The sequence below is a fragment of the Streptomyces sp. 378 genome, from assembly GCF_030124145.1.
Lineage (GTDB): Bacteria > Actinomycetota > Actinomycetes > Streptomycetales > Streptomycetaceae > Streptomyces.
In genome coordinates, this window is sequence record NZ_JASKMS010000016.1 from 1 (window position 1) to 114263 (window position 114263).

Here is a 114263-nt window from a genome sequence, read left to right on the forward strand (position 1 = left end):
GAGGGGGACTCGGGGTCGGGGTTGGTGGCGGGTGGGTTCGCGGCCCGGTGGTGCGGGGTGTGGTGGGCGCGGTCTGAGGGGGACTCGGGGTCGGGGTTGGTGGCGGGTGGGTTCGCGGCCCGGTGGTGCGGGGTGTGGTGGGCGCGGTCTGAGGGGGACTCGGGGTCGGGGTTGGTGGCGGGTGGGTTCGCGGCCCGGTGGTGCGGGGTGTGGTGGGCGCGGTCTGAGGGGGACTCGGGGTCGGGGTTGGTGGCGGGTGGGTTCGCGGCCCGGTGGTGCGGGGTGTGGCGGGCGCCGTCTGACGGGCCCGGAGGTGCGGGGGGTGGTGGACGCCGCTGACGGGCCCGTTCCGCAGCGGCGGCGGGGGCACGTTTCGGCGCGACTCTCGGGCACTCGGGGTCGGGGCCGGTGGCGGGTCGGTTCGCGGCCCGGTGGTGCGGGGTGTGGTGGGCGCCGTCTGAGGAGGGCTCGGGGTCGGGTTCGCGGCCCGGGCGCCGGATGCCCTCCGCAAGCCCTCCGCTTCGCCGGAGCAGGGGCCCCGCGGGCACCCGTGCCTCCCCCGGCGGCACGGGCGCCCGCGGCTCAGGCGAGCAGTTGTGGCGGCAGCGGGGCCGTGTGGGTGACCGTCAGGCCTGACACCGCCCTCGTCAGCGCCACGTACAGGCGGCGCAAGCCCGTCCGTTCGTCCGGTTCGCCGTCGACCACCGCCCCCGGCTCGTCCAGGACGACGTAGTCGTACTCCAGACCCTTCGCGAGTGACGCGGGAACCAGGGTCAGGCGGGTCTCCCGGGTGGTCTCCTCACCGGGGCCGAGGTACGGGATCCCGGCCTGCTCCAGCGCCTCGGCGAGCTCCGGGACGCGGACGTCCGCCGCGATCAGGCCCGTCGAGCCCTCGTGGCGCAGCCACGCGCGGCAGGCGTCGACCACCTCCGACGCGGCGGAGACCGGCCGGACCTCGAAGTGGCCCGGGTTCTCACGGATCGACACCACCGGGGTGAGGCCCGGGGCGATGTGCGGGAGCAGCCGGGAGGCGTAGGCGATGACGTCCGTCGGGACGCGGAATCCGGCCGTCAGCTCCTCCACCAGCGCGTCCGGCTTGCCCAGGTGGGCCAGCGCCTCTTGCCAGCCGCGGGTCGCCCACGGTGTGGTCCCCTGCGCCAGGTCGCCGAGGACGGTCGCGCTGCCGGTCGTGCAGCGGCGGCCCACCGCCCGGTACTGCATGGGGGACAGGTCCTGCGCCTCGTCGAGCACGACATGACCGAGGGAGTGCGTGCGCCGGATCAGGTCGGTGGCCTCGTCGATCAGGACGGCGTCCGCCGCCGACCACCGGGCCGACTTCACGCTGCGCGCCGGCTTCGCCCAGAGGATCGCCTTCTGCTCGTCCTCGTCGAGAATTCCCTCGGCGTGCTCGGCGAGGAACTCCGCGTCCGACAGCAGCCGCAGCACCAGTTTCGCCGGGTCGACCGCCGGCCAGACCGCCTTGACCGCCGCCTTGACCGCGCTGTCGCGGGCGACCGCGTCCTGCACCCGGTCGTCCGGCGCCTCACCCGAGCGCTCCATCTGCACCAGCACGGCGTGCGCGACGCGCTGCGGCAGGGCCTCGCGGGCGGCACCGTAGCGGATGTCGCGGTCGAGCAACTCGCGGACGATGCCCTGCAGTTCGTACGCCGGGACCCGCCGGCGGCGCGAGCCGCGCACCACCATGACCGGCTCGGTGGGCATCGTGACGTGCGCGTAGAGGGCCCGGCGCAGCACCCGCGCCAGCCGGGCGTCGCCCTTGACGACCGCGGCCGCCGCGTCGTCCGTGCCCTTGATCTCGACGTGGGACACGAGGTCGTCGACGGTGGCCTGCTGCACCGTCAGCTCGCCCAGCGCGGGCAGCACTTGCTCGATGTAGTGCAGGAAGGACCGGTTCGGCCCGATGACCAGGGTGCCGGTGCGGGCGAGGCGCTCCCGGTGGGCGTAGAGGAGGTAGGCCACCCGGTGCAGACCGACGGCGGTCTTCCCGGTGCCCGGACCCCCTTGGACGCACACCGTGCCCGAGAGGCCGGAGCGGACGATCTCGTCCTGCTCCGGCTGGATCGTCGCGACGATGTCCCGCATCGGCCCGACGCGCGGCCGTTCGATCTCCTGCTGGAGGAACCGGCTCGTCCGCGCGGTCTCCTCCGGGTCCGACAGGTGCTCGTCCTCGTAGGCGGTGAGGTCGCCGCCGGTGTAGCCGAAGCGGCGGCGCAGCGCGATGTCCATCGGGTCCTTCTTGGAGGCCCGGTAGAACGCCTGCGAGACCGGGGCGCGCCAGTCGATGACCATCGGGTCGCCGTCCTGGTCGTGCACATGCCGCCGCCCGATGTAGAAGCGCTCCCCTTCCGCGCCCTCCGCCTCCCCCGCGCCGGGGGCGTGCAGGTAGTCGAGCCGGCCGAAGAACAGCGGGGTGTCGCTGAGATCGGCCAGGGCCTTGATGCGCTCCTCGATCTGGTGAGCCAGTACCTCGGCGTTGACCCAGTTCGCGGTGACGTCGCTGATGTCGAGGGCCTCGACGTCCTCGCGCATGGCACGCAGGGCGGAACGGGACGCGGAGAGGTGGGAGCGCTCACGCGCGAGAGGGTCGTGGACGGGCGTGGACAAGGGGGTGCCTCCGGAGGGACCTGCCGAGAGTGGTCGGTGACGAGCCGGCCGGTTTCCGTCCGGTCGGCGGCGCTCCATGAGGGAGGCGGGCAAGAGCGGAGATCCTAGAGGAGCGGGGCCGGCCGCCGCCAACGGTTTTCTCGGAGCCCTTCCCCTCATCCCCCACCCCCTAGGGGATGGCCCCTCCTCCCTGAGGGGTGCGGGTCGGCCCAGGGGCGTATGCGGGCCGCCGCAAGGTTCGGTCCCGAGACCGACGCGGACTTTACAGGCCGAATCGCACCATGGAGACATGAGCGCAGCAACCATCCACCCCGCCCCGGCACCGGGCCGCCCGCACGGCGCCACCGCCGTGGCGGGCAGCCACCGCCACCGTCTCGGCGATGCCCTGCGCGCCGTCAAGGTCTTCGCGGGCGCCGCCTTCGACGTGGTCATCCTCGGTCAGTACGGAGAGGAAGTCGGCGTGGTCCGCCGCAAGTGAGCGGACCGGCCGGGCGCCGTCAGCTCTCCGCGAGCAGCTCGTCCGCGTCCATGATCCGGTACGCGTACCCCTGTTCCGCCAGGAAGCGCTGGCGGTGGGCCGCGAAGTCCTGGTCGACGGTGTCCCGGGCGACCACCGAGTAGAAGTGCGCCTGGTGCCCGTCCGACTTGGGGCGCAGGACCCGGCCGAGGCGCTGGGCCTCCTCCTGCCGGGAGCCGAAGGTGCCCGAGACCTGGATCGCGACCGTCGCCTCCGGCAGGTCGATCGAGAAGTTCGCGACCTTGGACACGACGAGCACGCTGATCTCGCCCTGGCGGAAGGCTTCGAAGAGCTTCTCCCGCTGCGCGTTCGACGTCTCGCCCTTGATCACGGGCGCCCCGAGGTGCTCGCCGAGCTCGTCGAGCTGGTCGATGTACTGGCCGATGACGAGGATCTGCTGCCCGGCGAAGCGGCGGACGATGGCCTCCGTGACCTTCCGCTTGGTCGCGGTCGTCGCACAGAAGCGGTACTTCTCCTCCGTCTCCGCCGTGGCGTACGCGAGCCGCTCGGAGTCGGTCAGATTGACCCGGACCTCCACGCAGTCGGCGGGCGCGATGTAGCCCTGCGCCTCGATCTCCTTCCACGGCGCGTCGAACCGCTTGGGGCCGATCAGCGAGAACACGTCCGACTCGCGGCCGTCCTCCCGGACCAGGGTGGCGGTCAGACCGAGCCGCCGCCGTGCCTGGAGGTCGGCGGTGAACTTGAAGACCGGCGCGGGCAGCAGGTGCACCTCGTCGTAGACGATCAGCCCCCAGTCCCGCGAGTCGAACAGCTCCAGGTGCGGGTAGACGCCCTTCCGCCGGGTCGTCAGCACCTGGTAGGTCGCGATCGTGACGGGCCGGATCTCCTTCCGCGTCCCGCTGTACTCACCGATCTCGTCCTCGGTGAGCGACGTCCGCTTCACCAGCTCGTGCTTCCACTGCCGGGCGGAGACGGTGTTCGTGACGAGGATGAGGGTGGTCGACTTCGCCTGGGCCATCGAACCGGCCCCGACCAGGGTCTTCCCGGCGCCGCAGGGCAGCACGACGACGCCCGACCCGCCGTGCCAGAAGTTCTCCACGGCCTGCTTCTGGTACGGCCGGAGCGCCCAGCCGTCCTCGGCCAGCTCGATCTCGTGCGCCTCGCCGTCGACGTACCCGGCGAGGTCCTCGGCCGGCCAGCCCAGCTTGAGCAGCGTCTGCTTGATCTGGCCGCGCTCGGAGGGGTGCACCACGACCGTGTCCGGGTCGATCCGGGCGCCGACCAGGGGCATGACCCGCTTCGACCGCAGGATCTCCTCCAGCACCGGGCGGTCGGTGGTGGTCAGGACCAGGCCGTGCGCCGGGTGCTTGGAGAGGGTGAGACGGCCGTAGCGGTCCATCGTCTCGGCGATGTCGACGAGCAGCGCGTGCGGCACCGGGTAGCGGCTGTACTGCACGAGCGCGTCCACGACCTGCTCGGCGTCATGGCCCGCCGCGCGGGCGTTCCACAGGCCCAGCGGGGTCACACGGTAGGTGTGGATGTGCTCCGGCGCCCGCTCCAGTTCCGCGAACGGGGCGATGACCCGGCGGCAGTCGTCGGCCTGCTCGTGGTCGACTTCCAGGAGCAGGGTCTTGTCGGACTGGACGATCAGCGGACCATTCACGCGCGGCACCCTTTCTGTGGCCGGAGGGCTCGGACGGCTCGACAGCGCGACGCCTCGGCCAAACGTCCAGTGTGCCTGATCGACCGCGCCGGGTGGTGTGATCTGCGCGTCCGGTCGTACTGAATGCCTATTCATCCCAACGTGTGGTGTGAATTCAGTTTTTCCGGTCCGGCCCCGAAGAATGGCGCGGGTGCAGAACCCGACGACCACCACGCTCGGATACGCCCTGTTCGCCACCCGCTGGCTCCAGGCCCCGCTGCACTTCGGGCTCGCTGGAGGGCGACAGCTACCGGACGCGCCGCGCTACTTCAGCATGGGCAGACTGACGTTCTGGACCAGCGGGCCCTCGATGGTGACCCCCTCGGTGACCAGCGGCGCCGCACCGGCGACCGGCAGGGGCAGCGGCGGCGCGGCGGCACAGGGCCAGGACACCCCCATCAGCGCGACGGCACAGAGGGCGACGGCGGGCAGCTTCTCACGCATGGGTACGACGAGGCCTTTCACGGGCTGGCGGACGAGGAACACCCCCCCGGGCCGGCCCGGGGACCCCGGAGCCGGCCCGACGCGGGGGCGGGAACGGATCAGATGTGCGGTGTCTCCAGGACGAGGCCGGCGACGTCGATGCTCACCGCGGAGGCCGGGGTGGCGAGCCCACCGAACGTCATGAGGGCGGCGGTGGCGAGGACGGCGGCGACTCGACGGACAGCGCGCATGCGGGGGACTTCCTTTCGTGAGGCTCACAGGACACCCGGTGGCTGCCCCGGCCCGCACGGCGTGACGCGGCACGCCCGGGAAGGTCGCCCGAGCGTGGGACATCCCCGGCGTGGCGTGCATGAACGCCCGCCTGTACCCGAACGGGTGACACGGCCGGTGAGGGGCCGTCAGTCCCCGTCGTCGGCGAGTTCCGCGACCCCGGTGATCCGGTGCAGCGGGTACGTACGGACCTCGTCCGCGGTGTGGTCGTAGGCCGTGACGAAGCCGCCCTCGACGCGGACCGGGGCGATGACCCGCTGGCTGGCGGCCCCCTCGGCGTTGACGTAGCCGATCCACAGGGCCTCTCCGGTGAGCACGGCGGCCTGCATGGTGGCGAGGGTCTCGGCGGCACCGGTGCGGGGCGGCTCCCCGTCGAGCGCCGGGGCGGTGCCGGGCTTGCGCGGGGTGGTGGAGGCGAGGTCACCGGCCCGGATGGCGCGCAGCGCGGCCGCGAGGAGGGTGTCGTCGGGCGTCGGCGGGCCGTCCGGCACCGGCTCGGGCGCGGTGCGGGGCGGGGTGCGGTGGGCCAGGGCGCGGGTGATCAGCACATCGCCCTCGGCGGACTCGGCGGCCGGCGCGAAGCCCATCGCCCGCAGGCCTTCCAACAGTCCGGACGGGTCGGCCTGCGCGGCCAGCACGGTCGGCGCGAGCCGGCGCAGCCCGAGTCCGGCGGCCCGTTTGTCGGCGAGGATCTCGTTGAGCACCGCGTCGTCGTCGCAGCGCACGTACGCCGAGGCCGCGCCGACGCGCAGATGGCCGTGCCGCCGGGCCACGTCGTCGATCAGGTAGGCGAGCGGCTGCGGCACGGGTGTGCGGGAGTGCGCGGCGAGAAAGGCGTGCAGGTCGGATGCGGCCTGCCCGGCGTCCAGTGCCCTCCGCACCGAGCCGGGCGTGAACCGGTACACGGTGGCCCCGCCCTTGGACTCGACGTCCGCCAGTACGCCCAGCATGTCCGCGAGGGGCCGCCGCAGCGGCCCGGGCGCCACCGCCGTCAGGTCGGCCTGGAGCAGCACGTGGTCCAGCGGCTCGGGCAGCAGCGGCGCGAGCAGCCGGGCCGCCGCGGCGGAGGCGACGGCCTGTTCGGCGGGGGAGAGGGGAGTGAGCGGGGTGGGGCGGTGATGGTGGTGGACGGGCAGTTTGTCGCCCGGCCCGACGGGCTCCGCCTCCGGGCTCTTCGCGGGAGCCGCGGGCGCGCCCAGCAGGGTCCGGCCCTGGGCCGACAGCGCGCCCCGTCCCGTGACGCCCAGCAGCTCCGCCTCGGACAGGGCCCATTCGGCGAGCCGGCCGCGCGGGTCGTCCTCGCGCCGGTCGCCGCGCAGGGGCCGCTCCCAGCGCAGCCGGGCCAGCACCGACCCGGCTGCCGGAGCGGCGCCCTCGGGCAGCCCGGCCAGCAGCGTCAGCACCCGGTGCCGCACCTCGGGCGCCGCCGAACGGTCCAGGCCCGGCCCGAGCGCCGACAACGTACGGTCCTTCGCGTCCCGCCCGCCCACCAGACCGGCCGTGCGGGTCGCCGCGAGCCACGCCGTGACCAGCCGGGACCAGCGCTCGGCGGCGGGCAGCTCCCGCCACTCGTCGTACGCCGGGGTCGCCGCGTACCGCTCGTCGGCCTCGCCGTCCGAGGCGATCAGACCGGCCGCGTACGCCAGTTCCACCCAGAACGCGGCGACGGGCTCCGATACGTCGAGGGCGACGGCGGTCCGCTTCAGGTCCCGCACGCTGAGCCCACCGGCCCGCAGCACCGCCGGTCCGCCCTCGTCCCAGTCCTTCAGCAGCTCCTCGACGGTCGCGAGCGCGGTGTACGCCTGCCCGGCCGCGGTGCTGTCCACAACCTGTGGACGATGCGTGGCCGCCACCTCGACCACCGGCGGCACCGGCTCGGGCGTCCGGTGCGCCAGGCCCCGCCGCAGGTGCAGGGCGACCTCGCGCGGCAGGACGACCGTCCCGGGCGCCGTCGGCAGCAGCAGCCCCCGGTCCAGCAGCCAGCGCAGCCGGGGCGCCGGATCGGCGGTGACCTGCCCGTACGGCGGCCCCCACACCAGGCGTTCCAGTACCTCCAGGGAGTCGGCCGGGGCCCCGGCGAGCAGCGCGGCCATCCGGGCCCGGTCCGTGAACAGCCCGGCCAGGGCGGTCACCGCGGAGACCGCGTCGTGCGTCGAGGGCAGACCGGCGGCCGTGACGATCTCCTGGATCCGTCCCGGGGACATTCCGGCGGTGGCCTCCTGGACCGTCGGGCCGAGCCCGGTCGGCGAGGGGTGCTGCGGCGAGGGGGCCAGCAGCTCACGCGCCGTGCGGACCAGCCGCAGCCGGTCGTCGCCGCCCCACACCAGGGCCTGTTCGCGCAGGCCGTCCAGGGCGTGCGGCAGGGCCGCGACGACGGCGGGGGCGGCGTCGTCCCCGGCCATGAGTGCGAGCAGTTCGCCGTAGGTCGCCGGGTCCGCCGCCACGGCCAGCGCCTCCGCCGTCTGCAGGGCGAACCGGTCCAGCCGCTCCAGGGCCCGCACCACCGAGGCACGGGTGCCGGCGCGGGTCGCGAGCTGGGTGAGGTCGGTGGGGACGGGCGTGATGAGATCCGGGCGGCTGCGCAGGAGCGCGCCCAGCGAAGCGTCGCCCCGCGCGCGGAGCTCTTCCGCGAGGGAGCGGGGGGCCGGGGGCCTGTCCTCGGTGCTCATCCGGTCCACGGTAGCGGGTCGCCTCCCCGGGCCGGGCCGAGCGTGCGCGGCCCCGTCCCCGAACGCGGTACGGGCTTTTGGCGGCCTCGCGGGCACTCGCGGTACCGTCGTGCGACGGCGTCACGCAACGCACCCGCCCCGGAGGGGACTTCGTGGGGATTGAGAGCGACCAGGTCGTTTACGAGTATCTGAGCCGCGTCGGCGACGTGGCCCAGCAGCGGCAGTTGTCGTCGGCCACCCGTATGCGCCTGGTCGCGGACCTGCGCAACGAGATCGACAAGCGCCGTGCGAAGGCCACCGTCGACTCGCCCGCCGCCGTCCGCCGCATCCTGTCCCGGCTGGGCAGCCCCGACGACGTCGTGACCGCGGCAGCGGGCGGCACGGCGGGTGAGCCGCGCAGTGCCGCCCCCGCCTCCGTCCCCGTGCAGCGCGACGCCGAGCCGGAGGAGCGGACGAAGGGCGTCCTGCGGCGCGTCGTACCGCGCCCCCGCCCGGCGCGGCAGGCCGAGGAGCCGCACCCCGCGCCCTTCGACGGCCCGGCCCCGCCGCACCTGGCCGCCGGGCACGAGCTCGGGGACAGTGCCGTCCAGCCGGACTGGTGGCGGGTGGACAGCGGCCCGTTCGGCGTCGGGGACGAGGTGCCGGGGTTCGTGGGCGGTGTGGAGCTGCCGGACCTGCTGAAGCCGCCGGCGCCGCGCAAGGCGGAGCAGGACACGGCCGCCGGGGAAGCGGCCCCGGTCGTCGAGGTGGCCGAGGTGACCGAGGAGCGGGGGCGTCGCCGTCTCCCGCGCCTTCCCGCCGGAAACTGGAGCAACCCGCTCCTGCTGATCGCCGCCGCACTCCTCGTGGCCGGTGCCGTGCTCGGCAACTGGTTCGTCCTCCTGCTCGGCTGGCTCATCGCCTACGCCTCCCGCCGCCTGAGCCAGGCCGAGACGAAGTGGGCGGTCGTGATCCTGCCGGGCCTCTCCGTGGCGGGGGGCCTGATGTGGCTGTGGGGCCGGATGAACGGCCGCTGGGGCACCCCGATCGCCGAGGGCCAGATGAACGCCGCGGTGGCGGAGACCTGGCCGTGGGTGGTGCGGGGAGCGGCGGTGGCGTCGGCGCTGTTCCTGGTGTGGCGCTCCCAGCGCTCGCGCTAGGCCCCTTCTGATGGATCTCCGCGGCGTCGCGACGCCCGGCACGCACGCTCGCCGCACCGAACGCCGCTCCTTCTCCCACGGAGATCCATCAGAAGGGGCCCGCCGGTCGCGGGGGGACGTCTGCCGTTCGAACCGCCTGGGCACAATGGCCCCCATGGCCTCGATGACCCCGCCCGCGCTGACCGTCGGCTTCGACCTCGACATGACCCTGATCGACTCCCGCCCCGGCATCCGCGCCTGCTACCGGGCGCTGTCCGAGCGGACGGGGACGTACGTCGACGCCGACCTCGCGGTCACGCGGCTCGGGCCGCCGCTGGCGGAGGAGCTGATCAACTGGTTCCCGGCCGAGGAGGTCGCGGCCGTGGCGGACCTGTACCGGGAGATGTACCCGACGATCGCCATCACCGCGACCCCGGCGCTGACCGGCGCCCGGGAGGCCATAGCGGCCGTACGGGAGGCCGGGGGACGCGCGATCGTCGTCACCGCCAAGTACGAGCCCAACGCCGAACTGCACCTCGCCCACCTCGGCATCGAGCCCGACGCCGTCATCGGCGACCTGTGGGCCGAGCAGAAGGCGGAGGCCCTGCGTGAGCACGACGCGGGCGTCTACGTCGGCGACCACGTCGGGGACGTGCGCGGCGCCCGGGCGGCCGGGGCCCTCTCGGTCGCGGTGGCCACCGGTCCCTGCCCTCCGGCGGAACTGCGCGCGGCGGGCGCGGACGTCGTTCTCACCGATCTGACCGAATTCCCGGGGTGGCTTTCGGACTACCGTCCCGCGCGCGCCTGACGCCGGCCCGCCGCCACGGAACGCAGCACTCCCGCACCGGCCATCAGGAATCCGACCGCCATGAGCATGCTCAATCCGAACATGTACGTCGGAAAGGGCTCCGTCCCGAGAAACAGCGGGGCGAGGGTGACCAGAGTGGCCAGGGCACCGAGGAAGAAGACGACGGCTCCGGCACGGACCAGGCGGTCGCCGGGAGCGGCGGAATTCGTTTGGGTTTTGTCACGCACCCGACCAGGGTAGTTCCCAGCGCGAAGGGAACAACCGGGTGACGTCTTGTCACCGGCTGCAAGACCATTAGCCTGGGTACCGGCGGGTCCGTACGACCCGCCCGAGTGCTATCAAGAGCCGTTTCCAGAAGCAGTTTTCCGACGAGTACGAGGACGAGGACAGACATGCCCACCGGCAAGGTCAAGTGGTTCAACGGCGAGAAGGGCTTCGGCTTTCTCTCCCGCGACGACGGCGGTGACGTCTTCGTCCATTCCTCGGTCCTCCCCGCCGGAGTCGAGACGCTCAAGCCGGGTCAGCGCGTGGAGTTCGGTGTCGTCGCCGGGCAGCGCGGCGACCAGGCGCTGTCCCTGACGATCCTGGACCCGACCCCGTCCGTCGCCGCCGCGACCCGTAAGAAGCCGGACGAGCTGGCCTCCATCGTCCAGGACCTGACGACCCTGCTGGAGAACATCACGCCGATGCTGGAGCGTGGCCGCTACCCCGAGAAGACGGCCGGCAAGAAGATCGCCGGTCTGCTGCGCGCGGTCGCCGACCAGCTGGACGTCTGAGCTCAGGGAAAACGCAGCGCGTCCGGGCCGAGGGGCGGTACGAGTCCCTCGGCAGCCGCGCGGGTCAGCAGTCCGCGTACGGCCGCGTAGCCGTCCTCGCCGAGGTCGGCCGTGAACTCGTTGACGTACAGCCCGATGTGCCGGTCGGCCACGGCCGGGTCCATCTCCTGGGCGTGCTCCATGACGTAGGGTCGGGACACCTCGGGATCGTCCCAGGCGGCGCGCACCGACCTGCGGATGGAGTCGGCCAGCAGCCGCAGCCTCCGCTCGCCCAGCGACCGCTTGGCGATGATCGCGCCCAGCGGGATCGGCAGCCCGGTGGTGTGCTCCCAGTGCTCGCCCATGTCGGCCAGCTGGTGCAGCCCGTAGTCACGGTAGGTGAAGCGCGCCTCGTGGATCACGAGCCCCGCGTCGACCTTCCCGTCCCGCACGGCCGGCATGATCTCGTGGAACGGCATGACGACGATCTCGCCGACCCCGTCGGCCAGCGTGTCCGCGGCCCACAGCCGGAACAGCAGATACGCGGTGGACCTCTCACCGGGCACCGCGACGGTCCGCCCGGTGAGGTCGGCCTCCGCCTCCCGGGTCAGCACCAGCGGCCCGCAGCCCCGCCCCAGCGCGCCCCCGCAGGGCAGCAGGGCGTAGTCGTCGAGGACGTAGGGCAGCACGGCGTACGACACCTTCAGCACGTCGAACTCGCCACGCTCGGCCATGCCGTTGGTGAGGTCGATGTCGGCGAAGGTCACGTCGAGGGCGGGGGCGCCGGGGACGCGGTCGTGGGCGAGGGCGTCGAAGACGAACGTGTCGTTCGGGCAGGGCGAGTACGCGATCTGCAACGGCTCAACGGTCATGCCGGTTCCAACCCTCCAGTACGGGCGTGAGCTTCCCGAATCCCTCGGTCAAGGCCGCCAGGGCGTCCGGGATGCGCCAGGCGGCGCGGTCCCGCGGCCCCACGGGATTGGAGATCGCCCGGATTTCCAGCACGGGCACCCCGTGTGCGGCGGCCGCCTCGGCGACGCCGAAGCCCTCCATGGCCTCGGCCAGGGCGGTGGGGTGCCGTTCCCGCAGCGCGGCGGCCCTGGCGGCCGTGCCGGTCACGGTCGACACGGTGAGCACGGCCCCGGCCCGGGCGCCGGCGGCCTCGGAGACCCGCCGTACGAGATCCGCGGGCGGCCGGTGCCGGACGGTGCCGAACCCGAGCTCGGTGACCGGCACGAACCCGTCCTCGGTCTCGGCCCCCAGATCCGCGGCGACGATCTCGTCGGCGACCACGAGCGATCCCATGGCCGCCTCGGGCAGGAAGCCGCCCCCGATCCCGGCGGACACGACGAGGCCGTAGGGCGTGCCCTTGAGGGCGGCGGCGGTCAGGGCGGAAGCGGTGGAGGCGGCGGCGAGCGCGGGCCCGACACCCACAGCGATCACATCGGTCGTGTGGTGGGCAGTCGTTCCGCCGGGGCGAGGGGGGTGCGGCTTCGGCGACGGCACCCCGAAGGCTTGAGCCACCGCGTCCCTCTCCAGGGAGACAGCGGTGGCCACGAGAACCCGGCCGAGGCCGGCGGGAGCGATCAGGCGTCCTTCTTCAGCTTGAAGTTCCACAGGCCCGACGGGGCCTTGTCGCCCTCCTTGATGGACACCAGCGTCGAGTTGCCCTGCGCGCCGTACTGGGCGTTGAAGAACACGCTGCCCGGAATCGTGCGGTAGGTCTTCGTGCTGGAATCGGTCAGCGGCTGACCGTTCATCAGGATCGTCCAGCCGTTGTCGGCGATCTCGGGGTCGACACCGAAGCGCACGGTCTCGTCGGGGTCGACGGAGATGCTCTTGATGCCCTTGTCCTTCAGGCACTGGGCGAGATCGGACGACTTCAGGGTGTCGCCCTCGCCGCCACAGGTGGCCTCGGTGGTCACCGAGTCGCTGCCCACGGTGACCGTGGCCATCGAGGTCGGCTTCTCACAGGCCGACAGGACGAGCAGTCCGGCGGATACGACGCCGGCGGCGGCGACGGCGCGGCGGCGTCGCACAGCGGATTGCAACGTGTTCATGGGCGAAGGCTATCGGGCCGACGGGTCGCACCGCCCACGCGGGGTACGGCTCCCTGGGAGAACCATCGGAAGGCCCTACGCGACGCGGGCCCGCCCCGTGCCCCCGCGCCGGGCCGAGTCGATCAGTCCCCGTACGGTCGTCAGCCACCCGGCGCCGACGATCGCGGCGCCCACCGCCAGCCCGGCCGTGCCGTTGAGCGGCATCGCGATGCCGACCGCCCCGCCCAGCACCCACGACATCTGCAGCAGCGTCTCGGAGCGTGCGAAGGCGGACGTACGGACGAGTTCGGGCACGTCCCGCTGGATCAGCGCGTCGAGGGAGAGCTTGGCCAGGGCCTGCGCGAACCCGGCGATCGCGGCCAGGCCGGCCATCACGACCGCGCTGAAGAACACCGCGGCCGTGATCGCCGCGCCCGCCACGCACGCCACCACCGTCACGATGATGATCTCCGGCGCCCGCGAGCGCAGCCAGGCCCCCACGGCCGTACCGAGCGCGTTGCCCGCGCCCGCCGACACGCCCACTATCCCCAGGGACACCGCGGCGCTCTGGCCGGAGATCGGGTGCTCGCGCAGCAGGAACGCCAGGAAGAAGATCAGGAACCCGGTCAGGCAGCGGATGGCGGCGTTGGCGGCCAGGGCATGGGTGACGGCCGGGCCCACCGTGCGCAGCCCGGGGCGCTTGACCGGCTTCCGGTGCGGCCCGTGCAGGTGCTGCTCGTCCGCCGCCAGCAGGGCCCGGTCCTCGCCCTTGGCCGAGTCGACCTTCGGCGGCAGTGTGAACGACAGGATCATTCCCGCCACGAAGATCACGAAGGCGCCGTAGAGGGGCCAGCGCGGCCCGATCTGCTGGAGTCCGATGCCGATGGGCGCGGCGATGCCGGTGGCCAGGAGGCCGCCGAGGGTGACGCGCGAGTTGGCCTTCACCAGGGAGAAGCCGGGGGGCAGCAGCCGGGGCACGACGGCGCTTCTGACCACGCCGTACGCCTTCGACGACACGAGGACGCCGAGCGCGGCCGGGTACAGCTCCAGGCCGCCGCCGACGACCGCGCCGGACAGGACGAGCGCGAGCAGCGCCCGGGCCAGCATCGCGCCGGCCATCGCGGCGCGGCGGCCGTGCGGAAGGCGGTCGAGGAGGGGGCCGACGACGGGCGCGAGGAGGGTGAAGGGCGCCATGGTGATGGCGAGGTACAGGGCGACCCGGCCGCGCGCCTCGTCGGTGGGCACCGAGAAGAAGACCGTGGAGGCCAGGGCGACGGTGATCATGACGTCGCCGGCGCCGTTCACCCCGTGCAGTTCGATCAGCTTGCCGAGGCCGGACTCGCCCGCCCCGTGCGCGTGGGTGGCCTTGCGGATACCGCGGGCGGGACCCGTCACCGGCAAACGCAGAGCGCGGCCGACCGCGCGCACGGAGCCGCCCAGACGGCCCGGCCCGCTCGGTCGGCTGCTTCCCTTGACCCCTTTCGACCCACCGGTCCCGGTGGCGCCCGGGGGTGTCTTCGCGGCTGCCACGACGTCATAGTGCCCCGATACGGCCGTGGGTAGTGCCATTACCGCTTGTATAGGGCCTGTGGGGTGACCGTCCGGGGCGTCGGTTCGTGATCGGGTGGGGTCACAACAGGACCGTCGGTGTACGCGAAGTGGGGCGGAAGGGTAGCGTGCGTATCTCAGCCATCCCGCAAAATGGATGAAGGACGTCGACGCGGTCCCCTGGTCCGCTCCGTCCGCCCCCCGCGCCGGGAGTGGCGCACTCGTGAGACGGCGTATGGAGAGAAGCGATACCTGTGAGCGCAGCGACAACGCGAAGCCGCACCCCCGACCGTCTGTGCGCCGAGGCCGTCGACCTCGCACGCGCCGCAGCCGAGGAGGCGGCGGCGCCGGGAATCGTCGGGGAACACGTGGGGCTGATCTCCGAGGGGGACCGCGTCGTCACCCACTTCTTCGAATGCCGCGAGCTCGGGTACCGGGGCTGGCGCTGGGCCGTGACGGTCGCCCGGGCCTCCCGGGCGAAGATCGTCACGGTGGACGAGGCGGCGCTGCTGCCCGGCCCCGACGCGGTGCTCGCGCCCGAGTGGGTGCCGTGGAGCGAGCGGCTGCGCCCCGGTGACATGGGGCCGGGCGATCTGCTGCCCACCGATGCCGAGGACCTGCGTCTGGAGCCGGGCTACACGGGCGAGGACGAGCCGGCGCCGAAGTCCCCCGTCTCGCACGAGCTGGCCGACCTGGTGGAAGCGGAGGACGCGGACCTCACCGCGGACTCCCCGGCCGGCTACACGATCCCGCCCCGGCGCGGTTCGATCCCGGCGGTCGCCGAGGAACTGGGCATGCGCCGGGCCCGTGTCCTGTCCCGCTACGGCCTGCACACCGCGGCCGACCGCTGGGAAGAGGCGTTCGGCCCCAAGACCCCCATGGCCCAGGCGGCCCCCGCGGCCTGCCTCAGCTGCGGCTTCCTCGTCCCCATCGGCGGCTCCCTCGGCCAGGCCTTCGGTGCCTGCGCCAACGAGTTCTCCCCGGCCGACGGCCGCCTGGTCTCCCTCGCCTACGGCTGCGGCGGTCACTCCGAGGCCGCGGTCATGCCCCGGCCGCCCCAGCCCGCAGCCCCGGTCATCGACGAGACCCGGGTCGACCCCTTCCCGCTGCGCCCGTCCTCGGACTCGGGCTCGGTGACACCGACCGCGGACGCCGACACGGAGGAGCTGGGTCACTCGTAGCCGCCCGCGGCCCGCCCGGCTCCGGGGCCGCTCCGCCCCCGGCCGTCCGCGCCGGACGGGCGCACGGCGGGTGCTCCCCAGGCGGTACCTTCGTCCTCACGTCCACGAGGAGAAGGAACGGAACGTGAGCAGCAAGTTCGTGCGGCCCGCCGCCGAGGGGGCCGATCCGTTCGGTACCGCCCGTCTGCGGCGCGGTGTCCTCGACGCCTGGGCCACCAGCCCCGCCCGGTTCCGCGAGGACGCCAATGCCGAGGAGGACCTGGTTCTCGGCGGCTACCGGGACCGGCTCGTCGTGGAACTCGCCCAGAACGCGGCCGACGCGGCGGCCCGGGCCGCGGTGCCGGGACGGCTGCGGCTCACCCTGCGGGACGGGGTGCTCGTCGCGGCCAACACCGGAGCACCGCTGGACGCGGCCGGGGTCGAGTCGCTGTCCACGCTGCGGGCGTCGGCCAAGAGGAACTCGGGGGACACGTCCTCCGTGGGGCGGTTCGGCGTCGGCTTCGCCGCCGTCCTCTCCGTCACCGACGAGCCCGCCGTCGTCGGCCGGCACGGCGGCGTGCGGTGGTCGCTGGCCGAGGCCAGGGCCCTGGCCGCCGAGACCGCCCGGCACAGCCCCGGCCTCGGGGACGAGGTCCGGCGGCGGGACGGGCACGTCCCCCTGCTGCGGCTGCCCTACGCCGCCGAGGGCACCGCCCCCGACCCGTACGACACGGCCGTCATCCTGCCCCTGCGGGACGCGGCCGCCGCCGACCTCGCCGAGCGGCTCCTGAAGGCCGTCGACGACGCCCTGCTGCTCACCCTGCCCGGGCTGCACGAGCTGGTCGTCGAGATCAACGGGGAGAACCCGCGGACCCTCACCCGCCGGACCGACGGGCCCTTCACCGTCGTCGACGACTCCGCCCACGGCGTCACCCACTGGCGCAGCGCCGCAGCCCACGGCCCCCTCACCCCCGACCTGCTCGCCGACCGGCCCGTCGAGGAGCGGCTTCGGCCCCACTGGTCCGTCACCTGGGCCGTGCCCGTGGACAGCGACGGCAGCCCGGCCCGGCCCCGCACCAACGCGGTCGTGCACGCCCCCACCCCGAGCGACGAGCCGCTCGGCGTCCCGGCCCTGCTCATCGCCTCGTTCCCGCTGGACTCCACCCGCCGGCACGCCGCCCCCGGCCCGCTGACCGACTTCCTGGTCCAGCGCGCGGCCGACGCCTACGCCGAACTCCTCGGCCACTGGCGGCCGGTGACCTCCGGGATCATCGACCTCGTGCCCGGGCCGCTCGGCAAGGGCGAACTGGACGGTGCCCTGCGCCGGGCCATCCTGGAGCGGCTGCCGCGGACCGCGTTCCTCCCGCCCGCCCTCCCGCCCCGCGAGGACGACGACCTGCCGGATTCCCTGCGGCCCCGGGACGCCGAGGTCGTCGAGGGCGCGGGCGCGGACACCGTGCGGGTGCTCGCCGAGGTGCTGCCCACCCTGCTGCCCGCCGGGCTGGAGCGGCGCGCCGAGCTGCGGACCCTGGGCGTCGCCCGGGTCCCGCTGACCGACGCGATCGATCGGCTGGCCGGACTGGAGAAGGAACCCGGCTGGTGGCGGCGGCTCTACGACAGCCTGGCCGGGACCGACCCGGAGCGGCTGTCGGGGCTTCCGGTCCCGCTGGCGGACGGCAGGACGACCATCGGGCCCCGGCAGGTGCTCCTGCCCGGCGCGGAAGCCGCCCGGATCGACCCCGAGGTGCTGGCCCGGCTCGGCCTGAAGGTCGCCCACCCGGATGCCGCCCATCCGATCCTGGAGAAGCTCGGCGCCCTGCCCGCGACCCCCCGGGCCGTCCTCACCACCCCGCAGGTCCGGACCGCCGTCGCCGCGTCCCTGGACGACGAGGGGGGCGTGAACTGGGAAGAGGACGTCCTCGACGCCGACGAACTGGCCGACACCGTGCTCGCGCTGGTGCGGGACGCCGGCCTCCAGCCCGGTGAGGAGCCCTGGCTCGGCGCGCTAGCCCTGCCCGACGAGGACGGCGAACCGGCCCCGGCCTGCGAACTGGTCTACCCCGGCGGTCCCTTCGCCCAGGTCATGCGCGAGGGCGAACTCGCCTGCGTGGACGCCGAACTGGCCGCCAAGTGGGGCGAGCAGCCGCTGGCCGCCTGCGGTGTCCTGGTGGACTTCGCGGTCGTCCGCGCCACCGACGTCGTCCTCGACCCCGACGAACTGGAGCCGCGCGAGGGCGACTTCGCCGAGCCGGACGACGCGGGCCTGCTGGACGCCGTCGACGTGTGGTGCGAGGACGTCCTCGACCGCTTCCCGGACAGCCCGGTGCCGCCGGTCGCCATCGAGATCCTCGCCGTACGGGACCTGGACCTGGTCGACGAGGACAAGTGGGCGCAGGCGCTCGCGCTGCTGTCCCGGCCGCCGTTCAGGGACGCGATCGTGCAGCCCGTGCGGATCCTGCTGCCGGACGGGACCCACGAGGCCGTCCGGCCGTACACCGCCTGGTGGTTGCGCGGCAACCCGGTGCTCGACGGCCGCCGCCCGGCCGGACTGCGGGCCGCCGGCGGCGACCCGCTGCTGCGCGGGCTGTACGACGAGGCCGATGCGACCGGGTTCGAGGACGAGCAGGTGCTGCGGGCCCTGGGGGTGCGCACCTCCGTCGCCGCGCTGCTGGACGAGCCCGGCGGTGCCGCCGAGCTGCTCGACCGGCTCGCCGACCCCGAACGGGAGGTGACGGGCGCTCAGCTGCACGCCCTGTACGGGGCGCTGGCCGATCTGGACCCCGAGCAGGTGACCCTGCCGGACGACCTGCGGGCCGTCACCGACGGCCGGGTGGAGGTCGTGGACGCGGCCGACGCCGTGGTGTGCGACTCACCCGACCTGCTGCCGTTCACCGAGGGCGTCCCGCTGCTCCCCGTACGGCCGTCACGCGCCGCCGGGCTGGCCGAACTGTTCCAGGTGCGGCGGCTGAGCGAGTCCGTCACCGGTGAGGTCACCTCCGAGGGCACCGAGCACGACGTACCGGAGCCGGTGCGGGTGCTGCTGGGCCGGCGGACCCCCTCCACCTACGTCGAGCACGAGGAACTCGTCGTCGACGGTGTGGAGATCGACTGGCGGCTCACCGACGACGGCGTGCTGCACGCGGCCACGCTGGAGGGTGTCGCCGCCGGGCTCGCCTGGGCGGCGGGGCAGTGGCCGCGGCGGTTCGAGGTGGGGGCGCTGCTGGAGGACCCGTCCCGCACGGAGGAGCTGGCGCGGGACCGGTGGTTCGACTGAGCGGAATCGACCGATTCAGTGGAGACTTGGGGCTGTTGGTGAAAACTGGCGCACATATTTTTCACCTGCCGTACAACCAAGCGCACTGCTGAACTATCTGATCATGCGAGTCAACAGACTCCACGATCACTTGGGCCCCGAGAGCCGACGACGAGCACCGGGGCCCCTCTCCAATTGGAGAACGCATGCGTATCCGAGCCACCGTGGCCGCCGTCACCGGCGCCCTGGCCCTCTCCGCCCTCGCCGTGCCGGCCGCGCAGGCCGCGGAGCCGAAGGTTCCCGCGAACATCGCCGCCGCCAGCGAGGTCGTCCACGCCGACTCCGGCCGGTCGGCCTTCGCCGCCGACGTGGACGGCGGGCCGATCGCCCTGAACGCGACCTTCTCCTCGGTCAAGGTCAACAACGGCAAGAACGTCAAGGTCGGCACCACCAACGTGGTCAAGGTCCCGGTGTCCTTCACGCTGACCCACGGCCAGGAAGTGGACATCCACGCCCCGGACTTCTTCGCGGCCGTCGAGCTGTACCGCGGTCCCTCGTTCGAGGAGACGGTCTTCTTCTTCGACAGCAACGACGCGACCTGCACGGACTCCTCCGCGACCGTCGCCCACTGCAAGGCCACCGTCGCGATCGACCCGTACGCGCTGCTGAACGAGGACGCCGGCTCCTGGAAGGCGGCGGCGTTCGCGGTCGCGTTCAACGGTGAGGACCCGGAGAACCCGAACCTGGACAACGTCGGTGTCGCGGTGAAGGACCCGACGAACTCCTTCAAGCTCCAGCGGTACTCCAAGCTGACGGTCAACGCCTCGCCGGAGCCGGTGAAGAAGGGCAAGACCATCACGGTCACCGGCAAGCTGTCCCGCGCCAACTGGGACGACAACAAGTACCACGGCTACACCAACCAGTCGGTGAAGCTGCAGTTCCGCAAGAAGAACTCCAACACCTACACCACCGTGAAGACCATCAAGTCCAACTCCACGGGCGGACTGAAGACCACCGTCAAGGCCGCCACGGACGGCTACTTCCGCTACTCCTTCGCGGGCACCACGACCACCCCGGCGGTCAACGCCACGGGTGACTTCGTCGACGTGCGATAACACCGTTCGCGCAACGACGTGAAGTAGCAGCGCCCCGCAAGGGGCGCGGGCAACCGCGCGATCAGCCCCGTACGGGGCGCGGACGGAACTCGGCGGAGAGCCTCACGGCCCGAGCCGAGCGCTAAGCGGGAAAGCGGCGGTCCACCCACCTCCACAGGAGTTCCAGGGTGGCCGCCGCCACCGCCGCGATGCCGACGGCGGTCCACGGCATCGTCATCCCGACCAGCTTCAGCGCGAAGAAGTGCTGCAACCACGGCACGATCAGCACCAGCAGGAACGCCCCGGCCATGGACGCGACGAGGGCGACACGCCACCAGGTGTAGGGCCGGGCGATGATCGCCAGCACCCACATGGAGATCAGGAAGAGCGTCAGCGTCGCCGCACTCGTCTCCGCGTCCAGCGCCCCCGCACCCGTGTAGTGATCCCGGGCGATCAGATACATCGCGAAGGTCGCCACCGCCGCCACGACCCCGCCCGGGATCGCGTACCGCATGACCCGCCGTACGAAGTTCGGCTTCGCGCGTTCCTTGTTGGGCGCGAGCGCCAGGAAGAACGCCGGGATGCCGATGGTCAGCGTGGAGAGCAGAGTCAGGTGGCGCGGCAGGAACGGGTACTCCACCTGCGAGCACACCACCAGGACGGCGAGCAGCACCGAGTAGACCGTCTTGACCAGGAACAGGGTCGCCACGCGGGTGATGTTGCCGATGACCCGGCGCCCCTCGGCCACCACCGACGGCAGCGTCGCGAAGCTGTTGTTCAGCAGCACGATCTGCGCGACCGCCCGGGTCGCCTCCGAGCCGGAGCCCATCGCCACGCCGATGTCGGCGTCCTTCAGGGCGAGCACGTCGTTCACCCCGTCACCGGTCATCGCGACCGTGTGCCCGCGGGACTGGAGCGCCCCCACCATGTTCCGCTTCTGTTGCGGGGTGACCCGCCCGAACACCGTGCCGTCGTCGAGGGCGTCGGCCATCCCGTCCTGCTCGGCGGGCAGCCGGCGCGCGTCGACGGTGGTGCCGGACAGCCCGAGCTTGGCGGCGACCGCTCCCACCGACACCGCGTTGTCACCGGAGATGACCTTGGCCCGGACGTCCTGGTCGGCGAAGTAGCGCAGGGTGTCGGAGGCATCCGGCCGCAGCCGCTGCTCCAGCACGACCAGGGCGGTGGGCCGCGCCCCCGTCGTCACGTCGGGATCGCCCAGGTCCCGCGCGACCCGGGCGAGCAGCAACACCCTGAGGCCCTGCTCGTTCAGCCGCCCGGTCTCGGCGAGGGCCGGATCGTCCTCCGCCAGCAGCACGTCGGGCGCGCCCAGCAGCCATCGGCTCGACCGCCCGTCGCCCTCGCTGAGCGCGGCGCCGCTGTACTTGCGGGCCGAGGAGAACGGCAGGGCCTCGGTGCAGCGCCAGTCCTCGACCGCCGGGTAGGTGTCGATGATCGCCTTCAGGGAGGCGTTCGGCCGCGGGTCCGACGCGCCGAGTGCGCCGAGCACCTTGCGTACGTACGTCTCGTCGGCGCCCTGGATCGGCCGTAGCTCGGTGACGTCCATGCCGCCCTCGGTGAGGGTGCCGGTCTTGTCGAGGCAGACGGTGTCGACCCGGGCCAGCCCCTCGATCGCGGGCAGCTCCTGCACCAGGCACTGCTTGCGGCCGAGGCGGATCACGCCGATGGCGAAGGCGACCGAGGTGAGCAGGACCAGGCCCTCGGGGACCATCGGTACGATGCCGCCGACCGTGCGGGCGACCGAGTCGTCGAAGGCGTTCTCCTTGACGACCAGCTGGCTGATGACCAGGCCGATCGCGGTCGGGACCATCATCCACGTGACGTACTTGAGGATCGTGGAGATGCCCGAGCGCAGCTCGGACTGGACGAGGGTGAAGCGCGAGGCCTCCTCGGCGAGCTGGGCGGCGTAGGCCTCCCGGCCGACTTTCGTCGCCTGGAAGGCCCCGCCGCCCGCGACCACGAAGCTGCCCGACATGACCGGGTCGCCCGGGTGCTTGACGACCGGGTCGGCCTCGCCGGTGAGCAGCGACTCGTCGATCTCCAGCCCGTCGGCCTCGACACAGACGCCGTCGACGACGATCTTGTCGCCGGGCCCGATCTCGAGCAGGTCGTCCAGCACGATCTCGGAGGTGCTGACCTGCGCGGCGGTCCCGTCCCGGCGTACGGTCGGCCGCACCTCGCCGATCAGCGCGAGCGAGTCCAGCGTCTTCTTCGCCCGCCACTCCTGGACGATCCCGATGCCGGTGTTGGCGAGGATCACGAACCCGAACAGGCTGTCCTGGATCGGCGCCACCACCAGCATGATCACCCACAGCACGCCGATGATCGCGTTGAAGCGGGTGAAGACGTTCGCACGGACGATGTCGACGGTGGACCGGCTGCTGCGCACCGGCACGTCGTTGACCTGGCCGCGTTCCACCCGCTCGATGACCTGTGCACCGGTCAGGCCGGTCTCACGGGAGGTGACCGTCGCCGGCCGTGCGGAGTCGGTCCGGGCACCCGTGTCGAGATGCGTCATGCATTCGACGGTACGTGCGGTTTTGCCGCTTCACCCGCTGAATGCGGCGAAGATCCGACCTCAGACTGACGGACTTCGTGCCGTGGTCGTACGGGAGTTGTACGCCGTAGGACCCCGGTGCCACGCCCCGGTGTCAGCCCGCCCGGCGTGCGGTGAACAGCAGGTACTCCCATTCCAGGACCGTCCCGTCCGAGCCTGTGCCGAGGTCGCCGTCGCGGGCGAGGTCCACCAGGGCACCGTCCAGGGCGGCGGCGCGTTCGGGCTCACCGGCGATGTTCTTGTAGACACTGATGGCCGGGCCGTAACGCTCCTTGAAGTAGTCGCGGAACATCTCGGGCGTCTCGAAGCGGTCGACCCGCACCGTGCGGCGCTCGGCCCTGACGTCCGTGACCCGGTCGCCGAGGAGGGCGCGCACATGGTCCTCGTCCCCCCACAGCGGGGGCGGCTGGGCACCGGGCGGGGGCGGTGGCGCGTACGGCTTCATCGCGGCGAACATCCGGCCGATGAAGCCCTGCGGCGTCCAGCTGAGCAGCCCGATGGTGCCGCCCGGACGGCAGACCCGGACGAGTTCGTCGGCGGCCCGCTGATGGTGCGGGGCGAACATGACGCCCACGCAGGACAGCACGGTGTCGAACTCCGCGTCGCCGAAGGGCAGGGCCTCGGCGTCGGCCTCCCGCCAGGTGAGGTCCGCGCCCTGCTTCCCGGCCTCCCGGCGGCCCGCTTCGAAGAGCTCCGGGGTCAGGTCGGCGGCCACCACGTCCGCGCCGGCGAGGGCCGCCGGGATCGCGGCGTTGCCGGAACCGGCTCCCACGTCCAGCACCCGCCGGCCGGAGCCCACCCCGCACGCCTCGACCAGGATCGCTCCCAGTTCGGGGATGACCTCGGCGGCCAGGGACGGGTAGTCGCCCTGGGCCCACATCGCCCGGTGCTTGGACTTCAGGGCACGGTCGGCCTCGGCCGCGCTGTCTCGCATCGTCATCGCCGCACTCCTCACCGGTCGGGCGGCGGTTTCGCGCCGACGGTTCTCGAGCGTTTCGCCGCCTTGTACGAGCGTAGGGAGAGGGCGGAGGCGTGTCTCGGGGAAGAGCGGGCTAGTGCCGCGGCGGGCAACGTTTGCCCGTCAAGGAGCGGCGTCCGGTGCGTGCTCTCGGCGTGCCGGGTGCAAGCCCTCGTACTGGGTGTACTCGGGCTTGTGCCCGGTGCGGCGGTGGGGGCCCCTCCCGTTCGAGCGAAGCCGAGAACGGGGGAGCGTGCCGGGCGTCACGACGGGGCGAACGTTGCCTGCTGCGGCACTAGCTAGGGAGCTTCGGGCGTCGCCGTCAGGTGCTCGTCGGACGCCGCCCGCTTGATCGCGGCTTCACGCCTGCGGACGTACCAGATGCCGATCAGTCCCAGCCCGGCACCGGCCAGGCAGGTCCACACCCACCAGGTGTGGCCGTGGTCGTCGAACCAGCCGTAGAAGGGGAGCTGGACGAGGAAGAGAACGAACCACAGGATCGTGCCGCCGGTGACGGTGGCGACCACGGGGCCCTCCAAGGGCTCCGGCGCCTCGTGTCGGGGGGTCCATTTCGCCATGGGGACAGCTTACGAGGCGATCAGGTCTACGCGCGGAGATGGCCGATCGCGCTCTTATACGTTCATACTGAAACGGTTTGTGTCTGTCCACTTCTCTTCGTAGGAAACACCAAACACATGTCCTCCTCGGCTCCCGCCAAGGTCCCCGCCCCTGAACAGCCGGGAGCCGGGCCCACGTACGGCTCACTCGACCGCTTCTTCCGGATCTCCGAGCGGGGCAGCACCCTGTCCCGCGAGGTCCGGGGCGGTCTCGCCACCTTCTTCGCGATGGCCTACATCATCGTGCTGAACCCGATCATCCTCGGCAGCGCGAAGGACATGTACGGTCACCAGCTCGACAACGGGCAGCTGGTCACCGCGACGGCCCTCACCGCCGCGCTCACCACCCTCCTCATGGGCGTCATCGGCAACGTCCCGATCGCGCTGGCCGCCGGCCTCGGCGTGAACTCCGTCGTCGCCCTCCAGCTGGCCCCGCGCATGTCCTGGCCGGACGCGATGGGCATGGTCGTCCTCGCCGGGTTCGTGGTCATGCTGCTGGTCGCCACGGGACTGCGCGAGCGCGTCATGAACGCCGTGCCCTACGGGCTGCGCAAGGCCATCTCCATCGGCATCGGCCTGTTCATCATGCTGATCGGACTCGTCGACGCGGGCTTCGTCTCCCGCATGCCGGACGCCGCACAGACCACCGTCCCGCTCCAGCTCGGCGGTGACGGGCACCTCAACGGCTGGCCGGTGCTCGTCTTCGTCCTGGGCGCCCTGCTGACCCTCGCGCTCATCGTGCGCAAGGTCTCCGGCGCGATCCTGATCTCGATCGTCGCCATGACGGTCCTCGCGGTCGTCATCAACGCGGTGGCCAAGGTGCCGAGCTGGGGGCTGACCACGCCGAACTGGCCCGGCAACCCGGTCGCGAGCCCCGACTTCGGGCTGATCGGGCAGGTCAGCCTGTTCGGCGGCTTCGGGAAGGTCGGCATGCTCACCGGCGTGCTCTTCGTCTTCACCGTGCTGCTGTCGTGCTTCTTCGACGCGATGGGCACGATCATGGGCGTCTCCGACGAGGCGAAGCTGACCGACGGCGAGGGGCAGATGCCCGGCATCAACAAGGTGCTGTTCGTCGACGGCCTCGCGGTCGCCGCCGGCGGCGCCAGTTCCTCCTCCGCGACGACCGCCTTCGTCGAGTCCACGGCGGGCGTCGGCGAGGGGGCCCGGACCGGTCTCGCGAACGTCGTCACCGGCGGCCTCTTCGCCACCGCCCTCTTCCTGACACCGGTCGCCACGATGGTGCCGTCCCAGGCGGCCACGCCCGCGCTGGTCGCGGTCGGCTTCCTGATCATGGCCGGTTCGGCCAAGGAGATCGACTGGGCGGACTACACCATCGCCGTCCCGGCTTTCGTGACGATGCTGATGATGCCCTTCACCTACTCGATCACCAACGGCATCGGCATGGGCTTCATCACCTTCGTGGTGCTGCGGCTGGCGGCCGGGCGGGGCCGGGAGGTGCCGGTGGCGATGTACGTCGTGTCGGCGGTGTTCGCGTTCTACTACCTGATGCCGGCGCTGGGTCTGACCTGATCCCCGTCACCGGGATCGGGTGACCCGTAGAACCGCTCCGTCTCCTCGACGGCGGCCTGGAACCGCTGGTCGAAGTCATCTCGAATGAGCGTCCGGACCACATGGTCCTGGACGCTCATTCCCCGTTTCGCGGCCTGGTGCCGGAGCCGTTCGAGCAGGTCGCGGTCTATTCGCAGGCTGAGCACGCTGGTCCCCATGACCATGAGGGTTGCGGCACCGTTCGGTACGGTGCGGGGCGTTCCGCAGCTCTATCACCCATATGAGTGATGTCACGCTTCAGTGGCGGGGGTCACGGCCGGTCTGTGCGTGACCACTGGTCTTTAGCTAGAGTAATGAGTTACGCTAAAGAACATGCCGGACCTCACCCATGGCGACGACGTAGCCGCCGTGAACTCCCTCCGATCCGCCGTGATGCGACTGTCCCGTCGGCTCAAGCACCAGCGGGTCGACGAGTCGCTCAGCCCCACCGAGATGTCGGTGCTGGGCACCCTGTCCCTGTGCGGCAAGGCCACACCGGGCGAGCTCGCCCGCAAGGAACACGTCCAGCCGCCGTCGATGACCCGCATCGTGGCGCTGCTGGAGGCCAAGGGACTGGTCCGGCTGGAGCCGCACCCCGAGGACCGCCGCCAGAAGGTCGTCACACGCACCGAGCAGGCCGAGGCCATGCTCCAGGAGAGCCGCGCCAAGCGGAACGCGTTCCTGGCCACGCTGGTGGAGAACCTCGACGACGACGAGTGGGTGAAACTCCGCGCCGCCGCCCCCGTGCTGGAGAAGCTCGCGCACCTGTAACCCGTATGCAGCAAGGAGGCGAACCCTTTGAGTTCGGGACCCGGAGCAGCTTCCGCCCCCGCACCTGACCCCCACGACTCCCCGCCCACCCCCGGCACACCCGCCGCCCGGCCCGCCCGCACGTCCTCGATGTTCTCCTCCCTGAGGGTGCGGAACTACCGCCTGTTCTTCCTGGGGCAGGTCGTCTCCAACATCGGCACCTGGATGCAGCGCATCGCCCAGGACTGGCTGGTGCTCAGCCTCACCGGCTCCTCCACCGCCGTCGGCATAACGACCGCGCTGCAGTTCCTGCCGATGCTGCTCTTCGGCCTCTACGGCGGTGTCCTCGTCGACCGGCTGCGCAAGCGGCCCGCGCTGCTCGTGACACAGTCGGCGATGGCCCTCACCGCGATCGCCCTGGCCGTCCTCACGCTCACCGGGCACGTCCAGGTGTGGCACGTGTACGTCGCCGCGTTCGCGGTCGGTCTCGCGACCGTCGTCGACAACCCGGCCCGGCAGTCCTTCGTCTCCGAGCTGGTCGGCCCCGGGCAGCTGCAGAACGCGGTCAGCCTGAACTCGGCGAACTTCCAGTCGGCCCGCCTGGTCGGCCCCGCCGTCGCGGGCCTGCTCATCACCGGCGTCGGCACCGGCTACGCGTTCCTCTTCAACGGCCTGTCCTTCATCGCGCCGCTCACCGGCCTGCTGCTGATGCGTGCCCGTGAGCTGCACACCGTCGAGCGCGCCCCGCGGGGCAAGGGACAGCTGCGGGAGGGCGTGCGCTACGTCACCGGCCGCCCCGAACTGATCTGGCCGATCGTCCTGGTCGGCTTCGTCGGCACGTTCGCCTTCAACTTCCCCGTCTACCTGTCGGCCTTCGCGGACGACGTGTTCCACGCGGGGGCCGGCGCGTACAGCATGTTCAACACGCTGATGGCGGTCGGCTCGGTCGCGGGCGCCCTGCTCGCCGCGCGGCGGGGCACGGCCCGGCTGCGGCTGCTGATCGTGGCGGCCATGGCCTTCGGCGCACTGGAGATCCTCGCGGCGACGACCCCCGCGCTGTGGATGTTCGCGCTGCTCATGGTCCCGCTGGGCCTGTTCGGCATGACGGTCAACGTCACGACGAACACCAGCATCCAGATGTCCACGGACCCGGCCATGCGCGGCCGCGTCATGGCCCTCTACATGATGGTCTTCCTCGGCGGCTCCCCGGTCGGCGCCCCCATCGTCGGCTGGGTCACCGACACGTACGGCGCCCGGGTCGGCCTCGCGGCCGGCGGCGCGGTGGCGGCGATCGCGGCGGCCGTCATCGGCCTGATCCTGGCCCGCGTCGGCAACCTGCGCCTCTCGGTCGGCTGGTACGGCGGCCACCCCCGGGTGCGGTTCGTCCCCCGCGAGCAGGGTCAGCTGGCCCCGGCGGCGTAGGGCCCGATCGGGCCCGATCAGTCCCGGGGGAATTCGCCGGTCGTGAGGACGAGGCCGACCACGGTGCCCGTCAGGTCGATCTCGTCCCCGAAGTCCAGGCTCAGCTCGCCCCGGTACTCGCCGTCCTTGGGTTTGGTGTGCAGATGCCAGCGGCCGGTGTACGGATCCACGATCAGGTACACCGGCACACCGGCTGCGGCGTAGGCGTCCTTCTTGGGGCCGTAGTCGTTCGCCCCGGTCTTCCTGGAGATCACCTCGGCGACGAACTCGACGTCCTGGTAGCGCCACAGGCCCTTGTCGTTCTTCGCCGCGCCCTCCGCCATCACGGTGATGTCGGAGGCGAAGCCGTTGAGGTGGCCCGGGTAGTCGACACGGACGTCGGACTTCACGCGCTTGCGCGGGTACTTGCCGCGCAGCTGGTCGTAGATGTCCGCGATGATGTCCCAGTGGGTGTCCCGCTGAGGCGCCATGAAGATGTTCCCCCCGACGATCTCGACCTTGTAGCCCTCGGGGACCGGCATCGTCTCCACCCACTCGAACATGGTGTCGAGGGTGAGTTCACCGCTGCTGTCGGCCATCTCGATCCTGTCGTCAAGGACGGTCATCGTGGCGCTCCTCCCCGGCCGCACCCGTGGATGGATCCGGCCGCGCGGTACAACGATACGCACGGTGACCGGGACACGCCCGGGTCAGGAGGCCGCCTGCACCCGCCGGGCCAGCAACTGCCCCGGCCACTCGTTCTCGCCGACCGTGAAGGCCTCGGCGCGGGTGAAGCCGTGGGCCTCGTAGTAGCGGACGAGCTTGCCGTCGTCCCCGGCGTAGCAGTCGACGCGGAGCAGGGAGACCCCGGCGCGGCGGGTCTCCTCGGCGGCGTGGGCCAGCAGGGCGCTGCCCACGCCGAGTCCCGCGAAGCGGCGGTCGGAGGCGAGCCAGTGGATGTAGCGCTCGGGTTCGCCGGGCTGCGGGAGGTGGGACAGGTGGGCGCCCGCCGAGCCGGTGAGCGTCAGGGTGCCGGCGGGGACGCCGTCCACGTCGGCCATGTACACGCTGCCCTCCGCCATGTACCGGCCGACGGACTCCACCGTCTTCGGACTCTGAGACAGGGGCCGCGTCCCCCACTGGCCCGTGCGCCCCTGGGAGACCAGCCACTCCACGCAGCCGTCGAGCATCGCGAGTATCGAGGGAATGCCGTCGGGCCCGCCGTCCCGGATGGTGATCCGCATGGCCTCATGGTGCCAGGCTGGACCCATGAGACTCTTCGCGGCCGTGCTGCCCCCCGACGAGGTGTGCCGTGAACTCGGCACGGTGGTGGACGAGTTGCGCGCCCTGCCCGGCGCCGACGGCATGCGCTGGACGGGCCGTCCCGGCTGGCACTTCACGCTCGCCTTCTACGGCGAGGTCGACGACGGCCTCGTCCCGGAGCTGTCGGAGCGGCTGGAGCGTGCCGCGCGCCGTACCGAGCCGTTCGCGCTGGCCGTGCGGGGCGGGGGACAGTTCGGGCACGGGAAAGCGCTGTGGGCCGGGGCCGAAGGGGACCTGGCGACCCTCCGGCTGCTGGCCGAGCGGGTCGAGGCGGCGGCGCGCAAAGCGGGGGTGCCGATGGGGGAGCACCGGCGGTACAAGGCCCATCTGACCGTGGCGCGGAACCGGGCGGCGGGGGACGTGCGGGCCTTCCTGGACGCCCTCGCGGGATTCACCGGACGGACCTGGACCGTGCGCGAGCTGTGCCTGGTGCGCAGCAACCTTCCGACGTCCGGGGTCGCCGGGGAGCAGCCCCGGTACGAGGCGGTCGGGCGCTGGCCGCTCGGGGGCGCCGGTTAGGCTCGGTACCGTGGACCCGAAAACCCGCAACCGGATCATGGCCGGTGTGCTCGTGCTGATGTTCCTCGTCGTCGCCCTGGCTTCCGTGCTGGGGAGGTAGGGCGGCGGGGACGGCGGACGGCCGTTTCCCCGGCTGCGGGCCGGTGAGGGCTGGTCACGCCCGCGGCGGAGCCGCACGCCGGACCAGCCCCGCCCCTCACGGGGCGTTCACCAGGCGAAGGCCTCCGGGCTCGGGCCCGGGCCCGGGAAGATCTCGTCCAAGCCCGTCAGGAGCTCCTCGGACAGTTCCAGCTCGGAGGCGCGGACCGCTGAGGCCAGCTGCTCGGCGGTGCGCGGACCGACGATCGGGCCGGTCACGCCGGGGCGGGTGAGCAGCCAGGCCAGGGCGCAGGGGCGTACCGGTGGACGGCCCGCTGTCATGAACGACGACATGCTCACGGTCGCCCGCTCCAGACGGGCCAAGGGCGAGAGCGTCAACGCCATCGCCAGGGCCCTGGGCCTCTCACGCGCCACGCTGTACCGGCACATCGGCGAGGGCGCCTGAGGTAGGCGTACCCGCTGCCCGCCGGACGTCTTGCGTGGAGTGGACTCGAAGGGGTTCGCTTGGCGGCCATGGAATACACGCAGCTGGGACGTACCGGGCTCAAGGTCAGCCGCATCGTGCTCGGCACGATGAACTTCGGGCCTCAGACGGATGAAGCCACCAGCCACACCATCATGGATGCGGCGCTCGATGCGGGGCTGAATTTCGTTGACACTGCAAATGTGTACGGGTGGGGCGAGAACAAGGGGCGCACCGAGGAGATCGTCGGTACCTGGTTCGCCAAGGGCGGGCGTCGTGACAAGACGGTCCTGGCCACCAAGGTCTACGGGAACATGGGCGCCGACGGACCGGCCTGGCCCAACCATGACCGGCTCAGCGCCGTGAACATCCGCCGCGCCGTGGACGCTTCCCTCAAGCGGCTCCAGACCGACTACATCGATGTCTACCAGTTCCATCACATCGACCGTTCGACGCCGTTCGAGGAGATCTGGCAGGCGATCGACGTCCTGGTGCAACAAGGGAAGATCCTGTACGCCGGTTCCTCGAACTTCCCCGGCTACAAGATCGCCCAGGCCAACGAGAACGCGAAGACACACGGCCGGGTCGGGCTCGTCAGCGAGCAGTGCCTCTACAACCTCGCCGAGCGCCGCGCCGAGATGGAGGTCATCCCTGCCGCGCAGGACTACGGCCTCGGCGTCATCCCGTGGTCGCCGCTGCACGGCGGGCTGCTCGGCGGAGTCCTCAAGAAGGAGGCCACGGAGGGGCGCCGGGCGAGCGGACGGGCCGCCGATGCCCTCAAGGACGCCCGCACGCGCGAGCAGATCCAGGCGTACGAGAACCTGCTCGACAGGCACGGCATCGAACCGGGCGAGGCCGCCCTGGCCTGGCTGCTCACCCGTCCCGGCGTGACAGGACCGATCGTCGGCCCGCGCACGCAGGAGCAGCTTGACTCGGCGCTGCGCGCCCTCGACCTGGACCTGGGCGCGGAGCTTCTTGCGGCTCTCGACGAGATCTTCCCGGGGCCGGGACCGTCCCCCGAAGCTTTCGCATGGTGAAGTGACAAATCCGCTTCCCTTACGCACCACACCTGTTCGTCGTCGCCGGGCCGTTCGCCGGGGTGAACTCGGGTGCGTCCCCGGCCCGGTGGAGGTCGGGCACCGGGCCGGGAAGGGTGACGGCCTCAGCGCACCGCGCCGCGCGCGTCACCGGCGTGCCGGTCGTCCGAGGGGGAGGCCGACCGATGCTCGTGGCCGGTGACCGGGACCCGGAGGCGAGCGCGTTACGGCTCGTAAGGACCGGCCAGGGCCCAGCCCTGGTGCATCGCCTCGGCGAAGGCCGCCGCGATCTTGTGTTCGCCGCTCGCGTTGGGGTGGGTGCCGTCATAGGTGTCGGTGTCGACGTCGTACGACGGCGGGGGTGAGGCCAGCAGGACGGGGGAGCCGGGCTCGTCGAGGTCCGCGGCCGTCTTGGCGAGGAGTTCGTTGAAGCGGGCGACCTCGGTGGCGAAGGCCGAGTCCGACCGGGCGCGCACGTTCGGGGTGACCGGCAGCCACACCATGCCCACCCGCCGGTTCGCCGCTCGTGCCTCGGTCACGAAGGCCCGGACGTTCTCGGCGGTCTGCTCGGCGTTCGTGTAGAAGCCCAGGTCGATGAGGCCGAGCGAGACCAGGAGCACGTCCGCGCGGCACGAGCGCACCGCGTCGCCGATCAGCGGCGCCATGTGCTGCCAGCCCTCGCCCCAGCCGGCCAGGTGGGCACGCGGGAAGTCCGGATCGGCGTAGGCGTACGACACCGGGGCCCCGGCTGCCTGGTCGTAGAGCGTCTCGCGCGGGCCGACGAGGGTGAAGGGACCGCCGTAGGAACGGCACAGGTGCTGCCACAGCCGGTAGCGCCATGTGTGTTCGCCCGTGCTTCCGATCGTCATGGAGTCACCGACGGGCATGAACCTGAGCATCCGCTCATCATGGACGATCAGGCCCTCCGGCGGAGTGTGAGTCGGGCCACGCCCCACTGAACGGTCGGGCGGGATGGCAGGCTTGGGGCATGCGCAGACCGTTCGCCCTTCTCGCCGCGGCCCTTCTCACGGGCGCCCTCGCCGTGCCCGCCTCAGCCGCCGACGGCGACGAGAAGTTCACGATCAAGGACCCGCGCATCACCGAGTCCAGCGGCCTGGCGGCCTCGCGGCAGCACCCCGGCATCTACTGGACCCACAACGACAGCGACGACGGGGCCTACCTCTACGCCGTCGACGGCTCGACGGGCGAGACGGTCGCCACGATCACCCTGTCCGGCGTGGGCAGTCCGCGCGACGTCGAGGCCGTCTCCATCGGGCCGGACAACCAGATCTACGTCGGCGACATAGGCGACAACCTCGGCGGCACCTGGCCGTACGTCTGGATCTACCGGCTGCCCGAGCCGAAGAACCTGCGCGACCAGACGATCAAGGCCACGCAGTACGTCGTGAAGTACTCCGACGGCGCGCGGGACGCCGAGTCCCTCGTCGTGCACCCGAAGACGGGCCGCGTCTACATCGTCGACAAGAACGAGAAGGGCGGGCATCTGTACGAGGGCCCGGCCCGGCTCTCGCCCTCCGGGTCGAACACCTTCCGCCCCGTCGCGGCCGTCCCCGACCTGGAGGCCACCGACGCCACCCTCTCCCCGGACGGCGAACACCTCGTCGTCCGCAGCTACTTCGGCGCGATCGCCTACGACTGGAACGGCGGGAAGATCAAGCGGAAGGAACGCCTCGGAGTGCCGTTCCTCGGCCAGGGAGAGTCCGTCACCTACACCGCCGACGGCGAGAAGCTCATGTACGGCGCCGAGGGCGCGGACAGCCCTGTGGAGCCGCAGGACGCTCCCGGGGGCGGCGGCTCCGACTCGCCCGGGAGCGGCGGTTCGGCCGCACGGGACGACGGCGCCGCCGACGACGGGTTCGGCGGCAACCTCAGGACCGGCGTCATCGCCGTGGCCTTGGCGTGCGCCGCCCTGCTCGGTCTGCGCGGGCTGCGGCGACAGAAGTAGAAGCCGGAAGGCGTTCTCCGACGCGTCTACGATCCGCCGGAGTTGAGACCCGAAGTGGTCGGAGTCGGGGCCCGAACGTCTCCTCCGAGAGCGACGCCATCGCCGGGGAGCGACCCGACGCCAGAACCTTCTCCAGCACCGGCACCTGCCAGAGCTCCGCTTCCCGCTGGTGGAGCTGCGTGCGGCGCGGCCCCGACGACGTAGCCACCGCGCGGCCGGGCCGGCCGGACCGGGACCGGATCACCCGGCGACGAAAGCCACCCGGAACATCTTCGGCCACCACTTGCCGGTGAGCAGGAACTCATCGGTGCCCGGGATGGCGGCGATGCCGTTGAGCACCTCGGCGGGCCGCCGCTCCTTCGAGGGCAGCAGTCCCGAGGCGTCGATCTGAGCGGTGACCGCGCCGGTACCCGTGTCGACGCGCACGATTCGGTCGGAGGGCCAGACATTGGCGTACACACGGTCGCCCACGCATTCCAGCTCGTTGAGCTGCGGCACCGGACGGCCTCGAAGAGTGACGAGGAGTTCACCCGTCGGGGCCAGCGTGCGCGGGTCCCGCAAGGTGAGCCGAGCGGAACCGTCACTGGTGACCAGCCGCCCGCGCCCCGGCTGGTGGCATACGCCCCAGCCCTCCGCCGGGTAGGGGAGACGACGCAGCTCGGCCAGGGTTTTGGCGTCCCGTTCGATGGCGATGCGGTCCCGGAAGGTCAACTGCCACAGCGTCCGTCCGAGGACGGTGATCCCCTCCCCGAACAGTGGCGCCGGCAGGCCGGCACGGACGGTGGGACGCCGGCCGGGCGGGCCCCGGCGGATCGACGACTCACCGGCCATGCCCGTCCCCTCGTACAGGGTTCGCCCGGCCAGCTCCAGGCCCTGCGTGTAGGCCTTCGGGTCGTGGGGCAGGACGTCGAGGACCCTGACCCTCAGTTGCTCGACCGACCCCGCGGCAGACCCGGCAACGGCCTGCGTGCGCACCGGTGAGCGGTCGTCAGCCGTACAGGAGGTGAGCAGTGCCGAGCCTCCCAGGACCGCGGCCGCGAGGGCCGGGAGCGCACGCATCCGCCCGCACCGGGCCATCGGCCGGGAGCCGCGAACCGTCATGCCGGGTCTCCGGCGCCGACGACCGCCTGGCCGACGGCGCGGCACCTGCCGGGCGCGGCCCGGGCCGGCCGCGGCGTCCTCTCCGCGGTCAGTGATGGTCTCCGCCTTCCTGGGCGGCCACCGGAGTGGTGTCCTTTCCCGTCGGTGCGGCCGGCGCGGGGAAGGCGCCGATCGTCGCCGGCCTGCCGCGGCGGCGGAGCCGTGGCCGGAGCATGAGCCGGGCCAGGAGCCGGAGCCGCCCCCGGCGTCCCGAGGTCTTGGGACGGTACCCGTAGCCGTACTGCTCGCTGTCGCGCTTGGCGGGCACCATGTTGAGTACGCTTCCGAGCACCGTGGCGCCCACGTCTTGCAGGGCGCGCACGGCGTCGGTGACCTGCGCTCGTGAGCTCTTCGCGTACCGGGCGGCCAGCAGGTAGCCGTCGACCGCCGAGGCCATCGCCGGGGTGTCCGCGACCGGGAGGACCGGTGCGGTGTCGATCACCACATGGTCGAACCTGTCGGCGAGCGAGCGCACCACGGCGCGGAACTGCTCCGAGCCCAGCATCTCCGCGGGGTTCGGCGGCAGTACCCCGCTGGCCAGCACCGAGAATGAGCCCGCCGACTGCATCACGTTCTCGGTGTTCGCCTGGCCGATCAAAACGGTGGTCAGTCCGGCGTCCTGTACCAGGCCGAGCGCGGAGGCCACGCAGGGGCGCCGCAGGTCGGCGTCGACCAGGCAGACCGAGGAACCGAACTCGGCCAGGGAGGACGCCAGGTTGATCGAGATGCTCGTCTTCCCCTCGGCAGGCACCGCGCTGGTGACCGCGATGACCTTGGGCGGAGCGTCGACGTCGACGAACCGGAGGTTGGTGCGCAGCCGTCTGAAGTCTTCCGCCCGCCGGCCGAACGAGTCGTCGTCCACCGCCACCGCGTGCCGGGAGGCACTCTGGTCGAGGACGACGCTGCCGAGTACGGCCGGTCCGCCGGTGTCGGCGAGACACCGGGTGAGGTCGTTGCGGCTGCGCACCGAGGTGTCCAGTGACTCCCGCGCGACCGCCAGGCCGGTTCCGAGCCCCAGGCCGGCCACGAGCCCGAGTGCGAGGTTGAGCACCAGGTTCGGTGAGGTCGGCGTCTTGGGCCTGGTGGCGTGCTCGGTGATGCTCAGCCGGACGGGCGAGAGCCGGGCGCCCTCCGGTCGTTCGATCTTGGCGATGACCTCGGCGAAGCGGTGGGCGACCGCGTTGCTGATCCGGGCCGCCCGGGACGGTTTGGTGTCGGTGACCGTGATCTTGAGAAGTACCGTTTCGAGAGGCACCTCTGTGGTGATCTTCTGGGCCAGCTGTGAGGCCGTCATGTCCAGGCGCAGAAACTCGGCGACCGGTTCGGTCACGTAAGGGCTGGTGACCACTTCCGCGTAGGAGCGGACGCGAGCCTGGGCGAAGCTGTTGCCCTGATTGAGCTTGACCGTGTCGTCCCAGTCCTGGAGCGACACGAAGAGGGTCGAGGTGGCCTGGTACTGCGGTGTGGTGGTGTGGGTGACGAACGCGCCGACCGCTGTTCCCAGCAGGCCCAGCGCCGCGATGATGCGCCAGCGCCTGACCAGGAACCGAAGGTAGTCGGACAGATTCAAGGTATCCATCCCAAGTGTGCAAAACGGCATCAACATTGATATTCGGTAGCTACGTGATCGTATCTGCGATACGCGGCCAAAACGCTCCCTCTCTCGCCGAGTCGGCCGGAGCCGCCCATCGGTGTCGGCGAGGCGTGCGTTCCGGCACTGCCGACCCGGAACCGGATCCCGTACCGTCGAGCAGGCGGATCAGCCGGTGCACGGACCGCTCGGGAGCGCTCTGGCCCGCAGGGGGCGCACCAGGGGCTGACGCAGCACGTGGGCAGAACGGGCCGCCGGAGGCTCCAGCAAGTGGAGTACGAGGGTGCGCGCGGCGCCCGCGGGCAACTCGACGTCGAGGGTGAAGACCGGGTGGCCCCGCTCGGTGCCGTGGCTGAGCTGAGCTGAGCGTCCGTCCAGGGTGGCACCGGACAGGGTGGCGCCGGCACTGGCGTAATAGGACACCAGGAGGCGGTTGTCACCCGGCCGGGTGTCGTAGGGCGGGTCGTCCACCCGCTGGACGACGTACGGCGGGAGTCCCGAGACAGGGGCCCGGTTGGCGAGGCGCACGGTCACGGTGACCTCCCGCCGGCCGTCGACGCACCGGCCCGGTGCCCATACGAGCCGGCGGTCGAGGTAGTAGTCGAGCTTCGTACCCGCCGCGTTGTTGACGACCAGTCCGGCCAGTGGAGCGGATCTTCCGGGCAGGGCTCCGCCGAACGACCGCGCCAGGAGCTCGCGCTGCTCCGCCGCGTGCCTACTCCACACCTTGATCCGCCCGTCTCCCAACTGCCGGTGCAGTGCCGAGAAGAGTGCGGTCCGGCGCGTGGGGTCCGTCGACGCGCCGAGCAGCCGGATGGCCACCGCGCGCGCCACATCGAGGAAGTACGCCTTGCGCCGCTTGAAGTCCGGGTGGAGCGCGTAGCTGGCACGCTCGCTGAGATCGACGACGTTGTGGGCGGTGACGGCGCTCCCGTCGGGCAGCCGGGCAGGGCCGGAGGCGGTGAGGAGCCCGGAGACCGCACCGGGGTCCAGGCCGAAGGCGCCGTCCACCCTCTGGCCGCTGTGCCGCTGCCACGCCGCGGCCCAGATCCGCGCCGCGTACGGGAAGTGCGGGCTCATGTTGGAGTTGACCCAGGTCCGGGTCGGGGCGCTGGGACCGTAGAGCCCGTTGAACTCCGCTCCCAGGTCGACGTCCGCATAGGCCTCGGTCAGTTCGGTGTCGTTGCCGAAGTGCTCGAAGCTCAGTCGGCCCCGCTCCGCCCTGAGCACCGCGAAGGCTCCGGGCAGCCCACCCGTTCCACGAGCCTCGGCGGTGTTCTCGAACACCGCCAGATACCGCCGCGGTCCGTCGGCTCCGAGCATCGGGGGCATCAACCGGGCCGCCGCGGCGGCATCGTGGGCGAGCTGGGTGATCCGGTCGAGCTGCCGGGCGAGTTCGGTGCGCGCCCGGTCGGTGGCCGGCAGCCAGGTGCTGTGCGGGAGGGCGTCGACCTCGGCACGCACCCTCGATGCGCTGTGCGAGGCCTGTCCGAGAAGGGGAGCCACACGGCGCAGCGCGGAGAGGTCCAGGTGCCGGCCGTCGTCCGTCCCGGTGGCATCGAGTTCCGCGACGGTGCGCGTCAGGGGAGAGAGCACGTCGTGGGCCAGCCGGTCGGAGGCCTCCGCGATACCGCGCACCGTACGGAAGGGACCGCCGAGAAGGGGCAGATGAGCCGCCGGGAACCAGGCGGGGCCGGTCGTGAGCCGATGAGCCCGGGAGGCGTGGCCGGTGGCGTCGCGCACCGCGTCCTGCACTGTTGCGGTCGGCGCCGCAGGCGGGCCGGCAGCGGTGACCGGGGCCGCTGCGGGCTGCTGCCGCCGCAGCGTCTCCAGGCTCCGCTGGGCGGCCAGCAGCTCATTTCGGGCGAGTACGCCGGTGACCGCGATCCAGGCGGCGCCGGCCAGGACCAGTCCGGCCGCGGCGTACAGCGGCATCCTGACACGACGGTCGCGCAGTCGGCGGACGATCACGGCGGGCAGGACCCACTCCTTGCACCGGCGCGCAGTCCATCGGGCCCGCTCCGCACCGAGCGGGGGTTTCTGCCCCCGCGACGCACCACGGCGAGTCTCGGACATCTGATGTCACTCCCTGGCTGATCTCGTTCGCTGGGGCCCGTAGGCTCCCCCGACGCCCTGTGGGGCGCGGGGTGTGGAGGTGAACCCTCCGCGCGTCGCGCGGGAGCCGGCTCAGTAGGCGCCGTCACCGCGCAGCACGGCGGGGAGGGTCCGGCAGAGGATCGCCAGGTCCAGCCTGATCGAACAGGTGTCGACGTACTCAAGGTCCAGACGCAGGGCGTCCTCCCAGGCGAGGTCGGACCGTCCGCTCACCTGCCACAGACCGGTGATCCCGGGGCGGACCAGCAGGCGGCGCCGGGCCTCCCCGGTGAACGCCGAGTCCACGACCGGGAGCGGACGGGGGCCGACCAGGGACATCTGCCCTCGCAGCACATTGACCAGTTGCGGCAACTCGTCCAGGGAGTAACGCCGCAACCAGCGCCCGGCCCTGGTCACCCGCGGGTCCTCGCGGATCTTGAAGAGGTGCCCGTCGGCCTCGTTGGACTCCTCCATGGCGACGCGCAACCGCTCCGAACCGACGTGCATCGTCCTCAACTTCAGGACGTGGAACTCCTTGCCCCGCCAACCGGTGCGGCGCTGGCGGAACAGCAGCGGGCCCGGACTGTCGAGCTTCACCGCGACGGCGGCGGCGATCAGCACCGGCGCCACGAACAGGAGCAGGACGGCGGCCCCCGCGCAGTCGATGAACCGCTTGGCGGCCCGGACTCCCCCGTGCGCCCGCCCCCAGGGGACCGGCCGGTGGGGAGCCGTCTTCGCAGCGGTTACCGGCATCGCGCATCCCTTCGCTTTCTGCGGCAGAACGGGTGAAACGTGTCCTTGTCCGGGCGCATGGGGCCCGCAGAACATCTCAATCGGGCTATTCCTGACTAAGAAATAGAAACACGACATTGACCTACACTTCGGCAATGACACCGAAGCTCGACCTCGCCACCAGCCTGGGCGGGGCGGCCGAGAGGACCTGCATGCGTGCGGTAGTGACGGGTGGGGCCGGGTTTCTCGGCTCCCATTTGTGTGAACGGCTGCTTCAGGCGGACCACGAAGTCGTCTGCGTGGACAACTTCCTGACATCCAGCCCCGAGAACATCGAGCACCTCACGGGTGACCGGCGCTTCCAGTTCCGTCATCGGGACATCACCCAGGGCCTGGACGACCCAGGGCCGGTGGACGCCGTCTTTCACATGGCTTCACCAGCCTCGCCCGCGGACTACCTGAGACTGCCCCTGGAGACACTCCGAGTGGGCTCCGCCGGCACCTGGCACGCCCTGGATCTGGCCGCCGCCAAGGGCGCCCGCTTCCTGCTGGCCTCCACCTCCGAGTCGTACGGCGACCCGCTGGTCCATCCTCAGCCGGAGGGCTACTGGGGACATGTGAACCCGGTGGGCCCGCGTTCGGTGTACGACGAGGCGAAGCGCTTCGGTGAGGCACTGACGATGGCGTACCGCAGGAGCCGTGGTGTGGACGCCAAGATCGTGCGCATCTTCAACACCTTCGGGCCGCGGATGCGCCCGGACGACGGACGGGCGATCCCCACCTTCATCCGCCAGGCGCTGAGCGGGGACCCGATCACGGTCAGCGGTGACGGCAGCCAGACCAGGTCCCTGTGCTACGTCGACGATGTGGTCGAAGGCCTGCTGCTCATGTTGGCCGGCGACCACTGCGGACCCGTCAACCTGGGCAATCCACACGAGGTCTCCATGCTGGAGCTGGCACAGTGGATCGGCAAGCTCACCCGGTCCCGCTCCGAGATCACGCTCATTCCCCGTCCCCAGGACGACCCCGAGCGGCGGCGTCCGGACATCGCCCTGGCCCGCGAATTGCTGAACTGGGAACCCACGACTCCCGTGGAACGCGGCCTGTGCGACACCGTCACGTACTTCCGCCGGCGTCTGACCCCCGGGGAGATCGCCGGGAGGGGCACGCGGCACGCCGGATGCACGCCGAGCTCCGAAGCCGCCCGCTCATGACCGCCCCTCCGAGCAGTCGAACGACAGCGGTGACGGCGGCTCCCGTGATCGAGTGCCTCGGTGTGCCCATCACCGCGCACACCCGCGACAGTGCGGCCGGCCATGTCGTGCACCTGGCCGGCCGGATGCGCGAGGCACGCCATGGGCTCACCGACGGACCCGGCGCCTCCGGCATCCGGCGCGGCAGTGACGTACACCTGTCCAACGCCTACACGCTCGCGCTGGCCGACCGGGACCCCGAACTGCGCGGCATCCTCCGCTCGGCCGCCCTCAACCTCCCCGACGGGCAGCCGGTCGTGTGGGCCAACCGACTGCTGCATCCGAGCGCCGCACTGCCGGGCACGCGTGTCTATGGCCCCGACCTCCTCACGGACGTCTTCGCCCTGACTCAGCACACGGATCTGAACCACTACCTTCTCGGCTCCACGCCCCAGGTGCTCGACGCACTCCACCAGGAGCTGCGGCGGCGCTATCCCGGGGCGCGGATCGTCGGCACCTGCTCCCCGCCCTTCCGACCCCTGCACGTCCACGAATGGCGGCAGCAGGTGGAGGAAATCCGTTCCGCCGAGGCGGACATCGTCTGGGTCGGACTCGGCACGCCGAAGCAGGACCGCTGGGCCGCCGAACTGTGCGACGCCCTGCCGGTGGTGGCCGTGGCCGTGGGCGCGGCCTTCGACTTCATCGCCGGCAACAAGCCGCAGGCACCGCACTGGATGCGGCACAGCGGGCTGGAATGGCTGTTCCGGCTCGGCTGTGAACCACGCCGCCTGTGGCGCCGGTACCTGTTCGGCAACGCGCGCTTCGTCCACGGGGTGGTGCGCCAGGCGTCACGCCCGGTGCGAGCGGACAGCGGTGCGGTACACGCGGCATCCGATCGCCTGAATTCGGGCCGACTCGTCGGCCAAGGCCGGGAAAATCCCGACATCGTTCCTAAGGTACGGCCATGACGATCACTCCGGTCACACCCTCGATGGGGGATCTGCAAGAGCGCGAGCACGGAGTCGGGCACGACTACGCGGCGGGCTCCCCCCACATTCGCCACCACACGATTCGCGACCGGCTGATCGGAGACCTCCACACCCTGGTCCAACAGGTCACCGACCGGAACGGGCAGTGCCGGGTGCTCGAACTGGGAGCCGGACACGGCACCTTCACCGATCATCTCGTGGCCGCGGGCGCGCAGGTCACGGTGACGGAGATGAGCGAGCCGAGCGTCCGCTTCCTCCGGAGCCGCTTCCACCGCAATCCGCAGGTCACCGTGATCCACGACAAGGACGGCACCGCGGCCTGCCAGGCCGGGCCGCTCGACGCCGTGGTGTGCATCTCCGTGCTGCACCACATCCCCGACTACCTGGGCACTGTCAGGCAGCTCATCGAGCGCATCGTTCCCGGCGGCGCGTTCCTCAGTGTCCAGGATCCCCTGTGGTACCCGCGCCGGTCACGGGTGTCGCTGAGTCTGGACCGGAACGCGTACTTCCTCTGGCGCCTCGGCCAGGGTCAGCTCCGCCGCGGCCTCGCCACCCGCCTGCGCCGGCTACGCGGCGTCTACGACGACGCCAATGAGGCCGACATGGTCGAGTACCACGTCGTCCGCGACGGCGTCGACGAGGAAGCCCTGCGGGACCTGCTCGCACCGGCCTTCGCGACGGTGGAGGTCCGGCGTTACTGGTCCACCCAGTCGGGGTTGCTTCAGGCCGTCGGAGAGCGCCTCTTCCCGCCGACGACCTTCGGCCTCGTCGCCACGGAACGCGTGTGACGCACATGGCGGCGGCACACCTCACCCGGCGGATCAAGCTGAAGACCGCGGAGGCCGTCGTGCCCTGGCTGACCCGGATTCTCCCGGGTCACGGTCTGGAGCGGTTCGGCAGCGCATACGGAGGGTGGTGGGTCCCCACCGACCTGATCGGTGAGGATTCCGTCGTCTACGCGGCAGGTGTCGGCGAGGACGTCAGTTTCGACCTCGCCCTCATCCGGCGCTTCGGGTGTGAGGTCTGGGCCATGGACCCCACACCCCGCTCGGTCGCGTTCGCCGGAGGAGTCACCGAACCGCGATGGCATTTCCTCCCCTTCGGGTTGTGGAAGGAGGACGCGGTGCTGCACTTCCATCCACCCGCCGATCCCGCGCACGTGTCCCACTCCGCGACCGAGGTCCGTGGTCAGGGGCCTGGGTTCGACGCCCAGTGCCACACATTGACCACCTTCATGAGGAAGCTGGGACACCAGCGGGTCGACCTGCTGAAAATGGACATCGAAGGAGCCGAGGAACCAGTGCTTGACCGGATTCTCGCCGAGGGCACACTGCCGCGAGTTCTCTGCATCGAATTCGACACTCCGCAAAGCCCCTGGGCCCTGCGCCGACGGCTCCGCCTACTGGAGGACGCCGGTTACGTCGTGCGCCACGCGGAGGCGCGCAACTACACGCTCACGCGCGGCTGATGGCTCCCGGCACGGCTTTGCGGCACGGCTCCTCGCCCTTGCGCGTCGCCGTGGTGCACAGCTTCTACAGTTCGGCCACTCCCAGCGGCGAGAACCAGGCCGTGGCCGATCAGCTGGCAGCCCTCGCCGGAGCGGGTCACGAGGCGCACCTCGTGGCCGCGCACACCGACGAACTCGGCCGCTCCCGGTTCTACCCATTGCGGGCCGCCGCCACCGTGAGTAGCGGGCGAGGCCGTTCCCCCCTGGCCGACCTGCGGAGGCTGCGTCCGGACGTGGTCCATGTGCACAACCTCTTCCCCAACTACGGGAACTCCTGGCTGCGGCGCTGGGACGGACCGGTCGTCGCCACGGTGCACAACTACCGGCCGCTGTGCGCCGCCGCCACGCTGTACCGGCACGGAGCGATGTGCACCCGGTGCCCCGACGGCGACCGGTGGGCCGGGCTGCGGAACGGCTGCTACCGCGGCTCGTCCGTGGCCACCGCGCCACTGGCGTGGGCCGGGCGCCGCGGAGCCGCCGCCCATCCACTGCTGCGTCGCGCGGACCGTGTCGTGGTGCTGTCCGCGACCAGCCGCCGGATGTACATCCGTGCCGGGATCGAACCGGGACGGCTGGACCTCGTGCCGAACTCCACCACCGACCCCGCACTCCCAGGCCCCGCGGAGACGTTCCGGCACCGTACGGGCACGAATGAAGCCGCCTGGGTCTTCGCCGGGCGTCTGAGCCCGGAGAAGGGCCTGATGGAGCTGCTGGCCCGCTGGCCGGCCGGAGAGCGGCTGGACGTGGTGGGCGATGGCCCCCTGCTCGACGACTGCCGCCGGGCCGCACCGAGGGCGGTCCGCTTCCTCGGAGCGCTCGAACACGCCGACCTCCGGCAGCGCCTGTCTTCCTGGCGGGGTCTGGTCTTCCCCAGTCGCTGGCTGGAAGGCGCCCCCCTGATCTATCCCGAGGCACTGGCCGCCGGACTACCGGTACTGGCGTTCGCCGGTTCAGCCGTCGCGGACTCGGTGCGGGAACAGGGCACAGGCACGGTGGTGCACTGGAACGAACCACTGGGCGCCGTCCTCCGCCGCGCCGCCGAGTGCTTCCCTTCGCTGCGCCCGCACTGCCGGGACGTGTTCCTGCGTCATTACACGGAACAGGTCTGGGCCGAGCGCATCGAGGCCGTGTACGCCGCCGCTCTCGCGCACCGTGCCGCCCTCCGGCCCGCCCCGGCCGTCGTCGGCCGGGCGAGCACAGCGAGGGGCACGACGTGCTGAAGGCCGGCCACCACCCGAGGATCGTGATCGTCCAGCCCTACATCCCCAGCTACCGGACCGCATTCTTCGAACGTCTCAGGAGTGATCTTCAGGCCGAAGGGTGCGCCTTGGACGTGCTGCACGGTCCTCCGCCCCCCTCTCACGTGGCACGACAGGACGCTTCGCACTGCTCGGGCGCGATCGAGGTCCCGGTGCGCCGTCTCGGCGTACCCGGAGGCCGGTCACTCGTCTGGCAGCAGGTGCAACGGCGAGCGGCCTCCGCCGACGTCGTCGTACTGGAACAGGCGTTGCGCAATCTCGAAACGTATCCGCTGCTTCTTCGGCAGGCGCGCATGACCGGTGGTCTCACTCCGCGTGTCGCCCTGTGGGGCCACGGCCGTACCTACACCAAGCCGGTGAGCCGCATCGAGACCGCCGCCAAGGACGCCCTCACCCGGCGCGCCTCCTGGTTCTTCGCCTACACCGAGGGCGGAGCCGACCACCTCGCCTCCGGCGGCTTTCCACGCCGGCGCATCACCGTGGTGCGCAACTGCGTGGACACCGTAGCGCTCGCCCAGGCCCGCGAGCGCGCGGGAACGCCCGGGACCCAGGAGTTCGCCGAAGCGGCCGCCCTGCGGTCGCGCCACGGGTTGCTGCCCGGACGGACAGCCCTGTTCGTGGGCGGGCTGGACGCTCCCAAGCGAATCCCCCTGCTGCTGGAGTCTGCTGGGCGCATCGCCCGCGCCCTGCCGGGATTCCGGCTGCTCGTGGCGGGGGACGGTGCCGATCGGCCCTTGGTCGAGGCCATGGCCTCCACGGCCAAGAGCCCGGTGGTCCCCCTGGGGCATATGACGGGAAGCCAGGTAGCGCTGCTCGGAGCGGTGTCGGACGTCATGCTGATGCCGGGCAGGGTGGGGCTGTGCGCGGTGGACTCGTTCGTTCTGCGGACCCCTGTAATCACCACGGACTGGCCCTGGCACGCACCGGAGTTCGAATACCTGAGGAACGGACACAACGCCGTCATCACGTCCGACGACCCGACGGCGTACGCGGCGGCGGTGCAGGCGCTGCTGACCGACCAGGCCCGTCTCGCCTCCCTCCGAGCGCGCTGCCGGGAGGACGCCGCCGCCTACACGACCGACGCCATGGCCACGCGTTTCTGTGAAGGGCTGCTCCGGCTGCTCAGCGAGACCCGAAAACCCGCGGCGGACAAGCTGTGGTGAGGCAGTGAGCCTTCTCAGCGTTGCCGCTCCAGGGCGAGGACGGCTGCGGTGATTGGCGACATGCGATTCGGCTGCACCGGGCTCCGCGGAATGCCCGCCAGGACTTCAGACGGGCCACACCCGCTCGACCCGATCAGTGGCCACGCTGAAAAGCCCCGTGTCGCAGATCGAATCGGGTGGCCTGGAGCCGCAGCGCATGGCGGCGGTCGCACCCGCGGTGCTCATCGGCTCACGCCGGGACCGGGCACCTTGCCGAGGGCGAGTGCCGGCCCCGATGAGCTGGACAAATACCAACAGGCTGCGTGCCGGACGACCGGGCGGGTGATGCATGCCGCATGCCAGGTGTGGCACCGAAACCGGTCCGAGGCAGCGCTGTAGCGTCGCTCGCGTGTCTGTTGCGAAAAGCGTTGCCAGGTCGGTCATCGGCGTCGTCAACCGCCCCGTCGCCAAGGCCCGGTTCGCGTATGCGGCCAGGTCAGGGCCCCTCCTAAAGATCGAAGTGGGCGGCTTCCGGAGCCGTCGGCCCGGCTGGATCTGCACCGATGTCTGCTGGCACACACGGTCTTATCTGGATGCCACCAAGACGTGGCCCGTCCGCTCCGGCTCGGCGAGTCACATCTACTCCGACAACATGATCGAGCACATCCGCCTCGAGCCTGCCCGCCGCATGTTCCGTGAAGCCCGGCGCGTTCTGGCACCTGGTGGGCGCATCCGGCTGTCGACACCCGATGTCGAGCACGCTGTGCGGCTGTACCTGGCACGTGACGACGAGACGCGACGGGAGATGGAGGAGTGCCGGCGGAGGGGGTACCAGGCCGAGCATCCGGTTGATCTGCTGCGCATGACCTTCCAGGACTGCGGCCATCACGCCGGATTCCTGTGGGACTTCGAGGCGGTGGAGGCGGAGCTCCGGTCAGCTGGTTTCTCCGCCGTCCGTCGTTACGCACCCGGCCAGAGCGATGATCCTGAACTCCGGAACCTGGAGTCCCGGCCCCAATTCGCCTTGATCGTCGAGGCGGCTGTTGCCTGATCCCCGTCTCGCGGTGTTCGGCTGACGACGCCCTGCGACAATCGGCACGGCAGATGTGAACCCCGAGCAGCACCGAAGTCTCGACATCTCACGGCCAACCATGCAGGAGCTTGTCAGAGGGCGTCTGAAAAGCCAGTCAGCGGGCAAGTTGCCTCCGGAGCGGGAGATTCTTTGTCCGCTGGTTCCGGCGGTCAAGCATGCTCATCGTCACCCGCGAGGGTCCTCGCCGACCGCGCCCGCATGGGAGCCGGCCGTGGGTGACGACATCCCTCAGGCGCCCACCGGGCCGCGACCTCACGCCAGTCCGAATCGCATGTCGTCAATCACTGCAGCCGTCCTCGCCCTGGAGCGGCAACGCTGAAAGAACTCAGTGAGCCACATTCCGACTGCGCATCGACGCCGGGAAATCAGCCGCCCAACGGAAGTTCGGCGCGTGCGTCAGGACCATTCCATACGACCGTGACAGACTGGCCGGGGCTTGGGATTCCATACGCCCCGGAGGAGGAGCTGTGAAAAGCGGAGTTGATTTGCAGCGCGCCGCGATGGCGGAAATCTGCAGTATCCGGGACGACTGGTCCTTCCATGTGACCAGCGATCCGCTGACCCGTTTTCTGCGCGACCGGCGGCTGCAAACCGCGCTGCGCATGCTGCGCGTTCGAGGACTGCTCGATCCAGCGAAACAGAGCGTGCTGATCGTCTGCGGCGGTGTGGGCGGAGAGGGCATCTTCCTGAGGCGTTACGGCTTCACGGACATCACGGTCAGTGATCTGTCCGAAGAGACACTCGCCGTGTGCCGCGGCCTGGAACCAAGACTTCGAACCATGTCTCTGAACGCGGAGAACATGGCCGAGATTCCGGATTCCAGTTACGACCTGGTCCTTGTCCAGGACGGCCTGCACCACTTGCCGCGACCGGTTCTGGGTTTCACCGAGATGCTCCGGGTGGCCCGGAGGGCCGTCATCGTGATCGAGCCGCACGACGGTCTGGTGGGAAAGCTCATCGGCACCGAATGGGAACGGCAAGGAGACGTCGTCAACTATGTCTTCCGATGGAATCGCTCGATCCTGGACCAGGCCACCCGCAGCTATCTGCTGTGCAAGCAGGCGATCGTACTGCCGCGCAGGATGTGGGACCACAACGTGGTGGTCGGAAAGCTGGCACGCCGCTTTCCGGATCGTTGGCGCCTGCCGGTGGCGAAAGCCGTCTACCAAGTACTGCGGCCGGTGAACCGGCTCGGCAACATGATGGTCGCGGTGGTGGTGAAGGCGGACGGCAACCCGGCACATCGGAGCGGACGGTGAACCTTTCACAGCGTGCCTACATCAGGGTCAGCGCCGCCTTGCCTGCCGCGATCTCCTTCCGGACGGATCTGCTGTTCCCACGCCTGAGCATGCCCGAACTGGGGCCGTTCAATGGGCAGCTCAGGCGACAGGAGATCATCCGCGAACTGCTGGCGTCGATCAGCTTCGACGAGATCGTCGAGACCGGTTCCTTCCGCGGCACTACGACGAGGTTCCTGAGTGACATCTCCGGCCTGCCCGTCCACTCCGCCGAGATCGAAGAGAGGTTCTACAGATACGCTGCGGTGAAATGCCGCAGCCTTCCAGGGACCCGCCTGTACCACGCAGACTCACGGAAGATGCTGAACATCCTCTCGAAGCGGCCAGGAAACCCCGCGCTGCTCTTCTATCTCGACGCTCACTGGCAGGAGGACGTACCTCGCTACCAGGAACTGGAGATCATTGAGGCGCACTGGAGCAGAGCCGTCGTGATGATCGATGACTTCCGCGTGCCGGGCGACCCCGGTTATCAGTTCACCTCGTACCACGGAATCCCGTTGGACGTGAACTACCTTCCCGGGCTCCCGGGCTGGAAGGCCTTCTATCCGAAGAGCGATTCGGTCGGCGAGACCGGCGCGAAGCGGGGATGCATCGTCCTGGCGAGCCCTGAGATGGCCCCGGCCGTGGACGCGCTCTCCAGCCTGCGCGCGGGCGAACTCACCCGGCAGAGCATCGCGAACGGGTGAACCCTCGGACATGCCAGCGGATCACCGTGCGACCGCCTCCGCCCGGCACCGATCTTCGGAAACCGCATCCCGGTCAGCCGTGATCAGCCTGCGCTGGAACATCGCCGGCTCCGTGGTGATCGTGCTCCTCCAACTCGGATACACGGCCTACACCGCCCGCGCCGTGGATGCCCGTGCCTACGGCGTCTACGCCATCACGCTGACGGTAGTGCCGTTCTTCGGCTACTTCGCCAACGCCGGACTGTCGGCCTGCGTGCTCCGGTCGGAGTGCCTGACGCTGCCCTTCGTGCGCGCCGCCCGGCGTCTCGGCATGGTCTCCGGTGCTGTGTGTTTCCTTCTGGTGGAAGCGGTGGCCCCGGTCTTCGGCTCCTTCTTCCACATGCCGGACCTCACCGTCATGGCGCGCCTGCTGGCATGCGTGTTCCTCGTACAGCCGAGCGCCAATGTGACCGTCGCGGCCATGCGTCGCGCGGGTGCGGCCCCGATGGCCGTGCTGACCGAGTCGCTGGGCCAGGCGGTGGGGGTGGCAACGGCGGCAGGTCTTCTCGTGTGCGGCTGGAACCCCTTCGCACTGGCCCTCGCACAGCCGGTCGCAGCGGCCGTGGCCCTGTCCGTGGGCACGGTCTGGGTCACTCGCCGGCCGCTGCCTCCCGGGCCCCCGGTCAGGGCTCGCGATCTCCTCGCCCCTTCCGGATTCATGACGAGCCACAGCCTGGGGCAGTTCATCACCAACAACATCCCGCTGTGGGCTTCGGGCCGGCTGCTCGGTCCGGGCGCCGCGGGATCGTACTCCCGAGCATCCTTGTTCACCGGGCTGCTTCTGATGTTCCTGTATCAAGGGATCAACTGGGCCTTGACCCCGCTGCTCGCCGAGCGGCGCGCCGAGGGTCTGCGTTTCCGCCAGGACGCGCAGCGAACGCTGTGTGCGGCGTCGGCCGTGGCGTTCATCGGCTTCGGCATCACGGCAGGCATCGGGCCGGCGGTCCTCCGCCTGCTGCTGGGGCCGGGCTGGGAGCCGGCCGTGGCACTGGTCCCTGTCCTGTCCGCGACGGCGGCCATGACCTTGCTGTGCTATTGCGGAGGGTTGATCGACCAGGTACGGAACGCGCCACGGGCCCTGCTCGGCACGCTGACGGTCACGGTCGTGGCGACCGTGGCGGGGGTTGCCGCGGCCGCGTTCGCGCAGGCCCTCCTGCTGGTCGCGGCCGCGGCCGCCGCGGGACAGGGGGTGGGCCATCTCGTGCAGTTGGCGGCCTGGCACCGGTCCGGCCTGATGCGCGCCGGCGCCGCCCTGCGTTTGCATGGGGTGCACCTCGCCGTCGGGGCGGCATTGGGCGGCGCTGCCGCGCTCGGCTCCGCGGACCGTCCCGCGCCAGCGGCCTTGGGATGTGGCCTGGTCGCGATACTGCCGGTCGTGCTCGTGTGCGTACTTCTGCGCGGCCGGATTCCCGTATTCGCGGTTGCTGTCGCCACGGGTCTGCTACGGAGCCGGAGATCGCTCACTTCCCCTCTCCCGTCGTCTGCGGCCACGGATCCGTCCGACCCGCCGCGTTGATCACGGGTGGCCGAGTGCCCCGTCATCCGGGCTTCCGCGTCGTTCCGCCCGCGCGCCTTCACGAAGGAACACCGCGTCGCACTGCAACATCTGCCCGGTCCGGCTGTCGCTGAAGCCGGGCACCAGTGCCGCCAGGGTCATCCCGTACCGGCGCTGCGCGATTCCCAGCGCGTCTTCCAGGAGCAGACCTCCCTCGTACAGTGGGACACACGAGACTTCCATCTGGAGTCCGGTGCACTGACCGACGCGGTCCGCGGCTCCTTCCAGGACGGCTCCTTCATATCCCTGGACGTCCAGTTTCAGGAACACGCGCTCCTCGGGACCGGCCACTCGCGGCCAGACGGCGTCGAGGCGAAACTGCTCGGCTTCCTGGACGTCCACGTAGCGGGATTCCGGGCAGGCCTCTGCGTGCCTGGACAACATGGGCAGCACGGAACTGCTGGCACATCCATTACCGGCTACGTTGACGTTCACGGTGCGATTCTTGTCACCGAGGGCATACGGAAACACTTTCCACAGCGGGTCCGCCGCGGCGCGGCGGCGCAGCGTCCGCAAGGGCTCGTGGAGCGGCTCGAAGGAGACGATCCTTCCCCGGTATCCGAACCGCCGCAGCATCGCTCCGTACTGACCGCGGTTCGCCCCCACATCGAGCACTACATCGATGCGGCTGCGGTGAATCAGCTGCACGACGCGGTAGTCGAGTGAACACTGCGGAAACCGGTTCACATCAAGGCCGATGCTCTGTGCGGCGAGACGGATGCGATGAAGGAAAGTCATTGCCCCATTCTCGGGGCTACTTCCGCTTATTGCTGGTATTCACCGTGCCTCTGATTCGCCCCTTTCTCGGCTGTGTCACCCCTCTGCTGGGCGACGAGCGGTTTTCTCCGCACATCGCTGAACCGGCCTGCCGCGTCGGCACGCAGCTGCCACAGACACAGCCCGAGGAGGACCCCTTGCTCGGGAAACGGAGAGTACGAGACGAAGAGTACGAGCTGGGAGACGACCACCAGACGCAGTGCCGGCGTACCGTTCCCGCAGCGACCGAGCCGCCGCCATACGAGAACGTACAAGGTCAGCAGCGTGAGCAGTCCGATCGCGCCCAGGCGAAGCAGGACGTGCAGGTAGTAGTCGTGCGGGGAGACGGAGATCACCACGCCTCCGACCCACCGGTCGTAGCCGGCGCCGAACGGACTGCCCAGCAGCCATTCGATCAGGGTCTTGGGCCCGTCCATCAGCTCCTGCCAGCCGAGAACCCGCCAGGAGAAGGTGCTGTTCGGGTCCTGAGTCTCCGCGAAGGAGTCGGCGAGGACGCTGCCGACCCCGCCGAACATGCCGGCAGTGAACGCCAGTGCGACGATGCACAGGGACACTGCGGCTGCTGCCGCGGAGGCAAGGCGTTGACCTGCCCGGGCAGGAATCAACGCCCACCACATGACCGCCATCACGATGGTGATCGCCCAGACGGTCCGGTGTTGCAGCAGCACCACGAAGACCAGACAGAGTAGCGCCGGCAGGATCTTGCCGCGGGCGCCGTCGGGCCGGCCTTTCCGCTCCCGCCGGTCTCTTCCCGGGCTGTTCTCCGCGGTCGTGGCCGGGGCGGACGAGTCCCCGCCCCATGGGCACAGCAGGAGCACCGCACTTTGCGCGAGGACCAGAGCCGACCTGGCCGGCACCGGCCTGGGGTCGTACACCTCCCCTCCTACGGTGGCGGCGTCGACGACCGAATGCAGTCCGGTGTTCAGCCATCCGACCAGGCTCAGTGCGGCGTACGCGGCGGCCGAGACCAGCCACAGCCGCACGACGGCCCGGGCCCTGCCGGCGTGCAGGGGCGCGGTCGCCACATACAGGACCGAGGCGAAGACCTGCCAGAAGTAGACGCGGGCGTCATTGGCGGCGGCGGGCAGGCCCCACGCACCGACTCCCCGCTGAATCGACCATACGATCAGGAACAGCACCGCCAGTACGAGCACCAACTCGGCCCGGGGCGCCACCCCACGCCGCAGTAGCCGGGCGCCGGCCACCAGCATGGCGCAGGCGGCCAGCAGATCACTTGGGCGGATGCTGACGCCGACATCGAAGAGCGGGATCTCACCATTCGCGGCGATCACCCACACCTGTACGCCCAGGAGGAGACCGATGGCGGTGTTGCAGTGCTGGGTGAAGATCCACAACAGGACGACGAAGAGCGCCAGTCCGACGAAGAGGGTCTGAGTAATGTCCGAGGCGACGGCTAGGTCGTGCACCGTTGGTCCGTCCTGGGGGGTGATGAGCCGAAGGCGGAAGCACGCGGCAGCACGCCGTGGCGGTGAAGGGGTGCTTCAGAGGGGCAGGTGATGGTTCGACACCGGCTGTGGGGGTGGCGGCGCGGGTGCGTCGCCGGCCGGAGACCGTCTCGTCCGCACGGCGGTGACCAGTGTCTTCGCATACGGGGAACAGAAGACGAGCGGCGACCAGACCCCGAAATGGCGACGGCAGAAGCGCCACCATGGCCCGGGGGGCTGTTCCCGTACCGATGTCGCCCGACGCAGCGCCGTGCGTACCGTGATCCTGGTGGCCCGCGAAGTGCCGGGGGCGAACGGCGGATGGTCGTCACAGACACCCACGTGCCCCGGAGCCAGCAGAACCGGGATGCCCGCCTTCCGTGCCCGCAGTCCGTAGTCGCTGTCTCCCATACGGTGCGGGAAGGCAGGGTCCAGGTCTCCGAGTGTCCGTCGTGCCGCATGGGTGACCAGAACCGCGTTGCCGTTGCAGGAGTCGCAGGCCAGGGGCTTACGGGGGTCTGGTTCGACCCGCTCGAGACGCGGTGGGCGCCAGGGGGTGCGACGGAGCCGGTAGCCGCCGTAAGTGGTGCGGCTTCCGTCGGCGGAGAGCATGGCGCCGACGGCCACGGCCGCCCGTTGGAGCGGGTCGGCGGTGCGCAGCAGCACGGCGAGCGCGTTCGGGGCGAGGACCACATCATCGTTGAGCCACAGCACGTGAGCGCCGGGGTCCGCTCGTGCCGCCGCCATGGCCGTGCCCGTACCCCAGTACACATCGGGATCCGTCCTGACCACATCGGTGCCCGGAAAGGCGGCGCGCACGGCGGCGCCGGTTCCGTCGGTGCTTCCGGCGTCGACGAGGTGCACGGTCACGGCTGTCCTGGGCGGCAGTCCGAGCTGCCTGTCCAATGACGCCAGGGCTGCCAGAGTTCTGTCCCGGCGGTTATGACAGGTCATCAGGACGGCTACCTTCTGTGGGGCCGGGCTCCCTGTACGCGTCACTGAGCGACCAACTCCAATGCCGTCGGAGCGGCGGGTGCGCCGACGGGAGCGGCAGGCGCCGGGGGCAGGGCCGCGATCTCGGCATCGACCATCAGCCGGGCCAGTTCCGGGGCCCGCACGGTCGGACGCCACCCCAGCACCCGCTCGGCCTTGGAGGCGTCTCCGACGAGGTCGTCCACCTCGGTCGGCCTCAGGTATCGCTCGTCGAACCGCACATGGTCGCGCCAGTCGAGGCCGACATGGGCGAAACACTGCTCGACGAAGTCGCGCACGCTGTAGCTGACGCCGGTGGCGACCACGTAGTCGTCCGGTTCGTCCTGTTGCAGCATCCGCCACATCGCCTCGACGTACTCCGCCGCGTACCCCCAGTCCCGCCGGGCGTCGAGGTTGCCCAGGTAGACCACGTCCTCCAAGCCGGCCTTGATGCGTGCGGCGGCCGTGGCCACCTTGCGGGTGACGAAGGTCGGGCCGCGGCGAGGAGACTCGTGGTTGAACAGGATGCCGTTGACCGCGAACATCCCGTACGCCTCCCGGTAGTTGCGCGTCGCCCAGTACGCGTACACCTTGGCGACCCCGTACGGGGAGCGGGGGTGGAAGGAGGTGCCCTCGTGCTGGGGCGGCGGGGAGGCACCGAACATCTCGGAGCTGGACGCCTGATAGAAGCGGCAGGGCAGGCCCGTTGTCCTGATCGCCTCCAGCAACCGCGTGGTACCCAGCCCGGTGGCGTCCCCGGTGAACTCGGGCTCGTCGAACGAGACCCGCACGTGGGACTGGGCGGCCAGATGGTAGACCTCGTCGGGGCGCAGCCGCTCCAGCAGCCCCGCGATCCGGGTTCCGTCGGTCAGGTCGCCGTAGTGCAGGAAGAGACGCGCCTCGGGGTCGTGCGGATCCCGGTAGAGGTGCTCGATGCGCTGCGTGTTGAAGGTCGAGGCGCGGCGGACGATTCCGTGCACCACGTATCCCTTCTCCAGCAGCAGTTCTGCGAGGTAGGAGCCGTCCTGGCCGGTGATGCCGGTGATGAGCGCGGTCTTGTCCGTCACGCGGGTTCCTTTGCTGGGCTGTGCGGGGTGGAAGGCGCCTGAGCGGGGGCGGGAAGCGGCGGGCACGGCTCACTTCCTGGCGACGAGGGACTTGGGAAGTCCTGCGAAGCGTTCGAACCAGATGGTGGAAGCGGGGAAGTAGGACCGCATCTCGGCTGCGGACAGCAGCTCGACCTCCTGGACGTCCCGGGTGGCCTGCGCACGCCCCGCGCGTGGGATGTGTCCATGCCCCCAGCGCCGGGAGACGGCGACGCGGGCCGGGAACGGGAGCCATTGAAGCCCTGGAAACAGCCAGTGGGGTTCGACGGGGAAGTAGCGGTAGGGGGTCTACACCCAATGGTGGTCCGCGTGGCTGTGCACCGTGTCGGCGAACTGCTTCCGTCGGTGGTGCCCTCCCACATGCTCCAGGACGGAGTTCGAGTACACCAGGTCGAACGCCGGGTGACCATGTGCGTCGGCAGCGAGAGGCTGCACGCGTCCGCGACGACGGGCGTGATTCCGGACTCGGCATGCCGGGCCGTGCGCGGGTCGAGATTGACGGTCACCACGTGGGCCGGCCGAACGGGCAGGCCATGCCAGGCGGTCGGGGTGCCGCCGAGGTCGAGAACATGCATGTCGGCCAGGTCGGGAAAGCATCGCAGCAGTTCGGCCCAGCGCTTGGCGCGAGCCGCGTGGGCAAGGGTCCCGGGCCTCGTGGGGTCGGCGATCTTCGTCTTCAGCATCCTGCTCCCTCTCGGCCCGAACTCCGGCACCTGTCAAGAATACGGAAATCGGCGCTATGGTCTGCTTCATGACGTTGTGTCGCGTTTTCAGTGGTTGTACCATTTCCATCCAGCTCGTGGACGTTTCGTCCCCACAGTGCGCGGAGTCGGCGGCTCTTGACACACCGCCCGCGAAGGAGGGCATCGAGGCCCATGACCGCCTGTACTGATACCGGTGCCACCGTCCCGGCCGCCTCGGTGGTGAAAGCCCCTGCCCCGGTGCCGGACGGCAGGGTGCACCGCCCCCTCGACCGCTCGGCGCGCGTGGTCGTCGCCGGAGGCTCCGGGCTGGCCGGTTCGGCAGTGCGCAGAGAACTCCGCCATGAGGGATTCACCGATGTGGTCGCGCCCGGTTCGGCGGAGCTGGACCTGAGGGAGCGGCGGGCGGTGTTCGACTGGTTCGCGGCCAGGCGCCCGGACGTGGTGGTCCTGGCCGCGGCACGGGTGGGCGGGATCAAGGCGAACGCCACCCGGCCCGCCGAGTTCCTCTCCGACAACCTGCGCATCCAGGTGAACGTGCTGGACGCGGCTCTGGAGCACGGGGTGGAGCGGCTGCTGTTCCTGGGGTCCAGTTGCATCTACCCGAAGTTCGCCGAGCAGCCGATCCGCGAGGAGGCGCTGCTGACGGGGCCTTTGGAGCCGACCAACGACGCCTACGCCATCGCCAAGATCGCCGGCATTCTGCACGTGCAGGCGGTACGACGCCAGTACGGGCTGCCCTGGATCTCCGCCATGCCGACCAACCTGTACGGGCCGGGTGACACCTTCCACCCCGAGCGCTCTCATGTGCTGCCGTCCCTGATCCGGCGCTTCCACGAGGCGAAGAAGTCGGGTGCGCGACGGGTGGTGAACTGGGGCAGCGGCACACCCCGCCGTGAGTTCCTCCATGCGGACGATCTGGCACGGGCGTGTCTGCACCTGATCGAGCACTACGACGGGGACGGCCCGGTCAACGTCGGCACCGGCACGGACCTGACCATCCGGGAACTGGCGGAGCTCGTCGCGGACGTCGCAGGGTACCGGGGGAGCGTCGAGTGGGACACGAAGCAGCCGGACGGTACTCCGCGCAAGCTCCTTGACGTATCCCGGCTCACCGCGCTCGGCTGGGCTCCTCGTATCGGCCTGCGGGAAGGGATCACCCGGACGTACGCCTGGTACGTGGAGAACCTCGAGTCCGGCACGCTGCGGCACTGACTGACTCCACGGCGGCCGGGGCCGGGGGGCGCAGGCGAATCGCCCCGCGGTGCCATCAGCGGAAGGGCGCCCACGCTCCGGCCGCATGGGTTTCGACCGCCTTCCCGGAGGGGCTTGTTTCAGGCGGGTAGGGCGGCAGCGGCCGACAGCGGGTGCCCCGAGGCCGTGAGGTCATGCGTCGGGGGCTCCGCTGTCGGCCCCAGGCAGGGCCAAGGTGCAGCAGCTGCCTGATGGAACGGGGTGGTCAGTTGTGCTTCCGTCGCCGGACGGCCATCATCGTGCCGGCTCCGAGCGTCAGCAGCCCTGCGGCTCCGCCCAGCAGAAGGGGCGAGCGGTCCTCACCGGTGTCGGCGAGGTGAGGCTTGTTCGGGCGTACGGTGATCTCGGCTTTGAGGGTCAGCTTCGATTCCTTTCCCTTGAGAAGGAAGGTGTGCTGGCCCGGGTCGGTCCACTTGGGGATGGTGACGGTTCCCTCCACCGTGCCGTTGCTGTCGGCGGTGAAGCGGCCCAGCTTGATCGGTTTCGAGAGCAGGAGTGCGACAACACCCTCGTTCGGATCGAACCCGGTTCCTGTGAAGCTGAGCTCGTCTCCTGCATCTACGGTGGTGGCGCTGAGGGTGAGGCTTGGGGCGTCGGGTGGATACGGCTGGGCGTGGGCAGCTTGCGTCCCTACGACTGGGGCTGCGGCCAGGACAGCGGCGGCTGCCGTGGCCGCGAAGGCGGCACGACACTTCGATGAGGCCGTCATCGCATTCACGCTCCTCAAATGGAATCGGGCGACGGCATGGTCCGGCCCGCGAGTACGGTATGTGCAGATATAGCGCTTGATGCCGCTCGTTAAGCATTTTCGGGAAGTAAGGCACCTTATGGCGTATGCAGTTCACCGTCCCGGCCGCCAGGGACGAAGGCGCCCGATATGTGCCATTCGGCTAGTCGTCCTGCGGTGGCCGCCCTGGTCGGCGACGCCCGGTCGGCCAAGGCCCGGCCCTGGCTGGTGGTGTAGTGGCGAACATGGCGATCCGACACGTGTCGCCCGTTCGGAGGTGCTGGCGTACTACAGGGCGCACCCGACCGACGTGGCGCCTTTCCTGATGGAGCCGTGTCAATGAACACTGGCGTCGCGCTGCACGTGTTGGTCTCCTCTTTTCCCCGCCTGGAGGGTGCGTGCCCCCGTTCCGCGTACTTGTGGTGTGCACCGGCAATATCTACCGCTCTCCGCTTGCCGAGTGCCTGCTCAGGCACCGGCTGCTCGAACATCGGCAAGTGATCCACGTGAGCAGTGCCGGCACCCGGGCCGTAGCGGGTGTGCCTACGGCTGCTGCTGTCACCTCCTTCCTCGCCGCACGTGGCCTGCAGCCCTGCGAGGTGGGCTCCCGCCGGCTGACCGAGGAGATGGTCGAGACCGCGGATCTGGTGCTGGGCGCTGCGCGGGAGCATCGTGAGGCCGCTGTGCGGCTCTCCCCTGTGCGCGCGTTGTCCCGTGCGTTCACCTTCCGTGAGTTCGCCCGTCTGGTGCGGCCCGAGGACGCCGCAGGCACGCTGGATCCGGCCGCACGGTTTGCCGCCCTCGTACAGGGCGCGGCCGCTCGCCGTGGTGCCGTGTCGACCCGTATGGGCGATGTGGATGTGAAGGACCCTCTTGGCGCACCCCCGCCCCAAGTGCAGCAGTGCCTGGTTCAGATCGAGGAGGCCGTCGAGCGGATCACCGCGCTCGTGCGGACCGGATGGCATCCGTCTTCGTCGGCTGCGAGCCGGGCCGAGCCCGGGACGTGGCCGTAGCGGACCGCGGGCTCGTCGTACGGTGCGGCCGCGCCCTGCGGAGGCCCGAGCGGCGTGATGAGTGAACGCGCCCTCCTTGACGTGCTCATGGTGTGTCAGTTTCCTGGGAAGTGCGCGGCATGCATGGGAGCGCTCCCATTCTGTTCCGGGTGCCGTGCTTCCCCCTCCGCAAGAGGAACCGAGAGGAAGCAGCCCATGTTCCGCACTCTGCGCAGAGCGCTGTGTGTCGCCGCGGCGCTCCTGTTACCGCTGGCGGGCGTGCAGTCGGCACGGGCCGACGTCTCCGCCGAGGCCGCCGGTGCCGGCTACTGGCACACCAGCGGCCGGCAGATCCTGGACGCGGCCGGGCAGCCCGTCCGTATCGCCGGCATCAACTGGTTCGGCTTCGAGACCGCCAACCACGTCGTCCACGGCCTGTGGGCCCGGGACTACAAAAGCATGATCGACCAGATGAAGTCGCTGGGCTACAACACCCTCCGCATGCCCTACAGCGACGACATCCTCAAGCCCGGCACCATGCCGGACAGCATCAGTCACGACGGCAAGAACACCGACCTGCGCGGTCTGACGTCCCTCCAGGTCCTGGACAGGATCGTGGCCTACGCGGGCCAGTCCGGCCTCAAGATCGTCCTGGACCGGCACCGCCCGGACGCGGCGGGCCAGTCGGCCCTCTGGTACACCTCGGCGGTCCCCGAGTCGACCTGGATCGCCAACCTCAAGGCGCTGGCCGCCCGTTACCGGGGCAACTCAACCGTGGTCGGCATCGACCTGCACAACGAGCCCCGGGACCCGGCCTGCTGGGGCTGTGGAGACACCTCCCGCGACTGGCGCCTGGCCGCCGAGCGCGCGGGCAACGCGGTGCTGTCGGTCAACCCGGAGCTGTTGATCATGGTCGAGGGCGTGCAGTCGTACAACGGCGTGAACGGCTGGTGGGGCGGCAACCTCATGGGCGTGGCCGAGCACCCGGTCCGGCTGGACGTCCCGAACCGGCTGGTGTACTCGGCGCACGACTACGCGACGTCGGTGGCGCAGCAGCCCTGGTTCTCCGACCCGTCCTTCCCGGCCAACATGCCGGGGATCTGGGACAAGTACTGGGGCTACGTCTTCAAGCAGAACATCGCCCCGGTGTGGCTCGGCGAGTTCGGTACGACGCTCCAGCCGGCGGTGGACCGGACGTGGCTGTCCGAGCTGGTGAAGTACCTGCGCTCGACATCGGCGCACGGCGCCGACAGCTTCCACTGGACGTTCTGGTCCTGGAATCCCAACTCCGGCGACACGGGCGGCATCCTGAAGGACGACTGGCAGACGGTCGACACGGCGAAAGACGCGTACCTGGCGCCCGTCAAGGCCCCGGGCTTCGCCCCCGGCACCCCCGGCCCCGGCCCGGGCGGCCCCGGCGACCCCGGCGGCTCCACACCCACCTGCACCGCCGCCTACACCGTCGGCAGCGACTGGGGCGGTGGCTTCAACGCCGAGGTGAAGGTGACCAACACGGGCGCGCTCGCGCTCAAGTCCTGGAAGGTGACGTGGACCTGGAGCGGGTCACAGAAGGTCACGAACATGTGGAACGCGACCCACACCCAGACCGGCGCTACGGTCACGGCGGTCAACGCCGCTCACAACGGGAGCGTGCCGGCGGGCGGTTCGGCGAGCTTCGGACTCGGGGGTGCCCCCGGGGGCGGGGGTGTGACGGGGGTGAGTTGTTCGGCGAGCTGAAACCGGTGTGACGGGGGGTGCCCGGTCCGGGCCGGGCACCCGCACCCGTAGGTGGCCGATCATGGGTGGGGATCCGGACATCGAGATGATCACCGTCCCGTCCGGGCAGGTCACCCTGTCGGACCGGCGGACGCGGCGCAGTTGGCGGGTCGGGGTCGCACCGCTGCGCCTGGCGGCGTTTCCGGTCACCCAGGCGTGCTACGCCGAGGTCACCGGCGAACGTCCGAGCGCGGTCCACGGCGACCGGCTCCCGGTCGAGGGCGTCTCCTGGTGGGACGCCGTCCGTTTCTGCAACGCCCTGTCCCGGCGCGCGGGCCTCACCCCCGCCTACGAGGTCCGTCCCGATGCCGGAACCGCCGACTGGGACACCACCGCCGACGGCGACCGGCTGCCGACCGAGGCCGAGTGGGAACACGCCTGCCGCGCCGGCGGCACCGGCCCCCGCTACGGCCCGCTCGACGACATCGCCTGGTACCGCGGCAACTCGGACGGCGCCGACCCCGTGGACGGCAAGGAGCCCAACGCCCGGGGCCTGCACGACATGCTGGGCAACGTCCGGGACTGGTGCTGGGACCTCTACGACCCCGAGGTCTACGGCACGTACCGGGTGCCGCGGGGCGGCGGCTGGTCCGACGAGCACTGGAGCTGCCGCGCCTCGGTACGCCGCCGGAGCCATCCGATGTTCCGGATCGACGACGTGGGGTTCCGCGTGGCGCCGGCATGAGCACGCGGGAGTACGGGAGAGGGCGCCCCGCACGAGCGGGGCGCCCTCTCCCGTACTCCCCTACCCGCGGGGGTCAGAGCTTGTCGATCACGTAGTCGACGCATGTGGTGAGCGCCTCGACGTCCGCCGGGTCGATCGCCGGGAACATCGCCACGCGCAGCTGGTTGCGGCCGAGCTTGCGGTAGGGCTCGGTGTCGACGATGCCGTTGGCGCGCAGCACCTTGGCGACGGCGGCGGCGTCGACCTCGTCCGTGAAGTCGATCGTGCCGATGACCTGCGAGCGCTTGGCCGGGTCGGTGACGAACGGGTTCGCGAACTTGACGTCCTCGGCCCACCCGTACAGCGTCCGCGCGGACGTGGCGGTGCGGCGCACCGACCAGTCCAGGCCGCCCTGGCCGTTGATCCACTCCAGCTGCTGGTTCAGCAGGAAGAGGGTGGCCAGCGCCGGGGTGTTGTACGTCTGGTTCTTGCGGGAGTTGTCGATCGCCGTGGGGAGGCTGAAGAACTCCGGGACGTGACGGCCGGACGCGTGGACGCGCTCGGCGCGCTCGATCGCGGCGGGGGAGAAGACGCCGATCCACAGGCCGCCGTCGGAGGCGAAGGACTTCTGCGGGGCGAAGTAGTAGACGTCCGTCTCGGCGATGTCGACGGGCAGGCCGCCGGCGCCGGAGGTGGCGTCCACGAGCACCAGGGCGCCCTCGTCGGCGCCTTCCACGCGCTTGATCGGCATGGCGACACCGGTGGAGGTCTCGTTGTGGGTGAACGCGTAGACGTCCACGCCCGCCGCGGCGACCGCCTCCGGGTGGGTGCCCGGGTCGGCGGAGATGACGTCCGGATCGGCGAGCCATGGGGCGAGCTTGGCGGCCTTGGCGAACTTGGAGGAGAACTCGCCGAAGCTGAGGTGCTGCGACTTGTTCTCGATCAGGCCGTGCGTCGCGATGTCCCAGAAGGCGGTGGAGCCGCCGTTGCCGAGGACCACCTCGTAGCCGTCGGGGAGCCGGAACAGCTCGCTGATGCCCTCGCGCACCTGGCCGACCAGGTTCTTGACGGGGGCCTGCCGGTGGGAGGTGCCCAGGAGGGAGGTGCCGGTCGCGGCGAGGGCGTCCAGCGCCTCCGTCCGCACCTTGGAGGGACCCGCGCCGAAACGTCCGTCCGCGGGCTTGATGTCAGAGGGAATCCGGATCTCAGCCACGCAGGGGAGCGTAGCCGTTTCCGGAAACGCGGGCGAAACGTCGTCCGTCGGGTGAGACGGTGTCATGGCGGCCCGTGGGACGGGGCTGCCGCCCGCGGCCGGCGGTCGCGGGCCTGCTCGGCCTCGGTCCTCATCCGCCGGACGGGCCGGGCCAGACGGCCGAGGCGTCGTCGCGGTGCGCGGCCGGCAGCCGGACCGGGCGGACGGGAACCGGACGGACGCCGCCCTCGGTGGCGGCCGTCCAGGGGGCGGGGCGGCCGGAGTAGCACAGGGTGGTGAGGACGAAGACGCCGTCGGCGTAGATCTCGACGTACTCACCGACGGTCAGGATGCGCAGTGAGGCGGCGGGTTCCGGTAGGAGGGTTTCCCCGAGCACGTTGCCGTCCGGGCCGGTGACCTGGAGGTCCTTGCCGTCGCAGTCGACCGTGAGCGCGGGCCGGTCCTGGTCGGGGACATGTGTGCGCAGGGTGACCCGGGTGCGGCCGGAGAGGTCGACGTCGCCGACGGCGTGCAGGGGGGCGTCGTAGGTCTCCTCGCCGAGCCAGTGGTCCAGGCCCGGCCACCATTCCAGGCGGGGCGCCGCGTCCCGCGGCACGACGAGGGACTTGGGCTGGGCGAGCATGCCGCGGCAGCGGTCGCCGGTGTCGGTGAGGCCGACGCGGCGCGGGGTGGTGTGCAGCACGACGCGGGAGCCGTCGGGGGCCGTGACGACGCGCGGGGCGTACGCGCCCGTCGGGCCGAGCGGACCGCGGCGCCTCCACGGGCCGCGCAGACGCGGCGCGGTCCACGCCTCGAAGCCCCGGGTGGCGCCGACGGAGCCGAGCAGCAGCCAGCCGCCGTCGTCGAGGCGTTCCAGGACCGGGCACTCCAGTTCGTCGATGTCGCCGGGGGAGACGAGCGGTGGGTGGACGGTCCAGTGCTCCAGGTCGTCGGAGGTGGCCCAGGCGACGCAGCCGCCGGCCTCGACGGGCAGGGCGGCGTCGGCGGCGCAGACCAGCATGACCCAGCCGTCGGACTCGTCGTCGCGCACGACAAAGGGGTCGCGCCAGCCCATGTGCTCGCCCGTGCGGTACCAGCGCCCGTCCGCCTCGACGACCGGCCCTGTACCGTGGCGCCGCCAGCCGGTGCCGTCGGTGCGGTCGGAGTAGGCCAGGCCGACCGACTGCAGCGGCCAGCCGCCGGGGGTGAGTCCGGAGACGGCGGTGTAGAACATCGCCATGCCGGTGCCGTGCGGGAAGGCGTGCATGGTCCACACCGCCTGCTGGTCGAAGCGGCCCGGCAGGCCGTTGCCGAAGGCCGAGCCCTGCGGCTCCCAGTGGACCAGGTCGGTGGAGGTGGCCCGGCCGTAGGAGGTCTCCATGCGCAGGTGGTCGAACTCGGTCGTCCACGGGCCCTGGAGGTGCAGCGCGGTGTAGGTGCCGTCCGCGTGGCGCAGAAGGTCGAAGTCGTTCACGCAGAGGCCGGGCGGCGCGTATCGCATGGACAGGTCCTGTCTGCCGACAGCGGCACTCAAGCGTGTGCGCTGTGTTCTGGCTGGCGGGGGTTTCTCTGAGAGTCAGCCGAAGTAAATCTGAACGCAAACGCTTGCGCAACAGGATGGGCGGGTTTACGGTCTCGTCACTCCCCCTCGCACCGACGCGGTTCCGGGCCCCGGACACGCGGCGTGCACCCGATCAAGGAGCGTCCCGTGACGGTCAGCATCACCGATGTCGCCGAGGCCACCGGGGTCTCGGCGTCCACCGTGTCCCGTGCCCTGCGCGGTCGCCCCGGGGTGTCGGAGGAGATGCGGGCCCGGATCGTCCAGGCCGCCGCCGAGCTGGGCTACACCGCCTCGCGCTCGGCGTCCAGCCTGGCCAGCGGGCGCACCTACACCGTCGGCGTCGTCGTCCCGTACGTCGGCCGCTGGTTCTTCGGCACCGTGCTGGACTCCGCGGAGACGGTCTTCAGCGCCGCCGGTTACGACGTCCTGCTGTACAACCTCGGCTCACCGGAGGCACGCAAGCGCTTCTTCACCAAGCTGCCGATCCGCAAGCGGGTCGACGCCGTGCTGTCCCTGCTGATCCCGGACCCGGAGGAGGCCGCCGCCCTGCGGTCCCTCGACGTGCCGCTGGCGACCACGGTCGGCGGCGCCCGGCCCGGTTTCACGGCGGTCGGCATCGACGACCGGGGCGGGGCGCAGAGCGCCGTACGGCATCTGGTGAACCTCGGCCACCGGCGGATCGGCATGATCTCCGGCGCCAGCGAGCCGCTGCACTGGACCACGCCCCTGGACCGCCGGCAGGGCTACCTGGACGTGCTGGCCGACGCCGGGATCGAGCCCGATGCCGCCCTGGAGGCGGACGGTGGTTACACCGTCGAGGGCGGCGAGCGGGCCATGACCGAGCTGCTGGCGCTGCGCCACCCGCCGACCGCCGTGTTCGCCCAGTCCGACGAGATGGCGATGGGCGCGCTGCGCGCCCTGCGCCGGCACCGGCTGAGGGTCCCGGAGGACGTGTCCGTGGTCGGCTTCGACGATCACGAGCTGTCCGAGGTGGTCGGGCTGACCACCGTGGCCCAGCCGGTCGCGGCCCAGGGCCGGGAGGCGGCCCGGCTGCTGCTGGCCCGGCTGGACGATCCGGACGCCGGGCCGCCGCGCCCCGTCGAGATGCCCATCCGTCTCGTCCTGCGCGAGACCACCGCTCCGCCGGACCCCGGCCGGCAGCGGTAGCTTCGTCCGCTTCTTTTCCCGCCCGCCACCGGGGCGCCGCTCCGGCTCACCCCCGACCCCCTCCCCACCGCCCGCGCACCACGCCCACACCCCGCACGGAGGCACCACCATGATCACCGGTATCGGACGACACCGTCGTACGGGCCTGACGGCCCTCGCCCTGCTGCCCCTGGCCGCGCTGGCCGCCTGCGGCGGGGGTGGCGGCGGCGACACCACCGCCGAACAGGGCAGCGGCAAGGGCACCATCAGCGTCTGGGCCCACCAGGGACAGGCGAACGAGACGGCCGCCCTGCAGAACGCGGTGAAGTCCTTCAACTCCTCGCAGAGCGCCGTCAAGGCCGAGCTGAAGCTGATCCCGGAGAAGGACTACACCAAGACCATCACCACCACCGACGCCTCCGAACTCCCGGACGTGCTGGAGTTCGACGGCCCGACGATGGCGAACTTCGTCTACAACGGCAAGCTCGCCCCGATCGACGGCCACATCTCCGCCGATACCCTCGCCAACGCCACCGACGCGATCAAGGCGCAGGGCGAGATCGACGGCAAGCACTACGGCCTGGGCATGTTCGACGCCGGGCTCGGCCTGTACGCCAACAAGAAGCTGCTGGACGCGGCCGGCGTGAAGTACCCGACGAGCGTGGACGAGGCCTGGACGGCCGAGGAGTTCGGCAAGGCCCTCAAGGCGCTGAAGGGCGAGGACTCCGACGGCAAGGTCCTCGACATATCGGAGCAGTACGGCCTGGCCACGGAGTGGGGCACCTTCGGCTTCTCCCCGATCGTCTGGTCGGCCGGCGGCGGCCTGTTGAAGGACGGCAAGGCGCAGGGCGCCCTCGACACCCCGAAGGTCGTCTCCGCGATGAAGACCTTCCAGTCCTGGAAGCCCTACGTCGACCCCAACACCGACGGCAACGCCTTCGCCAAGGGCAAGGTGGCGCTGAGCTGGGTCGGCCACTGGAACTACCCCGCCTACAGCGAGGCGCTCGGTGACGACCTCGCCGTCCTGCCGCTGCCGGACTTCGGCAACGGCCCCAAGACCGGTCAGGGCTCGTGGGCCTGGGGCATCGGAGCCGACAGCAAGAACGGCAAGGCCGCGGGCACGTTCCTGGACTACCTGCTGAACGACGCCAACGTCGGCGCGATGACCAAGGCCAACGGCGCGGTGCCCGCGACCGAGTCCGCCCTCGCCAAGAGTGAGCTGTACAAGAAGGGCGGCCCGCTGCAGCTCTTCGCCGACCAGCTGGCCAAGCCGTGCGGCGACAGCGGCATCACCGCCTCCTGCGTCGCCGTGACCCGCCCGGTGACCGCCGGATACCCCACGGTCACCGCCAAGTTCAACACGGCCCTGAACTCGATCTACGGCGGCGCCGACCCCGAGGAAGCCCTGCGGAAGGCCGCCCGCGCCATCGACCGGGACTTCACCGACAACGCCGGCTACGAGATCCCGTAACCCGCAGGACGTATCGGCCCGGGCGGGCCGTCGGCGACGTGGCACGCAGCCATGGACCGGCCGAGCCCGCCCCGCCGGGAAGAGGACCCTGTCGTGAAAACCGTGGAACCCGCACACCCCGCGGCCTCTGGCCGGGCGCAGGCCGCCTCGTCCGCCCCCTCCGCGAAACCCGCGCGTCCGCCGCGCGGCAACCGCGACCGGCTGCACGGACTGCTGATGGCCGCCCCGGCCGTCGGCGGACTGATCGCCTTCGTCGGCATCCCGTTCGGCTACGCCGTGGTGCTCTCCTTCTACAACGTCCGCCTCGGCTCGCCGCTGGAGCCCACCTTCTTCGGCGTGGAGCACTACCGGCGGCTGTTCACCGACCCCGACCTGTCCGGCCCGTTCCTGCGGGCGCTGCTGAACAACCTGACCTTCGCCGCGGTCGTCGTACCGCTCCAGACGGGTCTGGCGCTGGCGCTGGCGATCCTGCTCAACCGCAAGCTGAAGGCCATCGGCCTGTTCCGGGCCTTCTTCTTCATGCCGGTGGTCTTCCCGATGGCGCTGGTAGCCGTGATCTGGCGGCTGATCCTCGCCCGCAGCGAGCAGGGCATGCTCAACTCCCTGCTGGACACGGTGAGTCTGGGCAACTGGGGCGCCTTCGACTGGCTCGGCGACGGCCTCACCGCGATGGGCTCGATCATCGTGCTGTCGGTGTGGCAGGGCGTCGGCTTCCAGATGGTCATCCTGCTGGCCGGCCTCCAGCAGATCCCGGGCGAGCTCTACGAGGCCTCCCAGCTGGACCGGGCCTCCCGCTGGCAGCAGTTCCGGCACGTCACCCTGCCCGGCATCCGCGGCACCCTGGTGTTCGTCGCGATGCTGACCTCGGTGCTGTCCTTCCGGGTCTTCGACCAGGTGTACATCCTCATCCGCGGCGGCGGCCTGGACGAGGACGCCACCCGCACGGTGATGTACCAGGCCGTCACCACGGCCTTCGACCAGAACAACATCGGCCAGGCCTCGGCCGTCACGGTGGTGTTCTTCCTGATCGTCGTCGCCCTGACGATCGTCCAGCGCCGCGTCGTCCGGCCCGACCACGAGGACTGACCGACCCATGTCCATGCCCCGCACGCCCGTACGCCGCGTCCTCGACTACACCGTCCTGAGCGTCCTGGCGTTCGTCTTCGCCCTCCCCGCGCTCTACCTCTTCCTCGGCAGCCTCAAGCCGTCCGACGAGGTCCTGAACGGCCTGTCCGGCTTCCTGCCCACCCACCTCAGCTTCGACAACTACACCGCCGTCCTCGACAGCCTCAGCTCCGACAGCACCGGCTACTTCTGGCAGTTCATGGGCGTGTCGGTGCTGCTGTCGTTCGTGGTGGTCACCGGCGGACTGATCGTCAACTCGATGGCGGCCTACGGGCTGACGCGGCTGAAGTGGCGCGGGCAGAACGCCGTGTTCACCCTGGTCCTGCTGCTGATGCTGATCCCGTTCGAGTCGGTGGCGGTGCCGCTGTTCTACATGTTCAACGGCCAGCGCAACACCCTGTACATCCAGGCCCTGCCGTTCGTCGCCAACGCCTTCGCGATCTACCAGTTCCACACGTTCTTCAAGAAGATCCCGCCGAGCATCGAGGAGGCGGCCCGGCTCGACGGTGCCGGGCCCTGGCGCACCTTCTTCGCGATCATCGTGCCGATGTCCCGGCCGGTGTTCGCCTCGGTCGCGATCCTCACCTTCCTCATCCAGTGGGGCTCCTTCCTGTGGCCGGTGCTGATGGTGTCCGACCCGTCGGTGCGTCCCCTCCCCCTGGAGATGAGCGTCTTCCAGGGGCAGCAGCCCCCGGACTGGGGTCAGATCCTCGCCTTCGGCGTGCTGCTGGTGCTGCCCGTGCTGATCGTCTTCGCGTTCTTCCAGCGCTGGTTCGTCGAGGGCGTGGCCAGCTCAGCCGTCAAGGGCTGAGCCGCCGGGGGCATGCTGGTCCCATGACGGATGTCGGGGATCTGGCCGCCCTCGAAGCGGAGCTGAACCGGGTCGTCCGGGGTGACGTGGGTTTCGACGTCACCTCCCGGGCGCTGGTCACCATGGACGCCTCCAACTACCGGCGGGTGCCGCTGGGCGTGGTCGCCCCCCAGGACGCCGACGACGTGGCGGCCGTGCTGGAGGTGTGTCGGCAGCGGGGGGTGCCGGTCGTGGCGAGAGGCGGCGGTACGTCGATCGCGGGCCAGGCGACGGGCACCGGCGTGGTGCTGGACTTCACCCGGTACATGAACCGGCTCGTGTCCCTGGATCCCCGGGAGCGCACCGCCGTCGTGCAGCCGGGCCTGGTGCTCGACCGGCTCCAGGAGGCCGCCGCCCCGCACGGCCTGCGGTTCGGCCCCGACCCCTCCACCCACAGCCGGTGCACGCTCGGCGGCATGATCGGCAACAACGCGTGCGGCTCGCACTCGGTGGCGTGGGGGACGACCGCGGACAGCGTGCGGGAGCTGGACGTCGTCACCGCGCGCGGCGAGCGCCTGCGGCTCGGGCGGGACTGGGCCGGGGCGCCGGACGGGCTGCGGGAGCTGGCCGAGGGGGAACGCGCGCGTCTGCGCACCGGCTTCCCGGACCTGCCCCGCCGCATCTCCGGTTACGCGCTGGACGCCCTGCTGCCCGAGCGCGGCGCCGACGTGGCCCGCTCCTTCTGCGGCTCCGAGGGCACTCTCGGCGTGCTGACGGAGGCGGTCGTACACCTGGTCGAGGCGCCCCGCGCGCGTGCCCTGGCCGTGCTGGCCTACGCCGACGAGAGCGCGGCGGCGGAGGCGGCGGCAGGGCTGCTGCCGCTCCGGCCGCTGACGGTGGAGGGCATGGCGGCGGACCTGGTGCCGTCCCCGGCCGCACTGCCGCGGGGCGGGGCCTGGCTGTTCGTGGAGACCGGCGGGGAGTCGGCGGCGCAGGCACACGCGCGTGCCGAGGCGATCGTGCGGGCCGCCGACGTCGTGGACGCGCGTGTCGTCACGGACCCCGCCGCACAGCGGGCGCTGTGGCGGATCCGGGAGGACGCGAGCGGCACGGCGACGCGCATGCCGGACGGCACCGAGGCGTGGCCGGGCTGGGAGGACTGCGCGGTGCCGCCCGCCCGGCTGGGCGCGTACCTGCGGGACTTCCGGGGGCTGCTCACCGCCCATGGGCTGCGCGGCACGCCGTACGGGCACTTCGGGGACGGCTGCATCCACGTCCGGATCGACTTCGACCTGCTGACGGAGGCCGGCGTCGCCCGTTTCCGCCGCTTCTCGGAGGAACTCGCGGAGCTGGTGGTGACGCACGGCGGGTCGTTGTCCGGGGAGCACGGGGACGGGCAGGCGCGTGCGGAGCTGCTGCCGAGGATGTACGGGGCCGAGACGGTGGCCCTGTTCGAGCGGGTGAAGGGGGTGTGGGACCCGGACGACCTGCTCAATCCCGGGATGCTCGTCCGCCCCGCGCCCTTGGACAACGGTCTGCGCTTCTCCGTCCTGCCCCGCGAGCCGGTCGACGTGGCCTTCGGCTACCCCTCGGACGGCGGTGACTTCTCGGCGGCGGTGCGGCGCTGCGTGGGCGTCGCCAAGTGCCGTACGACGTCGGTGAACGGCCCGGAGGTCATGTGCCCGTCCTTCCGGGCGACCGGCGCGGAGGAGCACTCCACACGCGGACGGGCCCGGCTGCTGCACGAGATGCTCGCCGGTGAGGTGGTGACGGACGGCTGGCGCTCGCGGGAGGTCCGCGACGCGCTCGACCTGTGCCTGTCCTGCAAAGGCTGCCGCTCGGACTGCCCGGTGGGCGTTGACATGGCGACGTACAAGGCCGAGTTCCTCCACCGGCACTACGCCGGGCGGCGCCGTCCGGCCGCCCACTACGCCATGGGCCGGCTGCCGGTGTGGCTGCGGGCGGTGTCCCGTACCCGCACGGCGTGGCTGGTCAACGCGCTGTCGCGGATCCGGCCCCTCGCGTGGGCGGCGAAACGGCTGGGCGGCGTCGCCCCGGAGCGGGAGCTCCCGCGGGTGGCGCGGCGGACGTTCACCGGCTGGTGGGAGCGGAGGAGGACGCACCGCCCCCCGGCGCGGGGCGATCTGATCGTCCTGTGGCCCGACACCTTCACCGAGCACCTCTCCCCGTCCGTGGGCCGGGCCGCCGTACGGGTGTTGGAGGCGGCCGGGCTGCGGGTGGCGCTGCCGCCCACCCTGCACCTGGTGAAGCCGCCGGTGGGCGACGGCAGGACGGTCGCCCTCGACCCGCTGTCCCTGCTGCGCGGCCGGGGCCGGGTCTGCTGCGGGCTGACGTACGTGTCGACGGGCCAGCTGGACCGCGCCCGGGCCGTCATGCGCCGCACGCTCGATCTGATGGAACCGGTGCTGGAGACCGGCGCCCCGGTCGTGGTCCTGGAGCCGAGCTGCGCCGCGGCCCTGCGCACGGACGTCCCCGAGCTGCTGCACGACGATCCGCGCGCGGCCCGTCTCGCCGCGAGGGTCCTCACCTTCGCGGAGGCGCTGGAGCGGCATGCCCCCGACTGGGCCCCGCCGCGTGTGGACCGCCCGGTGGCCGGGCAGACCCACTGCCACCAGCACGCGGTGCTCGGCGACGCCGCCGACCGCCGGCTGCGCGCGGCGGCCCTGCTCTCCGGTGAACTGAGCGGCGGTTGCTGCGGCCTCGCCGGAAACTTCGGCTTCGAGAAGGGCCACCACGAGGTGTCCACCGCCTGCGCGGAGGAACAGCTCCTGCCCTCCGTGCGGGACGCCCCGGACGGCACGGTGGTCCTGGCGGACGGCTTCTCCTGCCGCACGCAGCTGGAGCAGCTGGCGGGCGTGCGGGGCAGGCACCTGGCGGAGGTCCTGGCCGAGGCGCTCGACGAGAACGGCGGGCGGGACGGCGCGTGAGCGTTCCGCGGTGGCCGGTGGCCGGTGGTGTGGCGGTGGCCGGTGGGTGGGCGTTCGAACGGTGACCGGTGGCGTGGGGCGTTCGGGCCACCGGACGGGTGGACTCGAGTGTCTGAGCCGGGGGAGGGCCGGGGCCGCTCCTAGGCTCGCGGGACCAGACACCGCCCGCCGCTCGAAGGAGCCCGCCGCATGAGCGTCCGCGTCCAGCCGATCACCCGTGAGGAGCACCTCGGGTTCGTCACGGCCCGCCCCTCCGCCAGCCACACCCAGCTCCCGTCCTGGGGCGAGGTGAAGCCCGACTGGCGCGCGGAGAGCCTCGGCTGGTTCGACGCCGGCGGGCAGCTCGTCGGCGTGGGACTGGTGCTGCTGCGCCCGCTGCCCGGGCCCCGGGTGCCCGGACTGCCGCGCTACCTCGCGTATCTGCCCGAGGGGCCGCTCCTCGACTGGCACGAGCCCGGTCTCGAACGGCTGCTGGAGCCGATGCTCGCCCACCTCGGACGGCGGGGCGCCTTCGCGGTGCGGATGGGCCCGCCGGTCGTGGTCCGCCGCTGGAGCGCCGACGTGGTCAAGGCGGCGATCGCGGACCCGGCGGCGCGGCGGCTGCGCGACGTGCGGGCGACGTCGTACGAACCGCGAGCCGGTCGGATCGCGGACAGCCTGCGCCGGATGGGCTGGCGGCAGTCCGAGGCCTCCGGCGAGAACGGCTTCGCGGCCGGGCAGCCCCGCTACGTCTTCCAGGTGCCGTTCGCCGGCCGGTCGCTGGAGGACATCCACGGCGGCCTGAACCAGCAGTGGCGCCGCAACATCAAGAAGGCGGAGAAGGCCGGGGTGAAGGTCGTGCGCGGCGACCTGGAGGACCTGCCGGCCTTCCACGAGCTGTACGGCGAGACCGCCGAACGGGACGGTTTCCTCCCGCGCCCGCTGCCGTACTTCCAGCGGATGTGGACCGCCCTGAACGCCGAACGCCCCGACCGGATGCGGCTCTACCTCGCCTATCACGACGGGGAGGTGCTCGCCGCGGCCACCATGCTGACCGTCGGCGAGCACGTCTGGTACTCCTACGGCGCCTCCACCGCCCGCCGCCGCGAGGTCCAGCCGAGCAGCGCCGTGCAGTGGCGCATGATGACCGACGCGCACGAACTCGGCGCCGCCGTCTACGACCTGCGCGGCATCACCGACACCCTGGAGGAGTCCAGCGACCTGCTGGGCCTGCTCCGCTTCAAGGTGGGCACCGGAGGGGAGGCCGTGGAGTACCTCGGCGAATGGGACTACCCGCTCAACCGGCTGCTTTACAAGGCGTTCGACCTCTACCTCGCCCGCCGCTGAGATCTCACAGCCCGAGACAGCGGCAAAAAGGGTTCACGCACCTGACGGAGTCCATTACCCTGGACCGTGCAGTGCATCGGGCTGTACGTTGAGTGCATCCGGGTGTACGCACCGCACACGCGCAGCACCCCGGACACCGACCCCCGAGCACAGGACTGGCCCGTGACCACGCCGGACACCACCACCTCCCCCGCGTCCGCGACCACCGCAGCCACCGCGCCGGGCACCGGCCCGGGCCGGCTCGGCTCCCTCGGGCCCGTGGGCCTGGTGCTCGCGGGCGGCATCTCCGTGCAGTTCGGCGGCGCGCTGGCGGTGACCCTGATGCCCAGGACGGGTGCCCTGGGAGTGGTGGCGCTGCGCCTGCTGGTCGCGGCGGTCGTCCTGCTGCTGGTCTGCCGCCCCCGGCTGCGCGGCCACTCGCGCGCCGACTGGGGCACGGTCGTCGTCTTCGGCATCACCATGGCCGCCATGAACGGCCTCTTCTACCAGGCCCTCGCCCGCATCCCGCTGGGCCCCGCGGTCACCCTGGAGGTCCTCGGCCCGCTCGCCCTCTCGGTCTTCGCCTCCCGCCGCGCGATCAACCTCGTGTGGGCGGCGCTCGCCCTGGCCGGTGTCTTCCTGCTGGGCGGAGGGGGCTTCAACGGCCTCGACCCCACGGGAACGGCCTTCGCCCTGGGGGCCGGCGCCATGTGGGCGGCCTACATCGTCTTCAGCGCCCGAACGGGCCGCCGCTTCCCGCAGGCGGACGGACTGGCCCTGGCGATGGCGGTGGGGGCGGCGCTGTTCCTGCCGCTGGGCATCGCCGAGTCGGGGACGAAGCTGCTCGACCCGGTGACGCTCGGGCTCGGCGCGGCGGTCGCGCTGCTCTCCTCGGTTCTGCCCTACACCCTCGAACTCCTCGCGCTGCGCCGCCTGCCCGCCTCCACCTTCGCGATCCTGATGAGCCTCGAACCGGCCATCGCCGCGACGGCCGGTTTCCTCATCCTCCACCAGGCCCTCAGCGCCGCCCAGGCCGCCGCGATCGCCCTCGTCGTCGCGGCGAGCATGGGCGCGGTGCGCACCCAGGTGAGCCGCGGACGCAAGAAGAAGGCGGCCCTGGAGGGCACGGCCCTGGAGGGCTGACCGGTCCCCCAGGGCGGGCGGCCTCCGGCGGTGGGCGTCCCCCGGACCGACCGGCCCCCACGTCGGCCGTCCCCGCCGAGGCGGGCGGCCGTCGTTCCGTTACGGCCCGGCCGGGTTGTCAGTGCCGGGTGCGAGACTGCCCCGCATGACCCCGCCTGATCCGAAAGCCGACCTCCTGCGCTATCTGCAAGATGCGCGTGACGCCCTGCTGTGGAAGCTCGACGGGCTCTCGGAGTACGACATCCGCCGCCCGCTGACACCGACCGGCACCAACCTGCTGGGGCTGGTCAAGCACACCGCCGGCGTGGAGCTGGGCTACTTCGGCGACACCTTCGGCCGGCCGTTCTTCGACGAGAACCCACCACCCTGGTGGTACACGCGGGACGCCGATCCCCACGCCGACATGTGGGCCACGCCGGACGAGTCGCGCGAGGACATCGCGGGGCTGTACCGCAGGGCGTGGGAGCACGCGGACGGCACCATCGGGGCGCTGCCGCTGGACGCGGTCGGTCGGGTCCCCTGGTGGCCCGAGGAGCGGCGCGAGACCACGCTGCACCACATCCTGGTGCGCGTGATCGCCGACACGAGCCGTCACGCCGGGCACGCCGACATCGTGCGCGAGCTCATCGACGGATCGGTCGGCCTGACGCCGGGCAAGGACAACCTGCCCCCGGGCGGCCGGGCCATGTGGGAGGCCCATCGGCACCGGGTGGAGGAGGCGGCGCGCGAAGCGGGCAGGGACGCCTGAGTCCACGGCGACGCGCCCGGCGGCCCGTAGCGACACCCGGCGCCGACGCACCGGCATCCCGCGCGCCGAGATCCCGTGGTGCGCCCGTAGCCCCACCACCGTCACCGGCAGTGGCGCTCCGATGGAACGAGCGCGCGGCCCCGAGCGCATGGATCGCGCCGCCGAAGAGCACGCTCCCGGCCGCCGCGAGTATTTCATGCAAGCACGCTTGATTGTTTCCGGGGCCGCTGCCATGCTCCTCAGCACGCCGCACCACCCCGCACACCGCCGTGCCCCGAGGGGAGCGCCCCGTGTCCGATCAGACGTCCGTGATCGACGATCTGCGCGAGGAGAGCGAGGAACTCGACCGCCTCGTCGCCGGGTTGCCCCCGCGGCGCTGGTCGCTCGCGACCCCCGCGCCCGGCTGGACCGTGGCCCACCAGATCGCCCACCTCGCCTGGACGGACCGCTCGGCCCTGCTCGCCGTCACGGACGCCGACGGCTTCCACGCGCTGGTCGAGAAGGCCCTCGCCGCGCCGGGCTCGTTCGTCGACGAGGGGGCCGGGGAGGGCGCCGCGCTCCCGCCCGCCGAACTGCTCGCGCGGTGGCGCGAGGGCCGTGCGGCACTGGAGACGGCGCTCCGGGCGTCCCCGCCCAAGGCGCGCTTCCCCTGGTACGGCCCGCCCATGTCGGCCGCCTCCATGGCGACGGCCCGCCTGATGGAGACCTGGGCCCATGGGCAGGACGTGGCCGACGCCCTGGGTGCGGTGCGCCCGCCCACGGACCGGCTGCGGCATGTCGCCTGGCTCGGGGTGCGGACCCGGGACTTCGCCTACGGCGTGCACGGACTGACCCCGCCGGCGGGCCCCTTCCGCGTCGAACTCCGCGCCCCCTCCGGCGACCTGTGGACGTACGGCCCCGAGGACGCCCCGCAGCGCGTCACCGGACCCGCCCTCGACTTCTGTCTCCTGGTCACCCAGCGTGCCCACCGCACCGACCTCGCCCTGCGGGCCGAGGGCCCCGACGCCGACCGCTGGCTGGACATCGCGCAGGCCTTCGCCGGACCACCGGGAAGCGGACGCCCACCGAAGGAGCCGGGCGCGTGACGCCCGTGCCCGGCGGCGAGGGGGCCCGGCGGGTCACGCCCGTGCCCGGCGGCGAGGGGGCCCGGTGTGTGATGTCCGTGCCCGGCGGTGACGGGATCCGGCGTGTGATGTCCGTGCCCGGCGGTGACGGGATCCGGCGTGTGATGTCCGTGCCCGGCGGCGAGGGGGCCCGGCGTGTGATGCCCGTGCCCGGCGGTGAGGGGGCGGCCTCGTGACGACCCTGCGCATCGGCAACGCCTCCGGCTTCTACGGCGACCGCTTCGACGCGCTGCGGGAGATGCTCACCGGGGGCGAACTCGACGTCCTCACCGGCGACTACCTCGCCGAGCTGACCATGCTCATCCTCGGCCGGGACCGCCTCAAGGACCCCGCCGCCGGATACGCCCGCACGTTCCTGCGGCAGTTGGAGGACTGCCTCGGTCTCGCGCACGCACGGGGCGTCCGGATCGTCACCAACGCCGGCGGACTCAACCCGGCCGGACTCGCCGACGCCGTACGGGCGTTGGCGGACCGGCTCGGCATCCCCGTGCGCGTCGCCCATGTCGAGGGCGACGACCTCACCGCCGCGCACCCGGGGAGCCTCGCCGCCCACGCCTACCTCGGCGGCTTCGGCATCGCGGCCTGTCTGCGCGAGGGCGCCGACATCGTGGTCACCGGGCGCGTGACGGACGCGGCCCTGGTCACCGGGCCCGCCGCCGCCCACTTCGGCTGGACACCGGCGGAGTACGACCGGCTCGCGGGGGCCGTCGTCGCGGGGCACGTCCTGGAGTGCGGGACGCAGGCCACCGGCGGCAACTACGCCTTCTTCCGGGACGGCGACGTCCGCCGCCCCGGGTTTCCGCTCGCCGAACTGCACGTGGACGGCGGCTGCGTCATCACCAAGCACCCCGGCACCGGCGGCTTCGTCGACGTCGGCACGGTCACCGCACAACTGCTGTACGAGACGGCCGGTGCCCGGTACGCGGGGCCGGACGTCACCGCCCGGCTGGACACCGTACGGCTGAGCCGGGACGGAACGGACCGGGTGCGGATCGAGGGCGTGCGCGGGGAGGCACCGCCGCCCACCCTCAAGGTCGGGCTCAACAAGCTCGGCGGCTTCCGCAACGAGGTCGTCTTCGTGCTCACCGGCCTCGACGTGGAGGCCAAGGCCGCCCTGGTGCGGGACCAGATGGAACCGGCCCTCGGCAAGGCCGCCGACGTGCGCTGGGAGCTGGCCCGCACCGACCGCTCCGACGCCCCGAGCCAGGAGACGGCGAGCGCGCTGCTGCGGCTCGTCGTGCGGGACCCCGACCAGGGCACCGTGGGGCGGGCGCTGAGCGGGGCGGCCGTGGAGCTGGCGCTGGCCAGCTACCCGGGCTTCCATGTGCTGGCCCCACCCGGAAAGGGCTCGCCCTACGGGGTCTTCGAGGCGGTGTACGCCCCCCGGGAGGCCGTCGGTCATGTGGCGGTCCTCCACGACGGGCGCCGGATCGCCGTGCCACCGGCCCACGACACGGCCGTCCTCGACGACGTGCCCGAGCCGCCCCTGCCTCAGCCGCCGACGCCCGGGCCCACCCGGCGCGCTCCCCTCGGCCTGGTCGCGGGCGCCCGCAGTGGGGACAAGGGCGGCAACGCCAACGTCGGCGTGTGGGTGCGCACGGACGATGCCTGGCGGTGGCTCGCGCACGAGCTGACCGTCGACCGGTTCCGGGAGCTGATCCCCGAGAGCCGCGAACTGACCGTCGTACGCCACGCGCTGTCGAACCTGCGCGCCCTCAACTTCGTCGTCGAGGGCATCCTCGGCGCCGGCGTCGCCGCCCAGCACCGCTTCGACCCGCAGGCCAAGGCCCTCGGGGAATGGCTGCGCTCCCGCCACCTGGAGATACCGGAGGCCCTGCTGTGACCGTCCTGACCTCCGCGCTCGACCCCGCCGGCCCCGAACACCGGGCCAACCGCGAGGCGATGCTGGACAAGCTCGCCGCACTCGACACCGAACACGCCAAGGCCGTCGCGGGCGGGGGCGAGAAGTACGTCGCCCGGCACCGGGGGCGCGGCAAGCTCCTCGCCCGCGAGCGCGTCGAGCTGCTCCTCGACCCCGACACGCCGTTTTTGGAACTGTCGCCGCTGGCCGCCTGGGGCAGCGACCACACCGTCGGCGCGTCCCTCGTCACCGGCATCGGTGTCGTCGAGGGCGTGGAGTGCCTGATCACCGCCAACGACCCGACCGTGCGCGGGGGAGCGAGCAACCCCTGGTCGCTGAAGAAGGCCCTGCGCGCCAACGACATCGCGCTGGCCAACCGGCTGCCCTGCATCAGCCTGGTGGAGTCCGGCGGCGCCGATCTGCCGTCCCAGAAGGAGATCTTCATCCCCGGTGGCGCCATCTTCCGGGACCTCACCCGGCTGTCCGCCGCCGGGATCCCGACCGTCGCGGTCGTCTTCGGCAACTCCACCGCGGGCGGCGCCTACATCCCCGGCATGTCCGACCACGTGATCATGGTCAAGGAGCGGGCGAAGGTGTTCCTCGGCGGTCCGCCGCTGGTGAGGATGGCGACCGGGGAGGAGAGCGACGACGAGTCCCTGGGCGGCGCCGGGATGCACGCGCGGGTGTCGGGCCTCGCCGACTACTTCGCCGTCGACGAGCCGGACGCGCTGCGGCAGGCCCGGCGCGTGGTCGCCCGCCTCAACCACCGCAAGGCGTACGAGGATCCAGGGCCCGCCGAGCCGCCCGCGTACGACGCGGAGGAGCTGCTGGGCGTCGTCCCCGGCGACCTGAAGACCCCCTTCGACCCGCGCGAGGTCATCGCCCGGATCGTCGACGCCTCCGACTTCGACGAGTTCAAACCGCTGTACGGGACGAGCCTGACCACCGGCTGGGCCGCCCTGCACGGCTATCCGGTCGGCATCCTCGCCAACGCCCGGGGGGTGCTGTTCAGCGCGGAGTCGCAGAAGGCCGCCCAGTTCATCCAGCTCGCAAACCAGCGCGACATCCCGCTGCTGTTCCTGCACAACACCACCGGCTACATGGTCGGCAAGGAGTACGAGCAGGGCGGCATCATCAAACACGGCGCGATGATGATCAACGCGGTGAGCAACAGCCGCGTCCCCCACCTCTCGGTCCTCCTGGGCGCCTCCTACGGCGCCGGGCACTACGGCATGTGCGGCAGGGCCTACGACCCGCGCTTCCTGTTCGCCTGGCCCAGCGCCAAGTCCGCCGTCATGGGCCCGCAGCAGCTCGCCGGCGTGCTGTCGATCGTCGCCCGCCAGTCCGCCGCCGCCAAGGGGCAGCCCTACGACGACGAGGCGGACGCCGCGCTGCGCGCCATGGTGGAGCAGCAGATCGAGTCCGAGTCGCTGCCGATGTTCCTGTCCGGGCGGCTCTACGACGACGGTGTCATCGACCCGCGTGACACCCGCACCGTCCTCGGCCTGTGCCTGTCCGCGATCCACACCGCCCCCTTCGAGGGCGCGCGCGGTGGCTTCGGCGTCTTCCGGATGTGAGGGACCAGATGATTTCCACCCTGCTGGTGGCCAACCGGGGCGAGATCGCCTGCCGTGTCTTCCGCACCTGCCGTGAGCTGGGCATCCGGACCGTCGCCGTGCACTCGGACGCCGACGCCAACGCCCTCCACGCACGCGTGGCCGACGCGAGCGTACGACTGCCGGGGGAGGCGCCCGCCGACACCTATCTGCGCGGCGACCTGATCGTGAAGGCCGCCGTCGCGGCCGGCGCGGACGCCGTGCACCCCGGCTACGGCTTCCTCTCCGAGAACGCCGACTTCGCGCGTGCCGTCCTGGACGCGGGCCTGGTCTGGATCGGGCCGCCGCCGGAGGTCATCGAGGCCATGGCCTCCAAGACCCGCGCGAAGGAGCTGATGGGGCTCGCGCCCCTGGGCGAGGTCACGGAAAGCGACCTGCCGGTCCTGGTGAAGGCGGCCGCGGGCGGCGGGGGACGCGGCATGCGGATCGTGCGCCGCCTGGACGAACTCGACGCCGCCCTGCAGGCCGCCCGCGCCGAGGCCACGAGCGCCTTCGGCGACGGCGAGGTCTTCGTCGAGCCCTATGTGGAGCACGGCCGGCACGTCGAGGTGCAGGTGCTCGCGGACACGCACGGCACGGTGTGGGCGCTGGGCACCCGCGACTGCTCCCTCCAGCGCCGCCACCAGAAGGTCGTCGAGGAGGCACCGGCACCCGGCCTCCCGGACCGGCTCGAGGAGGAGCTGCGCACGCTGGCCGTACGCGCCGCGCGTGCCGTCCACTACGTCGGCGCGGGCACCGTCGAGTTCCTGGTCGCCGACGACACCGCGCACTTCCTGGAGATGAACACCCGCCTCCAGGTCGAACACCCCGTGACGGAAGCCGTCTTCGGCGTCGACCTGGTCGCCCTGCAACTGAGCGTCGCCGAGGGGCAGCCCCTCGACGGCGAACCCCCACGCGCGCGTGGCCACGCGATCGAGGCCCGCCTCTACGCCGAGGACCCGGCCCGCGACTGGGCCCCGCAGACCGGCACCCTGCACCGGTTCGCCGTCCCCGAGGGCGTGCGCCTGGACAGCGGCTACGGCGACGGCGACGAGATCGGCGTCCACTACGACCCGATGCTCGCCAAGCTGATCGCCCACGCCCCCACCCGCGCGGGTGCACTGCGCAAGCTCGCAGGCGCCCTTGAACGCGCCACGATCCACGGCCCGGTCACCAACCGCGACCTCCTCGTCCGCTCCCTGCGCCACGAGGAGTTCACGACGGCCCGGATGAACACCGGCTTCTACGACCGCCAGCTGCCCACCCTGACCGTGCCCGCCCCCGACCCGTACGCGCCCCTGGCCGTGGCCCTGGCCGACGCCCACCGCACGGGCTCCCGCTTCGGCGGCTGGCGCAACGTGATGTCCCAGCCGCAGATCAAGCGCTACGCCATGGCGGGCGAGGAGCACGAGGCCCGGTACCGCCACACCAGGACGGGCCTGGAGGCGGACGGCGTACGCGTCGTACAGGCGGGCGCGGACCTCGTCGTACTGGAAGTGGACGGCGTTCAGCGCAGGTTCGAGGTGGCCCGGTACGGCGACGACGTCTACGTCAACGACACGGCCCTGAAACCCCTGCCCCGCTTCCCCGACCCCACGGCCCAGCTCGCCCCGGGTTCCCTGCTCGCCCCCATGCCCGGCACGGTCGTCCGCGTCGCGGACGGACTGGCCGTAGGAGCCGCCGTACAGGCCGGAGACCCCCTCCTCTGGCTGGAGGCGATGAAGATGGAACACAAGATCACAGCACCGGTCACAGGAACGCTGACGGCCTTGCAGGCGGTACGCGGACAACAGGTGACGGTCGGCGCTCTGCTGGCGGTCGTGGATCCGGCCTGAGGGGCGCGGGGAACTGCGCGAGCAACCACACACGACCCGCACCCGGGAAGGATCCCCATGCACCCCACCCTCGCATCCGAAGAACACAAGGCTCTCCGATCAGCCGTAGCCGCCCTCGGCGAACGCCACGGCCGCAACCACGACCGCGAAGCCCTCTGGCAGGAGGCGGCCAAGCTCGGTTATCTCGGCGTCAACCTGCCGGAGGCGTACGGTGGCGGAGGCGGCGGGATCTCCGAACTCTCCCTCGTCCTCGAAGAGCTCGGCGCCGCAGGCTGCCCGCTCCTCATGATGGTCGTGTCACCCGCCATCTGCGGCACCGTCATAGCCCGCTTCGGCACGGACGCCCAGAAACAGCAGTGGCTCCCCGGTCTGGCCGACGGCACCCGTCTCATGGCCTTCGGCATCACCGAACCGGACGCCGGCTCCAACAGCCACCGCATCACCACCACGGCCCGAAAAGACGGAGCCGACTGGCTCCTCACCGGCCGCAAGATCTTCATCTCCGGCGTGGACATCGCGGACGCGACCCTCGTCGTCGGCCGCACCGAGGACGCCCGCACCGGCCGCCTCAAGCCCTGCCTGTTCATCGTCCCGCGCGACACCCCCGGCTTCACCCGCAGCGCCATCGACATGGAACTCGACGCCGTGGAGAAACAGTTCGAGCTGGTCCTGGACGACGTACGGCTGCCCGCCGACGCCCTGGTCGGCGACGAGGACGCGGGACTCCTCCAGCTCTTCGCCGGTCTCAACCCCGAGCGCGTCATGACGGCCGCCTTCGCGATCGGCATGGGCCGTCACGCCCTCGCGAAGGCCGTCGAGTACGCCCGCGACCGCACCGTCTGGAACACCCCCATCGGCGCGCACCAGGCCATCGCCCACCCCCTCGCACAGGCGCACATCGACCTCGAACTCGCCCGCCTGATGATGCAGAAGGCCGCCGCCCTCTACGACGCGGGCGACGACCTGGGCGCCGGAGAGGCCGCCAACATGGCCAAGTACGCGGCCGGGGAGGCCTGTGTGAAGGCGGTCGACCAGGCCGTGCACACCCTCGGCGGCAACGGCCTCACCCGTGAGTACGGCCTGGCCCGGCTGATAACGGCCGCGCGCGTGGCTCGTATCGCGCCGGTGAGCCGGGAGATGATTCTCAACTACGTCTCCCACCAGACCCTGGGCTTGCCCAAGTCGTACTGAGACGGCCCGCGCGCCAGGAGGAACCCGTCATGTTCCGCAGCGAGTACGCAGACGTCCCGCCCGTCGAACTGCCCATCCACGACGCGGTCCTGGCCCGGGCCGCCGAGTTCGGCGACGCCCCGGCGCTGATCGACGGCACCGACGGCACCACCCTCTCGTACGAGCAGGTGGACCGGCTCCACCGGCGCGCCGCCGCCGCCCTGGCCGAGGCCGGGGTCCGCAGGGGTGACGTCCTCGCCCTGCACAGCCCCAACACCATCGCCTTCCCGATCGCCTTCTACGCGGCCACGCGCGCGGGTGCCACCGTTACCACCGTGCACCCGCTCGCCACCGCCGAGGAGTTCGCGAAACAGCTGCGGGACTCGGGGGCCCGCTGGATCGTCACCGTCTCACCGCTGCTGGACGTCGCCCGCCGGGCCGCCGAGATCGCGGGCGGCGTACGCGAGATCTTCGTGTGCGACAGCGCGAGGGGCCACCGCTCCCTGATCGACATGCCGGCCTCCACGGCCCCCGAACCGCAGGTCACCCTCGACCCCGCCGAGGACATCGCGGCCCTGCCGTACTCCTCCGGGACCACCGGCATCCCCAAGGGCGTGATGCTCACGCACCGGCAGATCGCGACCAACCTGGCCCAGCTCGGCCCGGCGATCCCCGCGGGCCCGGGCGAACGCGTCCTGGCGGTCCTGCCCTTCTTCCACATCTACGGTCTCACCGCCCTGATGAACGCGCCCCTGCGGCAGGGCGCCACCGTCGTCGTCCTGCCCCGCTTCGACCTGGAGCAGTTCCTCGCGGCCATCCAGAACCATCGCATCACGGCGCTCTACGTGGCCCCGCCGATCGTCCTGGCCCTCGCCAAGCACCCGGCCGTCGCCCAGTACGACCTGTCGTCCCTGAGGTACGTCATCAGCGCCGCCGCACCCCTGGACGCGCGTCTCGCGGCCGCCTGTTCCGAGCGGCTCGGCCTGCCGCCCGTCGGCCAGGCGTACGGCATGACGGAGCTGTCACCCGGCACGCACGTCGTGCCCCTGGACGCCATGCGCGACGCCCCGCCCGGAACCGTCGGCAAGCTCATCGCCGGCACCGAGATGCGCATCGTCTCCCTCGACGACCCCGGCCGGGACCTCCCCGCCGGTGAAGCGGGCGAGATCCTCATCCGCGGCCCCCAGATCATGAAGGGCTACCTCGGCCGCCCCGACGCCACCGCCGCGATGATCGATCCCGAGGGCTGGCTGCACACCGGGGACGTCGGCCGCGTCGACGAGGCCGGCTGGCTGTTCGTCGTCGACCGCGTCAAGGAACTCATCAAGTACAAGGGGTTCCAGGTGGCGCCGGCGGAACTGGAGGCGCTGCTCCTCACCCACCCGGGCGTCGCCGACGCCGCCGTCATCGGCACGTACGGCGACGACGGCAACGAGGTCCCGCACGCGTTCGTGGTCCGCCAGCCCTCCGCCGCCGAACTCACCGAGGCGGAGATCATGACGTACGTCGCCGAACGCGTGGCCCCCTACAAGCGGATACGCCACGTCACCTTCACCGTCGGCGTCCCCCGCGCGGCCTCCGGCAAGATCCTCCGCCGACAGCTCAGGGAGAGCACATGACGCTGATCACCCGCACCCGCGCGCGTGCCGTGGAGACCCTGGTCCTCGACTCGCCCCACCACCGCAACGCCCTGTCGGCCGCCCTGGTCGGCGAGCTGGCCGACGCGCTCACCGACGCCGGGAAGGACCCCGGGGTACGCGCGATCGTCCTCACCCACACCGGCAACACGTTCAGCGCGGGCGCCGACCTCAAGGACCCCCCACCGCCCGAGGCGCTGGTCGCGCTGCTGCGGCAGATCGTCGCACTGCCCAAGCCGGTCGTCGCCCGGGTCACCGGCCACGTGCGCGCGGGCGGCCTCGGCCTGCTGGCCGCCTGCGACATCGCGGCCGCCTCCACGAACGCCACGTTCGCCTTCACGGAGGTCCGCATCGGCGTCGCCCCCGCGGTCATCTCCCTGCCGCTCCTGCCCCGCGCGAACCCGCGCGCCCTGTCCCGCTACTACCTCACCGGCGAGCGCTTCGACGCGGCGGAAGCAGCCGCAACGGGCCTGCTCACCACCCATGCCGACGACGTCGACACGGCCCTGGACCCCATCCTCGAAGGCTTGCGCAAGTCCGCCCCCGAGGCCCTGGCCGAGACGAAACGGCTGCTCACGGCTAGGGTGCTGGAAGCCTTCGACCGGGACGCTGCCGACCTGACCGCGCTCTCGGCCCGGCTGTTCTCCTCCCCGCAAGCGCGCGAGGGGATGACGGCCTTCCTCGAACGACGGGATTCGGCATGGGTGGTGTGAGCACGGTCGACCGTGCGGAGAGAGTCCCCAAGCAGGACCGCAGCCGGGCCACCCGGCAGCGGCTCCTCGAAGCCGCCGTGTCCTGCCTCGCCGAACACGGCTGGGGCGGCTCCACCGTCTCCGTCGTCGCCGAACGCGCCGGAGTCTCCCGCGGCGCCGCCCAGCACCACTTCCCGACCCGCGAGGACCTCTTCACGGCGGCCGTCGAGTACGTCGCCGAGGAACGCTCCACGGCCCTGCGCGCGCTGTTCCCCGAGGGCGCCGCCGGAGACCGCCACGCCGTCGTCGCCGCCCTGGTCGACCTCTACACGGGGCCGTTGTTCCGCGCGGCCCTCCACCTGTGGGTCGCCGCCTCCAACGAGGACCAGTTGCGGCCCCGCGTCACCGAGCTCGAATCCCGGGTCGGCCGCGAAACCCACCGCATAGCCGTCGACCTCCTCGCCGCCGACGAATCCGTCCCCGGCGTCCGCGAGACGGTCCAGGGCCTCCTCGACATGGCCCGCGGGCTCGGCCTCGCCAACCTCCTCACGGACGACGCGGCCCGCCGGGAACGGGTGGTCGCGCAGTGGGCGGGGCTGCTGGAGGAGGCGCTGGGCTGAGGGACGGTGTCAGCGTGGACGCGGGATGCGCATACCGCAGTATGCTCGCAGTATGGCGGACACGACACGCATCACGGTGACACTGCCGACCGACCAGGTCGCCGAACTCAGGAAGCTCACCGACAACGTCTCCGGCTATGTCGCGGAGGCGGTGGCACGCCAGCTGCGGCATCAGTTGCTCGGCGCCGACCTGCTGCGTCACCAGGAGGAGCACGGGGCGTTCACCGAGGAGGAGCTGGCGGAGGCCCGCTCCAGGATCTTCGGCACGGAGGACGCCGGCGGCTCGGCGAGCGCGGCGTGATGGAGCACGTCGAGACGGTCGTCCTGGACTCTCAGGGGCTCTCCGCCTGGATCGCCGAGGACCGCAAGATCCTGGCGATGTTCCAGGTTCTCCACGCCATGGGCGCCGATTTCGTCATCGGCGCCAACACCATCGTGGAAGTCAGCCACGCGCGGGTGAACCTGCCTCGACTGCAGTGGGCGCTCTCCCGTGTCAAGGTCGAGGCGGTGACGGAGAGCGCCGCGAAAGCGTCCGCCGAACTGCTGAAGGCCGCCGGGCTGCACGGCCACAAGTACGCGATCGACGCGACCGTCGCCGAGGTGGCGCTGCGGCAGCCGGGCCCGGTGGCCGTACTGACGTCCGATGTCGACGACATGGCGCGGTTGTGCGGCGATCGAGTCCGGCTCATCGGCATCTGAGCGGGAACCCCCCGTGCACCTCCTGCCCGCGAGGGAAGGCCCGCGAAGCGAGGCCCGCGTCCGGGTGAAGCTCTGACTCTCAGGGGCTGAGCCGCTCCACCCGCCAGCTCCCGTCCGCCTGCTCCACGTACCGCAGCCGGTCGTGCAGCCGGTTCTCGCGGCCCTGCCAGAACTCCACCGTCTGCGGGGCCACCCGGAAGCCGCCCCAGTGCGGGGGCACGGGCACCTGCTCGCCCTCCGGGTAGCGGGCCGCCAGCTCGGCGTAGGCGCGGTCGATGTCGGCGCGGGTGGGGATCACCGAGGACTGGGCGCTGGCCCACGCCCCCAGCTGCGAACCGTGCGGCCGGGTGCGGAAGTACGCCGCCGTCTCGTCCCGGCCGGTGCGCCGGGCGACGCCGGTCACGATGACCTGCCGGGCCATCGGGTGCCAGGGGAACAGCAGCGCGACGTACGGGTTCTCCGCCAGGTCACGGGCCTTGCGGGAGTCGTAGTTCGTGTAGAAGACGAAGCCCTGCTCGTCGAAGTGCTTGAGCAGCACCGTGCGCGTGCTGGGACGTCCCTCGGCGTCGGCCGTCGAGACGATCATGGCGTTCGGCTCGAACAGCCCCCCGTCCGTCGCCGCCTGTTTGAACCAGCGCGCGAACTGCTCGACGGGCGTGGCGGCCAGCTCGGTCTCGGAGAGCCCCTCCGCCCGGTACTGCTTGCGCATCGAGGCCAGATCGAAGGGGACGTCGTCGCGGGTCACCCGGTCATCTTGCCGTATGGACGGTGTCCTTCGTCACTGCATGGCACTGAGTGCCGTGAACCCTCCCCAACGGTGGCACTCGGGGATATCGTTTGGATGCCGTTCCGGTTGGGTGATCGTCGGCCGCACGGGGCATCACAGGGGAGACCGGCCGGGACCGCGAGTCGCTCAGACGACCGTGGATCCAGCGGACGGCCGCCCGCGTCGCCAGCCGACTGACACATGGTCCGTACGTTCCACCCCACAGCACACCATCTGTCGCTTACATCACGAGGAGCCGCCTGATGTCCGACTTCGTACCCGGGCTCGAGGGAGTCATCGCGTTCGAGACGGAGATCGCCGAACCGGATAAGGAGGGCGGCGCACTCCGGTACCGGGGCGTCGACATCGAGGACCTCGTCGGCCACGTCTCGTTCGGCAACGTCTGGGGCCTGCTCGTCGACGGCGCCTTCAATCCCGGTCTGCCGCCCGCCGAACCCTTCCCCATCCCGGTGCACTCCGGCGACATCCGCGTGGATGTCCAGTCCGCCCTGGCCATGCTGGCGCCCGTCTGGGGCCTCAAACCGCTCCTCGACATCGACGTCGAGGAGGCCCGCGAGGACCTGGCCCGAGCGGCCGTCATGGCGCTGTCCTACGTCGCCCAGTCGGCGCGCGGCCAGGGCCTGCCGATGGTCCCGCAGCGCGAGATCGACAAGGCCCAGTCCGTCGTCGAACGCTTCATGATCCGCTGGCGGGGCGAGCCGGACCCCAAGCACGTGGCGGCGGTGGACGCGTACTGGACGAGTGCCGCGGAGCACGGCATGAACGCGTCCACGTTCACGGCCCGGGTCATCGCCTCGACCGGCGCGGACGTCGCGGCCGCGCTCTCCGGTGCGGTGGGCGCGATGTCCGGCCCCCTGCACGGCGGGGCCCCCTCCCGCGTCCTGCACATGATCGAGGAGATCGAGCGCACGGGCGACGCCGAGGCCTACGTCAAGCGGACCCTGGACAAGGGTGAGCGCCTCATGGGCTTCGGCCACCGCGTCTACCGCGCCGAGGACCCGAGGGCCAGGGTGCTGCGCCGCACGGCCCGCGAGCTGGGCGCCCCCCGCTTCGAGGTCGCCGAGGCCCTGGAGAAGGCGGCCCTGGCGGAACTCCACGCCCGCCGCCCCGACCGGGTCCTCGCCACGAACGTCGAGTTCTGGGCGGCCATCGTCCTGGACTTCGCGGAGGTCCCGGCGCACATGTTCACGTCCATGTTCACCTGCGCCCGCACGGCCGGCTGGTCCGCCCACATACTGGAGCAGAAGCGCACAGGCCGCCTGGTCCGCCCCTCGGCCCGCTACGTGGGCCCGGGCACCCGCGACCCCCGCGAGATCGAGGGCTACGAGGGCATCGCCCACTGACCGCTTGCCCCTCCACGGCCTCACCCGGCTCCGGGTGGGGCCGTCGGCCTGTCTCGCCCCGCGAGCCGATCCAGCTCCTCACCGATGGCTTCCCGCAGCCGGTCGTGACGGGCCCCGAGGGCGTACCGCTCCTCGTCCCACATCCGACGTGGATACAGCCACACGGGCCGCCGCACCAGTTCCTCGGGCTCCCAGTCGTAGCGCGGCCACACATGCGCGTGCAGAAACCCGTCGGTGTTCCCGAGGATCTCCAGATTGACCCGCCGGAACCCCGTCTCCACCCGCCGGCAGGCCCGCTCGACGGCTTCCCCCAGCCGGTCCATGCCGTCCAGAAACGCCAGCCGCCCGCCGCGCGGCAGTTCGGACAGCCGCCGCACCGCCGGATCATCGGTCAGCAACACCGAGTAACCGGGCAGGAACTGCACATCGCCGATGACCGCGAACCCGGCGTCCAGCCTCCGCAGCACGGCCGGGTTCTCACCCCGCAGGGCGCTTCCGATCCGGTCGTCCCGCCACGCGTCCCTCACCATCGCCTCCTGGGAAACCGCAGAAAAACGCAGGCGACCCGCGAGTCTGGTTCCTCCAGAGGAGGAGCCGGCCGGACGTACCGGCGACTCGCGGGTCGGGTGACTGCTTGGAGATTGGGCCGGCTGCGCGCCTCACTCACGCGCTGGTCCGGCACCGCACTGTGTGTGGTGTCGGGCCGCTAGCCCGCAGCCACCTCACGCGTCCGGTTCTCATACATCTGCCGAACCACCTCCCTTCTCGTGTACCTGGAACCCTAAGAAGCCGTTCGGCCTCGGAGCAACCCGTTTTTTGAGACCTTGACTCCATGACGCAGCGGCAGGCGATTCTCAGCGGTTCGGTGTTCGAGGAACGGATCGGGTACGCCCGGGCCGTCGTGGACGGGGACCGGGTGCACGTGTCGGGGACGACCGGGTTCGACTACGCGGACATGACGATCTCCGAGGACGTGGTGGAGCAGGCGGAGCAGTGTCTGCGGAACATCGGGGCCGCGCTGGAGAAGGCCGGGTGTTCGTTCGCGGACGTCGTGCGGGTGCGGTACCTGCTGCCGCAGCGCGAGGACTTCGAGCCGTGCTGGCCGGTGCTGCGCGCGTGCTTCGGCGAGGTGCGGCCGGCCGCGACGATGTTGGTGTGCGGGCTCGCGGACCCCCGGATGAGGATCGAGATCGAGGTGTACGCGCGGCGGGGGAGCGGCGACGGGGCCCCGCCGTTGATCGACTGAGGGTGGCTCCCGCGGCGTTGACGTGGGGATTGCCGCCGTACAACGATTCCTTCAATGTTCTGGGAACTCGGTGTGCGCTGGGTCACGTTCCAGTTGAATGATGGCAAGGAGCGAACCGACGTGCCGGACGTACGGACGCAGCCTGCAGGGGGTCCAGGTGAGTGCTTCCCGGCGTAGTGGGACCACCGACGAGCTGGGGCCGGAGGAGCCCGAGCGGGACGGTTCGGATGGTCAGGATCTGCTTGCCGCGTTGCTGGACGGGATGGACGCGGCGCTGTGCGCGTTCGACGCCGACGGGGTCGTGACGCACTGGAACCGTGAGGCCGAGCGGATCCTCGGCTGGAGCGCCGACGAGGCCGTGGGGCGGCGCGGGCTGGCCGGGTGGGCCGTGCGCAGCGCGGACGCCGAGGAGGTCGAGGGCCGGCTGCTGTCGGTGATGCACGCGCCGGGGCGGCAGGTGCACGAGTTCGCCCTGCTGACGAAGGACGGCGGGCGGGTGCTCGTGCGGACGCAGTCGGCGGCGGTGCGCGGGCCCGACGGAAAGCCGGCGGGGGTGTACTGCGCGTTCAGCGAGGTGCACGCGCAGATCGATCTGGAGCGGTCGATCGCGCTGAGCGAGGCGCTGTTCGAGGACGCCAGCTGGGGCGTCGTGCTGGTGGACGTGGACCTGCGGCCGGCCGTGGTGAACGCGCACGCGGCCCGGGCGCTGGGCACCGGTCGCACGTCGGTGCTCGGGCGGCCGCTCGGGGAGCTGCTGTCGCAGGGTGTGGAGGAGCTGGAGAGCGCGCTGCAGCATGTGCTGGCGGAGGGTGCGCCGCCCGCGCCGGCCGAGGTGTGGGTGAGCGTGCGCGCGTCGGAGGGCGAGCAGCGGCGGTGCTGGCGCAGCGGCTTCCTGCGGCTGGCCTCGCCCCTCGCGGAGGAACCGGTCCCGCTGGGGGTGGGCTGGCTGTTCCAGGACGTGACGGAGGCCAAGCACGCCGAGCAGGAGGCGTCCCTGCTGCGGTTCCGCATGCAGCAGCTGCACCGGGCGTCGCGGGCCGCCGCCGAGTGCGAGGATCCGGCGGAGGCGGCGACGGTCCACCTGGACTTCGCCCTGGCCGGTTTCGCCGACCACGCGCTGATCGACCGGGTGGCCGGGGGCGCGCTCACCGACGCGGAGACCGAGGAGCCGGTGCGGCTGGTCCGGGTCGCCGCGACACCCTCGGGGGCGCCGGGCCCGAGCAAGCTGGCCGACCGCGCGGGACTGCCCGTCCGGTACGCCGAGGGGCATCCGGCCCTTCAGTGCGTGGAGCGCATGGGAGTCCTGCGGGCGAGCGCGGGCACCGCCCCGCCCGAGGCGGCCCGCACATGGGCCCTGGCCCGTCAGTGGCCCCCGGACGCGGTGCACGCCCTGTGCGCGGTGCTGCGCAGCCGGGGCCGGACGCTGGGCGTCGTGACGTTCCTGCGGGGCGCGGGCCGCAGCGCCTTCGAGCGCTCCGACGCGATGTACGCGGAGGACGTGGCGGTGCGAATCGCGACGGCGCTGGACCTGGCGGGGACGCCGGGCGAGCGCTGAGAGTCGCCACCGCGGCTTCGCATGCCGGGGCTGGGGCGCCGGGCGGGCACGGAGAGGCGCTCGCCGTGGCCTCGTGTGCCGGGCGGGCGTGTCGGGTGGGGGGTGCGGGCCGCCGCTCGTTGTGGCCCACTCCCGTCGGGTGGGGTGTGGTGCCCTGAGCGAGGGGCGTTCGCCCCGGTCGCCGTGCGGTCCTGTGTGCCGGGCGGGCGTGTCGGGTGGGGGTGCGGGCCGCCGCTCGTTGTGGCCCACTCCCGTCGGGTGGGGGTGCGGTGCCCTGAGCGAGAGGCGCCCCCCTGGCCGCCGTGGCCTCGTGTGCCGGGTGGGCCCTGGCAGGCGCCCGCCGCGGCCTGGTGTGCGGGGTGGGGCGCCGGGTGGGGCGTGCGGGCCGCGCCCGCCGTGGCCCGCTCCCGTCGGGTGGGGGTGTGGTGCTCTGAGTGAGAGGTGACCGCCCGGAGGGCTCAGTGCCGGTAGAAGATCCGGTCGCGGTACCGCTCCATCACCCGGGTGTTCCAGTCGTGGCCGCCGTCGACGTTGCCCGAGCGCAGCAGGGGCGGTTCGATGCCGCGGTCGGCGAGCGTGGTGGCCGCCGTCGCCATGACGGCCTGGAGGAGCGCCGAGGTGACGACCGTGGAGGCGGGGGCGAAGGGGGCCGGGATGTCCTCGTGGGTGAGTTCCGCGTCGCCCACCGCGATCTTGGAGTCGAGGACGAGGTCGCAGTGGTCCTTGAGGTACGTCCCGGAGGCGTGCCGGGACTTCGTCTCCGAGGCGTAGGCCACCGATGTCACGCCGATGACCGTGACGCCCAGGGCGCGCGCGTTCATGGCCATCTCGACGGGCAGCGCGTTGCGCCCCGACAGGGAGATGATCAGCAGGGAGTCGCCCTCGCGGAGCGGGGAGCTGTCGAGGACGGCGCTCGCGAGGCCGTCGACGCGTTCCAGGGCGGAGCCGAGCGGCGCGGGCATGACGTCGACGCCGACGACCCCCGGCACGGCGAGCAGGTTCATCAGCGCGAGGCCCCCGGCGCGGTAGACGAGGTCCTGCGCGGCGAGGGAGGAGTGCCCCGCGCCGAAGGCGAAGAGCCGGCCCCCGCTGGCGACGGTGTCGGCGAGGAGCGTCCCGGCCGCGGCGATGCCGTCGGCCTCCTCGTCGCGGATCCGCCGCAGCAGGCCGATCGCGGCGTCGAGGAACTGTCCGGCCGGCGCGCGGTCGCTCATTCGGGATCCCTTCGGGCTGGCCTCGGCGCTTGTGTCGCGCATCACGGTGCGGTCTGGACCAGTGCGGTGTCAATACGGCCGTGGGCTCCGCGCGCCGAGTGCCGTGCGGCGCCGAAAGGGAAGTCCGTACCCTTGCGCACGGTCGCGTAATCCCCGGCTTTCCCTCCGGCGGCACGGTTGTCGGTGGTATCCGGCAGAATTGGTTGCAGGGCCAGCGCACACGCCGGTGAGCCGTCCAGCCTCCGGCAGATCTCATTCGAGGGGCACGTATGTCCGGACTGATCGACACCACGGAGATGTATCTCCGCACCATCCTCGAGCTGGAGGAAGAGGGTGTGGTCCCCATGCGCGCCCGTATCGCCGAGCGGCTGGACCAGAGCGGTCCCACCGTCAGCCAGACCGTGGCGCGGATGGAGCGCGACGGGCTGGTGTCCGTCGCCAGCGACCGGCACCTGGAGCTGACCGACGAGGGCCGCCGACTGGCCACGCGGGTGATGCGCAAGCACCGCCTGGCCGAGTGTCTGCTCGTCGACGTGATCGGTCTGGAGTGGGAGCAGGTCCACGCCGAGGCGTGCCGCTGGGAGCACGTGATGAGCGAGGCCGTGGAGCGCCGCGTCCTGGAGCTGCTGCGGCACCCGACGGAGTCGCCGTACGGCAACCCGATCCCGGGGCTGGAGGAGCTCGGCGAGAAGGACGGCGCCGACCCGTTCCTGGACGAGGGCATGGTGTCGCTGGCCAGCCTCGACCCGGGCGCCGAGGGCAAGACGGTCGTGGTGCGCCGGATCGGCGAGCCGATCCAGACGGACGCGCAGCTGATGTACACGCTGCGGCGGGCGGGCGTGCAGCCCGGCTCGGTGGTGAGTGTGACCGAGTCGCCGGGCGGTGTGCTGGTCGGCAGCGGCGGCGAGGCGGCCGAGCTGGAGTCGGACGTCGCCTCCCACGTGTTCGTCGCCAAGCCCTGACCCACCGCGCCGCCGGCGCGGGCGACCTGCCGGGGCGTCGTCGACTGCCGTCGCGCGCGGGGTTCTTGTGGCGTTGGCGTGATCCGGCCCGCATCGGGGGTCCCGTCCGCCGAATGGCAGCGCTCGTGCGCTTCCCGTGCGACGCTGTCGCGTGAGGCATATGACCTGAGGGGCTCTGGGCCGCGGCTCGACAGCGATGTCACCCGGCCGGGGAGGGGGCTGGAGGATGTGCCGTGGAGCGATGGAGAGCCCCGGCGCCGTGTGGCGCCGGGGCCTGTCCTCCCCTGTGCTGACCCGGAGCCCCGAGCTCTCAGGGTCATTCCCGACGGGCCGGTTTCCCCGAGCGGCCCGCCCCCCGCTGAAGATCTCCCCTCGACGGCGGCGATCAATCCCCGGGGATGGTCACTCGAACGAGGGGTGTTGCCCGCGGAAACCCCATTCTCGAATGCGCATTCGATAGTCTGCGGGCGGCGCACGGCGCACGGCACACGTGTGGGGACAGGTACGGCGACAAGCAGGGCAGAAGGAACAGCAGGCGGGAACACGGTTCACAGGACCGGCCGGCTCCCCGGGAGCCTCGGTCCGCGCGAAGCTTGGGGGGTGCCAGGACATGGCGCGACGCATCGACGTGACCGGGACGGGCGGCGTACGCCTGGCGGCCTGGGAATTCGGCGACCCGCCCAAAACCGACCCGGCGCAGGGGGCGCACGGCGGGCACACCGCGCCGGAGGGCTCGCCCGGCGTGCTGTTACTGCACGGCCTCATGGGCCGCGCCTCGCACTGGGCGTCCACCGCCCGCTGGCTCTCCGCGCGGTACCGCGCGATCGCCCTCGATCAGCGCGGCCACGGCCGCAGTGACAAACCGCCGCGGGGCTCCTTCACCCGAGACGCCTACGTGGACGACGCGGAGACCGCTCTCGAGCAGCTCGGCCTCGCCCCGGTCGTCCTCATCGGCCACGCCATGGGCGCCCTGACCGCCTGGCAGCTCGCCGCCAAACGCCCCGACCTGGTCCGCGGGCTGATCATCTGCGACATGCGGGCCTCCGCGCTCGGCGGTGCCTCCCAGCGCGAGTGGGGCCAGTGGTTCGAGTCCTGGCCGCTGCCCTTCGCCACGCTCGCCGATGTCCGCAAGTGGTTCGGCGAGGACGACCCCTGGGTGGAGCGGCCCAACCCGGCCCGTGGCGAGTTCTACGCCGAGGTGATGGCCGAGTCCCCGGACGGCTGGCGTCCGGTCTTCGAGCCGGAGCAGATGCTCCGCTCCCGCGAGACGTGGGTGTACGACGCGCACTGGGAGGAGCTGGCCCAGGTCCGCTGCCCCACCCTGGTCGTGCGCGGCCTGGACGGCGAACTGGGCCGCGCCGAGGCCCAGGAGATGGTCCGCGTGCTGCCCCGCGGCCAGTACGCGGAGGTCGCAGACGCCGGTCACCTGGTGCACTACGACCAGCCGGAGGCCTGGCGCGCCGCCATCGAGCCGTTCCTGGACTCGCTGGGCGATCACTGACACCGGCCTCCGCGGGGCGCGTCACCCCTTGCTGACCGCCGTCAGGATCTCCGGCAGCCGCCGGGCCGTCCGCGGAGCGGCCAGCTTCAGCCCCGTCGCCGCGAGCGCCGCCCCGTACGCCGTGCCGACCGGCAGCAGCAGCCACCTCCAGTCGTCGCCGTCGGCGCTCACGTTCAGCCAGATCGTGAGCGCGATGACGGGCGCGCACAGCAGGGCCGCCGCCATCATGCCGCCGAAGATGGAGATCCAGGCGAGCCCGGTCTGCCCGGGAGCGACGTTCTTGTACCCCTCCTGCGGGATGGAGTACGGGAAGCGGGCGGAGGTCCACGCCCCGGTCGCGAGCATCGCGCCGAGCAGCGCGAAGGACAGACCCAGCGCCTCGGGCAGCCGCCGCCAGTCGCCGAGCATGGCCGTGGTCAGGACCGTCACGAGCGTGGCGTACGGCAGGGTGATCAGCAGCAGGGCGTACGCCCGGGCGCGCAGCTCGACGTAGGCGTCACGCGTCGAGGAGATCGTCATGGCGACCATCCAGAACGCCGAGGTGTCCTGCCCGAACTGGTTGTACATCAGGATGCCGAGCATCCCGGCGGCGAAGCACGCGAAGTACACCGACCCGGTGCCCTGCCAGGCGTTGAACACCGGCACGATCAACCCGATGGCCAGCGACGTCACCCAGGCGGCCTTGGTCTTCGGGTCGCGCCACATGTATCGCAGGCTGCGCTCCATGACCGTGCCCGTACGCCCTGCGGGGAGCAGCCTCCCCAGCCCGGTCGAGGAGCGCTCCCGGGCGGCCGACTCGGCGCTCGGCAGGGTGGATCCGTCGGGCGCGGTCATCAGCCGGGTCAGATGCCGCGACCAGAGCGCGAGCAGCGCCACCAGCGCACCCGCGGTCAGTGCCAGTTGGGCCAGGGCGAGACCGTAGGAGCCCTCGCTCACCGCGTGCACGGCCCCGATCGCCGACGCGGGCGGCACCCACCCGAGCACCTCCGCCGCCGGGTCCAGTTCACCCAGCCCCGACGTCCCGAGCCGCTGCGCGCCGAAGTTGACGATCTGTGCCCCGATCGCGATGACGAGCCCGCTGAGCACCGCGAGGTCCCGCCCTTTGCGGCTGGTCAGCAGCCGTACGTTGGCGACGGCCACGGCCCGAGCGAAGGCCACGCACACCAGCAGCGCGAGGACGACGGCGACGGCACCGACGGCGAACGCCGCCCCGCCCCGCGCCACCGCGACCACGGAACCGACCAGCAGGCAGAGCGTGAACACCGGCCCGATGCCCACCAGCGAGGCCGTGAGCAGCGCCCGCACCAGCGGCCGGGGCCGCAGCGGAAGCATCACCAGCCGGGTCGGGTCGAGGGTCTCGTCACCGCTGGGGAAGAACAGCGGCATCACCGCCCAGCCGAGCCCCAGCACCGCCACCGCCAGCACGGCCACCGACTCGACGTGCGCGTGGCCGCGCAGCGCGATCAGGCCGATCAGCTGGAGCGCGGCGAACAGCAGCGCGCAGACCGCGGAGGTGATGTAGGCGGCCTTGCGCCCGCCGGACTGCCGCAGCCCGTTGCGCAGCAGCGACAGCTTCAGCCGGACGAGGACGGGAGTGATCGCGGGGGTGCTCACCGCGACCCACCGCCCAGCCAGTCCAGGTCGGACCCGGCGTCCCGGCCCTGCGCGCCGACGAGTTCCAGGAACGCCCGCTGCAGCGAGGGCGCGTCCCCGCGCACCTCGGCGAGGGTGCCGGTGGCGCGGATCCGCCCGGCGGCCATCACCGCGACCCAGTCGCACAGCGACTCGACGAGCTCCATGACGTGGGAAGAGAACACGACCGTGGCGCCCGAGGCCGTGTACCGCTCCAGGACGCCCCGGATGGTCTGGGCGGAGACGGGGTCGACGCCCTCGAACGGCTCGTCGAGGAACAGCACTTCGGGGTTGTGGAGAAGAGCGGCGGCGAGCCCGATCTTCTTGCGCATGCCGGTCGAGTAGTCGACGACCAGCTTGTGCTGGGCGCCGGCGAGATCGAGGACGTCGAGGAGCTGGGTGGCCCGCTTGTCGACCTCGGCGCCGGGCAGCCCGCGCAACCGCCCGCTGTACGCCAGCAGTTCGCGCCCCGAGAGCCGCTCGAACAGCCGTAGCCCCTCCGGCAGCACCCCGATCCGCGCCTTCACCTCGACCGGGTCCCGCCACACGTCGTGCCCGACCACCTCGACCGTCCCGTGGTCGGGCCTGAGCAGCCCCGTCACCATCGACAAGGTGGTGGTCTTCCCGGCCCCGTTCGGCCCGACGAGCCCGATGAACTTGCCCGCGGGCAGCTCCAGATCGATCCCGGCCACAGCGACCTGCTGCCCGAACCGCTTCCAGAGCCCCCGCACCCGCACAGCGCTTGATCCCACCGCGTCTCCCTCCGTCACCCTGCACCCTACGGTTTCGGTGGTGCCCAAGGGGCGCGGGGAGCCGCGCGATCGACCACGGACGACCGACAGCCGCCGCACGACAGCAACCAGGCAGACGAACAGGCGCGCCTATCGATCCCGCCCGCACGCATAGGCCAACGGCGAGATCAACTCCTCCGCGTCCGGCAGCCACCGATTCGCAGGCGTCGGCCGGCAGGCCCACTGCACGGCCCCCCGCGACCCGAACCGCGTGGGCGGCGCGGCCACATACGCCCCCTCACCCAGCACGGTCAGATCCAGCGACGACACCGACCACCCCAGCTTCCGCACCAGGTCGGGCACCTTCGCCGCCGCCCCCGGCAGCACGAAGAACTCCATCCGCCGATCCGGCGTGAGGGTCACCGGCCCGAGCGTCAGCTCCATCCGCTCCATCCGCGCCAGCGCGAGGAACCCCGCCGTCTCCGCCACGGAGATCGCGTCGAACGTCCGCCCCGTCGGCAGCAGGATCGACGCGGTCGGCTGCTTCTGCCACATCCGCCGCGCGACCGTCGCACTGCCCGTCGCCTGCGTCGCCCAGTCCGGACGCGCCGGGTGGGACCCGGGCGCCGGGCACGCCGCGTCACCGCAGGAGCAGCGCTGACTCCCGTCGACGGCTTCCAGCCAGGTGCCGGGGAACACGTCCCAGTGGCGCTCCTCGGCGTAGCGAACAGCGGTCTCCAGCAGCGATTCCCCGCGCTGCTTCGGGATCTGAGCGGCTTCGGTGCCGGCGATCGTCTCTTCCACGATGAACACAACTCTGGTCGTCACCAGGGGTTACGCCCACCCGCGTGCGCGGGGAGGGGCATCGCCCCGGGATCCGGGGCGCATGGGTGCATGTGCGGGGGCGCGCAGGAGGAACCGTCGTCGGGGCTGGGTAACCACGAGGGGGGCCGGCATCAGCCGTTACCCCGGCATTCCTCACATGCCTCGCATTTTCGCCTGGTCGGCGGGGCATTGATCTTCACGGCCGGATCTTTTCACCGGGAGGTGAGGGGCTCGGCCGCGGAAGAGACGTCAACTCGGTGCACGGGCAGGCTCGGCGCCCCGTAGACGCACCGCCGGACAGCAGGGGGTACGCCCATGGCCGCAAGGCCGCTCGTCGCCAGGCAGCCGAACGAACGGCTCCAGGCGCTCATCCAGGAAGCCGGATGCTCCAACGCCGGCCTGGCCCGCCGGGTCAACATGTGCGGTGCCGAGCACGGACTCGACCTGCGCTACGACAAGACGTCGGTGGCGCGCTGGCTGCGCGGGCAGCAACCACGGGGCCGGGCCCCGGCGATCATCGCCGAGGCCCTGGGCCGCAAACTCGGCCGTACGGTCACGATCGACGAGATCGGCATGGCCAACGGCAAGAACCTCGCCTCGGGCGTGGGCCTGCAGTTCTCGCCGACGGTGCTGGGGGCCATCGAGCAGGTCTGCGAGCTGTGGCGCAGTGACGTGGGGCGGCGGGACTTCCTGTCCGGCTCCTCCGTCGCCGCGTCCGCGCTGGTCGAGCCCAGCCGCGACTGGCTGATCTCCGCGCCCGACGCCCAGGTGTCGCGCTCGGCGGGGCCACGGGTGGGGCAGTCCGACGTCCAGGCGGTGCGGGCCATGACGCAGGCGCTGGTGGCTCTCGACCACCAGTACGGCAGCGGGCATGTGCGGCCGGTCGTCGTGCACTACCTCAACAGCGTCGTCTCGGGGCTGCTGGCGGGCTCGTACCGGGAGGCGGTCGGGCGGGAGCTGTTCGCCGCGGTGGCCCGGCTGACGGAGCTCGCCGGGTACATGGCCGTCGACACGGGGCAACCGGGCCTGGCCCAGCGCTACTACATCCAGGCGCTGCGGCTCGCGCAGGCGGCCGGGGACCGCGGCTACGGCGGATACGTCCTCGCCGCCTCCATGAGCCACCTCGCCGCGCAGCTCGGAAACCCGCGGGAGATCGCGCAGTTGGCGCGGGCGGCGCAGGAGGGGGCGCGGGGGCGCGTGTCACCGCGCGCGGAGTCGATGTTCCACGCGGCGGAGGCGCGCGGGCACGCCCTCATGGGCGACGTGCGCGCCGCCCAGTCCTCGGCCGGGCGCGCGGTGAGCGCCCTGGAGGCGGCCGACCCGGCCGCCGGGGACGACCCGGTGTGGATCGCGCACTTCGACGAGGCCTACCTCGCCGACGAGTTGGCCCACTGCCACCGGGACCTCGGGCAGGCCGAGGCGGCGGCCCGGTGCGCGCAGGAGTCGCTGGCCGGGCATCCCGAGTCGCGGGCGCGCCGACGGGCCATCGGATATGTGCTGTTGGCCACGGCACAGGTGCAGCAGCGCGAGATCGAAGAGGCGTGCGGCACCGGCATGAAGGCCGTGGAACTGCTGGAGGGGCTGCGGTCCAACCGGGGCGCCGAGTACCTGGAGGACTTCCAGCAGCGGCTGGGGCCGTACCGGGACGAGGCGGTGGTCAGGGAGTTCGGGGCGCGGCTCGATCTGCAGGCCGCCGCGTGAACACAAGGTCCGCGGATGTGTGAACGTGCGGGAAACGGCCGCCCCGTGCGCAGGAGGTGACGTGAACGGGGGGCCGTGATCCGGCGGTGTTACCGCGCTCACAGGGCAGGAGGCCGGGCCCTGTGCTGCGTGGCACGGGGCTCGGGGGACCCGGTAGCGTGACCCGACGATTCACAAGGTCCCCCATTAGTAGGAGTCCCGGTGACGCAGAGTGGACAGGGCGAGGAGCCCTCGGCGCGCCCCGCGCGCGAAGGCATCGTGCTGCCCTCCGACGGTGGCGAGCCCCTGCTGCCGGGCATGACGGGCGGACCGGACGACGCCCCCGGCCGCAGACCCGCCCCGCCGTCGACGGGCGGGCCGCAGGCCTCGGCCCCCGCGGAGGGCCAGACCTGGGGCGGGCCGTGGGGCCCGGACCAGCAGCGGAGCGCGCCCCCGCCGGACCAGACCTGGCAGTCCCAGCCCCAACAGTGGGGCACGCCGGAACCGCCCGCCTGGGACGCACAGGCCCCGGGCGCGCTCCCCCCGGAGGGCACCTCCCCGAACCCGTACGCCGGCACCCCGGCGCACCCCGACCCGTACGGCTCGGCCCAGCCGTCCGCGGGCCACACCGGCTACGACCCGTACGGCACGTCCGGGGGACGGGCCCCCCTGCCCCCGGAGGGCTCGGGTGGGCCCGGGTACGGCTCCGCGCACGAAGCCGGCGGGGGGCAGCAGCCGCAGGGAGCGTCCGGGTACGGGTATCCGCAGGGGACCGGTCAGCCGCAGGGCGCCGACCCGTACGGGGGCGGCCTGCCGCCGGCCTCCGACGGGTACGGGCAGCCTGCCGGGGGAGCGCCGCAGCCGCAGGCGGGAACCGGGTACGGGAGCGGCGGGGGGGCACCCCTGCCCTCACCCGCGGACGAGGGCGCGACCCAGTACATACCGCCCGTCGCGGGGGACGCCGCCGCGGCCACGCAGTATCTGCCGCCGGTCCCCCCGGCCGCCGACGAGGGGGCGACCCAGTACATACCCCCCGTGACGCCCGGAGCGCTGCCGCCCGAGACGCCGTCCGGCCACGACCCCGAGACGACGCGGTTCCTCGGGACCGGCCCCCGGGCCGGGTCGGCAGCCGGGCCGCTGCCCACCGCCTCGAATCCGGACGCCGAGGCCACGCAGTACATCCCGCCGGTGCCGGGCGGGGACAAGCAGCCGCCCGCCGAGTTCGACAACCTCTTCCGCAGTGAGCGGGGCGCCGAGAGCCCGGCCGGGGCCACCCAGCAGATGCCCCGCATCGAGCAGCCCCGGCCGCAGCCCCAGCCCTCGTACGGCGCTGCCGGGCCGTCCCACGCGCCGCCCGCCGGAGGCCGCTCACGCGGTGGCCGCAGCGGTTCGCGCGTCCCCGTGATCGCGGCCGTCGGCATCGGCATCGCCGTCCTCGGCGTCGGCGCGGGCGCGCTGCTCGCCGGGGGCTCGGGCGGTGGGGACGACGACGGCGGTGACAAGAAGACGGTGGCCGCCTCCGCTCCCGCGACGGACGGCTCCGCCTCGCCGTCGGCCGACCCGGCCCGGGCCCAGGCCGTCGAGCTGGACAAGCTGCTCGCCGACAGCGGCGACAGCCGCACCACCGTGATCAACGCGGTCGCCGACGTGCGGGGCTGCGACAACCTCTCCCGGGCCGCGAAGGACCTGCGCGACGCGGCCAAGCAGCGCAGCGGTCTGGTCACCCGGCTCTCCAGCGTCGAGGTCGACCGGCTGCCCGGCCACGCCGCGCTGACCACCGCCCTCACCAAGGCCTGGCAGGCCTCCGCCTCGGCCGACAACCACTACGCGGCCTGGGCCGACCAGACCGCCGGCAGGAAGGGCTGCAAGAAGGGCCAGGCCCGCACCACCGACCAGACCCTGGCCGGGAACCGGGCCAGCGGCGTCGCCAGCGCCCAGAAGGCCAAGGCGGCCGGGCTGTGGAACGCGATCGCGAGGAAGTACGGCCTGACCGAGCGTCAGCCGACCCAGCTGTGACGGAGACGGTCCGGTGGGGCGCCCCGGAGCTCACGGGCGTCCCGGGGCCACACGCCCGGCCCCCCGCCGCGCCCACGCGTGAGGTGCCGGGCGGGGCCGCTCAGTAGTCCACGTCGGCGTCCTGGAGCGCCTTCGTGGTGTCGACGAAGCCCTTGCGCGCCGACACCAGCCGCCCCTCCCGCACCACCTGCAGGGTCACGTTCGCGTTGACCAGGCGCGGGAAGCCCACGGCGGCGAGCTTGTCCTGGAACTGCCACTGGAGCGTCGGCGTCAGCCCGCCCGTGCTGACCTTCAGGCCGTCGTCCAGGGCCTGCGTGACCGTGTCGGCGGTCACCTCGCCGTCGCCGAGCGACTCGGCGATCTGCCGGAACACCGTGTAGGCGATCCACGTGGTCTGCACTCCGGCGTCCGCGGGGTCGATGCGGTTGTCGCCGAAGGCCTCCTGCCGGATCACCCGCTTCATCTCGTCCCAGCGCGGGTCGCTCGCCACCGGGTACCAGCCGGTGATGTACGAGCCCTCGTAGGGCCCCGAGGCTCCGCCGGTCGCGTCGATCACGGTCTGGTCGACGCTGCCGAGCACGGTGGCCGTCCGCACGTCCGGGTAGTCCTCGCGGGCCCGCCGGAAGGAGTCCATGAAGGTGCCGCTGCGGTCCCCGAGCGCGGGCACCACGCATCCCTGGCCGGTTCCCCCGGTGGTCGTCCGCAGGGCCCGCTCGGCCTGGTCGTCGTACGCGGTGGCGTCCTCGGCCGCCCGCTGGTCGTTCGAGGCCCGGTGCCCGCCCGCCTTCAGACCGGAGTCGAGCAGCGGGGGCAACTGGTCGCCCGCGAGGGTGTCGGGACGGATCAGCGCGACGGGACCGCAGTCGGAGAGCGCGCTGCCGAGACCGGCGAGCAGCGCGGGCTGGCCGCCGTTGACGGGGTAGGACAGGGGGCTGGTGAACTCGTCGTTGGTGATGCCGTAGCCGCCGATGTAGGGGATGCCGGCGCCCTCGAGCGAGGGGAAGAAGGAGCCCGCGTACTGACTGTAGGATCCGACGACCGCGACCACGTTCTCCTTGGCGGCCCGCCGGGCGCACTTCGCGGCGGCCACGCTGTCGTTGTGGTCGTTGCAGGTCAGCACGTTGAGCTTGCGGCCGTTGATCCCGCCGCCCGCGTTGATCCAGCGGGCGTAGGCACGGGCGAAGGCGGGCATGCCGGGTTTGTTGGTGGCCTTGGTGTTCTGCGGGGCCCAGGTCATGACGGTGATGGTGTCGCCCCCGGCATCCCCCGTGGTGCCGGGGACGACCCCGCATCCGGCGAGGAGCGACGCGCACGCGACCGCCGTGCCCGCGGAGAGGATGCCGTTTCTGGCGTGACGGGTGAGGAGGCCGGGGAGGAATGTGCTGCGGGTGCGTCGCCTGCCGGTCATGGTTCTGCACGATTCCGCCACACGGCTAACCCATGAGCGATCTCCGGTCAACAATGGGTGACGCGCCGGTGAAATCGCGGGGGCCGGTGTGACCGATGTGGAGGGGAACGTACGATCGATGACCGTGCAAGCTTCGGAGAACTCTTCCCGACGTGGCCGTCGCTCGTCCACCATGGGCGGCATGCCTGTCAACGACATGCCGTGGTGGCGCTGGCGCAGCAACGTGCGCTCGGCGCTGCACATGCTCTCCGATCCCGGCTTCCAGCGGGACGTCTGGCTGGCCGGCGTGGACGGCTACGGCGACGTGACCGACGCGGTGTACCGGCTGGTCGAGGACACCTGGCTGGACCACTGGTCCGCCGAGAAGTACGTCGGCACGATCTTCCGTGACTCCCAGGAGGCGGTCCTCGTCGACAGCGCGGTGCTGCGCGTGCTGCGGATCATGCACCAGGTCGGGCCGGACGCGCCGGTCGCCGCGTACCTCGAACACGAGGCGTGGCCGGAGGCGGTCCGGGCGGCCCGGGACGCGCACGTGCGGCTCGCGGCGAGCGACGGCGAGGAGCCGGACGCTCCGCCGTCCAGCCTGGAGGTGCTGCGGATCGTGACCAGGTCCGCCTAGGCCGCTTCTGATGGAATCTCCGCGGCGTCGCGGCGTTCGGCACGCTCCCCCGTTCTCGGCTTCGCTCGAACGGGAGGGGCCCCCACCGCCGCACCGCGTGGAAGCCCAAGTAGCTCCGCTACGAGGGCTTCCACGCGGCATGCCGAGAGCACGCACCGAACGCCGCTCCTTCTCCCGCGGAGATCCATCAGAAGCGGCCTAGCCCTGCCGTTTCGGATCGTCTCGGCGTCGCGGGCCCCGGCACGCGTGTCTGCGGCGTTGTCGCGGTGGTCCGTCCTGCGGGACGATTGCCGGTGGTGTCGTTCCTTGTGGGAACCTGTCCCGCATGAACGAGCAGTCCACCAGCGCCGCGGTCCCGGCCGACCAGTACGTCCTCACCCTGTCCTGCCCTGACCGGAAGGGCATCGTGCACGCCGTGTCGAGCTATCTGTTCATGACCGGGTGCAACATCGAGGACAGCCAGCAGTTCGGCGACCACGACACGGGACTGTTCTTCATGCGGGTCCACTTCTCGGCAGACCCTCCGGTGACCGTGGAGAAGCTGCGGGCCAGCTTCGCCGCGATCGGCGACTCGTTCCAGATGGACTGGCAGATCAACCGGGCCGACCAGAAGATGCGCATCCTGCTGATGGTCAGCAAGTTCGGGCACTGCCTGAACGACCTGCTGTTCCGGGCGCGGACCGGGGCGCTGCCGGTGGAGATCGCCGGAGTGGTGTCGAACCACAAGGACTTCGCCGAGCTGGTGGGCTCGTACAACATCCCCTTCCACCACATTCCGGTGACGAAGGACACGAAGGCCGAGGCGGAGGGGCGGCTGCTCGACATCGTGCGTGAGGAGAACGTGGAGCTGGTCGTGCTCGCCCGCTACATGCAGGTCCTCTCGGACGACCTGTGCAAGGCGCTGTCCGGGCGGATCATCAACATCCACCACTCCTTCCTGCCGAGCTTCAAGGGCGCGAAGCCGTATCACCAGGCCCACGCCCGGGGTGTGAAGCTGATCGGCGCGACGGCTCACTACGTGACGGCCGACCTCGACGAGGGGCCGATCATCGAGCAGGAGGTCGAGCGGGTCGGGCACGACGTGACGCCGGAAGGACTCGTCGCCATCGGGCGCGACGTGGAGTGCCAGGCGCTGGCCCGGGGTGTGAAGTGGCATGCCGAGCGGAGGATTCTGCTCAACGGGCGGCGGACGGTGATCTTCGCCTAGGAGCCCGGTTCGTCCCGTTTGGTGGCGGGTGCGGGTGCGGGTGCGGGTGGGTTGTGGCTTGTCGCGCGCTTCCCCGCGCCCCCAAGAACCTCACATCCGGCTCAGTGACGCCGCCGCGAACAGGACGTCCCTGATCGCCTCCTTGTCTCCCACCTGGCCCGCCGCTGCCTCCTGCGGAGGTACGTGACCGGCCGCCAGGCGGCAGAACTCGACGCCGTCCAGGGCCACGTGAGCCACCTCGTGCTCGGCGGAGCCCTTCGCCGCGGGGGAGTCGAGGGGGATCAGCCATTCGCCGCCGCCCGAACCCTCGATCTCCAGGCGGAGGCTGCGGCCCGGTTCGCCCGCCGCGACCAGATGACGGTGGCGGGCGGGGGAGGCCAGGCCGGCTCGGCGGCGGTGGGCCAGGGCCGTCGGCAGCATCCGGGCCGCCAGGTCGATCATGCGGTGCAGATGGCGCGGCGAGGGCGGGTCGTAGGGGTAGTCGACCGCGTCGGCGATGTCCTCCGCGTGCACCCAGCACTCGAAGGCGCGGTCGAGCATCGCGTCGTGCAGGGGCAGTTCGAAGTCGCCGTACGACACCGCCGTCTTCCCGGCGCCGCCGTCCGTGAAGGGCACCGTGCGGACGAGGTTGTGGCTCTGCTCCCGCCAGGGCGCGCGCAGGAAGCGGGTGGGCGGGAAGTGCGAGGCGCGCCAGAACGCCTCGGTGCGGGCCGCCGGTGTCGGGTGCCGGGACGGGACGTCGCCCAGCGGGTCGTCCAGGCCGAGCGCGACCGCCACCAGGCCGTCGACGCTGAGCAGATGTGCGATGACCCCGGCGACGGTGGTGCGGCGGCTCGTCGACTCGTCGGAGCGGAACCAGCGCAGCCGTACCGGCGCGTGCCACTCGGCGTCTCCGAAGTCCTGGAGCAGCGCGTCCAGGCGCGCGGTCTCGGCGTCGTACGCGGCGGCCCAGTCCGGTACCGGGATGCGCGGCGGGCGCCGCTCCAGGCAGGTCTGAAGGACACGGGTGCGCAGGCCCGGGTCCAGGTCGAGGCTCTCGGGGCGTTGCAGCAGCCCGACCGCCTCGCGCAGCCGCCGGGCCTCGTCGGCGCAGAAGCCGCAGTCGCCGAGGTGCTCCTCGACGGCCGTGGCCTCCTCGGCCGAGCACGCGGCCAGCGCCCAGGCGCCGAGCAGGGACTTCAGCACGGCGTGCTCGAAGACGGGCGGGGCGGGCGGCGGCGCCGGGTCGCCGGACTCCGCCGGCTCGGGCAGCGGCAGTCCGCTGTCCTCGACGGAGACCCGGGGCACGGGTATGCGCGGCGGGTGTCCGGGTCCCGGGGCGTCGCCGCGCCCGGACGTCTCCGGCCCTTCCGGTGCGCCTGGGCCGGCCGAGCCGGCCGATCGGCAGGGACCGCCGAAACTCCGCCCGCCTTCGCCGCTCTCATCCCGAGTGCCGCTCTCGTCCCGCCCGTTGCCCTGCTCCTCGCGGCCGTCCTCGCCCTCATCTTCGTCGTACGCCTCGTACCGGTCCGGTCCGTTCACACCGCACCCCCGTGTCCGGGCGGTGGGCCCGGTGCCCCGGCGTCGTGGGCGGTGGACAGCAGTTGCAGGCCCAGGCGCAGGCGGCGGCGGGCCTCGTCCTCGGTGATGCCGAGGTCGGCGGCGGTCTGGCGGTAGTCGCGGCGCTGGAAGTAGGCCCGTTCCAGGGCCGAGCGCAGGGGAACCGGCATGGACTGGACGATGTAGTCGGCGCGCGCGGCGACCGAGGCGCGGCGCACCCGGTGCTCCAGTTCCTCCGTGGTGCCGGAGCCTTCGCGGGCGAGGGCGGCGGTCTCCGTGGCGCGCAGCCGCTGCACCGCCAGCCGGTGGGTCAGTGTGGCGACCCAGGTGCGCAGCGGGCCCTGCCCTGGGTCGTAGGAGTCGGGATGCTCCCAGACGTGGACGAAGACCTCGCGGGTGATGCCGTCGGCGGCGCGCTCGTCGCCGAGTACGCGGTGGGCGAGGCCGTGCACGAGGGAGGCGAACCGGTCGTAGAGCTCACCGAGGGCGGCAGCCTCCCCGCGGGCGAGCCGCTGCTGCATCGTGCGGTCCCAGCGAGGCGGTACGTCCTTTTTCGCCATGCGGCCCCCTCACCCCCTGTTCGTGCTTCCCGCGCGCGTGTCCTGTCCAGCCTGTCCCCGACGTCTCCTCGAATGTAGTCGGCACGTCCGATAGCGCACGCCCCTTTGTGGCAATGTGCGCCCCCTGACCGGCCGTAGGTGGTAGAGGACCACCGGCGCTCGCACCGGTTTCCTTTGGACTCGCGCCTACCCACGAACCTGGCGATCAGACCTGACTGAAGAGGATCGAACAGGATCGAAGTCGACTAAAACAAGCCTCTTCTGCGGGGGAACCGTTTCTCGGGTCGCGTTTCAGGGAACGGCCGCTGGGCAGCCGCGCTGCAAGGAAGCGTAGGGACTGCTTCCGTTTTGGCGATCGAGGGGCGTGGTGGTGACCTTCAATGTGACCGGTGGCGAGCAGGGCGGATGGGCTGTGCTCCACGTGTCGGGCGAGCTGGATCTGGTGACCTCACCGGTGCTGCGTCAGCGTGTGCACGACGTGGTGGCCGAGGGGCATCACTGCCTCGTCCTGGATCTGTCCGAGGTGTTCTTCTGCGATTCCAGCGGCGTCGGCGTGCTCATCGCGGCCCGCCGCCTGATCCGCTCCTGCCAGGGCCGGCTGCGCCTGGTGCTGCCCGCCCGGGGCGCGGCCGACGGATCGCACGTCAACCGCGTCCTCGGAGCGCTGGGCGTGCGCAGGCTGTTCGACGTGTACGGCGATGTGGACGCGGCCCTCGGCGACGAGGGCGAACCCCTGTCCGCGTGACGGGACGAGGGCGCGCGGGAGACCGGGTGCCGCTGTTTCGCCCCACCGGTTTCCCGGTACCCCCCCGTCTCGGCAGAAGTGACGTTTTCCCACACCCGAACGGCTCCTCCGTCGTACGCTCCGACCGAGACCCACCCCATCCGACGTAAGGCGGCCCGAAAGAGACATGGTCAGCAGCGAGAACGAGCGCAAGATCGCCGCCCGGTTCGCCACCTTCGACCAGGACGGCAACGGCTACATCGACCGCGAGGACTTCTACGGAGCGGTCAAGGCGCTGCTCACGGAGTTCGACGTGGCGGCCCGGTCCGACAAGGGGCAGGCCCTGTACGGCGGTGCCGAGGCCTTCTGGCAGGGCATGGCCGGGATGGCGGACCGTGACGGCGACCAGCGCATCACACGCGAGGAGTTCGTCAACGGCGCGGTCAAGCGCCTGCGCGACAACCCCGACCGGTTCGCCGAGATCGCCCGCCCCTTCCTGCACGCGGCCCTGGACGTCGCCGACACCGACGGTGACGGTGCCGCGACGGTCGAGGAGGCCGCACGCGTCCTGAAGTGTCTCGGCGTCCCCGAGGACGCCACCCGACCGGCCGCCGCCGCGCTCGACGGGGACGGTGACGGCAAGGTCGGCGAGGCCGAGGTCGTCCCTGCCTTCGCCCGCTACTTCACCGTGCCCGAATAGCCCGCCCCGGGGGCGCGTGCCCAGGCGGCCTCACCTGTCCGCATAGCGCTCGCGCAGCTTGTACTTCAGCACCTTCCGCAGGGTCTCGCCCCGCGGGAGGGCGTCCACCACCTCAAGCCGCTCGGGCAGCTTGTGCACCGACAGTCCCTCGGTGCGCAGGAACGCGGTCACGCCCGCGAGCGTCAAGGAAGCGGCTCCCGGTGGCTGTTCCACCACCGCGCACACCAACTCCCCGCGTTCGGTGTCGGGCAGGCCGATCACGGCCGCGTCGCCGATCGCCGGATGCCGGAGCAGCAGGTCCTCGATCTCCCGGGCCGAGATGTTCTCGCCCTTGCGGATGATCACGTCCTTCAGGCGGCCGGTGAGCACCAGGTGCCCGGTCCGCGTGAGGTGCCCGAGATCGCCGGTGCGCAGGAACCCCTCCTCGTCGAAGGCCTCCGCCGTCTGCTCCGGGTCCAGATACCCACGGCACACGGCCTCCCCGCGCAGCCGCACCTCCCCGTCCACGATCCGGATCTCCATGCCCTCCGGCGGCCGTCCCTCGGTCGCCGCCAGGAGTCCGGGGTCGTCGTCCGGCGCCCCCATGGTGATCATCGGCACCTCGGTCATGCCGTATCCGTGGGTGAGCTGCACGCCCATCTCCCGCACCACGGCGTGGTACAGCTCCGGTGGCTTGGGCGCCCCGCCGCCCGCCAGCAGCCGAAGGGTGGGCACCACGGGCGTCCCCGGCCGCTTGCGCTGCTCGGCCAGGAACATCGAGTAGAACGCCGTCGACCCGCCCGCCATCGTCACCCCGTGCGCGCGGTACGCCGCCAGCGCGTCCGGCAGCGCGAACTGCTCGAACAGCACCGCCGGGAAGCCGTACAGCAGCAGCATCACCGTGTAGTCGGGGCCGCCGATGTGGGCGTACGGGAAGGCGATCGAACCCACGTCGTTCGCCGTGGGCCGCAGCGCGTGGGCCAGGCAGGAGCCGCCCGCGAGCAGCGAACGGTCCGTGTGCAGCACGCCCTTGGGGTCGGACGTCGTGCCGGACGTCCAGTAGATCCAGCGGACGGCGGTGCCGTCGGAGGGCGGGGGAGGCAGGAGCGACGGATCGCCGTCGGGCAGGGTCTCGTAGGCCTCGAAGACGCCCTTCGCGCCCAGCCGGCGGGCCATCTCCCCGTGGTCGAAGCCGCGCCAGACGCCCGGCACCGCGAAGAACTCCGCCTCGGACGCGCGCAGCGCGAAGCCGACCTCCCGGTCCCGGTAGAAGGGGATCACCGGGGTCTGCACGGCGCCGAGTCGGGCCAGGGCGAAGGACAGCACGGCCGTCTCGACGCGGGTGGGCAGCTGCCAGGCGACCACCGTCCCGGGGCGCACACCCATGCCGTACAGCCCGGCCGCGACCCGCTCGGCACGCGCCCGCAGGGCCTCGAAGGTGAGCGTGCGGCCGTCCTGGAGAAAGAGCGGCCGGCCGGGGGTCAGGGCGGCGCGGCGGGCGACCAGCTCCCACAGCGTGCCGGACGAACTCAGGGCGTGCGCGGTCTCGTTCACGGGTGCCCCCCTGCTCCTTGGCTGACGGACCGTCAGATGGGATGCTAGCTGACGCTGCATCAGATACGTACCGTCCGGCGGAGGGGACCCATGGCGACCGAACTGCCCCGCATCATCAGCGTCGACGACCACGTGATCGAGCCCGCCCACCTCTTCGACACCTGGCTGCCGGCCAGGTACCGCGAGCGCGGCCCCAGGGCGCTGACCGCCGGGATCGGCGAACTCGCCTACATCGGCGGCACGTACCGCATCACCATGGACCCGGACGGCCCGCCCACCGACTGGTGGGTCTACGAGGACCTGAAGTTCCCGTACAAGCGCAACATCGCAGCCGTCGGCTTCGACCGGGACGAGATGACCCTGGAGGGCATCACCCGCGCGCAGATGCGGCCCGGCTGCTGGGATCCGAAGGAACGCCTGAAGGACATGGACCTCAACCACGTCGAGGCGAGCCTGTGCTTCCCCAGCTTCCCCCGGTTCTGCGGGCAGACCTTCGCCGAGGCGCACGACAAGGAGGTCGCACTCGCCTGCGTGCGCGCCTACAACGACTGGATGGTCGAGGAGTGGTGCGGCGACAGCGGCGGGCGGCTCATCCCGCTGTGCCTGATCCCGCTGTGGGACGTCGGCCTGGCGGTCGCGGAGATCCGCCGCAACGCCGCGCGCGGGGTGCGGGCGGTGACCTTCTCCGAGATCCCCACCCACCTCGGGCTCCCCTCCATCCACTCCGGCTACTGGGACCCGTTCTTCGCCGTCTGCGAGGAGACCGGGACGGTCGTCAACATGCACATCGGATCGTCCTCGCAGATGCCGGCCGCCTCCCCGGACGCCCCGCCCGCCGTCCAGGCCTCGCTCAGCTTCAACAACGCGATGGCCTCGATGATGGACTTCCTCTTCAGCGGGGTGCTGGTGCGGTTCCCGCGCCTGAAACTCGCCTACTCCGAGGGGCAGATGGGCTGGATCCCGTACGCCCTGGAGCGCGCCGACGACGTGTGGGAGGAACACCGGGCCTGGGGCGGCGTGCGCGACACCGTCCCCGAGCCGCCGTCGACGTACTACTACCGTCAGATGTTCTGCTGCTTCTTCCGCGACAAACACGGGGTCGCCTCGATCGACGTCGTCGGCCGGGACAACGCCACCTTCGAGACCGACTACCCGCATGTCGACTCGACCTTCCCGCACACCAGGGAAGTCGCCCTCGACCATGTGCGGGGCCTCGACGACGAGACGGTCTACAAGCTGATGCGGGGCAACGCCATCCGGATGCTGGACCTGGACCTCGACCGCTGATGGACCTGTCGTACACGCCCGAGGAGGAGGACTTCCGGACCCGGCTGCGGGACTGGCTCGCGAAGACGGTCCCGGGTCTCCCGCCCAGACCGTCGCCCGGCGACTGGCCGGGGCGGCGGGCGTACGACCTCGGCTGGCAGCGCACGCTCCACGACGCCGGATACGCCGACGTCCATTGGGGCGCCACACCGAGCGTCCGCCTGATCTTCCTGGAGGAGACCGAGAAGGCCGGAGCTCCCTACGTGGGCGCCAACTTCGTGGGTCTCCTGCACGCCGGACCGACCATCGCCGCGGAGGGCACACCGGAGCAGCGGGAGCGGTGGCTGCCGCCGATCCTGCGCGGCGAGGAGGTCTGGTGCCAGGGCTTCAGCGAACCGGAGGCGGGCTCCGACCTCGCGGCCCTGCGCACCCGCGCGCGGCGCGACGGCGACGCCTACGTGGTGACCGGCTCCAAGATCTGGACCTCCCACGCGGAAGTCGCCGACTGGTGCGAGCTGTTGGTCCGCACCGACCCCGAGGCGCCCAGGCACCGGGGCATCACCTGGCTCGCCCTGCCCATGGACGCGCCCGGCGTCACCGTACGGCCGTTGCGCACGCTCGCCGGGTCGGCCGAGTTCGCCGAGGTGTTCCTCGACGAGGTGCGGGTGCCGGTCGCGAACCGGGTCGGCGACGAGAACGACGGCTGGCGCGTGACCATGGTGACGCTCTCCTTCGAACGGGGCACGGCCTTCGCCGGCGAGGTCGTCGCCTGCCGCCGGGTGCTGGGCGAACTGGCCGTCGAGGCCCGTACGAACGGCCGCTGGGACGACCCGGCCCTCAGGCGCCGGCTGGGCAGGCTCAACGCCGAGTTCCGGGCGCTGTGGCGGCTCACGCAGTGGAACGTGAGCGCGGCGGAGGCGTCGGGCGGGGTACCGGGCGCCGGCGGCTCGGTGTTCAAACTCCGCTACTCGCACGCCCGCCAGGAGCTGTACGACGCCGCCGCCGAGGTGCTGGGCCCCGACTGCCTCGACCTGGACCGGCCGTGGACCCTCGACCGGCTGTCCGCCCTGTCGTACACCATCGCGGCCGGCACCTCGCAGGTGCAGCACAGCATCATCGCCGAGCGCGTCCTCGGCCTGCCGAAGGGACGGTGAGGCGCCGTGCGGTTCCGTCTCACGGACGACCAGCGCGCCCTGCGGGACGGGGTGCGCGGGGTGCTCGCACGATGCTTCGGCGGGGAGGCGCTGCGGGCCGCGCTGGAGGGCGCCGGCGAGGGTGCCGCCGCCGGGGCGCCGCGCCTCGACCGGGAGGTGTGGCGGACCCTCGGTGACCTCGGGTTCTTCGCGCTGCGGGTGCCGGAGGCGGACGGTGGGGTCGGACTCGGTCTGCCGGAGGCGGTGTTGGCGTTCGAGGAGGCGGGGCGGGCGCTGCTGCCCGGTCCGCTCGTCGCCACCCACCTCGCGGCCGGTGCCGTACCCGGTGCGGCCACCGGGGAGACGGTGGTGGCGGCCGTGGACGGAGGGCTGGTGGAGTGGCTGGCGCAGGCGGACGTCGTCCGCGGGGACGCCACCGGAGCCGTGCCGCTGCGCTCGCTCGACCCGCTCACCCCCCTGCACCGCCTGCCCGCGCGGCGATCCGCCCCCGACCCCGTCGCGGTCCTGCTCACCGCCGCCGAGCAACTCGGCACGGCCGGCCGCGTCTGCGAACTGGCGGCGCAACACGCCCGGGCCCGCGAACAGTTCGGCCGGCCGATCGGGGCCTTCCAGGCGGTGGCGCACCTGTGCGCGGGGATCTTGGTCCGGACGGAGACGGCCCGCGCCGCCGTGTACGCGGCCGCCGTCACCACCGATCCGGCCGACATCGCCGCGGCCCGGCTCCTCGCCGACGAGGCCGCCGTGCGCGGCGCCCGGGACTGTCTCCAGGTGCACGGCGGCATGGGCTTCACCTGGGAGTCCGAGGTCCATCTGCATCTGAAACGCGCATGGGTTCGAACCCAACGTGCGGGCGGTGTCACGGAGAGTGAGGAGTTGCTCGCGGCCGCGCTGGCTCCCGGAGCGGCCTGACGGGCCGTCTGGCTGCGGCGTCGCCGTACGCGCTCCCGGAGATGTCAAGGATCGTGGCATACCGGAATCACGGAGCGTTGATATCGGCTTGTGTCCTCGGTGTGACTCGTTGCGGCCCGGAGTCGATTGCCCGCTCCGGTACCTTGTGTCAAATGCGAGTGGCTCCGAGCGCAGTGAGACCCAGTGGCGCGGCCTGTTCGACTGCCCGCGGCGAGCGTCGCACAGTATGCCGCACGAGTACTCCTTCGCGCTGGAATATGCCCGAAGCGCTTGTTGGCGTGACTGTACGTCAACCATGCTGTCCCACAAGGGATTCACGTTCTGTGATCCTTGTCCCGGCCGTTGTCCTGGCCATGCAGAAAATGGCTACGATCGTGGCCTTCGTGAGGCGCGAGCCTAAGTGTCCGCCGGTTCGGATGGTGTGAGCGGTGCAGGTGCTTCAAGTGCAGCTGGAGATCCGGCCCGACCCCGCAGAAGTGGGGCGGGCCCGGCGGTGGGCCCGCTCCCGCCTGGCCGGGTCCGGCATACAGGCCGACGAGCCCCTCGCCGAGACGCTGATCCTGCTCGTCTCCGAGCTCGTCACCAACGCCGTGGTGCACACCGGCCGCCCCGCCGTCCTGCGCCTGTCCCTGCCGCCCGTGGTGGCGGAGGAGGTCACGGTCCGCCTGGAGGTGGCGGACCGCAGCGGCCGGGCTCCCGTGCCCCGGTGCGCCGGTGACGAGGCGACGGGCGGCCGGGGCCTGGCTCTCGTCGACGGCCTCGCCGACCGCTGGGGCTGGAGCGTCGAGGCCACCGGCAAGCGCATCTGGTGCGAACTGGACCGGTGCGCGAAATCCCGTGACCTGTCGGCGTCGTGCGGGGGCGGCGCGGTGGCGTACGGCGGCGGGGCGTCGTTCGAGGGGCTGGCCTACGAGGCGGTCTAGGGCGGCGGGACTCCGCTGTCCGGGCCCGTCGGGCGTGTGGTGTGCGGCGGCACATGCCGCGGGGTTGTGCTGTGGGGGCGGGGTACGGAGGCAGGGTGACGGCCGATTCCGTCAGGGTGTGCGGTGATGCGCCGGGATGTGCTTCCGTGCGCGCCCACGGCAAAGGCCGCATAAGCGACATCTCGCCGAATGGGTGTTGACCCGTCGTGACCGCGTGCTCACGCTGGTGGGCAGCGATTCGCCGTGAGGGGACGACGAGGGCTTCGGTGGACGGCAGCCCTCGTCGAGTGCGAGTCGTTGTTCGGCGTCGGCTTCCTTCGGGGCCAGGAAGTCGGGGCGGGAGCGCCGGAGTCGGGTGGTGGCGCGCGCTGCCGTGCTCGGGGCGAGCAGCGCGGCGCCGCCACCCAGCGGGTGGCGGCCCGGGCCGTGCGGGGCCTACAGAACGGCCACGGGTGCCACCGGGGAACCGGTCGCCCCGGTGAACGGTTCGGGGGTCGCCGTCAGCAGGAACACGTACCGGCCCGCTTCTCCACAGGCTGTGGACAACTTTTCGAGATTCCAGTTCTGGCCCTGTGGCATGCCCATCTCCACGAGGTGGAGGGCGTGCACCGGCAGCCAGAGGTTCTCCACCTCGGGCGGGAACACCTCGAAGGTGAGGGTGTCGTTGGCGACGGCGGCGACGTCCCGCGCGTGGAACCACTCCGGCGTGCGGATCGACAGCCCCGGCGACGGATACGCGTAGCCGTGCCGGTCCCCGGCCAGGCAGCTCCGGATCTGCCCGGTCCGCACCAGCACGATGTCACCGGCGCGCACCCGTGTGCCGGCCAACTCCTCGGCCGTGTCCAGGTCCTCGGGCGTGACCGCGTGTCCGCCGTCGAGCCGGTCCGTGCCGTGAGCCCGGGCGACGTCCAGCAGCACCCCGCGTGAGACGACGTGCCGGACCGTGCCGATGCCGCTGAACTCGGCGCCGCCGTGCGGGGTGACGGTGTGGGCGGGGCGGCCGTTGTAGAGCCGGCCCGAGTGCGAGGCGTGGGGCAGGGCGTCCCAGTGGGTGGCCGCCTGCAGCCCCATGGTCACCATGTCGTCGCTGCACGCGACCGTGCCCGGGCCGAAGATCTCCTGGTTGATCTGCACCATGGCGTGCAGGGGGTCGACACGGCCGGGGATCATGCCCGTCTGCACGCCGTCCCGCTGGAGGGGCAGTGCGAGAGGGATGCGGTGGCCGGTGCGGACGGTCGCCGCGGCTTCCCTGACCACCTCGTCGGTGATCAGGTTCAGCGTGCCGATCTCGTCGTCGGTCCCCCAACGGCCCCAGTTGTTCACGCGCTTGGCGATGTCGTGGAACGCGTCCGGCAGCGACATGAGTCCTCCCCGGGGCTTGCCCGCGCGTATCTGACGGGTCGTAGAATCCGGTAATCGGGTTTCTAACGGTCCGTCAGAAACCGTGGGACGGGAAGGGGCCGGGCGTGGGGAACTTCTTGGCGGGCAAGGTGGTCGCCGTCACGGGTGCCGGGCGGGGCATCGGCCGGGCGGTCGCCCTCGCGGCGGCGGCCGAGGGGGCGAAGGTCGTCGTCAACGACTACGGCGTCTCCGTCGACGGCGCCTCACCGGCCGGC

Annotated in this window: 102 protein-coding genes and 1 pseudogene (1 of these 103 running past the window's edge); 63 read left to right on the forward strand and 40 right to left on the reverse strand. The window is 71.8% G+C overall.

The annotated features are described in order from the left end of the window. Nucleotides 1–582 precede the first annotated feature (582 nt). The gene (locus QNO09_RS21510) at nucleotides 583–2625 is read right to left on the reverse strand and encodes a HelD family protein (protein WP_283971855.1); all 2043 of its coding nucleotides are present in this window, start codon (nucleotides 2623–2625) and stop codon (nucleotides 583–585) included. A gap of 289 nt (nucleotides 2626–2914) precedes the next feature. Between QNO09_RS21510 and QNO09_RS21515 the strand changes: the two genes are divergently transcribed. Next, nucleotides 2915–3103 carry a hypothetical protein gene (locus tag QNO09_RS21515; protein WP_283971856.1) on the forward strand — a complete coding sequence of 63 codons (189 nt, stop codon included), beginning with the start codon at nucleotides 2915–2917 and terminating at the stop codon, nucleotides 3101–3103. 19 nt (nucleotides 3104–3122) lie between these two features. On the opposite strand, the gene QNO09_RS21520 is transcribed toward QNO09_RS21515, so the two are convergent. From QNO09_RS21520 to QNO09_RS21535, 4 genes are all read right to left on the reverse strand, one after another. After that, nucleotides 3123–4766, reverse strand: a complete 1644-nt coding sequence (locus QNO09_RS21520; protein ID WP_283971857.1) for a DNA repair helicase XPB — start codon at nucleotides 4764–4766, stop codon at nucleotides 3123–3125. A 303-nt stretch (nucleotides 4767–5069) separates the two neighbouring features. After that, nucleotides 5070–5249, reverse strand: coding sequence for a hypothetical protein (locus QNO09_RS21525; protein ID WP_283971858.1), 180 nt, complete (start codon nucleotides 5247–5249; stop codon nucleotides 5070–5072). Between the two features lie 98 nt (nucleotides 5250–5347). Next, nucleotides 5348–5479 (reverse strand): hypothetical protein, encoded by a 132-nt coding sequence (locus tag QNO09_RS21530; RefSeq protein ID WP_283971859.1) that lies wholly within the window; start codon nucleotides 5477–5479, stop codon nucleotides 5348–5350. Nucleotides 5480–5647: 168 nt separating this feature from the next. Further along, nucleotides 5648–8188 carry a helicase-associated domain-containing protein gene (locus QNO09_RS21535; RefSeq protein ID WP_283971860.1) on the reverse strand — a complete coding sequence of 847 codons (2541 nt, stop codon included), beginning with the start codon at nucleotides 8186–8188 and terminating at the stop codon, nucleotides 5648–5650. A 152-nt stretch (nucleotides 8189–8340) separates the two neighbouring features. On the opposite strand from QNO09_RS21535, the gene QNO09_RS21540 reads away from it, so the two are divergent. Both QNO09_RS21540 and QNO09_RS21545 read left to right on the forward strand, forming a co-directional pair. After that, on the forward strand, nucleotides 8341–9327 hold the full coding sequence (locus tag QNO09_RS21540; RefSeq protein ID WP_283971861.1) for a hypothetical protein: 987 nt from the start codon (nucleotides 8341–8343) through the stop codon (nucleotides 9325–9327). Between the two features lie 154 nt (nucleotides 9328–9481). After that, nucleotides 9482–10114: an HAD family hydrolase gene (locus QNO09_RS21545; protein WP_283971862.1), complete on the forward strand. Its 633-nt coding sequence runs from the start codon at nucleotides 9482–9484 to the stop codon at nucleotides 10112–10114. On the opposite strand, the gene QNO09_RS21550 is transcribed toward QNO09_RS21545, so the two are convergent. Then, the gene (locus QNO09_RS21550) at nucleotides 10093–10341 is read right to left on the reverse strand and encodes a hypothetical protein (RefSeq protein ID WP_283971863.1); all 249 of its coding nucleotides are present in this window, start codon (nucleotides 10339–10341) and stop codon (nucleotides 10093–10095) included. The genes QNO09_RS21545 and QNO09_RS21550 overlap by 22 nt on opposite strands. 165 nt (nucleotides 10342–10506) lie before the next feature. On the opposite strand from QNO09_RS21550, the gene QNO09_RS21555 reads away from it, so the two are divergent. Further along, nucleotides 10507–10890, forward strand: coding sequence for a cold-shock protein (locus QNO09_RS21555; RefSeq protein WP_282574310.1), 384 nt, complete (start codon nucleotides 10507–10509; stop codon nucleotides 10888–10890). 2 nt (nucleotides 10891–10892) lie between these two features. Here the strand turns inward: QNO09_RS21555 and QNO09_RS21560 are convergent, their stop codons facing one another. The 4 genes from QNO09_RS21560 to QNO09_RS21575 form a co-directional block, all read right to left on the reverse strand. Next, nucleotides 10893–11741 (reverse strand): 1,4-dihydroxy-6-naphtoate synthase, encoded by an 849-nt coding sequence (locus QNO09_RS21560; protein WP_283971864.1) that lies wholly within the window; start codon nucleotides 11739–11741, stop codon nucleotides 10893–10895. Further along, nucleotides 11731–12486, reverse strand: a complete 756-nt coding sequence (locus QNO09_RS21565; RefSeq protein ID WP_283971865.1) for a futalosine hydrolase — start codon at nucleotides 12484–12486, stop codon at nucleotides 11731–11733. Before QNO09_RS21565 ends, QNO09_RS21560 begins: the two co-directional genes overlap by 11 nt. Continuing rightward, nucleotides 12456–12929: a DUF2771 domain-containing protein gene (locus QNO09_RS21570; protein WP_283971866.1), complete on the reverse strand. Its 474-nt coding sequence runs from the start codon at nucleotides 12927–12929 to the stop codon at nucleotides 12456–12458. Before QNO09_RS21570 ends, QNO09_RS21565 begins: the two co-directional genes overlap by 31 nt. Before the next feature lie 75 nt (nucleotides 12930–13004). Then, nucleotides 13005–14438, reverse strand: coding sequence for an MFS transporter (locus tag QNO09_RS21575; RefSeq protein WP_283971867.1), 1434 nt, complete (start codon nucleotides 14436–14438; stop codon nucleotides 13005–13007). Between the two features lie 272 nt (nucleotides 14439–14710). On the opposite strand from QNO09_RS21575, the gene QNO09_RS21580 reads away from it, so the two are divergent. The 3 genes from QNO09_RS21580 to QNO09_RS21590 all read left to right on the forward strand — a co-directional run bounded on the left by QNO09_RS21580 (nucleotide 14711) and on the right by QNO09_RS21590 (nucleotide 19984). Beyond that, nucleotides 14711–15637: a DUF3027 domain-containing protein gene (locus QNO09_RS21580; protein ID WP_283971868.1), complete on the forward strand. Its 927-nt coding sequence runs from the start codon at nucleotides 14711–14713 to the stop codon at nucleotides 15635–15637. 124 nt (nucleotides 15638–15761) lie between these two features. After that, nucleotides 15762–18890, forward strand: coding sequence for a sacsin N-terminal ATP-binding-like domain-containing protein (locus QNO09_RS21585; RefSeq protein ID WP_283971869.1), 3129 nt, complete (start codon nucleotides 15762–15764; stop codon nucleotides 18888–18890). Between the two features lie 185 nt (nucleotides 18891–19075). Continuing rightward, nucleotides 19076–19984, forward strand: coding sequence for a hypothetical protein (locus tag QNO09_RS21590; RefSeq protein ID WP_283971870.1), 909 nt, complete (start codon nucleotides 19076–19078; stop codon nucleotides 19982–19984). 121 nt (nucleotides 19985–20105) lie between these two features. On the opposite strand, the gene QNO09_RS21595 is transcribed toward QNO09_RS21590, so the two are convergent. The 3 genes from QNO09_RS21595 to QNO09_RS21605 form a co-directional block, all read right to left on the reverse strand. Beyond that, entirely contained in the window at nucleotides 20106–22499 is a 2394-nt protein-coding gene (locus tag QNO09_RS21595) for an HAD-IC family P-type ATPase (RefSeq protein ID WP_283971871.1), read from the reverse strand. 133 nt (nucleotides 22500–22632) lie between these two features. Next, nucleotides 22633–23478 carry a class I SAM-dependent methyltransferase gene (locus QNO09_RS21600; RefSeq protein WP_283971872.1) on the reverse strand — a complete coding sequence of 282 codons (846 nt, stop codon included), beginning with the start codon at nucleotides 23476–23478 and terminating at the stop codon, nucleotides 22633–22635. A gap of 317 nt (nucleotides 23479–23795) precedes the next feature. Beyond that, nucleotides 23796–24074, reverse strand: coding sequence for a DUF2530 domain-containing protein (locus QNO09_RS21605; protein WP_283971873.1), 279 nt, complete (start codon nucleotides 24072–24074; stop codon nucleotides 23796–23798). A 117-nt stretch (nucleotides 24075–24191) separates the two neighbouring features. On the opposite strand from QNO09_RS21605, the gene QNO09_RS21610 reads away from it, so the two are divergent. Beyond that, the gene (locus QNO09_RS21610) at nucleotides 24192–25643 is read left to right on the forward strand and encodes an NCS2 family permease (RefSeq protein WP_283971874.1); all 1452 of its coding nucleotides are present in this window, start codon (nucleotides 24192–24194) and stop codon (nucleotides 25641–25643) included. Here the strand turns inward: QNO09_RS21610 and QNO09_RS21615 are convergent. Then, entirely contained in the window at nucleotides 25613–25846 is a 234-nt protein-coding gene (locus tag QNO09_RS21615) for a ribbon-helix-helix protein, CopG family (RefSeq protein ID WP_349636981.1), read from the reverse strand. The genes QNO09_RS21610 and QNO09_RS21615 overlap by 31 nt on opposite strands. A gap of 148 nt (nucleotides 25847–25994) precedes the next feature. Here QNO09_RS21615 and QNO09_RS21620 point away from each other — a divergent pair, with 148 nt between their 5' ends. Next, the gene (locus QNO09_RS21620) at nucleotides 25995–26432 is read left to right on the forward strand and encodes a MarR family winged helix-turn-helix transcriptional regulator (protein WP_283971876.1); all 438 of its coding nucleotides are present in this window, start codon (nucleotides 25995–25997) and stop codon (nucleotides 26430–26432) included. A gap of 27 nt (nucleotides 26433–26459) precedes the next feature. Then, a complete protein-coding gene (locus QNO09_RS21625) occupies nucleotides 26460–27833 on the forward strand; it encodes an MFS transporter (protein ID WP_283971877.1) in 1374 nt (457 codons plus the stop codon). 17 nt (nucleotides 27834–27850) lie between these two features. On the opposite strand, the gene QNO09_RS21630 is transcribed toward QNO09_RS21625, so the two are convergent. Further along, complete coding sequence (locus QNO09_RS21630) at nucleotides 27851–28438, reverse strand: Uma2 family endonuclease (protein ID WP_283971878.1); 588 nt, start codon at nucleotides 28436–28438, stop codon at nucleotides 27851–27853. 84 nt (nucleotides 28439–28522) lie between these two features. Further along, a complete protein-coding gene (locus QNO09_RS21635; protein WP_283971879.1) occupies nucleotides 28523–29056 on the reverse strand; it encodes a GNAT family N-acetyltransferase in 534 nt (177 codons plus the stop codon). A 25-nt stretch (nucleotides 29057–29081) separates the two neighbouring features. Here QNO09_RS21635 and thpR point away from each other — a divergent pair, with 25 nt between their 5' ends. Further along, nucleotides 29082–29654: an RNA 2',3'-cyclic phosphodiesterase gene (gene thpR, locus QNO09_RS21640; protein ID WP_283971880.1), complete on the forward strand. Its 573-nt coding sequence runs from the start codon at nucleotides 29082–29084 to the stop codon at nucleotides 29652–29654. A gap of 207 nt (nucleotides 29655–29861) precedes the next feature. Here the strand turns inward: thpR and QNO09_RS21645 are convergent. Continuing rightward, nucleotides 29862–30041: pseudogene (locus tag QNO09_RS21645) on the reverse strand (aldo/keto reductase); the annotation flags it as partial. A 31-nt stretch (nucleotides 30042–30072) separates the two neighbouring features. Between QNO09_RS21645 and QNO09_RS21650 the strand changes: the two are divergent. Both QNO09_RS21650 and QNO09_RS21655 read left to right on the forward strand, forming a co-directional pair. Then, a complete protein-coding gene (locus tag QNO09_RS21650) occupies nucleotides 30073–30198 on the forward strand; it encodes a helix-turn-helix domain-containing protein (protein WP_283971881.1) in 126 nt (41 codons plus the stop codon). Nucleotides 30199–30266: 68 nt separating this feature from the next. Then, nucleotides 30267–31253, forward strand: coding sequence for an aldo/keto reductase (locus QNO09_RS21655; protein WP_283971882.1), 987 nt, complete (start codon nucleotides 30267–30269; stop codon nucleotides 31251–31253). A gap of 224 nt (nucleotides 31254–31477) precedes the next feature. Here the strand turns inward: QNO09_RS21655 and QNO09_RS21660 are convergent, their stop codons facing one another. After that, entirely contained in the window at nucleotides 31478–32152 is a 675-nt protein-coding gene (locus tag QNO09_RS21660) for an SGNH/GDSL hydrolase family protein (RefSeq protein ID WP_283971883.1), read from the reverse strand. A gap of 89 nt (nucleotides 32153–32241) precedes the next feature. Here QNO09_RS21660 and QNO09_RS21665 point away from each other — a divergent pair, with 89 nt between their 5' ends. Beyond that, entirely contained in the window at nucleotides 32242–33219 is a 978-nt protein-coding gene (locus QNO09_RS21665; RefSeq protein WP_283971884.1) for a WD40 repeat domain-containing protein, read from the forward strand. Between the two features lie 240 nt (nucleotides 33220–33459). Here the strand turns inward: QNO09_RS21665 and QNO09_RS21670 are convergent, their stop codons facing one another. The 4 genes from QNO09_RS21670 to QNO09_RS21685 form a co-directional block, all read right to left on the reverse strand. After that, nucleotides 33460–34320: a glutaminyl-peptide cyclotransferase gene (locus QNO09_RS21670; protein ID WP_283971885.1), complete on the reverse strand. Its 861-nt coding sequence runs from the start codon at nucleotides 34318–34320 to the stop codon at nucleotides 33460–33462. Between the two features lie 88 nt (nucleotides 34321–34408). Beyond that, on the reverse strand, nucleotides 34409–35938 hold the full coding sequence (locus QNO09_RS21675) for a tyrosine-protein kinase domain-containing protein (RefSeq protein WP_283971886.1): 1530 nt from the start codon (nucleotides 35936–35938) through the stop codon (nucleotides 34409–34411). A gap of 180 nt (nucleotides 35939–36118) precedes the next feature. Next, nucleotides 36119–38026, reverse strand: coding sequence for a DUF4012 domain-containing protein (locus QNO09_RS21680; RefSeq protein ID WP_283971887.1), 1908 nt, complete (start codon nucleotides 38024–38026; stop codon nucleotides 36119–36121). A gap of 111 nt (nucleotides 38027–38137) precedes the next feature. Beyond that, the gene (locus QNO09_RS21685; protein WP_283971888.1) at nucleotides 38138–38797 is read right to left on the reverse strand and encodes a sugar transferase; all 660 of its coding nucleotides are present in this window, start codon (nucleotides 38795–38797) and stop codon (nucleotides 38138–38140) included. Nucleotides 38798–38988: 191 nt separating this feature from the next. On the opposite strand from QNO09_RS21685, the gene QNO09_RS21690 reads away from it, so the two are divergent. The 10 genes from QNO09_RS21690 (at nucleotide 38989) to QNO09_RS21735 (ending at nucleotide 49498) form a co-directional block, all read left to right on the forward strand. Next, on the forward strand, nucleotides 38989–39990 hold the full coding sequence (locus QNO09_RS21690; RefSeq protein ID WP_283972015.1) for a UDP-glucuronic acid decarboxylase family protein: 1002 nt from the start codon (nucleotides 38989–38991) through the stop codon (nucleotides 39988–39990). A 44-nt stretch (nucleotides 39991–40034) separates the two neighbouring features. After that, on the forward strand, nucleotides 40035–40937 hold the full coding sequence (locus QNO09_RS21695; protein ID WP_283971889.1) for a WecB/TagA/CpsF family glycosyltransferase: 903 nt from the start codon (nucleotides 40035–40037) through the stop codon (nucleotides 40935–40937). Beyond that, nucleotides 40934–41746: a class I SAM-dependent methyltransferase gene (locus QNO09_RS21700; protein ID WP_283971890.1), complete on the forward strand. Its 813-nt coding sequence runs from the start codon at nucleotides 40934–40936 to the stop codon at nucleotides 41744–41746. Before QNO09_RS21695 ends, QNO09_RS21700 begins: the two co-directional genes overlap by 4 nt. Nucleotides 41747–41751: 5 nt before the next feature. Then, nucleotides 41752–42426, forward strand: coding sequence for an FkbM family methyltransferase (locus QNO09_RS21705; protein ID WP_283972016.1), 675 nt, complete (start codon nucleotides 41752–41754; stop codon nucleotides 42424–42426). Then, nucleotides 42426–43685, forward strand: coding sequence for a glycosyltransferase family 4 protein (locus QNO09_RS21710; RefSeq protein WP_283971891.1), 1260 nt, complete (start codon nucleotides 42426–42428; stop codon nucleotides 43683–43685). Before QNO09_RS21705 ends, QNO09_RS21710 begins: the two co-directional genes overlap by 1 nt. A gap of 143 nt (nucleotides 43686–43828) precedes the next feature. Beyond that, nucleotides 43829–44887, forward strand: a complete 1059-nt coding sequence (locus QNO09_RS21715; RefSeq protein ID WP_283971892.1) for a glycosyltransferase family 4 protein — start codon at nucleotides 43829–43831, stop codon at nucleotides 44885–44887. A gap of 328 nt (nucleotides 44888–45215) precedes the next feature. Beyond that, nucleotides 45216–45917 carry a class I SAM-dependent methyltransferase gene (locus QNO09_RS21720; RefSeq protein ID WP_283971893.1) on the forward strand — a complete coding sequence of 234 codons (702 nt, stop codon included), beginning with the start codon at nucleotides 45216–45218 and terminating at the stop codon, nucleotides 45915–45917. Between the two features lie 509 nt (nucleotides 45918–46426). Continuing rightward, the gene (locus tag QNO09_RS21725) at nucleotides 46427–47218 is read left to right on the forward strand and encodes a class I SAM-dependent methyltransferase (protein ID WP_283971894.1); all 792 of its coding nucleotides are present in this window, start codon (nucleotides 46427–46429) and stop codon (nucleotides 47216–47218) included. Then, a complete protein-coding gene (locus tag QNO09_RS21730; RefSeq protein ID WP_283971895.1) occupies nucleotides 47215–47943 on the forward strand; it encodes a hypothetical protein in 729 nt (242 codons plus the stop codon). Before QNO09_RS21725 ends, QNO09_RS21730 begins: the two co-directional genes overlap by 4 nt. Nucleotides 47944–47953: 10 nt before the next feature. Next, nucleotides 47954–49498 carry an oligosaccharide flippase family protein gene (locus QNO09_RS21735; protein WP_283971896.1) on the forward strand — a complete coding sequence of 515 codons (1545 nt, stop codon included), beginning with the start codon at nucleotides 47954–47956 and terminating at the stop codon, nucleotides 49496–49498. Here QNO09_RS21735 and QNO09_RS21740 read toward each other — a convergent pair whose 3' ends face one another. The 4 genes from QNO09_RS21740 to gmd form a co-directional block, all read right to left on the reverse strand. Next, complete coding sequence (locus QNO09_RS21740; protein ID WP_283971897.1) at nucleotides 49499–50275, reverse strand: FkbM family methyltransferase; 777 nt, start codon at nucleotides 50273–50275, stop codon at nucleotides 49499–49501. Nucleotides 50276–50301: 26 nt separating this feature from the next. Then, the gene (locus QNO09_RS21745; protein WP_283971898.1) at nucleotides 50302–51741 is read right to left on the reverse strand and encodes a hypothetical protein; all 1440 of its coding nucleotides are present in this window, start codon (nucleotides 51739–51741) and stop codon (nucleotides 50302–50304) included. Between the two features lie 75 nt (nucleotides 51742–51816). Beyond that, on the reverse strand, nucleotides 51817–52758 hold the full coding sequence (locus QNO09_RS21750; protein WP_283971899.1) for a glycosyltransferase family 2 protein: 942 nt from the start codon (nucleotides 52756–52758) through the stop codon (nucleotides 51817–51819). Continuing rightward, entirely contained in the window at nucleotides 52755–53798 is a 1044-nt protein-coding gene (gene gmd, locus QNO09_RS21755; protein WP_283971900.1) for a GDP-mannose 4,6-dehydratase, read from the reverse strand. The genes QNO09_RS21750 and gmd overlap by 4 nt, the downstream gene beginning before the upstream one ends. 962 nt (nucleotides 53799–54760) lie before the next feature. On the opposite strand from gmd, the gene QNO09_RS21760 reads away from it, so the two are divergent. Beyond that, nucleotides 54761–55753: a GDP-L-fucose synthase family protein gene (locus QNO09_RS21760; protein WP_502962334.1), complete on the forward strand. Its 993-nt coding sequence runs from the start codon at nucleotides 54761–54763 to the stop codon at nucleotides 55751–55753. Between the two features lie 244 nt (nucleotides 55754–55997). On the opposite strand, the gene QNO09_RS21765 is transcribed toward QNO09_RS21760, so the two are convergent. Next, nucleotides 55998–56501 (reverse strand): LPXTG cell wall anchor domain-containing protein, encoded by a 504-nt coding sequence (locus QNO09_RS21765; RefSeq protein ID WP_283971902.1) that lies wholly within the window; start codon nucleotides 56499–56501, stop codon nucleotides 55998–56000. Nucleotides 56502–56917: 416 nt separating this feature from the next. Here QNO09_RS21765 and QNO09_RS21770 point away from each other — a divergent pair, with 416 nt between their 5' ends. The 3 genes from QNO09_RS21770 (at nucleotide 56918) to QNO09_RS21780 (ending at nucleotide 59972) form a co-directional block, all read left to right on the forward strand. Further along, nucleotides 56918–57532: an arsenate reductase/protein-tyrosine-phosphatase family protein gene (locus QNO09_RS21770; RefSeq protein ID WP_283971903.1), complete on the forward strand. Its 615-nt coding sequence runs from the start codon at nucleotides 56918–56920 to the stop codon at nucleotides 57530–57532. Nucleotides 57533–57727: 195 nt separating this feature from the next. Next, on the forward strand, nucleotides 57728–59248 hold the full coding sequence (locus QNO09_RS21775; RefSeq protein ID WP_283971904.1) for a cellulase family glycosylhydrolase: 1521 nt from the start codon (nucleotides 57728–57730) through the stop codon (nucleotides 59246–59248). A gap of 61 nt (nucleotides 59249–59309) precedes the next feature. Continuing rightward, complete coding sequence (locus QNO09_RS21780; protein WP_283971905.1) at nucleotides 59310–59972, forward strand: formylglycine-generating enzyme family protein; 663 nt, start codon at nucleotides 59310–59312, stop codon at nucleotides 59970–59972. A 73-nt stretch (nucleotides 59973–60045) separates the two neighbouring features. On the opposite strand, the gene serC is transcribed toward QNO09_RS21780, so the two are convergent. After that, entirely contained in the window at nucleotides 60046–61164 is a 1119-nt protein-coding gene (gene serC, locus QNO09_RS21785; protein ID WP_283971906.1) for a phosphoserine transaminase, read from the reverse strand. Between the two features lie 130 nt (nucleotides 61165–61294). Beyond that, complete coding sequence (locus QNO09_RS21790; protein WP_283971907.1) at nucleotides 61295–62644, reverse strand: glycoside hydrolase family protein; 1350 nt, start codon at nucleotides 62642–62644, stop codon at nucleotides 61295–61297. 207 nt (nucleotides 62645–62851) lie between these two features. Here QNO09_RS21790 and QNO09_RS21795 point away from each other — a divergent pair, with 207 nt between their 5' ends. The 19 genes from QNO09_RS21795 (at nucleotide 62852) to QNO09_RS21885 (ending at nucleotide 84613) form a co-directional block, all read left to right on the forward strand. After that, on the forward strand, nucleotides 62852–63871 hold the full coding sequence (locus QNO09_RS21795; RefSeq protein WP_283971908.1) for a LacI family DNA-binding transcriptional regulator: 1020 nt from the start codon (nucleotides 62852–62854) through the stop codon (nucleotides 63869–63871). A gap of 109 nt (nucleotides 63872–63980) precedes the next feature. Then, nucleotides 63981–65321 (forward strand): ABC transporter substrate-binding protein, encoded by a 1341-nt coding sequence (locus tag QNO09_RS21800; RefSeq protein WP_283971909.1) that lies wholly within the window; start codon nucleotides 63981–63983, stop codon nucleotides 65319–65321. A gap of 93 nt (nucleotides 65322–65414) precedes the next feature. After that, nucleotides 65415–66407, forward strand: a complete 993-nt coding sequence (locus tag QNO09_RS21805) for a carbohydrate ABC transporter permease (protein ID WP_283971910.1) — start codon at nucleotides 65415–65417, stop codon at nucleotides 66405–66407. Nucleotides 66408–66414: 7 nt separating this feature from the next. Beyond that, the gene (locus QNO09_RS21810) at nucleotides 66415–67257 is read left to right on the forward strand and encodes a carbohydrate ABC transporter permease (RefSeq protein WP_283971911.1); all 843 of its coding nucleotides are present in this window, start codon (nucleotides 66415–66417) and stop codon (nucleotides 67255–67257) included. A gap of 23 nt (nucleotides 67258–67280) precedes the next feature. Then, nucleotides 67281–70184 (forward strand): FAD-binding and (Fe-S)-binding domain-containing protein, encoded by a 2904-nt coding sequence (locus QNO09_RS21815; protein WP_283971912.1) that lies wholly within the window; start codon nucleotides 67281–67283, stop codon nucleotides 70182–70184. Between the two features lie 189 nt (nucleotides 70185–70373). Next, nucleotides 70374–71510, forward strand: a complete 1137-nt coding sequence (locus QNO09_RS21820) for a lipid II:glycine glycyltransferase FemX (RefSeq protein WP_283971913.1) — start codon at nucleotides 70374–70376, stop codon at nucleotides 71508–71510. A 162-nt stretch (nucleotides 71511–71672) separates the two neighbouring features. Beyond that, nucleotides 71673–72632 (forward strand): EamA family transporter, encoded by a 960-nt coding sequence (locus tag QNO09_RS21825; protein ID WP_283971914.1) that lies wholly within the window; start codon nucleotides 71673–71675, stop codon nucleotides 72630–72632. 145 nt (nucleotides 72633–72777) lie between these two features. Further along, entirely contained in the window at nucleotides 72778–73380 is a 603-nt protein-coding gene (locus tag QNO09_RS21830) for a DinB family protein (RefSeq protein WP_283971915.1), read from the forward strand. Between the two features lie 290 nt (nucleotides 73381–73670). Further along, nucleotides 73671–74465 carry a TIGR03084 family metal-binding protein gene (locus tag QNO09_RS21835; RefSeq protein ID WP_283971916.1) on the forward strand — a complete coding sequence of 265 codons (795 nt, stop codon included), beginning with the start codon at nucleotides 73671–73673 and terminating at the stop codon, nucleotides 74463–74465. Continuing rightward, a complete protein-coding gene (locus tag QNO09_RS21840; protein WP_283971917.1) occupies nucleotides 74462–74680 on the forward strand; it encodes a hypothetical protein in 219 nt (72 codons plus the stop codon). The genes QNO09_RS21835 and QNO09_RS21840 overlap by 4 nt, the downstream gene beginning before the upstream one ends. Continuing rightward, entirely contained in the window at nucleotides 74677–76347 is a 1671-nt protein-coding gene (locus QNO09_RS21845) for an acyclic terpene utilization AtuA family protein (protein ID WP_283971918.1), read from the forward strand. The genes QNO09_RS21840 and QNO09_RS21845 overlap by 4 nt, the downstream gene beginning before the upstream one ends. Further along, the gene (locus QNO09_RS21850; RefSeq protein ID WP_283971919.1) at nucleotides 76344–77942 is read left to right on the forward strand and encodes an acyl-CoA carboxylase subunit beta; all 1599 of its coding nucleotides are present in this window, start codon (nucleotides 76344–76346) and stop codon (nucleotides 77940–77942) included. The genes QNO09_RS21845 and QNO09_RS21850 overlap by 4 nt, the downstream gene beginning before the upstream one ends. 8 nt (nucleotides 77943–77950) lie before the next feature. Then, on the forward strand, nucleotides 77951–79795 hold the full coding sequence (locus tag QNO09_RS21855; protein ID WP_283971920.1) for an acetyl/propionyl/methylcrotonyl-CoA carboxylase subunit alpha: 1845 nt from the start codon (nucleotides 77951–77953) through the stop codon (nucleotides 79793–79795). A 57-nt stretch (nucleotides 79796–79852) separates the two neighbouring features. Further along, nucleotides 79853–80986, forward strand: a complete 1134-nt coding sequence (locus QNO09_RS21860; RefSeq protein WP_283971921.1) for an acyl-CoA dehydrogenase family protein — start codon at nucleotides 79853–79855, stop codon at nucleotides 80984–80986. A gap of 29 nt (nucleotides 80987–81015) precedes the next feature. Next, nucleotides 81016–82584 carry a 4-coumarate--CoA ligase family protein gene (locus tag QNO09_RS21865; protein WP_283971922.1) on the forward strand — a complete coding sequence of 523 codons (1569 nt, stop codon included), beginning with the start codon at nucleotides 81016–81018 and terminating at the stop codon, nucleotides 82582–82584. Further along, nucleotides 82581–83315: an enoyl-CoA hydratase family protein gene (locus QNO09_RS21870; RefSeq protein WP_283971923.1), complete on the forward strand. Its 735-nt coding sequence runs from the start codon at nucleotides 82581–82583 to the stop codon at nucleotides 83313–83315. Before QNO09_RS21865 ends, QNO09_RS21870 begins: the two co-directional genes overlap by 4 nt. Then, nucleotides 83303–83914 (forward strand): TetR/AcrR family transcriptional regulator, encoded by a 612-nt coding sequence (locus QNO09_RS21875; protein WP_283971924.1) that lies wholly within the window; start codon nucleotides 83303–83305, stop codon nucleotides 83912–83914. Before QNO09_RS21870 ends, QNO09_RS21875 begins: the two co-directional genes overlap by 13 nt. Nucleotides 83915–83966: 52 nt before the next feature. Next, complete coding sequence (locus QNO09_RS21880) at nucleotides 83967–84215, forward strand: hypothetical protein (protein WP_283971925.1); 249 nt, start codon at nucleotides 83967–83969, stop codon at nucleotides 84213–84215. After that, the gene (locus tag QNO09_RS21885) at nucleotides 84212–84613 is read left to right on the forward strand and encodes a DNA-binding protein (protein WP_283971926.1); all 402 of its coding nucleotides are present in this window, start codon (nucleotides 84212–84214) and stop codon (nucleotides 84611–84613) included. The genes QNO09_RS21880 and QNO09_RS21885 overlap by 4 nt, the downstream gene beginning before the upstream one ends. Nucleotides 84614–84692: 79 nt before the next feature. On the opposite strand, the gene pdxH is transcribed toward QNO09_RS21885, so the two are convergent. Continuing rightward, nucleotides 84693–85322, reverse strand: coding sequence for a pyridoxamine 5'-phosphate oxidase (pdxH, locus tag QNO09_RS21890; protein WP_283972017.1), 630 nt, complete (start codon nucleotides 85320–85322; stop codon nucleotides 84693–84695). A gap of 320 nt (nucleotides 85323–85642) precedes the next feature. Here pdxH and QNO09_RS21895 point away from each other — a divergent pair, with 320 nt between their 5' ends. Then, nucleotides 85643–86743, forward strand: coding sequence for a citrate synthase 2 (locus tag QNO09_RS21895; protein ID WP_283971927.1), 1101 nt, complete (start codon nucleotides 85643–85645; stop codon nucleotides 86741–86743). A gap of 20 nt (nucleotides 86744–86763) precedes the next feature. Here QNO09_RS21895 and QNO09_RS21900 read toward each other — a convergent pair whose 3' ends face one another. Next, nucleotides 86764–87270: an HIT family protein gene (locus tag QNO09_RS21900; RefSeq protein WP_283971928.1), complete on the reverse strand. Its 507-nt coding sequence runs from the start codon at nucleotides 87268–87270 to the stop codon at nucleotides 86764–86766. A 305-nt stretch (nucleotides 87271–87575) separates the two neighbouring features. On the opposite strand from QNO09_RS21900, the gene QNO09_RS21905 reads away from it, so the two are divergent. Further along, nucleotides 87576–87989, forward strand: a complete 414-nt coding sequence (locus QNO09_RS21905) for a RidA family protein (RefSeq protein WP_283971929.1) — start codon at nucleotides 87576–87578, stop codon at nucleotides 87987–87989. 100 nt (nucleotides 87990–88089) lie between these two features. Continuing rightward, complete coding sequence (locus QNO09_RS21910; RefSeq protein ID WP_283971930.1) at nucleotides 88090–89544, forward strand: PAS domain-containing protein; 1455 nt, start codon at nucleotides 88090–88092, stop codon at nucleotides 89542–89544. 458 nt (nucleotides 89545–90002) lie between these two features. On the opposite strand, the gene QNO09_RS21915 is transcribed toward QNO09_RS21910, so the two are convergent. Then, nucleotides 90003–90758, reverse strand: a complete 756-nt coding sequence (locus QNO09_RS21915) for an SIS domain-containing protein (protein ID WP_283971931.1) — start codon at nucleotides 90756–90758, stop codon at nucleotides 90003–90005. Between the two features lie 269 nt (nucleotides 90759–91027). Between QNO09_RS21915 and QNO09_RS21920 the strand changes: the two genes are divergently transcribed. Then, nucleotides 91028–91720 (forward strand): iron-dependent transcriptional repressor DtxR, encoded by a 693-nt coding sequence (locus tag QNO09_RS21920; protein WP_283971932.1) that lies wholly within the window; start codon nucleotides 91028–91030, stop codon nucleotides 91718–91720. 610 nt (nucleotides 91721–92330) lie between these two features. Beyond that, nucleotides 92331–93221 (forward strand): alpha/beta fold hydrolase, encoded by an 891-nt coding sequence (locus QNO09_RS21925; protein WP_283971933.1) that lies wholly within the window; start codon nucleotides 92331–92333, stop codon nucleotides 93219–93221. Between the two features lie 21 nt (nucleotides 93222–93242). Here the strand turns inward: QNO09_RS21925 and QNO09_RS21930 are convergent, their stop codons facing one another. The 3 genes from QNO09_RS21930 to QNO09_RS21940 form a co-directional block, all read right to left on the reverse strand. Further along, nucleotides 93243–94835, reverse strand: a complete 1593-nt coding sequence (locus QNO09_RS21930) for a transporter (RefSeq protein WP_283971934.1) — start codon at nucleotides 94833–94835, stop codon at nucleotides 93243–93245. Continuing rightward, complete coding sequence (locus tag QNO09_RS21935) at nucleotides 94832–95623, reverse strand: ABC transporter ATP-binding protein (protein WP_283971935.1); 792 nt, start codon at nucleotides 95621–95623, stop codon at nucleotides 94832–94834. The genes QNO09_RS21930 and QNO09_RS21935 overlap by 4 nt, the downstream gene beginning before the upstream one ends. A 111-nt stretch (nucleotides 95624–95734) precedes the next feature. Then, on the reverse strand, nucleotides 95735–96397 hold the full coding sequence (locus QNO09_RS21940) for a bifunctional DNA primase/polymerase (RefSeq protein WP_283972018.1): 663 nt from the start codon (nucleotides 96395–96397) through the stop codon (nucleotides 95735–95737). A gap of 327 nt (nucleotides 96398–96724) precedes the next feature. On the opposite strand from QNO09_RS21940, the gene QNO09_RS21945 reads away from it, so the two are divergent. Further along, nucleotides 96725–98110 (forward strand): NsdA family TPR-like regulatory protein, encoded by a 1386-nt coding sequence (locus tag QNO09_RS21945; protein WP_283971936.1) that lies wholly within the window; start codon nucleotides 96725–96727, stop codon nucleotides 98108–98110. 201 nt (nucleotides 98111–98311) lie between these two features. Next, the gene (locus QNO09_RS21950; RefSeq protein WP_283971937.1) at nucleotides 98312–100105 is read left to right on the forward strand and encodes a hypothetical protein; all 1794 of its coding nucleotides are present in this window, start codon (nucleotides 98312–98314) and stop codon (nucleotides 100103–100105) included. A gap of 100 nt (nucleotides 100106–100205) precedes the next feature. Here the strand turns inward: QNO09_RS21950 and QNO09_RS21955 are convergent, their stop codons facing one another. Continuing rightward, nucleotides 100206–101513 (reverse strand): ABC transporter substrate-binding protein, encoded by a 1308-nt coding sequence (locus tag QNO09_RS21955; protein WP_283971938.1) that lies wholly within the window; start codon nucleotides 101511–101513, stop codon nucleotides 100206–100208. Between the two features lie 118 nt (nucleotides 101514–101631). On the opposite strand from QNO09_RS21955, the gene QNO09_RS21960 reads away from it, so the two are divergent. Next, on the forward strand, nucleotides 101632–102132 hold the full coding sequence (locus QNO09_RS21960) for an SCO4402 family protein (RefSeq protein ID WP_283971939.1): 501 nt from the start codon (nucleotides 101632–101634) through the stop codon (nucleotides 102130–102132). A gap of 325 nt (nucleotides 102133–102457) precedes the next feature. Beyond that, on the forward strand, nucleotides 102458–103339 hold the full coding sequence (purU, locus tag QNO09_RS21965; RefSeq protein WP_283971940.1) for a formyltetrahydrofolate deformylase: 882 nt from the start codon (nucleotides 102458–102460) through the stop codon (nucleotides 103337–103339). A gap of 90 nt (nucleotides 103340–103429) precedes the next feature. Here the strand turns inward: purU and QNO09_RS21970 are convergent, their stop codons facing one another. Together QNO09_RS21970 and QNO09_RS21975 are read right to left on the reverse strand one after the other, a co-directional pair. Beyond that, the gene (locus tag QNO09_RS21970) at nucleotides 103430–104860 is read right to left on the reverse strand and encodes a maleylpyruvate isomerase N-terminal domain-containing protein (protein WP_283971941.1); all 1431 of its coding nucleotides are present in this window, start codon (nucleotides 104858–104860) and stop codon (nucleotides 103430–103432) included. Next, nucleotides 104857–105438: a sigma-70 family RNA polymerase sigma factor gene (locus tag QNO09_RS21975; RefSeq protein WP_283971942.1), complete on the reverse strand. Its 582-nt coding sequence runs from the start codon at nucleotides 105436–105438 to the stop codon at nucleotides 104857–104859. The genes QNO09_RS21970 and QNO09_RS21975 overlap by 4 nt, the downstream gene beginning before the upstream one ends. A gap of 364 nt (nucleotides 105439–105802) precedes the next feature. On the opposite strand from QNO09_RS21975, the gene QNO09_RS21980 reads away from it, so the two are divergent. After that, nucleotides 105803–106183 carry an STAS domain-containing protein gene (locus QNO09_RS21980; RefSeq protein ID WP_283971943.1) on the forward strand — a complete coding sequence of 127 codons (381 nt, stop codon included), beginning with the start codon at nucleotides 105803–105805 and terminating at the stop codon, nucleotides 106181–106183. A 166-nt stretch (nucleotides 106184–106349) separates the two neighbouring features. Next, entirely contained in the window at nucleotides 106350–106862 is a 513-nt protein-coding gene (locus tag QNO09_RS21985; protein ID WP_283971944.1) for an EF-hand domain-containing protein, read from the forward strand. Between the two features lie 30 nt (nucleotides 106863–106892). Here the strand turns inward: QNO09_RS21985 and QNO09_RS21990 are convergent, their stop codons facing one another. Then, nucleotides 106893–108395, reverse strand: coding sequence for a class I adenylate-forming enzyme family protein (locus tag QNO09_RS21990; protein WP_283971945.1), 1503 nt, complete (start codon nucleotides 108393–108395; stop codon nucleotides 106893–106895). A 90-nt stretch (nucleotides 108396–108485) separates the two neighbouring features. On the opposite strand from QNO09_RS21990, the gene QNO09_RS21995 reads away from it, so the two are divergent. The 4 genes from QNO09_RS21995 to QNO09_RS22010 all read left to right on the forward strand — a co-directional run bounded on the left by QNO09_RS21995 (nucleotide 108486) and on the right by QNO09_RS22010 (nucleotide 112647). After that, nucleotides 108486–109682, forward strand: coding sequence for an amidohydrolase family protein (locus tag QNO09_RS21995; protein WP_283971946.1), 1197 nt, complete (start codon nucleotides 108486–108488; stop codon nucleotides 109680–109682). Then, nucleotides 109682–110815, forward strand: coding sequence for an acyl-CoA dehydrogenase (locus QNO09_RS22000; protein ID WP_283971947.1), 1134 nt, complete (start codon nucleotides 109682–109684; stop codon nucleotides 110813–110815). Before QNO09_RS21995 ends, QNO09_RS22000 begins: the two co-directional genes overlap by 1 nt. Nucleotides 110816–110821: 6 nt before the next feature. Further along, on the forward strand, nucleotides 110822–111724 hold the full coding sequence (locus tag QNO09_RS22005; RefSeq protein ID WP_283971948.1) for an acyl-CoA dehydrogenase family protein: 903 nt from the start codon (nucleotides 110822–110824) through the stop codon (nucleotides 111722–111724). Nucleotides 111725–112167: 443 nt separating this feature from the next. Continuing rightward, entirely contained in the window at nucleotides 112168–112647 is a 480-nt protein-coding gene (locus QNO09_RS22010) for an ATP-binding protein (RefSeq protein WP_283972019.1), read from the forward strand. Between the two features lie 435 nt (nucleotides 112648–113082). On the opposite strand, the gene QNO09_RS22015 is transcribed toward QNO09_RS22010, so the two are convergent. Next, a complete protein-coding gene (locus QNO09_RS22015; RefSeq protein ID WP_283971949.1) occupies nucleotides 113083–114009 on the reverse strand; it encodes a cyclase family protein in 927 nt (308 codons plus the stop codon). A 104-nt stretch (nucleotides 114010–114113) separates the two neighbouring features. On the opposite strand from QNO09_RS22015, the gene QNO09_RS22020 reads away from it, so the two are divergent. Beyond that, a protein-coding gene (locus tag QNO09_RS22020; RefSeq protein ID WP_283971950.1) for an SDR family NAD(P)-dependent oxidoreductase crosses the window boundary here: on the forward strand, nucleotides 114114–114263 show its 5' portion. The gene runs 765 nt beyond the window's last position; only the first 150 of its 915 coding nucleotides appear in the window; the start codon lies at nucleotides 114114–114116; its stop codon lies off the right edge, out of view.

Coding starts and splice junctions, on each gene's coding strand:
- QNO09_RS21515 (WP_283971856.1), top strand. CDS start 2,915: ATGAGCGCAGCAACCATCCACCCCGCCCCGGCACCGGGCCGCCCGCAC.
- QNO09_RS21525 (WP_283971858.1), bottom strand. CDS start 5,249: ATGCGTGAGAAGCTGCCCGCCGTCGCCCTCTGTGCCGTCGCGCTGATG.
- QNO09_RS21530 (WP_283971859.1), bottom strand. CDS start 5,479: ATGCGCGCTGTCCGTCGAGTCGCCGCCGTCCTCGCCACCGCCGCCCTC.
- QNO09_RS21535 (WP_283971860.1), bottom strand. CDS start 8,188: ATGAGCACCGAGGACAGGCCCCCGGCCCCCCGCTCCCTCGCGGAAGAG.
- QNO09_RS21545 (WP_283971862.1), top strand. CDS start 9,482: ATGGCCTCGATGACCCCGCCCGCGCTGACCGTCGGCTTCGACCTCGAC.
- QNO09_RS21555 (WP_282574310.1), top strand. CDS start 10,507: ATGCCCACCGGCAAGGTCAAGTGGTTCAACGGCGAGAAGGGCTTCGGC.
- QNO09_RS21560 (WP_283971864.1), bottom strand. CDS start 11,741: ATGACCGTTGAGCCGTTGCAGATCGCGTACTCGCCCTGCCCGAACGAC.
- QNO09_RS21570 (WP_283971866.1), bottom strand. CDS start 12,929: ATGAACACGTTGCAATCCGCTGTGCGACGCCGCCGCGCCGTCGCCGCC.
- QNO09_RS21590 (WP_283971870.1), top strand. CDS start 19,076: ATGCGTATCCGAGCCACCGTGGCCGCCGTCACCGGCGCCCTGGCCCTC.
- QNO09_RS21595 (WP_283971871.1), bottom strand. CDS start 22,499: ATGACGCATCTCGACACGGGTGCCCGGACCGACTCCGCACGGCCGGCG.
- QNO09_RS21600 (WP_283971872.1), bottom strand. CDS start 23,478: ATGACGATGCGAGACAGCGCGGCCGAGGCCGACCGTGCCCTGAAGTCC.
- QNO09_RS21605 (WP_283971873.1), bottom strand. CDS start 24,074: ATGGCGAAATGGACCCCCCGACACGAGGCGCCGGAGCCCTTGGAGGGC.
- QNO09_RS21610 (WP_283971874.1), top strand. CDS start 24,192: ATGTCCTCCTCGGCTCCCGCCAAGGTCCCCGCCCCTGAACAGCCGGGA.
- QNO09_RS21615 (WP_349636981.1), bottom strand. CDS start 25,846: ATGGTCATGGGGACCAGCGTGCTCAGCCTGCGAATAGACCGCGACCTG.
- QNO09_RS21620 (WP_283971876.1), top strand. CDS start 25,995: ATGCCGGACCTCACCCATGGCGACGACGTAGCCGCCGTGAACTCCCTC.
- QNO09_RS21630 (WP_283971878.1), bottom strand. CDS start 28,438: ATGACCGTCCTTGACGACAGGATCGAGATGGCCGACAGCAGCGGTGAA.
- QNO09_RS21635 (WP_283971879.1), bottom strand. CDS start 29,056: ATGCGGATCACCATCCGGGACGGCGGGCCCGACGGCATTCCCTCGATA.
- thpR (WP_283971880.1), top strand. CDS start 29,082: ATGAGACTCTTCGCGGCCGTGCTGCCCCCCGACGAGGTGTGCCGTGAA.
- QNO09_RS21650 (WP_283971881.1), top strand. CDS start 30,073: ATGAACGACGACATGCTCACGGTCGCCCGCTCCAGACGGGCCAAGGGC.
- QNO09_RS21655 (WP_283971882.1), top strand. CDS start 30,267: ATGGAATACACGCAGCTGGGACGTACCGGGCTCAAGGTCAGCCGCATC.
- QNO09_RS21660 (WP_283971883.1), bottom strand. CDS start 32,152: ATGCTCAGGTTCATGCCCGTCGGTGACTCCATGACGATCGGAAGCACG.
- QNO09_RS21665 (WP_283971884.1), top strand. CDS start 32,242: ATGCGCAGACCGTTCGCCCTTCTCGCCGCGGCCCTTCTCACGGGCGCC.
- QNO09_RS21670 (WP_283971885.1), bottom strand. CDS start 34,320: ATGACGGTTCGCGGCTCCCGGCCGATGGCCCGGTGCGGGCGGATGCGT.
- QNO09_RS21675 (WP_283971886.1), bottom strand. CDS start 35,938: ATGGATACCTTGAATCTGTCCGACTACCTTCGGTTCCTGGTCAGGCGC.
- QNO09_RS21680 (WP_283971887.1), bottom strand. CDS start 38,026: ATGTCCGAGACTCGCCGTGGTGCGTCGCGGGGGCAGAAACCCCCGCTC.
- QNO09_RS21685 (WP_283971888.1), bottom strand. CDS start 38,797: ATGCCGGTAACCGCTGCGAAGACGGCTCCCCACCGGCCGGTCCCCTGG.
- QNO09_RS21690 (WP_283972015.1), top strand. CDS start 38,989: ATGCGTGCGGTAGTGACGGGTGGGGCCGGGTTTCTCGGCTCCCATTTG.
- QNO09_RS21700 (WP_283971890.1), top strand. CDS start 40,934: ATGACGATCACTCCGGTCACACCCTCGATGGGGGATCTGCAAGAGCGC.
- QNO09_RS21705 (WP_283972016.1), top strand. CDS start 41,752: ATGGCGGCGGCACACCTCACCCGGCGGATCAAGCTGAAGACCGCGGAG.
- QNO09_RS21710 (WP_283971891.1), top strand. CDS start 42,426: ATGGCTCCCGGCACGGCTTTGCGGCACGGCTCCTCGCCCTTGCGCGTC.
- QNO09_RS21720 (WP_283971893.1), top strand. CDS start 45,216: ATGCCGCATGCCAGGTGTGGCACCGAAACCGGTCCGAGGCAGCGCTGT.
- QNO09_RS21735 (WP_283971896.1), top strand. CDS start 47,954: ATGCCAGCGGATCACCGTGCGACCGCCTCCGCCCGGCACCGATCTTCG.
- QNO09_RS21740 (WP_283971897.1), bottom strand. CDS start 50,275: ATGACTTTCCTTCATCGCATCCGTCTCGCCGCACAGAGCATCGGCCTT.
- QNO09_RS21765 (WP_283971902.1), bottom strand. CDS start 56,501: ATGACGGCCTCATCGAAGTGTCGTGCCGCCTTCGCGGCCACGGCAGCC.
- QNO09_RS21775 (WP_283971904.1), top strand. CDS start 57,728: ATGTTCCGCACTCTGCGCAGAGCGCTGTGTGTCGCCGCGGCGCTCCTG.
- QNO09_RS21780 (WP_283971905.1), top strand. CDS start 59,310: ATGGGTGGGGATCCGGACATCGAGATGATCACCGTCCCGTCCGGGCAG.
- QNO09_RS21790 (WP_283971907.1), bottom strand. CDS start 62,644: ATGCGATACGCGCCGCCCGGCCTCTGCGTGAACGACTTCGACCTTCTG.
- QNO09_RS21800 (WP_283971909.1), top strand. CDS start 63,981: ATGATCACCGGTATCGGACGACACCGTCGTACGGGCCTGACGGCCCTC.
- QNO09_RS21810 (WP_283971911.1), top strand. CDS start 66,415: ATGTCCATGCCCCGCACGCCCGTACGCCGCGTCCTCGACTACACCGTC.
- QNO09_RS21815 (WP_283971912.1), top strand. CDS start 67,281: ATGACGGATGTCGGGGATCTGGCCGCCCTCGAAGCGGAGCTGAACCGG.
- QNO09_RS21820 (WP_283971913.1), top strand. CDS start 70,374: ATGAGCGTCCGCGTCCAGCCGATCACCCGTGAGGAGCACCTCGGGTTC.
- QNO09_RS21830 (WP_283971915.1), top strand. CDS start 72,778: ATGACCCCGCCTGATCCGAAAGCCGACCTCCTGCGCTATCTGCAAGAT.
- QNO09_RS21855 (WP_283971920.1), top strand. CDS start 77,951: ATGATTTCCACCCTGCTGGTGGCCAACCGGGGCGAGATCGCCTGCCGT.
- QNO09_RS21860 (WP_283971921.1), top strand. CDS start 79,853: ATGCACCCCACCCTCGCATCCGAAGAACACAAGGCTCTCCGATCAGCC.
- QNO09_RS21865 (WP_283971922.1), top strand. CDS start 81,016: ATGTTCCGCAGCGAGTACGCAGACGTCCCGCCCGTCGAACTGCCCATC.
- QNO09_RS21870 (WP_283971923.1), top strand. CDS start 82,581: ATGACGCTGATCACCCGCACCCGCGCGCGTGCCGTGGAGACCCTGGTC.
- QNO09_RS21875 (WP_283971924.1), top strand. CDS start 83,303: ATGGGTGGTGTGAGCACGGTCGACCGTGCGGAGAGAGTCCCCAAGCAG.
- QNO09_RS21880 (WP_283971925.1), top strand. CDS start 83,967: ATGGCGGACACGACACGCATCACGGTGACACTGCCGACCGACCAGGTC.
- pdxH (WP_283972017.1), bottom strand. CDS start 85,322: ATGCGCAAGCAGTACCGGGCGGAGGGGCTCTCCGAGACCGAGCTGGCC.
- QNO09_RS21895 (WP_283971927.1), top strand. CDS start 85,643: ATGTCCGACTTCGTACCCGGGCTCGAGGGAGTCATCGCGTTCGAGACG.
- QNO09_RS21905 (WP_283971929.1), top strand. CDS start 87,576: ATGACGCAGCGGCAGGCGATTCTCAGCGGTTCGGTGTTCGAGGAACGG.
- QNO09_RS21910 (WP_283971930.1), top strand. CDS start 88,090: ATGGCAAGGAGCGAACCGACGTGCCGGACGTACGGACGCAGCCTGCAG.
- QNO09_RS21915 (WP_283971931.1), bottom strand. CDS start 90,758: ATGAGCGACCGCGCGCCGGCCGGACAGTTCCTCGACGCCGCGATCGGC.
- QNO09_RS21920 (WP_283971932.1), top strand. CDS start 91,028: ATGTCCGGACTGATCGACACCACGGAGATGTATCTCCGCACCATCCTC.
- QNO09_RS21925 (WP_283971933.1), top strand. CDS start 92,331: ATGGCGCGACGCATCGACGTGACCGGGACGGGCGGCGTACGCCTGGCG.
- QNO09_RS21945 (WP_283971936.1), top strand. CDS start 96,725: ATGGCCGCAAGGCCGCTCGTCGCCAGGCAGCCGAACGAACGGCTCCAG.
- QNO09_RS21955 (WP_283971938.1), bottom strand. CDS start 101,513: ATGACCGGCAGGCGACGCACCCGCAGCACATTCCTCCCCGGCCTCCTC.
- QNO09_RS21960 (WP_283971939.1), top strand. CDS start 101,632: ATGACCGTGCAAGCTTCGGAGAACTCTTCCCGACGTGGCCGTCGCTCG.
- purU (WP_283971940.1), top strand. CDS start 102,458: ATGAACGAGCAGTCCACCAGCGCCGCGGTCCCGGCCGACCAGTACGTC.
- QNO09_RS21975 (WP_283971942.1), bottom strand. CDS start 105,438: ATGGCGAAAAAGGACGTACCGCCTCGCTGGGACCGCACGATGCAGCAG.
- QNO09_RS21985 (WP_283971944.1), top strand. CDS start 106,350: ATGGTCAGCAGCGAGAACGAGCGCAAGATCGCCGCCCGGTTCGCCACC.
- QNO09_RS21995 (WP_283971946.1), top strand. CDS start 108,486: ATGGCGACCGAACTGCCCCGCATCATCAGCGTCGACGACCACGTGATC.
- QNO09_RS22000 (WP_283971947.1), top strand. CDS start 109,682: ATGGACCTGTCGTACACGCCCGAGGAGGAGGACTTCCGGACCCGGCTG.
- QNO09_RS22015 (WP_283971949.1), bottom strand. CDS start 114,009: ATGTCGCTGCCGGACGCGTTCCACGACATCGCCAAGCGCGTGAACAAC.